The sequence below is a fragment of the Paraburkholderia sp. FW306-02-B genome (assembly GCF_058782725.1).
In genome coordinates this window covers 1,086,934-1,202,276 of sequence record NZ_JBYSXZ010000001.1, presented here as the reverse complement: position 1 = coordinate 1,202,276, position 115,343 = coordinate 1,086,934, and the positions used below count along the sequence as shown (strand labels likewise).

General features: G+C 62.7%; 87 protein-coding genes, 1 tRNA gene and 4 pseudogenes (2 of these 92 only partly in view). 37 read left to right on the top strand and 55 right to left on the bottom strand.

Translation table 11 applies throughout. From position 1 onward, the window contains the following. From AC3WOG_RS05255 to AC3WOG_RS05245, 3 genes and pseudogenes are all read left to right on the top strand, one after another. Positions 1 to 80 (top strand): annotated as a pseudogene (locus AC3WOG_RS05255) (PhzF family phenazine biosynthesis protein); its annotated part reaches 322 nt to the left of the window's first position; the annotation flags it as partial. 606 nt (positions 81 to 686) lie between these two features. Next, positions 687 to 3,047: a bifunctional diguanylate cyclase/phosphodiesterase gene (locus tag AC3WOG_RS05250; RefSeq protein WP_492579722.1), complete on the top strand. Its 2,361-nt coding sequence runs from the start codon at positions 687 to 689 to the stop codon at positions 3,045 to 3,047. Positions 3,048 to 3,239: 192 nt separating this feature from the next. Further along, positions 3,240 to 4,448: a chromate transporter gene (locus tag AC3WOG_RS05245; protein WP_492579721.1), complete on the top strand. Its 1,209-nt coding sequence runs from the start codon at positions 3,240 to 3,242 to the stop codon at positions 4,446 to 4,448. Positions 4,449 to 4,510: 62 nt separating this feature from the next. Here AC3WOG_RS05245 and AC3WOG_RS05240 read toward each other — a convergent pair whose 3' ends face one another. The 3 genes from AC3WOG_RS05240 to AC3WOG_RS05230 form a co-directional block, all read right to left on the bottom strand. Then, positions 4,511 to 4,969 (bottom strand): CopD family protein, encoded by a 459-nt coding sequence (locus tag AC3WOG_RS05240; protein WP_492577012.1) that lies wholly within the window; start codon positions 4,967 to 4,969, stop codon positions 4,511 to 4,513. Positions 4,970 to 5,220: 251 nt separating this feature from the next. Next, entirely contained in the window at positions 5,221 to 7,545 is a 2,325-nt protein-coding gene (gene parC / locus AC3WOG_RS05235) for a DNA topoisomerase IV subunit A (protein WP_492577011.1), read from the bottom strand. 62 nt (positions 7,546 to 7,607) lie between these two features. Beyond that, positions 7,608 to 9,593 (bottom strand): DNA topoisomerase IV subunit B, encoded by a 1,986-nt coding sequence (locus AC3WOG_RS05230; protein ID WP_492577010.1) that lies wholly within the window; start codon positions 9,591 to 9,593, stop codon positions 7,608 to 7,610. Between the two features lie 54 nt (positions 9,594 to 9,647). On the opposite strand from AC3WOG_RS05230, the gene AC3WOG_RS05225 reads away from it, so the two are divergent. Continuing rightward, positions 9,648 to 9,899 carry a hypothetical protein gene (locus AC3WOG_RS05225; RefSeq protein WP_492577009.1) on the top strand — a complete coding sequence of 84 codons (252 nt, stop codon included), beginning with the start codon at positions 9,648 to 9,650 and terminating at the stop codon, positions 9,897 to 9,899. Between the two features lie 91 nt (positions 9,900 to 9,990). Here the strand turns inward: AC3WOG_RS05225 and AC3WOG_RS05220 are convergent, their stop codons facing one another. Both AC3WOG_RS05220 and AC3WOG_RS05215 read right to left on the bottom strand, forming a co-directional pair. Then, on the bottom strand, positions 9,991 to 11,913 hold the full coding sequence (locus AC3WOG_RS05220; protein WP_492577008.1) for an ATP-binding cassette domain-containing protein: 1,923 nt from the start codon (positions 11,911 to 11,913) through the stop codon (positions 9,991 to 9,993). A gap of 171 nt (positions 11,914 to 12,084) precedes the next feature. Next, complete coding sequence (locus AC3WOG_RS05215) at positions 12,085 to 12,486, bottom strand: DUF4399 domain-containing protein (RefSeq protein ID WP_492577006.1); 402 nt, start codon at positions 12,484 to 12,486, stop codon at positions 12,085 to 12,087. A gap of 324 nt (positions 12,487 to 12,810) precedes the next feature. On the opposite strand from AC3WOG_RS05215, the gene AC3WOG_RS05210 reads away from it, so the two are divergent. Both AC3WOG_RS05210 and AC3WOG_RS05205 read left to right on the top strand, forming a co-directional pair. Further along, positions 12,811 to 13,002, top strand: a complete 192-nt coding sequence (locus tag AC3WOG_RS05210; RefSeq protein WP_028196839.1) for a rubredoxin — start codon at positions 12,811 to 12,813, stop codon at positions 13,000 to 13,002. A 481-nt stretch (positions 13,003 to 13,483) separates the two neighbouring features. Next, a pseudogene (locus tag AC3WOG_RS05205) lies at positions 13,484 to 13,678 on the top strand (hypothetical protein); the annotation flags it as partial. Between the two features lie 390 nt (positions 13,679 to 14,068). Here AC3WOG_RS05205 and AC3WOG_RS05200 read toward each other — a convergent pair. Continuing rightward, positions 14,069 to 14,485: an ester cyclase gene (locus tag AC3WOG_RS05200; protein ID WP_492577004.1), complete on the bottom strand. Its 417-nt coding sequence runs from the start codon at positions 14,483 to 14,485 to the stop codon at positions 14,069 to 14,071. A gap of 199 nt (positions 14,486 to 14,684) precedes the next feature. Here AC3WOG_RS05200 and AC3WOG_RS05195 point away from each other — a divergent pair, with 199 nt between their 5' ends. Beyond that, positions 14,685 to 15,569, top strand: a complete 885-nt coding sequence (locus tag AC3WOG_RS05195) for a LysR family transcriptional regulator (RefSeq protein WP_492577002.1) — start codon at positions 14,685 to 14,687, stop codon at positions 15,567 to 15,569. A gap of 103 nt (positions 15,570 to 15,672) precedes the next feature. After that, positions 15,673 to 16,317 (top strand): phosphatase PAP2 family protein, encoded by a 645-nt coding sequence (locus tag AC3WOG_RS05190; protein WP_492577000.1) that lies wholly within the window; start codon positions 15,673 to 15,675, stop codon positions 16,315 to 16,317. Between the two features lie 480 nt (positions 16,318 to 16,797). Here AC3WOG_RS05190 and AC3WOG_RS05185 read toward each other — a convergent pair whose 3' ends face one another. The 3 genes and pseudogenes from AC3WOG_RS05185 to AC3WOG_RS05175 form a co-directional block, all read right to left on the bottom strand. Continuing rightward, the gene (locus AC3WOG_RS05185) at positions 16,798 to 17,217 is read right to left on the bottom strand and encodes a lysozyme inhibitor LprI family protein (RefSeq protein ID WP_492576998.1); all 420 of its coding nucleotides are present in this window, start codon (positions 17,215 to 17,217) and stop codon (positions 16,798 to 16,800) included. Then, a complete protein-coding gene (locus AC3WOG_RS05180) occupies positions 17,214 to 17,708 on the bottom strand; it encodes a glycoside hydrolase family protein (protein WP_492576997.1) in 495 nt (164 codons plus the stop codon). The genes AC3WOG_RS05185 and AC3WOG_RS05180 overlap by 4 nt, the downstream gene beginning before the upstream one ends. Before the next feature lie 102 nt (positions 17,709 to 17,810). Then, positions 17,811 to 18,062: pseudogene (locus tag AC3WOG_RS05175) on the bottom strand (DNA adenine methylase); the annotation flags it as partial. A 598-nt stretch (positions 18,063 to 18,660) separates the two neighbouring features. On the opposite strand from AC3WOG_RS05175, the gene AC3WOG_RS05170 reads away from it, so the two are divergent. Further along, positions 18,661 to 18,735: transfer RNA gene (locus AC3WOG_RS05170), tRNA-Arg, on the top strand. A gap of 850 nt (positions 18,736 to 19,585) precedes the next feature. Here the strand turns inward: AC3WOG_RS05170 and AC3WOG_RS05165 are convergent. The 9 genes from AC3WOG_RS05165 to AC3WOG_RS05125 all read right to left on the bottom strand — a co-directional run bounded on the left by AC3WOG_RS05165 (position 19,586) and on the right by AC3WOG_RS05125 (position 28,010). Next, the gene (locus AC3WOG_RS05165) at positions 19,586 to 19,912 is read right to left on the bottom strand and encodes a DUF4148 domain-containing protein (protein ID WP_492576995.1); all 327 of its coding nucleotides are present in this window, start codon (positions 19,910 to 19,912) and stop codon (positions 19,586 to 19,588) included. A 612-nt stretch (positions 19,913 to 20,524) separates the two neighbouring features. Further along, positions 20,525 to 21,325: a helix-turn-helix domain-containing protein gene (locus AC3WOG_RS05160; protein WP_492576993.1), complete on the bottom strand. Its 801-nt coding sequence runs from the start codon at positions 21,323 to 21,325 to the stop codon at positions 20,525 to 20,527. Further along, entirely contained in the window at positions 21,306 to 22,268 is a 963-nt protein-coding gene (locus tag AC3WOG_RS05155; protein WP_492576991.1) for an AraC family transcriptional regulator, read from the bottom strand. The genes AC3WOG_RS05160 and AC3WOG_RS05155 overlap by 20 nt, the downstream gene beginning before the upstream one ends. A gap of 70 nt (positions 22,269 to 22,338) precedes the next feature. Then, on the bottom strand, positions 22,339 to 23,412 hold the full coding sequence (locus AC3WOG_RS05150) for a porin (RefSeq protein WP_492576989.1): 1,074 nt from the start codon (positions 23,410 to 23,412) through the stop codon (positions 22,339 to 22,341). Positions 23,413 to 23,539: 127 nt separating this feature from the next. Next, a complete protein-coding gene (locus AC3WOG_RS05145) occupies positions 23,540 to 23,866 on the bottom strand; it encodes a c-type cytochrome (RefSeq protein WP_492576987.1) in 327 nt (108 codons plus the stop codon). Positions 23,867 to 23,929: 63 nt separating this feature from the next. Next, positions 23,930 to 26,149, bottom strand: coding sequence for a xanthine dehydrogenase family protein molybdopterin-binding subunit (locus AC3WOG_RS05140; RefSeq protein ID WP_492576986.1), 2,220 nt, complete (start codon positions 26,147 to 26,149; stop codon positions 23,930 to 23,932). After that, positions 26,130 to 26,573, bottom strand: coding sequence for a (2Fe-2S)-binding protein (locus AC3WOG_RS05135; RefSeq protein WP_492576984.1), 444 nt, complete (start codon positions 26,571 to 26,573; stop codon positions 26,130 to 26,132). Before AC3WOG_RS05135 ends, AC3WOG_RS05140 begins: the two co-directional genes overlap by 20 nt. 318 nt (positions 26,574 to 26,891) lie before the next feature. Continuing rightward, complete coding sequence (locus AC3WOG_RS05130; protein ID WP_492576983.1) at positions 26,892 to 27,596, bottom strand: glutathione binding-like protein; 705 nt, start codon at positions 27,594 to 27,596, stop codon at positions 26,892 to 26,894. 192 nt (positions 27,597 to 27,788) lie between these two features. After that, entirely contained in the window at positions 27,789 to 28,010 is a 222-nt protein-coding gene (locus AC3WOG_RS05125) for a hypothetical protein (protein WP_492576981.1), read from the bottom strand. A 248-nt stretch (positions 28,011 to 28,258) separates the two neighbouring features. On the opposite strand from AC3WOG_RS05125, the gene AC3WOG_RS05120 reads away from it, so the two are divergent. From AC3WOG_RS05120 to AC3WOG_RS05100, 5 genes are all read left to right on the top strand, one after another. Beyond that, positions 28,259 to 28,594 carry a hypothetical protein gene (locus tag AC3WOG_RS05120; RefSeq protein ID WP_492576979.1) on the top strand — a complete coding sequence of 112 codons (336 nt, stop codon included), beginning with the start codon at positions 28,259 to 28,261 and terminating at the stop codon, positions 28,592 to 28,594. A 268-nt stretch (positions 28,595 to 28,862) separates the two neighbouring features. Continuing rightward, complete coding sequence (dcm, locus tag AC3WOG_RS05115; RefSeq protein WP_492576977.1) at positions 28,863 to 30,134, top strand: DNA (cytosine-5-)-methyltransferase; 1,272 nt, start codon at positions 28,863 to 28,865, stop codon at positions 30,132 to 30,134. A 68-nt stretch (positions 30,135 to 30,202) separates the two neighbouring features. Further along, positions 30,203 to 30,649, top strand: coding sequence for a very short patch repair endonuclease (locus AC3WOG_RS05110; protein WP_492576976.1), 447 nt, complete (start codon positions 30,203 to 30,205; stop codon positions 30,647 to 30,649). A gap of 163 nt (positions 30,650 to 30,812) precedes the next feature. Further along, positions 30,813 to 31,322, top strand: coding sequence for a YbhB/YbcL family Raf kinase inhibitor-like protein (locus AC3WOG_RS05105; protein WP_492576975.1), 510 nt, complete (start codon positions 30,813 to 30,815; stop codon positions 31,320 to 31,322). Positions 31,323 to 31,466: 144 nt separating this feature from the next. Beyond that, a complete protein-coding gene (locus AC3WOG_RS05100) occupies positions 31,467 to 32,915 on the top strand; it encodes an MFS transporter (protein ID WP_492576973.1) in 1,449 nt (482 codons plus the stop codon). Between the two features lie 134 nt (positions 32,916 to 33,049). On the opposite strand, the gene otsA is transcribed toward AC3WOG_RS05100, so the two are convergent. The 5 genes from otsA to AC3WOG_RS05075 all read right to left on the bottom strand — a co-directional run bounded on the left by otsA (position 33,050) and on the right by AC3WOG_RS05075 (position 37,362). Further along, positions 33,050 to 34,474 (bottom strand): alpha,alpha-trehalose-phosphate synthase (UDP-forming), encoded by a 1,425-nt coding sequence (otsA, locus tag AC3WOG_RS05095; RefSeq protein WP_492576971.1) that lies wholly within the window; start codon positions 34,472 to 34,474, stop codon positions 33,050 to 33,052. Between the two features lie 212 nt (positions 34,475 to 34,686). After that, on the bottom strand, positions 34,687 to 34,899 hold the full coding sequence (locus tag AC3WOG_RS05090) for a hypothetical protein (RefSeq protein ID WP_341312861.1): 213 nt from the start codon (positions 34,897 to 34,899) through the stop codon (positions 34,687 to 34,689). Positions 34,900 to 35,053: 154 nt separating this feature from the next. Continuing rightward, the gene (locus AC3WOG_RS05085; RefSeq protein ID WP_492576970.1) at positions 35,054 to 35,275 is read right to left on the bottom strand and encodes a hypothetical protein; all 222 of its coding nucleotides are present in this window, start codon (positions 35,273 to 35,275) and stop codon (positions 35,054 to 35,056) included. Between the two features lie 119 nt (positions 35,276 to 35,394). Continuing rightward, on the bottom strand, positions 35,395 to 36,795 hold the full coding sequence (locus AC3WOG_RS05080) for a sigma-54-dependent transcriptional regulator (RefSeq protein ID WP_492576969.1): 1,401 nt from the start codon (positions 36,793 to 36,795) through the stop codon (positions 35,395 to 35,397). Positions 36,796 to 37,101: 306 nt separating this feature from the next. Next, positions 37,102 to 37,362: a hypothetical protein gene (locus AC3WOG_RS05075; protein ID WP_492576967.1), complete on the bottom strand. Its 261-nt coding sequence runs from the start codon at positions 37,360 to 37,362 to the stop codon at positions 37,102 to 37,104. Positions 37,363 to 37,714: 352 nt separating this feature from the next. On the opposite strand from AC3WOG_RS05075, the gene AC3WOG_RS05070 reads away from it, so the two are divergent. The 3 genes from AC3WOG_RS05070 (at position 37,715) to AC3WOG_RS05060 (ending at position 40,164) form a co-directional block, all read left to right on the top strand. Further along, positions 37,715 to 38,776 carry a sigma-54 interaction domain-containing protein gene (locus AC3WOG_RS05070; protein ID WP_492576966.1) on the top strand — a complete coding sequence of 354 codons (1,062 nt, stop codon included), beginning with the start codon at positions 37,715 to 37,717 and terminating at the stop codon, positions 38,774 to 38,776. 237 nt (positions 38,777 to 39,013) lie between these two features. Next, positions 39,014 to 39,592, top strand: a complete 579-nt coding sequence (locus AC3WOG_RS05065) for a hypothetical protein (RefSeq protein ID WP_492576965.1) — start codon at positions 39,014 to 39,016, stop codon at positions 39,590 to 39,592. After that, the gene (locus AC3WOG_RS05060; RefSeq protein WP_492576963.1) at positions 39,589 to 40,164 is read left to right on the top strand and encodes a hypothetical protein; all 576 of its coding nucleotides are present in this window, start codon (positions 39,589 to 39,591) and stop codon (positions 40,162 to 40,164) included. Before AC3WOG_RS05065 ends, AC3WOG_RS05060 begins: the two co-directional genes overlap by 4 nt. A 63-nt stretch (positions 40,165 to 40,227) precedes the next feature. Here the strand turns inward: AC3WOG_RS05060 and AC3WOG_RS05055 are convergent, their stop codons facing one another. Then, positions 40,228 to 41,574: an ABC transporter ATP-binding protein gene (locus tag AC3WOG_RS05055; protein WP_492576962.1), complete on the bottom strand. Its 1,347-nt coding sequence runs from the start codon at positions 41,572 to 41,574 to the stop codon at positions 40,228 to 40,230. 23 nt (positions 41,575 to 41,597) lie between these two features. Beyond that, complete coding sequence (locus AC3WOG_RS05050; RefSeq protein ID WP_492576961.1) at positions 41,598 to 43,349, bottom strand: ABC transporter permease; 1,752 nt, start codon at positions 43,347 to 43,349, stop codon at positions 41,598 to 41,600. A 694-nt stretch (positions 43,350 to 44,043) separates the two neighbouring features. On the opposite strand from AC3WOG_RS05050, the gene AC3WOG_RS05045 reads away from it, so the two are divergent. Both AC3WOG_RS05045 and AC3WOG_RS05040 read left to right on the top strand, forming a co-directional pair. Next, on the top strand, positions 44,044 to 45,735 hold the full coding sequence (locus AC3WOG_RS05045) for a sensor domain-containing diguanylate cyclase (RefSeq protein WP_492576960.1): 1,692 nt from the start codon (positions 44,044 to 44,046) through the stop codon (positions 45,733 to 45,735). 161 nt (positions 45,736 to 45,896) lie between these two features. Then, on the top strand, positions 45,897 to 46,166 hold the full coding sequence (locus AC3WOG_RS05040) for a double-stranded DNA-specific endonuclease (RefSeq protein WP_341312871.1): 270 nt from the start codon (positions 45,897 to 45,899) through the stop codon (positions 46,164 to 46,166). Between the two features lie 68 nt (positions 46,167 to 46,234). Here AC3WOG_RS05040 and AC3WOG_RS05035 read toward each other — a convergent pair whose 3' ends face one another. Further along, positions 46,235 to 47,551: an ATP-binding protein gene (locus AC3WOG_RS05035; protein WP_492576959.1), complete on the bottom strand. Its 1,317-nt coding sequence runs from the start codon at positions 47,549 to 47,551 to the stop codon at positions 46,235 to 46,237. Then, positions 47,535 to 48,260, bottom strand: a complete 726-nt coding sequence (locus tag AC3WOG_RS05030; RefSeq protein ID WP_091796232.1) for a response regulator — start codon at positions 48,258 to 48,260, stop codon at positions 47,535 to 47,537. The genes AC3WOG_RS05035 and AC3WOG_RS05030 overlap by 17 nt, the downstream gene beginning before the upstream one ends. 220 nt (positions 48,261 to 48,480) lie before the next feature. Here AC3WOG_RS05030 and AC3WOG_RS05025 point away from each other — a divergent pair, with 220 nt between their 5' ends. Further along, positions 48,481 to 49,014, top strand: coding sequence for a Spy/CpxP family protein refolding chaperone (locus AC3WOG_RS05025; RefSeq protein ID WP_492576958.1), 534 nt, complete (start codon positions 48,481 to 48,483; stop codon positions 49,012 to 49,014). Between the two features lie 185 nt (positions 49,015 to 49,199). Here the strand turns inward: AC3WOG_RS05025 and AC3WOG_RS05020 are convergent, their stop codons facing one another. Then, entirely contained in the window at positions 49,200 to 49,910 is a 711-nt protein-coding gene (locus AC3WOG_RS05020; RefSeq protein ID WP_492576957.1) for a pirin family protein, read from the bottom strand. Positions 49,911 to 50,512: 602 nt separating this feature from the next. Here AC3WOG_RS05020 and AC3WOG_RS05015 point away from each other — a divergent pair. The 5 genes from AC3WOG_RS05015 to AC3WOG_RS04995 all read left to right on the top strand — a co-directional run bounded on the left by AC3WOG_RS05015 (position 50,513) and on the right by AC3WOG_RS04995 (position 55,522). Next, positions 50,513 to 51,289, top strand: coding sequence for an ABC transporter substrate-binding protein (locus tag AC3WOG_RS05015; protein ID WP_492576956.1), 777 nt, complete (start codon positions 50,513 to 50,515; stop codon positions 51,287 to 51,289). A 307-nt stretch (positions 51,290 to 51,596) separates the two neighbouring features. Then, a complete protein-coding gene (locus AC3WOG_RS05010) occupies positions 51,597 to 52,286 on the top strand; it encodes an ABC transporter permease (RefSeq protein WP_492576955.1) in 690 nt (229 codons plus the stop codon). Continuing rightward, complete coding sequence (locus AC3WOG_RS05005) at positions 52,283 to 52,996, top strand: ABC transporter permease (RefSeq protein ID WP_492576954.1); 714 nt, start codon at positions 52,283 to 52,285, stop codon at positions 52,994 to 52,996. The genes AC3WOG_RS05010 and AC3WOG_RS05005 overlap by 4 nt, the downstream gene beginning before the upstream one ends. Positions 52,997 to 53,041: 45 nt before the next feature. Further along, positions 53,042 to 53,821 carry an ABC transporter ATP-binding protein gene (locus tag AC3WOG_RS05000; RefSeq protein WP_492576953.1) on the top strand — a complete coding sequence of 260 codons (780 nt, stop codon included), beginning with the start codon at positions 53,042 to 53,044 and terminating at the stop codon, positions 53,819 to 53,821. Between the two features lie 591 nt (positions 53,822 to 54,412). Further along, positions 54,413 to 55,522, top strand: coding sequence for a porin (locus AC3WOG_RS04995; protein ID WP_492576952.1), 1,110 nt, complete (start codon positions 54,413 to 54,415; stop codon positions 55,520 to 55,522). A gap of 241 nt (positions 55,523 to 55,763) precedes the next feature. Here the strand turns inward: AC3WOG_RS04995 and glnK are convergent, their stop codons facing one another. Together glnK and AC3WOG_RS04985 are read right to left on the bottom strand one after the other, a co-directional pair. After that, the gene (gene glnK, locus AC3WOG_RS04990; protein ID WP_006048444.1) at positions 55,764 to 56,102 is read right to left on the bottom strand and encodes a P-II family nitrogen regulator; all 339 of its coding nucleotides are present in this window, start codon (positions 56,100 to 56,102) and stop codon (positions 55,764 to 55,766) included. A 132-nt stretch (positions 56,103 to 56,234) separates the two neighbouring features. Further along, the gene (locus AC3WOG_RS04985; RefSeq protein WP_492576951.1) at positions 56,235 to 57,923 is read right to left on the bottom strand and encodes an NAD+ synthase; all 1,689 of its coding nucleotides are present in this window, start codon (positions 57,921 to 57,923) and stop codon (positions 56,235 to 56,237) included. Positions 57,924 to 58,054: 131 nt separating this feature from the next. On the opposite strand from AC3WOG_RS04985, the gene AC3WOG_RS04980 reads away from it, so the two are divergent. Together AC3WOG_RS04980 and AC3WOG_RS04975 are read left to right on the top strand one after the other, a co-directional pair. Further along, positions 58,055 to 59,224 carry a GNAT family N-acetyltransferase gene (locus tag AC3WOG_RS04980; RefSeq protein WP_492576950.1) on the top strand — a complete coding sequence of 390 codons (1,170 nt, stop codon included), beginning with the start codon at positions 58,055 to 58,057 and terminating at the stop codon, positions 59,222 to 59,224. Between the two features lie 8 nt (positions 59,225 to 59,232). Then, positions 59,233 to 59,550 (top strand): GIY-YIG nuclease family protein, encoded by a 318-nt coding sequence (locus AC3WOG_RS04975; RefSeq protein WP_492576949.1) that lies wholly within the window; start codon positions 59,233 to 59,235, stop codon positions 59,548 to 59,550. A 69-nt stretch (positions 59,551 to 59,619) separates the two neighbouring features. Here AC3WOG_RS04975 and AC3WOG_RS04970 read toward each other — a convergent pair whose 3' ends face one another. Together AC3WOG_RS04970 and ppa are read right to left on the bottom strand one after the other, a co-directional pair. Next, a complete protein-coding gene (locus AC3WOG_RS04970) occupies positions 59,620 to 61,713 on the bottom strand; it encodes an FUSC family protein (protein WP_492576948.1) in 2,094 nt (697 codons plus the stop codon). 288 nt (positions 61,714 to 62,001) lie between these two features. Then, positions 62,002 to 62,529, bottom strand: a complete 528-nt coding sequence (gene ppa / locus AC3WOG_RS04965; RefSeq protein ID WP_492576947.1) for an inorganic diphosphatase — start codon at positions 62,527 to 62,529, stop codon at positions 62,002 to 62,004. A gap of 251 nt (positions 62,530 to 62,780) precedes the next feature. Between ppa and AC3WOG_RS04960 the strand changes: the two genes are divergently transcribed. The 3 genes from AC3WOG_RS04960 to AC3WOG_RS04950 all read left to right on the top strand — a co-directional run bounded on the left by AC3WOG_RS04960 (position 62,781) and on the right by AC3WOG_RS04950 (position 66,505). Then, complete coding sequence (locus AC3WOG_RS04960) at positions 62,781 to 64,220, top strand: aldehyde dehydrogenase family protein (protein ID WP_492576946.1); 1,440 nt, start codon at positions 62,781 to 62,783, stop codon at positions 64,218 to 64,220. A 64-nt stretch (positions 64,221 to 64,284) separates the two neighbouring features. Next, a complete protein-coding gene (locus AC3WOG_RS04955) occupies positions 64,285 to 65,043 on the top strand; it encodes an SDR family oxidoreductase (protein WP_492576945.1) in 759 nt (252 codons plus the stop codon). A gap of 142 nt (positions 65,044 to 65,185) precedes the next feature. Continuing rightward, positions 65,186 to 66,505 carry an MFS transporter gene (locus tag AC3WOG_RS04950; protein ID WP_492576944.1) on the top strand — a complete coding sequence of 440 codons (1,320 nt, stop codon included), beginning with the start codon at positions 65,186 to 65,188 and terminating at the stop codon, positions 66,503 to 66,505. Between the two features lie 155 nt (positions 66,506 to 66,660). Here the strand turns inward: AC3WOG_RS04950 and AC3WOG_RS04945 are convergent, their stop codons facing one another. Genes AC3WOG_RS04945 through hemC form a run of 3 tightly spaced genes read right to left on the bottom strand, consistent with a single transcriptional unit; the run spans position 66,661 to position 70,882 of the window. Continuing rightward, positions 66,661 to 67,851, bottom strand: a complete 1,191-nt coding sequence (locus AC3WOG_RS04945; RefSeq protein ID WP_492576943.1) for a heme biosynthesis protein HemY — start codon at positions 67,849 to 67,851, stop codon at positions 66,661 to 66,663. Positions 67,852 to 67,853: 2 nt separating this feature from the next. Next, positions 67,854 to 69,878, bottom strand: a complete 2,025-nt coding sequence (gene hemDX / locus AC3WOG_RS04940) for a fused uroporphyrinogen-III synthase HemD/membrane protein HemX (RefSeq protein ID WP_492576942.1) — start codon at positions 69,876 to 69,878, stop codon at positions 67,854 to 67,856. After that, a complete protein-coding gene (gene hemC, locus AC3WOG_RS04935) occupies positions 69,878 to 70,882 on the bottom strand; it encodes a hydroxymethylbilane synthase (protein WP_492576941.1) in 1,005 nt (334 codons plus the stop codon). The genes hemDX and hemC overlap by 1 nt, the downstream gene beginning before the upstream one ends. A 372-nt stretch (positions 70,883 to 71,254) precedes the next feature. On the opposite strand from hemC, the gene ppc reads away from it, so the two are divergent. Continuing rightward, positions 71,255 to 74,437 (top strand): phosphoenolpyruvate carboxylase, encoded by a 3,183-nt coding sequence (gene ppc / locus AC3WOG_RS04930; protein ID WP_492576940.1) that lies wholly within the window; start codon positions 71,255 to 71,257, stop codon positions 74,435 to 74,437. Between the two features lie 145 nt (positions 74,438 to 74,582). On the opposite strand, the gene AC3WOG_RS04925 is transcribed toward ppc, so the two are convergent. Beyond that, positions 74,583 to 75,335 carry a class I SAM-dependent methyltransferase gene (locus tag AC3WOG_RS04925; RefSeq protein ID WP_492576939.1) on the bottom strand — a complete coding sequence of 251 codons (753 nt, stop codon included), beginning with the start codon at positions 75,333 to 75,335 and terminating at the stop codon, positions 74,583 to 74,585. 146 nt (positions 75,336 to 75,481) lie between these two features. On the opposite strand from AC3WOG_RS04925, the gene AC3WOG_RS04920 reads away from it, so the two are divergent. From AC3WOG_RS04920 to AC3WOG_RS04900, 5 genes are all read left to right on the top strand, one after another. Beyond that, on the top strand, positions 75,482 to 76,294 hold the full coding sequence (locus tag AC3WOG_RS04920; RefSeq protein ID WP_492576938.1) for a helix-turn-helix transcriptional regulator: 813 nt from the start codon (positions 75,482 to 75,484) through the stop codon (positions 76,292 to 76,294). A 147-nt stretch (positions 76,295 to 76,441) separates the two neighbouring features. Then, positions 76,442 to 77,848 carry an argininosuccinate lyase gene (gene argH, locus AC3WOG_RS04915; RefSeq protein ID WP_492576937.1) on the top strand — a complete coding sequence of 469 codons (1,407 nt, stop codon included), beginning with the start codon at positions 76,442 to 76,444 and terminating at the stop codon, positions 77,846 to 77,848. A gap of 310 nt (positions 77,849 to 78,158) precedes the next feature. Then, the gene (locus AC3WOG_RS04910; protein ID WP_492576936.1) at positions 78,159 to 78,704 is read left to right on the top strand and encodes an energy transducer TonB family protein; all 546 of its coding nucleotides are present in this window, start codon (positions 78,159 to 78,161) and stop codon (positions 78,702 to 78,704) included. 506 nt (positions 78,705 to 79,210) lie between these two features. Then, positions 79,211 to 80,518: an MFS transporter gene (locus AC3WOG_RS04905; RefSeq protein WP_492576935.1), complete on the top strand. Its 1,308-nt coding sequence runs from the start codon at positions 79,211 to 79,213 to the stop codon at positions 80,516 to 80,518. 98 nt (positions 80,519 to 80,616) lie between these two features. Next, on the top strand, positions 80,617 to 80,796 hold the full coding sequence (locus tag AC3WOG_RS04900; RefSeq protein ID WP_341312897.1) for a hypothetical protein: 180 nt from the start codon (positions 80,617 to 80,619) through the stop codon (positions 80,794 to 80,796). Between the two features lie 121 nt (positions 80,797 to 80,917). On the opposite strand, the gene AC3WOG_RS04895 is transcribed toward AC3WOG_RS04900, so the two are convergent. Continuing rightward, positions 80,918 to 81,055: a hypothetical protein gene (locus AC3WOG_RS04895; protein WP_341312898.1), complete on the bottom strand. Its 138-nt coding sequence runs from the start codon at positions 81,053 to 81,055 to the stop codon at positions 80,918 to 80,920. 713 nt (positions 81,056 to 81,768) lie between these two features. Continuing rightward, positions 81,769 to 82,773: a lipopolysaccharide heptosyltransferase I gene (gene waaC, locus AC3WOG_RS04890; protein ID WP_492576934.1), complete on the bottom strand. Its 1,005-nt coding sequence runs from the start codon at positions 82,771 to 82,773 to the stop codon at positions 81,769 to 81,771. Between the two features lie 211 nt (positions 82,774 to 82,984). On the opposite strand from waaC, the gene AC3WOG_RS04885 reads away from it, so the two are divergent. Continuing rightward, a complete protein-coding gene (locus AC3WOG_RS04885; RefSeq protein ID WP_492576933.1) occupies positions 82,985 to 84,406 on the top strand; it encodes a chloride channel protein in 1,422 nt (473 codons plus the stop codon). A gap of 333 nt (positions 84,407 to 84,739) precedes the next feature. On the opposite strand, the gene minE is transcribed toward AC3WOG_RS04885, so the two are convergent. The 17 genes and pseudogenes from minE to AC3WOG_RS04800 form a co-directional block, all read right to left on the bottom strand. Next, the gene (gene minE, locus AC3WOG_RS04880) at positions 84,740 to 84,994 is read right to left on the bottom strand and encodes a cell division topological specificity factor MinE (RefSeq protein ID WP_012432104.1); all 255 of its coding nucleotides are present in this window, start codon (positions 84,992 to 84,994) and stop codon (positions 84,740 to 84,742) included. 14 nt (positions 84,995 to 85,008) lie between these two features. After that, on the bottom strand, positions 85,009 to 85,824 hold the full coding sequence (minD, locus tag AC3WOG_RS04875; protein WP_115109699.1) for a septum site-determining protein MinD: 816 nt from the start codon (positions 85,822 to 85,824) through the stop codon (positions 85,009 to 85,011). A gap of 104 nt (positions 85,825 to 85,928) precedes the next feature. Next, on the bottom strand, positions 85,929 to 86,774 hold the full coding sequence (gene minC / locus AC3WOG_RS04870) for a septum site-determining protein MinC (protein WP_492576932.1): 846 nt from the start codon (positions 86,772 to 86,774) through the stop codon (positions 85,929 to 85,931). Positions 86,775 to 86,942: 168 nt separating this feature from the next. Continuing rightward, a complete protein-coding gene (locus AC3WOG_RS04865; protein WP_492576931.1) occupies positions 86,943 to 87,476 on the bottom strand; it encodes a GNAT family N-acetyltransferase in 534 nt (177 codons plus the stop codon). A 186-nt stretch (positions 87,477 to 87,662) separates the two neighbouring features. Further along, a complete protein-coding gene (map, locus tag AC3WOG_RS04860) occupies positions 87,663 to 88,448 on the bottom strand; it encodes a type I methionyl aminopeptidase (protein ID WP_492576930.1) in 786 nt (261 codons plus the stop codon). A 571-nt stretch (positions 88,449 to 89,019) separates the two neighbouring features. After that, a complete protein-coding gene (locus tag AC3WOG_RS04855; RefSeq protein ID WP_492576929.1) occupies positions 89,020 to 90,177 on the bottom strand; it encodes a transporter substrate-binding and LysM peptidoglycan-binding domain-containing protein in 1,158 nt (385 codons plus the stop codon). Between the two features lie 37 nt (positions 90,178 to 90,214). Next, positions 90,215 to 90,973 (bottom strand): hypothetical protein, encoded by a 759-nt coding sequence (locus tag AC3WOG_RS04850; protein ID WP_492576928.1) that lies wholly within the window; start codon positions 90,971 to 90,973, stop codon positions 90,215 to 90,217. Between the two features lie 502 nt (positions 90,974 to 91,475). Continuing rightward, a pseudogene (locus AC3WOG_RS04845) lies at positions 91,476 to 91,629 on the bottom strand (IS5/IS1182 family transposase); the annotation flags it as partial. A gap of 440 nt (positions 91,630 to 92,069) precedes the next feature. Then, positions 92,070 to 92,279: a hypothetical protein gene (locus AC3WOG_RS04840; protein ID WP_492576927.1), complete on the bottom strand. Its 210-nt coding sequence runs from the start codon at positions 92,277 to 92,279 to the stop codon at positions 92,070 to 92,072. 872 nt (positions 92,280 to 93,151) lie between these two features. Next, entirely contained in the window at positions 93,152 to 93,508 is a 357-nt protein-coding gene (locus AC3WOG_RS04835; protein WP_492576926.1) for a hypothetical protein, read from the bottom strand. 385 nt (positions 93,509 to 93,893) lie between these two features. Beyond that, positions 93,894 to 94,256 (bottom strand): immunity 8 family protein, encoded by a 363-nt coding sequence (locus tag AC3WOG_RS04830; protein ID WP_492576925.1) that lies wholly within the window; start codon positions 94,254 to 94,256, stop codon positions 93,894 to 93,896. Then, complete coding sequence (locus AC3WOG_RS04825; RefSeq protein WP_492576924.1) at positions 94,253 to 107,830, bottom strand: beta strand repeat-containing protein; 13,578 nt, start codon at positions 107,828 to 107,830, stop codon at positions 94,253 to 94,255. The genes AC3WOG_RS04830 and AC3WOG_RS04825 overlap by 4 nt, the downstream gene beginning before the upstream one ends. Positions 107,831 to 107,957: 127 nt before the next feature. Next, a complete protein-coding gene (locus tag AC3WOG_RS04820) occupies positions 107,958 to 108,875 on the bottom strand; it encodes a peptidylprolyl isomerase (protein ID WP_492576923.1) in 918 nt (305 codons plus the stop codon). Positions 108,876 to 108,885: 10 nt separating this feature from the next. Further along, positions 108,886 to 110,703: a ShlB/FhaC/HecB family hemolysin secretion/activation protein gene (locus AC3WOG_RS04815; RefSeq protein WP_492576922.1), complete on the bottom strand. Its 1,818-nt coding sequence runs from the start codon at positions 110,701 to 110,703 to the stop codon at positions 108,886 to 108,888. Between the two features lie 20 nt (positions 110,704 to 110,723). After that, positions 110,724 to 112,889, bottom strand: coding sequence for a two-partner secretion domain-containing protein (locus AC3WOG_RS04810; protein ID WP_492576921.1), 2,166 nt, complete (start codon positions 112,887 to 112,889; stop codon positions 110,724 to 110,726). Positions 112,890 to 113,511: 622 nt separating this feature from the next. Further along, complete coding sequence (locus tag AC3WOG_RS04805; RefSeq protein WP_492576920.1) at positions 113,512 to 115,104, bottom strand: hypothetical protein; 1,593 nt, start codon at positions 115,102 to 115,104, stop codon at positions 113,512 to 113,514. Between the two features lie 116 nt (positions 115,105 to 115,220). Further along, on the bottom strand, positions 115,221 to 115,343 hold the 3' end of the coding sequence (locus AC3WOG_RS04800; protein WP_492576919.1) for a hypothetical protein. Its footprint extends 345 nt past the window's final position; 123 of the gene's 468 nt are visible here — the last part of the coding sequence; its start codon lies off the right edge, out of view — the gene reads right to left on this strand; it ends in the stop codon at positions 115,221 to 115,223.

The window sequence follows — 115,343 nt, the reverse complement described above, 5'->3', positions numbered from 1 at the left end:
GTCTCGTCGAACTGGCCAGGCTGAGCGGCGAGGCCGATCAGGATGCGCCGGCATGGGCATTCGCTGCGCCGCCCGCCAGGGCACCGCGCTGGGTCGCGCAGGCAACGTCTCGGTGCGCTACGACGATGCAGCCGGCAAAACGTGGATCGGCGGCCCCTCGGTGACGATCGTCGACGGCACATTCAGGTTGCCGTGACCGGCGCGTGGCATGCTGGCGCATCCTTTGCAGGCGGTGACTCACCGATGCGGCAAGCGGCACATCGCCCTTTCCAGCCACGCCCCGCCACAAATTGCCGCATTGCCCCGCATTGCCTCCAATTAATGCGCTATGCATGACAAGAGACCTGTCAGAGGCCTGGCACACCTGAACACCGATTCCCGATGAAACCCTCGAAAACGTCCGTCCCACCTCTGCCCCACGGCCGACCGCGCGGCCTGCGAATCGAGCTGGCCAGCATGCCTGCCCGCGCCCGCGTATACCCGATGCGCGGACCCTTCCTTAATCCAGTGGCATTAAGTAATATCGAAACGTACCCAACGATCTGCGGATGGTCAGGCACGACGCCACGCTCCCTTCCCCTGCGCAGCAGTACCGGCACCTTGGTCACCATGCAGCCACTCATGAAATCAGCGCAGTCAATGCTCGCGCAGTTGCAGCCGGCCAGCACCAGGGCACGGGCCGCCAGATGAGCCAATACCGCTTCTCCGACCAGCGCGAAGCCAAACCTCGCCGCGACCCCGCCGTGTCGCGCCGCCGCTCTTTGCTCGCGATTCCCGCGCTTGGCGTGCTGGTGCTGATCCTGCTTTGGACCGTGATCTTCGCGCGACTATCGGTCGAGAAAGAAGCCACTTACCGTGAGGCGATGGCCTCTGCTGCGATTCTCTCCGCGGCGTTAGAGCAGCACACGGTCAAGGCGATTCACCAGGTCGATCAGATTACCCGCTTCGTCAAATACGAGTTCGAGAAAACCCCGAATCATTTCGATCTCGCCAGCACGGTGGAAAAAGGCGTGGTGCAGAGCGAGACACTGGTGCAGGTGTCGCTGATCGACGAGCACGGCACGCTGATCGCCAACACGGCCGAGCTGAACCCCAAGCGTATCGATCTGTCCGACCGTGAGCACTTCAAGGTCCACGAACACGAAAACGACGATCAGCTGTTTATCAGCAAGCCAGTGCTCGGCCGTGTGTCCGGCCACTGGACGCTGCAGATGACGCGGCGTCTGAATCATCCGGACGGCTCGTTCGCGGGCGTCGTGGTGGTCTCCGAAGACCCCAGCTATTTCACCAGCGACTTCTACAACAACGCGGCAATCGGCCGCGAAGGCGTGATCGCGGTGATCTCGGACAGCGGCGGCGTGCTCGCACGGCGTACCGGCAGCGCCGAAAACGCCAACGGCGCGTTCTCGGCAAGCGGCTCGTATCCGACCTCCGAGCATGTGTCGGGCACCTATGTCGATTCGATCGACAACGTCACGCGTATCGTGTCGTACCGGCATATCGACGGCTATCCACTCGGCGTGCTGGTCGGCCTGTCGCAAGCCGAGGAGTTCGCCGACTACAACCACACACGCAACGTCTATCTGCTGATGGCGGGCTTCATCTCGCTGGCGATGCTGAGTTTCTTCGCCGTCGCGACCGGCTTGATCGGCAAGCTGCTCGGCCGCGAACGCGAGATGACGCATCTGGTCGAATACGATCTGCTGACCGGCTTGCGCAATCGCTACGCGACCTTGCAGAGCCTGCGGCACGACGTGGCGCAGCCGGCCAATCTCGGACGCCTCGCGATTCTCTTCATCGACCTCGACAACTTCAAGACCGTCAACGACACGCTCGGCCACAACGCTGGCGACATCGTGCTGCAAATGACGGCGTCGCGCCTCGCCGCCGCAGTCAACGACGGCGGCGCGTTGAGCCGGATCGGCGGCGACGAGTTCGTCGTCGTGATCAAGGGCGACGACGTCGAGAAGCGCGCCGTGGCGCTCGCCGAAGCTGCGGCGGAAGCGTTCGACAAGCCTTTCGAAGTACGCGGCAGTTCGTTCGTGCTGCACGCGAGCATCGGCATCGCGCTCTATTCGGTGGCCAACGAGAGCGAGATCGACCTACTGAAAAAAGCCGACCTCGCGATGTACAGCGCGAAAGACGCGGGCAAGAACTGCTACCAGTTCTATTCGCCGCAACTGTCGCATCGCGCGGATCATTTGATGAAGTGGGAACAGCAATTGCGCGTCGCGCTCGCCGAAGGGCAGCTGTTCCTCGCCTATCAGCCCAAGATCGATCTGACGCGCCGCTGCATTACCGGTTTCGAAGCGCTGGTGCGCTGGAATCATCCGCAGCATGGCTTGATTCCGGCCAACGAATTCATTCCGGTCGCCGAATCGACCGGCCTGATCGTGCCGATCGGCGATTTCGTGATCGAGACCGCCTGCCGTCAGCTGGCGCTGTGGCAGCAGCAGGGATACGACACGCTGTCGCTGGCGGTGAACATCTCGGCGGTGCAGTTCTGGCGCGGCGACCTGTATGAAACCGTCTCGCACGCGATCGAGGAAACCGGCATTTCCGCCCGCCGCCTCGAGCTCGAAATCACCGAGACGGCGATGATGGAGTATCCCGAACTCGTCTCGGAGAAGATCTTCGCGTTGAAGCGCCTCGGCGTGCGTATCGCGCTCGACGATTTCGGCACCGGCTATTCGTCGCTGTCGTATCTGAATCGCTTCTCGGTCGATACGCTGAAGGTGGATCGTTCTTTCGTCCAGGCGATTCCGGGCGATCGCAGCGTCTGCGTGATGGTCACCGCGATCGTCAATCTGGCGCGCTCGCTCGGACTCACGGTGGTGGTCGAAGGCACCGAGACCGAAGAGCAGATTGCCTGGCTGGCCGCGCTCGGTCATATCGAGGCGCAGGGTTTCCTGTTCTCGCGTCCGGTTCCAGTGGACGCCATTCCGGCGTTGCTCGAACGCTTCGGCGTGTGCGGCATCGTGGAGCGCCACGCTACGCATGAAATCGACAGCACCAGCAGCGTGCCCAGCACAAGCACGAACAGCTGACCCAGACTCGGTTGCGGCCGGATAAACGCCTGGCACGAACGGTTACAAGCCGCTCATGTTAGGCGCACCACCACAAAACCGGCTACATTCACTCTGTACTGCGACACAGCGCGATGCCGGCACACCGGCCGCACCGACGCCGACATAACAATGACCCCAGAGGGTGGGCGCGTGCCGGGCGCCCGCAGCGCCATGCAGACAATCACGAGCCAGGATGCCGCCAGACGAGGGAAACGGGAACCGCTATGGACGCTGTTCCGGGTCGTGTTCGGTCTGTCGGCGCTGTCGTGGGGTGGTCTCGCGCTCATGGCCCAGCTCGAGAACCACTACGTCGAACGTGAAGGCCGGCTCTCACGAGTGGCATTTTCCGATCTGATCGCGCTCGCCTGGATGGTGCCCGGGCCGGTCGGCTGCAATGTCGCCGTGCAAGTTGGACATGCGTTGCGTGGACGCGCCGGTGCCTGGGTGGCGGGCGTCGCGAGCGTGCTGCCCTTCTTCATGCTGATGACGCTGTTCGCGATCTTCTACCGCACGCCGGTCATGCGCGCCGCCGCTTCGCAGACCTTGCTCAATCACTTCAGCGTGGTGCTGGCCACGCTGATCGCGATCACCTGGTATAAACAGATGCGCGCGCTGGTGCGCGGCAAGCTCGAATGGACCGCGGCGGCGCTCGGCTGCGTAGCGCTCTTCTACGCGCGCAGTCCTGCCGCCTATGTGGTGATGCTCGGCGCGGCGTTCGGCGCCGGCTGGCTGGTTAGCCCGGCTCGCAATACGCGCATTGTCGTGTCGATCGCGCGCGGCGACTGGCAATTGCTGGCCGCTCTGTGCATGTTGCTGGTGTTGTTTGCGTTGCCGCTGCCGAATCGCTATGAACTGGCGCTGCTGTGGCCGCGTCTGGCGGGCGCGGGCATGACGCTGTTCGGCGGCGGCTTCTCGGCATTGCCGGTGCTCAAGACGCTGTTCGTCACGCCGGCGATCGGCGTGTCGGATAACGAATTTACGCTGGCGTTTTCGCTATCGCCGTTGTCGCCCGGACCGCTGCTGAATGTGGTGCCGTTCTTCGGCTACCTGGTGGATGGTTGGCCGGGCGCGCTGATTGCCACGCTCGCGCTATTTGTGCCGTCGGGTTGTCTCGTGGTGCTGGCGCAGCGCCATCTGCATCAGTTGAAGGCCAATCCGCGTTTCGAGCATGGCATGCGGATCTTGCGCGCGGTGACGACCGCATTTCTCGTGGTAGCCGTGCTGCGCATTGCGGCTCATGTGCCGCTCAAACCGGAGTATCTGTTGACCGCGCTGTTCTCCGGCATGTGCTTTGCGAAGCTCAAGCTGCCGGTGTACGTGGTGTACGGAACAGTCGCCGCGGCGTGCGGGCTGTGGCTTGCCTACGGCGCCATACCGTAGGCTTTGCCGGCCCGCGCTTCACAACCGTGGCTTCACAAAGCCGGGGCCTTATAAGGCGGGCTTCAGAACCCGCGCGACAGCACCGCAACACCGATCGTCACGACACCCAGCACGATATTGACGAGCACCAGACGGCGGATCGTGCCGACCGCCTGCGCGCCATCCGGCCATTTCTGCGCCTGCACCGCACGGCGAATGCGCGGGAACACAGCGAAGCGGATATGTCCGAAGATCAGCATCATCACGATGCCGAGGCCGGCCATCGCATGCAACGGCCACATGGCGTGACCGCCGCCGAATTGCATCAGCAGAAAACCGCCGGTGAGCAGAATCACCAGCACGGCCGCGGCGACCCAATTGAAGAAGCGGCTGAACACCGACTCCCACAGCGGCAAGCGCAGTTGCGGTGAAAGATCGGCAATCGCCGGACGCAAACAGAAATGCGCGAACACCATTCCGCCGACCCATACGGCGACGGCAAGCAAATGCAGAAAGAGCGCGAGTTCGATAGCTTTGTTCATGTTGTTTTCCTCTCCCGACGACGCCACGCCGCTTATTACGAATGATATTAGCAGCGGCTATTGAGCGCGTTCGACCGCGCACTGTACACGCAGTTCCATGCACCGGCGGCTTTCCTGACAATCTTTGTAGTTGTTGTTGCAGCGCGCCCGCTTCCGCGACGGCGCTACACCCCGAATTTTTACTGCACACGGCGCGCTTGAAGTGCGACTCAAGCTCAGGCGCGCGCCGCGTTCCTACGTTTGCGTCCTGGTTAAGCGGCCAATACCGGACGCATACCGTCGAGCTTCATCTTGCTCTCAGGCGCACGCCCCTTGCGCGCCCGCTTGCCGATATGCGGTGCGAGTGCGGCGCCGCTCAGTTTCTCTTCGTCGACGCGGCCGCCACGACGTGTGCCGATCAACACGACACCCGCATTGTTGATCGCCAGCGCCTGCACCAACGTTTCGTTGTCGTCGAGCGCCATCAGCGTGACGCCGCGTCCACCGCCCGACAGCGTCTTCATCTCGTCGAGGCCGAACACCAGCAAACGCCCACCCGAGGACAGACACGCGATATGCGTCGCATCCGGCAGCATCGGCATCGGCGCGAGCGGCGCGGCGCCCGCGTCGATCGTCATGAACGACTTGCCGGCCTTCACGCGGCTCACCATATCGCCGACCTTGGCGATAAAGCCAAAGCCGTTGCTCGACGCGAGCAGCAGCGCCTGTTCAGCCGACGCCGCGTAGTAATGCATCAAATGACTGCCCGACTCGAGTTCGATCAGCGACGTGACCGGCACGCCGTCACCGCGCCCGCCCGGCAACATTGCAACGGCAACCGAATAGACCCGGCCATTGCTGCCCCACGCGACCAGCGTATCCGGCGTGCGACACTGGAATGCCGCATAGAGCCCGTCGCCCGCCTTGAACGTGAAGCCTGCCGTGTCCAGCCCGTGGCCCTTCAGCGCACGCACCCAGCCCTTCTGCGACACCACCACCGTGACCGGTTCGTCGACCACGCGCGCTTCGAAGGTTGCGCGCTTTTCCTGCTGGATCAGCGTGCGGCGCTCGTCGCCGTATTGCTTCGCGTCGCCTTCGATTTCCTTGATGAGCAGACGCTTCATCGCCGATTCACTGCCGAGCAGTTCTTCGAGCTTGGCCTTCTCGTCGCGCAATTCGGACAGTTCCTTCTCGATCTTGATCTTCTCGAGCCGCGCCAACTGACGCAAGCGGATTTCAAGAATGTCCTCGGCCTGGCGGTCGGACAAGCCGAACGCGGCCATCAACGCGACCTTCGGTTCGTCCGACTCGCGAATGATGCGGATGACTTCGTCGATATTCAAAAAGACGATCATCCGGCCTTCGAGGATGTGAATCCGGTCGTCGACCTTCATCAAACGATGGCGCGTGCGGCGCGTGACCGTCGCGAAGCGGAACGCGATCCACTCGTGCAGGATTTCGCTCAAGCCCTTCTGACGCGGCCTGCCGTCGCCGCCGACCATCACCAGATTGAGCGAGGCATTCGATTCGAGGCTCGTATGCGCGAGCAGCGAATTGACGAACTCGGTTTGATCGATGCGGCTCGACTTCGGCTCGAATACCAGACGCACCGGCGCGTCCCGGCCCGATTCGTCGCGCACGGCGTCGAGCAGCGCAAGCATGGTCTGCTTGGTCTGCAACTGTTCGGGCGTGAGCGCTTTCTTGCCGAGCTTGATCTTCGGATTGGTCTGCTCTTCGATTTCTTCGAGTACCTTCTGCGCGGACGTATTCGGTGGCAGTTCGCTGATGACGAGTTGCCACTGGCCGCGCGCGAGATCCTCGATCTTCCAGCGTGCGCGCACCTTCAGACTGCCGCGACCGCTTTCGTATGCAGCAGAAATTTCCGCTTCGCTCGAAATGATCTGACCACCGCCCGGGAAATCCGGACCCGAGATGTGCTGCATCAGTTCGGCATGCTGGATCTTCGGATTGCGGATCATCGCCACCGCGGCTGCTGCAACTTCGCGCAGGTTGTGCGAGGGGATTTCTGTTGCAAGACCCACCGCGATGCCTGAAGCGCCGTTCAGCAACGCGAACGGCAAGCGCGCGGGCAGCTGCTTCGGCTCATCCTCCTTGCCGTCGTAGTTCTTCATGAAGTCGACCGTGCCCTGGTCGATTTCGTCGAGCAGCAGCTTCGCGATCGGCGTGAGGCGAGCTTCGGTGTAGCGCATTGCCGCTGCGCCGTCGCCGTCGCGAGAACCGAAGTTGCCCTGGCCGTCGATCAGCGGATAGCGCATCGAAAAGTCTTGCGCGAGGCGCACGAGTGCGTCGTACGCCGACTGGTCGCCGTGCGGGTGATACTTACCGAGCACATCGCCGACCACGCGTGCCGACTTGACTGGCTGCGCGTTGTCGCCGAGGCCCATCTCGTTCATCGCGAACAGGATGCGGCGCTGCACCGGCTTCTGGCCGTCGCACACATCAGGCAGCGCGCGGCCCTTGACCACGCTCACCGCATAGTCGAGGTACTGGCGTTCCGCGTAGTTGCCGAGCGTCAGAAAGTCGCCTTCCGGCGGCGGTGGCTCGGTGAAAAGGTCGAGAGTGTTATCGTCGTCCATCTAGATTCCGTATCCGTGTTTGGCGTGAAGTTGCTTGGCGAACTGAGGCGCTACCAGCGCGCTCAGATGTCCGCTTCCACTTCGTTGCCCTTTTCTTCCAGCCAGCTGCGCCGCGACGCTGCTTCGCCCTTGCCCATCAGCATCGTCATGCGCGCCACCGTGGCGTCGTAGTCGAGTTCGCCGAGCGCCACTGGCGTCAGGCGCCGCGTGTCCGGGTTCATCGTGGTGTCCCACAGTTGCTCCGCGCTCATTTCGCCGAGGCCTTTGAAGCGGCTGATGGACCACTGTGTTTCGCGCACACCGTCTTTGCGCAGCTTGTCGAGGATCGCTTCGAGTTCGCCTTCGTCAAGCGCGTAAAGTTTCTGCGCCGGTTTCTTGCCGCGCGCGGGCGCATCGACCCGGAACAGCGGCGGACGCGCAACACACACGTGACCGCGCTCGATCAGTTGCGGGAAGTGCTTGAAGAACAGCGTGAGCAACAGCACCTGGATGTGCGAACCGTCCACGTCGGCGTCCGACAAGATACAGATCTTGCCGTAACGCAGATTCGACAGATCGACCTTGTCGTCCGGGCTATGCGGATCGACACCGATCGCCACCGAAATGTCGTGCACTTCGTTGTTCGCGAACAGACGGTCGCGCTCGGTTTCCCACGTGTTCAGCACCTTGCCGCGCAGCGGCAGGATCGCCTGATATTCCTTGTCGCGGCCCATCTTCGCCGAGCCGCCCGCCGAATCGCCCTCGACCAGGAACAACTCGTTGCGGCCGATTTCCGTCGATTCGCAATCGGTCAGCTTGCCCGGCAGGACGGCCACGCCCGAGCTCTTGCGCTTCTCGACTTTTTGCCCGGCACGGGTACGTGCTTGCGCCTGCTTGATGACGAGATCGGCGAGTTTCTTGCCGTGCTCGACGTGCTGATTCAACCAGAGTTCAAGCGCCGGGCGCGCGAACGACGACACCAGCTTCACCGCATCGCGGCTATTGAGGCGTTCCTTGATCTGCCCTTGGAACTGCGGATCGAGTACCTTCGCCGACAGCACGAACGACACGCGCGCGAACACGTCTTCGGCGAGCAGCTTGACGCCCTTCGGTTGCAGGTTATGCAACTCGACGAAGCTCTTCACCGCCTGGAACAAACCGTCGCGCAAGCCGGATTCATGCGTGCCACCCGCAGGCGTCGGAATCAGATTGACGTACGACTCGCGCATAAGCGGACCTTCTTCGCTCCACGCGACGACCCATGTAGCGCCCTCGCCTTCCGCGAACGTCTCTTCGCTGGTGCGCGAGTTTTCTACATAACGCTCGCCTTCAAAAAGAGGAATCAGCAGATCGCTGCCGTTCATGCCTTCTAGCAGATAGCCGCGCAAACCGTCTTCGTATTTCCAGCTTTGCTGCTCGCCGGTTTTCTCGTTGATCAACGTGACTTCGACGCCCGGCAGCAGCACCGCTTTCGAGCGCAGCAGACGTTGCAATTCGCCGAGCGGCAGGTTCGGCGAATCGAAGTATTTCGGATTGGCCCACGCGGTGACGCGCGTGCCGGACTTCTTGTCGCTACGCGCGGCGGGCCGCACTTCGAGTTGCTTGGCGACGTCGCCATTGGCGAAACTCAACTCGGCGACTTTGCCTTCGCGCCAGACAGTGACGTCGAGGCGCGTGGACAGCGCGTTGGTGACCGACACGCCGACGCCGTGCAACCCGCCCGAAAACGTGTACGCGCCGCCGGCGGCTTTATCGAACTTGCCGCCCGCGTGCAGGCGCGTGAACACGATCTCGACGACCGGCACGCCTTCTTCCGGATGCAGGCCGAATGGAATGCCGCGGCCGTCGTCTTCGACCGAGACCGAATGGTCCGCGTGCAGCGTGACCGTGATTTGCCGGCCGTGGCCGCCGAGGGCCTCGTCCGACGCGTTGTCGATGACTTCCTGAATGATGTGCAGCGGATTCTCGGTGCGGGTGTACATCCCGGGCCGTTGCTTGACCGGCTCCAGGCCCTTCAACACCTTGATCGACGCTTCGCTATACGCGGCGTTTGGCTTTTTCGTAGACATGGTTGACTCGGGTCCGTCGGTTCATCGTTGTCCACAGGTCCTGTGGACAGGTCCGTGGACAATGCGTTGAGTTTTCAAAAAAAGCGAAACGAAACAACGGGGTTAGGTGGGGTGCCCGCGGAGCGGGCAAGCTGTTTTGTCGCCTCGCTTCCCTTCGGCGCGCTCGACGGCCGCTCGATGCCGGCTGTACAGCCCGGCTACGTCAGCGCCGGTGCGAACGCCGGGGGGGAAGCCCGTTCGCGGGGTATTTTACTGATTTCGATACCGGCGGCAATTCACGACGTGCGGGATTGGCCGTTCGGATAAGAGGCGGCGCTCAGGTGTGGTCTCTTTTCGAGACCCGCATATGACCTGGATGTGACACGACTGTGACCCGAGCCGACGCCGCCCTCGCGCCTCATTTGCGCTTGTTTTCCAGCTCGTCCCAACGTTCCAGCGCGATCAGCAATTCTTCGTCAATCGCGGCGTAGCGCTCGGTCAGACGCGTGCCTTCCTGTGGGTCTTTCGCGAAGACCGAACCATCTTCGAGTTGCGCGCCGATGGTTTTCTGCTCGGCTTCGAGCGCGGCGATTTTCGCCGGCAGCGCCTCGAGTTCGCGCTGATCCTTGAACGACAGCTTGGCGGTGCGCTGCGTGTTGCGGCCCGCTCCGCCGTCTTTCGCCGCCACTTCCTTCGCGGCTTCTTTTTGCGCTTCCTGCGCCATCTGCTGCGAGCGGTCGCGCTGAATCTGCCAGTCGGTAAAGCCGCCGACATACTCGCGCCACTTGCCCCCGCCTTCCGACGCGATCACCGAAGTCGCGACGTTATCCAGAAACGCGCGATCGTGGCTGACCAGCAGCACGGTGCCGTCGTATTCGGTGAGCAGTTCTTCGAGCAGTTCAAGCGTGGGGATGTCGAGGTCGTTGGTCGGTTCGTCGAGCACCAGCACGTTGGCCGGCCGCGCGAACAGACGCGCCAGCAACAAGCGGTTGCGCTCGCCGCCCGACAGCGACTTGACCGGCGAACGGGCACGCTCCGGCGCGAACAGGAAGTCGCCGAGATAGCTCATCACGTGTTTCTTCTGGCCGTTGACTTCGACCCACTCGCTGCCCGGGCTGATCGTGTCGGCAAGGCTCTTTTCCAGATCCAGCTGCGCACGCATCTGGTCGAAGTACGCCACCTGCAAATTGGTGCCGACACGCACCGTGCCTTCGTCCGGCGGCAATTCGCCGAGGATCATCTTCAGCAGCGTGGTCTTGCCCGCGCCGTTCGGCCCGACAAAGCCGATCTTGTCGCCGCGCATCACCGTGGCCGTGAAGTTGTCGACCACCGTGCGCGCACCGTAGCGCTTGGTCACATCGGTCAATTCCGCGACGATCTTGCCGGACTTCTCGCCCTGCCCGACGTCGAGCTTGACGTTGCCCTGCACGTTGCGGCGCTCGGCGCGCTCGTTGCGCATCTGCACGAGCCGCGCGATCCGGCCGACGCTGCGCGTACGGCGCGCTTCCACGCCCTTGCGAATCCACACTTCTTCCTGTGCGAGCAGCTTGTCGAACTTGGCCGCTTCGACTTGCTCGACTTCAAGCTGCTGCGCCTTCCTGGTCTGATAGGCGCTGAAATTGCCCGGATACGACAGCAGACGCCCGCGATCCAGTTCGACGATACGCGTGGCGACACGGTCGAGAAACGCGCGATCGTGGGTAATAAAGAGCAGACCCGCGCGCAGCGAGACCAGCAGCTCTTCGAGCCAGCGAATGCCGTCGAAGTCCAGGTGGTTGGTCGGCTCGTCGAGCAGCAGCACGTCCGGCTGCACGACCAGCGCGCGCGCCAGCGCGACGCGCTTTTGCATGCCGCCTGACAGCGAGCCGACCCGCGCTTCGCCGTTCAGACCGATCTGCTGCAGCGTGGTGGCGACGCGCGTGCTCCAGTTCCAGGCGTCCGAATGGTCAAGCGCCGATTGCAGCGTGTTCATGCGCGACATCAACTCGTCATGCGCCGGGCCTTCCGGCTCGTCAGCGAGCTGATTGGCGACCGCGTCGTATTCATCCAGCAGCGCGCGAGCGTGCGTCAGGCCGGCGGCGACCGCCTCGAACACCGTGTCGTCCGTATCGAACTCCGGCTCCTGCGGCACATAGACGGTGGTGAGATTCTGCTGGCGCGTGACAAGACCGTCATCCGGCTTGGTCAGCTCGGCAACGATCTTCAGCAGCGACGACTTGCCCGCGCCATTGCGGCCGATCAGCCCGACGCGTTCGCCCGCTTCGAGAGAGAAATCCGCGTGATCGAGCAACGCGACGTGACCGAACGCCAGTTGGGCGCCGGTAATGGTGTAAAGCGACATGGAGAATTGGAGAAAACAGCGATGAGTCGGAACTGCTCATTGTACCGGGCGCACGGGCGGCTGCCTGTATGCCGGACGAGATAGGCCAAATGGCCGGCTTGCAGAACGAATACTGAGCGCAGGAACGCTGCCGGACGGTGCTTGCACGCCTGGCGGCGTCGTACGAAACGATTACTTCACGTGAACCGTGATGGTTTGGCTCCATTCCGGGCCGTACGAACGGTGCACACCGTCGCCGAATTGCAGCGTCAGCGTGTGGTCGCCCGGCGGCAACGTCAGATCGGTTTCGGTCTGGCCTTTGCCGAAGTGGAGCGAATGGTCGTCGGCCGGAATGACTTGTCCTTTGGGAAGCGGCTTGCCGTCGATCAACAGATGATGATGGCCCGTGCCCTCGGTCATCGTGCCGGCCGGCGCGATCTTCATGCCGTCGACGCCGAACACCGCGTGCACCGGATTGCTGACTGTTGCGCCGTCCTTCGGCTGCACGAACGACACGCCTTCGGCCTGCGCCACGCCCGATGCGGCGAGCAACCCGGCTAGCACGGCACCGGTCAACCATTTGTTTTTAAACATCGTTTTCTCCTTTGAGGAAAGCGGCTTGATGCGCTGCGTGCCGGACGGCCGTGGCGGCATGATGCGCTGGGCGCCGGCCATCGCCAAGGGGGTCATGCGTCTGGCATGAACGGTTTCGAGACAGGCAGCGGCTCAGAGCATACACCGAGTGCGTGAAGCGATTCGCGGCGCGATGCCGGACGTTTCAGCGGGCACTTTGCGGCGCTGCGACATCGTATCCGGAGGTCCGTTTGGCAAATTCCGGTACTATTGTGGGTTGCCGCCACCGCCCCAAAAAGGGGCACAACGGGCGGATTGTTGTATTGAACCGAGAAAGAGTGCGTCGTGAGTGAAGTAATTGAAGTGACTGAATACAAGAGCTGGGTCTGCCTGATTTGCGGCTGGATCTACAACGAGGAAGAAGGCCTGCCCGAAGAAGGCATCGCGCCAGGCACGCGTTTCGCCGCGATTCCCGACGACTGGCGCTGCCCGCTGTGCGATGTGAGCAAGGCGGAGTTTGCGGTGGTGGAGTTCTGATTTCGCTGGATTGAGCCGGTGATGCACCGTTGGGGTGCAGCACGTCAGGCGGTCTGGACGGTCCGGCGGGTGATGCCTGCTGGGCCGTTTGCTTTGTGGAGTGGGGCTTCGCTGCCCTCCTCCCGCTCGGGCGTGTTCGATATACTCTGCGCACGCTGGCGAATTTGGACTCGCCCGATCCTCGCGGACCTTGTCCGCCGGCAGGATTGAAGCGATGATTTCAGTTCGGTCCTCTCCCCGTATTCAGGGGGTGGAATGACAAGCGCAAGCCTTGTCAGCTATGGCCTCTAGCCACTGCTATAGCAAAACCGTGGCAAACTCAAAACCACTCAGACATATCCCCACACAATCGCGCAACCGCATTGCTGCCGAGCACCGGTTCGTCCCAGAACGGCCCATTGCAGACCTTCGACGTGTCGATCAAAATTGACGACAATGTTCCCAAGAGACGATTGTGGGTCGTGCTCCATCGTCGGAGACGCAGACCGATTCCGGCCCGGTGCTGTACGACTTTCGCGACCATCCGCCATTTGTGCAGCGCTCGGGTAAGCGCATGACGGTCAAGCGCGTGTTCTGGCAAGGCGATGAAGTTGTGATGCAAAGCTCGCAAGGCTGGTTCCGATTCAAACGCGGCGCGCTGACGAAGCTGCAGTCGTCTACGACGACGTACCATTGATCGCGCAAGCCGAACACACGCTCGCCAGCGATGACATACACCGCCTCGCCGCGCACGCCGTTGCCTTTCTCCAAGTCGCCTTAGCCTCTTGTGGGTCGCGCTGAGCCCCTCGTCGTGGGACAGGGTTCGGCCAAAAGGGGACCTTCGGCACTGTCGCCAAGATCGTCGGCAATTTGTGTGAGCACGATCGTATGGGAAACCGTACCCATATAGGCGAAGGTCGACCCGCGTAATGGATGTTCGCTACCGGTGGCCATTCAGAGAGAACGGGTTGCGGTATTCGCGGTTCCGTAGTGGCTCGTCTCTTCGGCTATCCAACTCGCGAAAAAGGGTGCATATGCATGGTCGTCCCGACTGGCCGTGCATACGCCGGGCGCTACTATCTTCCGCTCAGCGTGGAACCGCACCGATTTGCTGCAAGAGGGCGAGTAGATCAGGTTGCCCGCGCTCTTCGACAATTTTCCCGCTGGAAAAGCGATAGAAGTTCATGGCTTGAACCTGAATCTTCTTTCCGCTCGCAGGCACGCCAAAGAAGGTGGCTTGGTGAGTACCGCGCATGATGAACCGTGCAGCAATCTTGTCGTCCTCCGCGATCACTTCTTCGAGCGTCCATTGAATGTCGGGGAAGCCGGAACGCATCATGCCAATGATTTCCATATACCCGCGCGGTCCCGTCAACGGGTCAGGGCGGCCAGGGACGTGGAAGATTGCGTCGGCAGCAATAAGCTCGTCGGCGAGTACCTCGTTGGCTGTGTTGATGAATTCGAGAAAGCGAGACATCAAGAGTTTGTTCGATTCGGCGGTCATGGTTTGAGCCTTGTAAGTGAGTGCCGCCGTCCGCAACGGCGTGGTTCATGTGCGCTGCTAAACGGGACGTAGAGCAGGCTGCGGCGCGTCGCGTATGTGCCGCGTTGGGAGTGCTTACGACGTCTTGAACAAGTCTAGATTGAAAATTCATCGAGATAAATGCGTGATATCTTTGGACATTCACAACAGGATGTTTTGAATGGATCGCTTGACCGGTATGAGCGTTTTTACGAAAGCAGTCGAGCTGGGCTCGTTCTCAGCGGCCGGGGACGCGCTTCAGATGTCGCCGCAACTGGTCGGGAAGCACGTCCAGTTGCTCGAACAGAGCCTGGGTGTGCGCTTGCTGAACAGAACGACGCGTCGGCAAAGTCTGACCGATGTCGGACGGGCGTTCTACGAACGCGCCAAGATCATCCTGGCGGAGGTCGAGGCGGCTGAAAATCTCGTTGCTGAAACCCGCGCGGTGCCGACCGGTCGCCTGAAGGTAAATGCTCCGGTTAGCTTCGGTGTGCACACCCTGGCGCCGAAGTTGCCGAATTACCTTAAGGCCTTCCCGCAGGTCGCAGTTGACCTGACTCTTTCAAATAGAGCCGTTGACCTGATTGACGAGGGTTATGACGCGGTGTTCAGGATTGGGGAGTTGGGCGATAGCGGCCTGATTGCTCAGCCCCTGGCTCCATACCAGTTGGTGCTGTGCGCTGCGCCGTCGTACCTTGCCGCGAACCCGCGCATAACGACTCCCGCTGACCTCCAGTATCACGAGTGTCTTGGGTTTATGCACACGTCGCTAAGATCGGAGTGGACGTTTGATGGCCCCGAGGGGCGAGTCTCTGTTCAGGTGTCGGGTCGGTTTATGGCCGACCACGGAGAGGTGCTACTAGCGGCCGCAGTGGCGGGCGTCGGTGTCATGCTTCAACCCGTGGAACTGGCGAAGGGCGAGCTCGATCGTGGCAATCTGGTTGTCGTGCTTCCGGGTTATCAGGCTCCTTCGCGGCCATTGCACGTTCTATATGTCCACGATCGCCGAGTGACGCCCAAGCTGCGGAGCTTTCTGGATTTTGCGATTGAGCAATTTGGGGCTTAGCGAAGCTATGGTTCCTCAGCGTTGTTCAGATGCCATCGGTGCCACACTCTGTCGAGCAGGCACCGATGGCAGTGACCGCTTTCGGGAAAACTGAAGGTCTCTGGTGGGTCGCGTACTGCCCAAGGGCGTGGTGTTGGTTGCACTGCTGTGGTGGGTCTGGTTCAGGCCCGAACGTGCGGAAGGTCCTGACGGCGAGGCCGTCCGGCGACACCATCGCGAACTCGTCGTGATCGCCATCGCGAGCGGCCTCGTCGCGCTGGCGGCCGGCTGCCTGCTTGCGCACTACCTGCCGTTTCGCCTGCGGCCGATGTATGAACCGGCGTTGCGTGCGTTCTATCCGGAGGCCAACGTGGAGGAGCCGGTGCTGCGAACGTGGAGTGCGTTTCCGAGCGATCACTCCATGCTCTGGTGCGCGGTCGCTATGGGCATTTTCCTCGCCTCGCGGCCCGTGGGGATCTACGCGCTGTTCCACGCCGTGGTGCTGATCGGCCTGCCCCGCATCTATCTCGGCTTGCACTACCCGACGGACGTGCTGGCCGGTGCGGCGCTCGGCATCGGCATCGCATGCGTGATGAACGCCAGGGCGATACGCACGCGCATCGCCGCACCGATACTGGCGTTCGCGCAGCGCTATCCCGGCGTGTTTTATGGCGCCGCGTTCGTGCTTAGTTTCGAGTTGGCGACACAGTTCGATGAGCTGCGCGTGTTGGCGCATGCCCTGACACATGGGATGTCCCACGCGTTGTAGCTGGTCGGGAAGGTGTGGAGGGGGAGGCGCTCATCGCCCCCTACTGGACACGCTCGCACGCATGGCGTGGCACCTGATCGGGGTAGGAAGGCGTTCAAAGCCGGATCGCCTACTCGCGGCCTGTGGGGCCGCAATGGCCGACGAGCGGGTGTCCTTTTGCCGATGGAGAACGTCCGGATTGCGGTAGAACCGCGGACATCCGTTGTCGGCAAGCGAATGTCGGTAACTGGCCGCACTGAGACGAATGACGACCGTCTCAGTGCGGCAGAACCCGCTCCCATTTCAAGCTTCCCTAGCGGTCGATAACCGGGCACTTAGTAACGGCGAACAAAGGCCGCGGCGTTGACTGAGTCCTTCATTCAGCTGCGCTTTTACAAGCATATTTGTCGCCGATCACCAACTTCCGGCCGGCATGCGGGGCGCTCGCGCCAAATGCTTTTTCTTGGTACTACAGCACCCGAAAATGCGTCGGCTTGACGGTCAATCGCATCGGCGAATCGATCCGATGACCTTCGTCATGCGGTCGGTCTCTGCCGCCTGGCAGGCGGCAATTTCCATCGGTACGACGGAACCACCTCCGTTTTCCGCCTCGGCAGATTTCTTGCAACTTGCATCTCGGCGGTTCTTCCACGCGGCGATTTTGTGTTCCAAGCGCGCTTTGCAGCCCGGTGATTTTGCGGCCTTCTCTTCGACGACGTCCTGCAGCTTCTGCTCGGCAACCACCCTGTCGCGCCATGCGCAGAAGTTCAGGCTTGTCTGGTTCGCGTCACAGTTCGCGAGCATGCCTTGCACCTCGCTCGCCGGCAGTCCGCTCTGCTGCGAGATTACATCAGCGGGATCAGGGGCATCAGCAAATGCCGACGAGCACGCGAGTGCAAGTACCAGCAGCGCGCGCTTCACCGGACACCCTGCTTGGATGGCGCAGCCTCTTCGCGGCGGCGGTTCACAAGCCCATTCACGCGACGCGGTGGCAGGCGGTGTCCCTGTGCGTCGCGAGGGTGCACATAGACGCAAAGTGCCATGTTGCTTGCGATCAGCGCATCGTTGCCGCTGTTAGCGGCAACAAATGTGTCGCGCGATCCGCTTTCGCCGGAGTTATAGGCGAAGCTCACCAGCGCATCGAACTGATCCCGTGTGAGTTCGTGGTTTCGCACGTTGCTTCGAACGATCTGTTCGGTGAGTCGGACCTTTGTGGCGAGTTGCGCGTTGACCTGCGCGATCGACACGGGGCGTTGCAGCTCTTCGGCGGAGCAGAGCCCGAGGTGGGCGAGTGTGCCTACTCCGTAGGTGCAGTTGTTCGCTACATCGTTGTAGTAGTTCATCACGGCACCTTCCCGACGGCGCAAATCCGCCCAGCCAGCGGGGCTCAGGCGCTTTGATTCATTCGGCATAATGTCCTCACGGAGATTAAGTTCGACAGCACTTTATCATTCGTAGGATGAAAGCCTTCATTGAAAGAATCCCCCGACCATGGGCTCCAACTGTCGAACAGATCAGAAAAGGCTGGCCGGCTGCGCCGTATCGTTCCAGCTGAAAATAATCACCTCCTTCCTCGACGCTTCCTTCCCGCCGCCACCCACCGTGTATTTGATGTCGACGGTCTCCATGTAGAAGCCATCAAACGCCTGCCGGATCATCGGGTGATCGTTCAGGCTCACGATTGCCCTGCCCATCAACGATCGCAGTCGAGCAGCCATCTCAACGTATTCGGAATATGGAAACGGAACGCCATAACCTTCAGTTTGCGATCGCGAACCAACGCAAGGTGATTCTCGGCGCCGATATCGTCCCATCGCAGGTTAAACAGTTCGCCATGGCGAAACGCGCACTGCATCGCGACGCGTAGCAGATCGCATCCTGCAGTCGCAGCAAGATATAGTCCTCGTTCGATTTCGGTCTGACTGGCCGATCCGATTCAGCCCGCGCCTCGCGGTACTTTTTCACCAAGTCACTGACCGTCACGGTCACTGCATCGCCGGCGTTCTAGCCCTTGTCGATCTCGACTTCCTTTTCCCGCGCCCAAGCCTCGGCAGCACCTTTCGTTTTGAACGTTTTTGCTATACTCTGCCCTCGCTTGCGTACTTGGGCACGCCAGCGACTGCCTACTGGCAGGATTGAAGCCATGGTTTTCCCCGTCTCAGAAACTGTAGCAGTGCCAGATCACTTTCGTGACGCTACAGGGTCGTTTTGTAGCAAAAGGTGTAGCAGGGACGGCGATAAACTAGACTTCACAGCATGTCACGGCGCTTCATTTAGGAAGAGGCAGAAAAGCCGGAAACGCCCACGGGGCAAGGCAAAGAGCCTGATTGAAAAGGTTTCGGTCCACCCCACTAAAGAGTCTATCTCCCCGTAGTTCAATGGATAGAACAAGTGCCTCCTAAGCGCTAGATACAGGTTCGATTCCTGTCGGGGGGACCAACTCGCTGCCCAGCGTCTCCCAAGTTTTCCCCCAAAAGCCCTGCACGCCTTTCGCTGCGGGGCTTTGTTGTCGCGCGCATCGGCACTCAACAGCGTGGCTGACCGATCGCGCGCAAACCTACCGTCGCAGGAATCTCAGGCCGATTTTGCAATAGTTAAATATTCCACCAAGCAAGTGAGATTAACGTTCCATCACGTGTCTTTTGCGCGGTGGAAAATGAAAATCTCTCGTGATCTTTCAGTAGTCGCAGGACTCGGTGTGCTCGCTGTGTTCGTCATAGGCACCAATCATTTCGGCCCCGCGACACAATTAGAGCAGGAGAAGCACCGGCATTCGACCGTCTGCTTTGGTGACAGCCGAGTCATGCAGCAAGACACGCCAGCACCAGAGCCGCAAAAGATCATTTCACTCCCATGCGATGAGGAGCGCCCGCCCCTCCTGACGTCTGTTCACCCTGAACAGAGAACAACCTCGTGAGGAAATGCATCCTTGCGCTTGCTGCAACGGCCGTCACGCTTTACTCGATTGCGCCGGCAATCGCCTCTGATCACGACCGCGTGTGTCACAAGGTCCGTGTCCACCATCACTGGGAGACGCGCTGTCACTACTAAGCGCCGGCTGGCCCCGCCGACCCTGTACATGCTTTCAAAAGAAGCACGGCACGGCGGACGATAGTCGACGTGAAAAAACGCCCGGACAGGAAAAGCCGGGCGAAGCCGCCGGGACTCCGACGACGGAGGAGTACCGATAATGACAAAACAGGCCCGCGTCCTCCGTGAGAGCGAGCCTGTTTCGTGTTGACGTGAATCTAGTCAACGCATGATGCGTCGACGTTCACATCGGTATCGATTAGTGACCGATGTAGACCACCGGCGCCGAGTACGAGCTCACCGTCGTTTCCGCGCGGCTACCCGACTGCGACGCGCCGCTAGTCGCCGAACCATAGCCGCTGGTTTGCGCGTTACCATTTTGGGCAGCTACGCGTGCTTCAGCTACCTGGATATCCGCCGGGTAATGCGGATCCTTACCGACGGCGGGTGTATAACCGGCCTTTTCAAGCTGGACAAGCTCAGCACGAACCTGGGCGCGCGTGACGGGTCCGTTCGATTGCGCGAACGATGCGACCGGAGCGGCGAGAACGAGTGCAACAGCGACAGCTTTGATGAGCGATTTCATGATGACTACCTCCAGAGATTGTTTTATGTGGCGCGACAGACACGCTTGTCTGTAACCCATGAACGCAGTCTAGGAGGGGCTAAAGCCAGGGTAAATACCTAAACCATGAAATCACTGTTGCTGGAAACGCGACAATAGCAATGCCGGATCATCACAGCGCCGACGATAACGCCCGCGCCGAACTGCTCGGCCATTCGATGGTGAAGTAGTTCGGCGCGCTTGAGTACGACCTAACTTGCTCAGCAAATGGAACTCTGGATACAACCATGCGCACCGTGCGCGGAACTATACGGACAGCCGTCGACGGTCGAGCCACACGACAACCTGACCTTGAACGCCGCCGGAGCGGTGAAAGACGCCCAAGCCGAGCAACACTTCACCTGCATCCGTTGCGGTGCTGCGTTTGCACGCATCGTCGCCGGCCCCCTCCCGCGACAAGTCTGGATGCTGCTGAATGCCGGGCAGCATTGACCGGGCGCGTCGCCGTCGCTCCCGGGTTTATGGGAATTAATTTGCACCTATCGATTGCGCATACTTCGAAAAGCTGCAGAGCGTAGGTCGGCGGCGTGCAGTTGAGATTGCACTGCTCCTGCAACTTAAGCGCGCCGAACGTTACTGCGACACCTTCATCTTCCGGGCAAACCGCTGCGCTGCGAGCCCAAGCGCACCGGTCGCCCGCTCAACCATCGAAGCCGCATCAAATCCCTCCTGCACGCCGACAGAAAGCGCATAAACAACCCGCCCGTTGCGCAGCATCGGCACGGCCATGAGCGGAAGCGCAGCATCATCTGGACAACCCGCGCAAGTCATCACTTCGCCAGTCGACCATTCATCATCGTGCGTTGCGCTAGCGCATTGCATTCCCGCGAACCCGTCATCTCCTTCCCTCAATGACCAAACGCGATGTCCCATTCCCGCGACCGCAAACCGCGTCCCCACCCTTGTTACCGCACACGCCCCGTGCAATGCAACGGGCAACGCCTGCGCCAGCACCACCATTTCATCGTCATCGCAAGCGAGCAATTGCGCAGCAGCCAGCGTCTCATTCGCAAGCTCATCCAGAATCACAGAAGCCACCCGAACCACCGTCGCGCCCGCTAGATAACTCGCGCCGATACCCAGGACCGCAGGCCCCGGACTGAACCGCCCAGCACTGTCCATCACCAGAAAGCCAAGCGCGACCAAACTCCGCACCAGCCGCGCGACCGTAGTACGCGGTGCATCCACAAAAGCCACCAGTTCGCTCATCTGCAGCTTCGGCCGCGCCGTCGAAAACGCCTGCATCAGCCGAAGCCCGCGCATCAGCGCCGGAACCAGGTTAGAAGCACCCGCGATAGGTTGCACGTCGTCTTCATCCACAGAAACACTGGTTGAAACACCCGCACACACATCGTCAACCACGGCGACGCTCAAGATCGAGTGGATCGGGCGCGGACCTCACGTACGCTTTCGGCGGCATTCCTGCCCAGCGGCGAAACGCGCGCGCAAAGGCTTTCTCCGACGAATATCCCACGCTCTCCGCAATCTCGATCAAGCGGCTCCTGCTGCGCATAAGCTCACCTGCTGCGAGATACATCCGGTACGCCGTCAAGTGCGCGATCGGCGTTTCGCCGACCAGTTCGACGAAGCGCACGCTGAAACCCGAGCGCGACATGCCGGCCGCCGCAGCCAGATTCGCCACGGTCCATTCTTTCGCTGGCGCGCGATGAATCAGCGCCATGGCTTGGCCGATCTGCGCATCGGCCATTCCGCGCAGCCAGCCAGTGTGGCCGCCCGTGCTGTTCGATAGATGCGCGCGCAACAAATGAATGAACAGCACATCGGCGAGGCGCGCGGCGGCCATCGCCCAACCGGGCTGCGCCGCCATCGACTCCTGAATGAAGCTGGTCAGCGTCGTAGCGAGCCACGGCGCAATCGCGGCATCGCCGGCGCGAATGTGGATCAGCGGCGGCAGCACGCCGAGAAAAGGATTGCGCAACGATTCGCGAAACACCACGATGCCGGTGTAAAGCTCACTCACTGCGCCTTGCCCGCCTGCCGAAAACGCTAGCGGCGTATCGAAGCGCGGCTCGATTCCCTGGCTCGCCATCAATGCGTCGAACGGCACGGGCACTTCGTCGAGCGCGGAACACATCACATGCTCGTGACCATGCGGCAGCAACACGAAGTCGCCGGGTTCGACGCGTACCGGCTGCATCCCTTTGACGACGATATAGAAAGGATAGCCGGAGCAGGTCCGAAACGGCGCGCCGGCAACCGCGGGCTTATTGAACGACCATGGCGCCGCCAGCGAAAATCTGCCCGTGACGACCGTATCGGCCCGCAGGTCGGAAAGGACATCGCTCAGCAAATCCATGGTTCGCCTCTCCTCGGCTTGCACTGTAGCGCCACTCGCCTGCCGGACCGCCACAGCCGTTCGCATCGCACTAGAACCGCTGCTGGATACCGACCATCACGCCGAGCTGGTCGACGCCAGTTTGCACGGTCCCCGCAGCGGCGACCGGTGCAGCCGCCTTCCGGCTATTCAACATATATCCGACCGACGAGTACACCGAGGTGCGCTTCGACAGGAAGTAGGTGGCGCGCGCAATCAGCAGCGTCGAATCGGATACGCTTCTGACGTTATATCGCACCATTTGCGTGTCGAGTGAAAGCGACGGCAACGCGAAGTAATTTACGCCGACAAAAAACAGATCCGTCTGCGTATGAACCGCCGCCGACGTATTGCGCCGCTCCCATCCGCCGCCGAGTTTCGCGTCGCCGTACTTGACGTAACCGTCGACGATAGTCCGCGTGTCGGTGTACGCACTGTTGGTCAACGGCGCGGATGCGCCGGTTCCACCGCGCATCACGTCATACGATGCCGCCGCGCCAAAGTGCGTCGAGTCGTACGCAACCAACGCGGTGTACTGCCGGCACGCGACGAAGTTGCCCGCCACCTGCCCCGCGCAATTGGTGGCCGATGCGCCGGCCGGGCCGGCCGCGTCGCGTCCGAAGCTATACGTGCCGCCGACCGTGAAGCCGCCAAACTTGCCAAGATAGCCTATGGCGTTGTCGCTGCGCGCATTGGGCAGATAGGTGTCGAAGCTTGCCATCGAATGAATCGACGGGCCGATGATATCGGCCTGCAACAACGCGTAGTACGACATGTTGAACTGACGGCCGAGCGTCAACGAGCCGTACTTGCTGCTGATCCCGAGGTTCGCCGCACGGCCGAACAGGCGGCCGCCGTAGTTCAATGCGCCGGTGCCTGACGCAAAGCCGTTTTCCAACTGGAAGAAGGCTTGAGTGCCGCCCCCGAGATCTTCCACGCCGCGCAAGCCGAAGCGCGACGGCATTTCGCCGGTGAGCGTGGGCACGCCCACGACCGAGCCGCCGCTGGCCGCATTGTTGTAGTACTGCACGCCCGTATCGATGATGCCGTACAGCGTCACGCTGCTTTCTGCATGGGCCATGCCCGTCATTCCGATCAGGCACGCTGCCGCAAGATATTTTTTCATTTCCAAACCTTTGTCGTTTAGCGATCCGAATCATCGTGGCTGCTCGGGCGGCTCTCTGGTGCCGATGATCCGGTAAGTGAGCGAAGCTAAAAACGCCCGCGCCGTTGCGGACTTGGCAGTCGATACGTCAGTGATCCGGTGCGCCTGCCAGAACCCAGTTGACGACGAGGCGGGCATCGGCGGCGTCGATTCGGTTCGGCGGCATCGGCACGTTGCCCCACACGCCGGAGCTGCCCTGCTGCACATGCTTGACGAGCAGCGTCGCGGCATTGTTCTGCCCGCTGTAGCGCGCAGCCACGTCGCGATAGGCGGGACCGACGAGCTTCTTATCCACTGCGTGGCACCCGAGGCACGCATGTTCGCCGGCGATCGCCCGCGCCCGGTTAAAGTCGGCGTCCGCATGCGCCTGCGCCGCGACGCATGCGAGCGCAACAATCAAAGCGGTTCTTTTCATAAGGTCTTCTTCAATAAGTGGGCAAATGGGGAGACGGCAGCGCGCACGCGCTGCCTGCAAAGATCAAACGTCGAAGCTTTGCGGCAGAGGCATTGAGCGCATGCGCTGTCCGGTTGCGCGAAATAGCGCAGCGGCAACAGCCGGTGCCACCGGCGGCAACGCCACTTCGCCGCAGCCTTGCGGTACGCGGTCGCTCGGCACGATCACGACTTCCACCTTGGGCATCTCCGACAGATTGAGCAGCGGATAGTCCGCGAAATTGCTTTGCACCACCGCGCCATGCGCAAAAGTGATTTCGCTCTTGAAGGTGTTCGTCAGCGCAAAGCCGATTCCGCCTTCGATCGCTTCCTGAATCAGCATCGGGTTGATCGGTCGGCCGCAATCGACGGCGCACACTACGCGCTCGACCTTGACGCGCTTCTGCACGATGCGCAGCTCGACGATCGTCGCGACGTAAGTCGAAAACGCGCCGCCGCGGCCGGTGTAGAGGCAAAAAGCCATGCCGCGATGCAACCCGAGCGCTGTCTTGCCGAACCAGTTGGCTTTTGCGGCGGCGCTGTCGAGCACCGCGAGACTCAATGGATCGTGGCGAAGCATTGAACGCCGATAGCGCAACGGATCGATCCTCGCCGCATCGGCCAATTCGTTGATGAAGCTCTCGAGAAAGAACACGCTCGACGTGCTGCCGACGCTGCGCATGAAGCTAACCGGAATCGGCTGCGGCACGTGTACTGAATCCACCAGCAGATTGGGCACGCCGTAGCAAAGGTCATAGATGCCGTCGAGCATCGTTTCGTCCCAGCCGCCGGCTTTCTCGAAGAAGTCAGGTTTGATCGACTTGTAGAGCGACTGCCCGACCACGCGCGCGTGCAGCGCCGTCGGTAAGCCATCCTGACCGAGCACCGCGCGCATCCTTGCGGACGCACATGGCCGGTAGAAGCCGTGCTGGATGTCGTCCTCGCGCGAACGAATCACCTTGACGGGACGCTTGACTGCTTTCGACGCCACCGCGGCATGCACGACGAAATCGGGCACATATTTGCGGCCGAAGCTGCCGCCAAGAAAAGTGGTGTTCACGATGACCTTGTCGGCCGGCAGCTTGAACATCGCGGCCATCGTCCAGCGTACTTTGTCCTGGCCTTGTATCGGACCCCACACTTCGATCTCGTCGGCGCGCACATGGACGGTCGCGTTGACCGGCTCCATCGTCGCGTGGACGATGTATGGCGTGTGATAGTCGGCTTGCACCACCGTTTGCGCGCCGTCAAAGCGCGCTTCCGGATCGCCGATGCGCGTGGCGAGCGCCGCATACGCCGACTGCAACGCGCCCTTGCGTTCGTCGAGGATGGTAGCGCTGTCGAGGGCGCCGCCGGCCGGCGTGTCCCATTCCACTTGCGCGGCGTCGCACGCTTTCTTCGCCTGCCACCAGGTATCGGCGACGACGATCAGCGCGTCTTTCGCCAGCACGGTGTCGACCACGCCGGGCATCTTCCGCACTTCGTCTGAATTGGTGACGCGCAGTGGTTTGCCGCCGAGCGTCGGCGCCATTTTGACCGCACCCGCCAGCATGCCCGGCACCTGCACATCGAGCCCGTACTGCGCCGAGCCATTGACCTTGGCCGGTGCGTCGAGCTTGTGCAACGGCTTACCGATCAGCGTGTGCGCAGAATCGGGTTTGAGTCGCGGATGAGCGTGCAACGGAATTTTCGCCGCGTCCGCCACCAGCTCGCCGTAGCTGAGCGACCGGCCACTCGGGATGTGCACGACCTGACCGCGAACCGCCGTGCATTGCGTACTGCGCACCTTGAAGCGGCGCGCGCCAGCTTCGATAAAGGCGGCACGCGCCTGCGCCCCGGCAATCCGCAAACGCTCATAGAACATCGTCACCGACATCGACGCGCCGACGAATTGCTGAGGCAGCTCATTGGCCGCGTCGATGCGATACGCGTCGCGGCCGGTCACAAAGGTGACCGAGACCTTTTTCCAGTCCGCATCCATTTCGTCGGCGAGCACTTGCGGCAAACCGGTGTAGACACCCTGCCCCACTTCGGCTTGAGACAGCCCGATGACGGTATGGCCGCTCGCGTCGATGCGAACCCAGTCGTTGATTTCATAGCTCTGCGCGTCGCCATCACTTGCATGAGCGTATTCGCTGATGCTGAGCGGCAGAACAAAACTTCCCGCGATTGCAAGGCCGCCTTTAAGGAATCCGCGACGGCTCTCCGACGTCTTCTCGCGTTGCGCCCTGCGCAAAGGCGTCGTCTCAGTGATCCGCTGCGACATGGATAGCCTCGCGGATACGTTGATAGGTCGCGCAGCGGCACAGATTGGTGATTGATTGATCGATCTGCGCGTCGGTCGGTTTCGGGTTCTGCGCAAGCAACGCAGCGGCGGCCATCACCATGCCGGACTGGCAGTAGCCGCATTGCGGCACGTCCTTCGCGACCCACGCGCGTTGCACGGGATGCGACCCATCGGGCGACAAGGCTTCGATCGTCCGGATCGATTTGCCCGCCACCGCCGAGACCGGCAGCACGCACGAGCGCACCGCTTCGCCTTGCAGATGCACCGTGCACGCGCCGCACGCGCCGATGCCGCAGCCGTACTTCGTGCCAGTCAGCATCGCATGTTCGCGAATCACCCATAGCAAAGGCGTCTCCGTGTCCCCATCGAAGGAGAACGAGCGGCCGTTGAGTTCAAATTGCATTGCGTGTCTCCCGGAATGCTGTCGTCTTTGAGCGAACGCCGCAGATAAAGCGACGTCGACGGGCAGATTCTCGATGCCGCAAAAATCAGCATCAATGACCGGGAAGCTATAAAAAGACACTGATCGTCCAGCGCTCGAAAATAGCGCTTGCGCCGGCACGAGGTGGTTGCAGGTCCAACCAAAGGTCGGCAAACGTCAGGAGAAAGAACTTGAGTGGCGCTGAGCCAGGAGCGGGGGAAATCAAACAGGAACTGGCGGCCCGCGCAAGGCCGCCTGCAGCCGGAGGCGAACTACACCACCCCCAGCCGCATTAGAAAATCAGGCGCGACTGGGAATCTCCAGTCCCTTCGCCACCGCCGGACGCGCGACGAACGCAGCCAGCACCCGCTTCACATTCGGGAAGTCCTGAATCCCGACCAGATCCCCTGCTTCATAGAAGCCGATCAGGTTGCGCACCCACGGGAAGGTCGCGATATCGGCGATCGAGTACCTGTCGCCCATGATCCAGGCGCGTCCGACGAGCCGCTGCTCCAGCACGCCGAGCAAACGCTTCGACTCCGCGACGTAACGGTCGCGCGGCCGCTTGTCTTCGTACTCCTTGCCGGCGAACTTGTGGAAGAAACCGAGCTGGCCAAACATCGGACCGATCCCGCCCATCTGGAACATCACCCACTGGATCGCTTCATAGCGGCCCGCAGCATCCTTCGGAATCAATTGACCGCTCTTGTCCGCGAGATAAATCAGGATCGCGCCGGATTCGAACAGGGGCAGCGGTTTGCCGCCCGGGCCGTTCGGATCGATGATCGCCGGAATCTTGTTGTTCGGATTCAGCGACAGAAACTCGGGCGTCATCTGATCGTTCGTATCGAAGCGCACGAGATGCGGTTCATACGGCAGGCCGGTTTCTTCGAGCATGATCGACACCTTCACGCCATTAGGCGTCGGCAGCGAGTAGAGCTGAATCCGGTCCGGATGCTCAGCAAGCCATTTGTTCGTGATGGGGAATGCGGACAGATCGGTCATAGTGATGGTGTAACCCTTGTACAAGCGTTGCGGCTGGAAATCGGAAATTGGCGCTGGGACTCAACAGCAGGCCCCAAAAGTGCCCCCTGAAAGCAAGATCGCCAAATATAAACCGACTCAGCGCAGCGCGTGCGACGCCGCCTCAGAACACCCCCACCGCGCGTGTGGCCACGCGACGCTCCTCCCAAAGGCTCACCACAAATCTTTGGTCGCGCTCCCGGCGCGCAGGTCATATCCTTCGCGCCACAAGGCCGCGCCGACTGTCGTCAAGAGCGTCCTCTGCTCGCCGTCGAGTTGTTCCCAAGCCGCCGCCAGCCAGTTGGCGAAGCTCGCGCAGGTGGATTCGAGGTCGACGGGGGCCTTGCCCTCCAGGTACTGCCGTTCGAACATCGAAAGCACTTTTTCGGGTGTCATGGCGCACCTCCTGTTGGATGCGCCAAGTCTAAAGGCAGCGCGCGGCACACGGAGCGCGCGCGGCGTCGAACCCGGGTTACTCCCAGGCCAGCACGGTTCACGGCATGCGGGCGCGACATTACGCCAGTATCCCGATCGGGCAACCGGGATGCCCAACCCGTTTTCGCCCCTCGAAGCGGTCGCAAAAAATATTCTGAAAAAGCCTAAAGTCCCGCCACAGCCTGCCGTTAAAAGGCCATGGAGGAGTTATGGACCGCACACTCAATACGCCGACGGGATCATCCCAAACGGCGCTGATCGATCAGGACATCGCGCATATTGGGCGCGTGATGCGGCCGTCTTTACGCGGCGATCTGGGTGGCCCGATTTTCCCGGCCACCTACTGGCGCAAGCGTTTGTTTCAGCTACTCGATGCCGGCAACCTGTCTCACGCGCAGTTGCGCGCCGTCGACAGTCTGTTGCTGCAAATCGACGAGTTCGACGCTTCGGTTATCCAGCCGGCATGGGACGCGGTGGCGCAACAAGATTTGCGGCCTGCCGCCCGCGCGGCGAACGCATCGTCGTCGGCCATCGGCCAGATCTGACGCCCGCTCCTGAAGCCCGCTCTGCGGCGCCTCCTTCCAGCACCTCCCGCGCATAAAAAACGGCCGCGAACTACGCCGCGGCCACAACACGTCGCAACGCTGGGAATTCGCGTCACACCATAAGCCTACACGGTCAATTGTGACATTCGCTTATCGTCGAAAATCCACCCGTTCAAGTCGGATATTTTCTGCCCATCGTCCGCAAAAACAGGAAAAATGGGACGACCTTAGGTCATAATGTCCGCAAAAATTCCCAGCAAGGACGCCCGTGACCCTCGCCGCACCGCTCGAACTGCTCAAGCAGGCGCGCGCCCGCTTTACTCAACGCGAAATCGCCGCGCACGTCGGCAAAGACATCAAGACGGTGCGCCGCTGGGAAAAAGGCGAAACACCGTGTCCGGCGATGCTCGAGCCGGCCTTGCGCGATTTGCTGCACACCAGCATCGGCGCGGCTAACGGCGACGCCAGTTTCCGCTTCATCGATCTGTTCGCCGGCATCGGCGGCATTCGCATGGGTTTCGAAGCGCACGGCGGCGCCTGCGTGTTCACGAGCGAGTGGAACGATTTTTCCACCAAGACGTATTGCGAGAACTACCCGGGCGGCGCCGACCACGCGCTGATCGGCGACATTGTCTCCTTCCCTGCCGAAGAGGTGCCGAGCCACGACGTGCTGCTTGGCGGCTTCCCGTGCCAGCCGTTTTCGATCGCCGGCGTCAGCAAGAAAAACGCGCTCGGCCGGCCGCACGGTTTCGAGTGCACGACCCAGGGCACGCTATTTTTCGACGTCGCGCGCATCATCGCGGCGAAGCGCCCCTCGGCGTTCCTGCTGGAGAACGTGAAGAATCTGCTCTCGCACGACAAAGGCCGCACCTTCGACGTGATCCTGCAGACGCTGCGCGACGAACTCGGCTACGAGGTGCATTACCGGGTGGTCGACGGCCAGCATTTCACGCCGCAGCATCGCGAGCGGATCATCATCGTCGGCTTTCGCGGCAAGACCTCGTTCTCATGGGACGATCTGCATTTGCCGGAAAACGGCCCGCGTCTCGGCTCGATCCTGCACCGGACCGACGGCAGCGAACCGGACTTGCCATGGGATCACGACCGCTTCTTCGACCACGCCAACCGCCGAGTTCAACCGAAGTACACGCTCACGCCGAACCTCTGGACTTATCTGCAAAACTACGCGGCGAAACATCGCGCGGCGGGTAACGGCTTCGGCTTCGGCATGGCTTATCCGGACAGCATCGCGCGCACGCTATCCGCGCGCTATCACAAGGATGGCTCGGAGATTCTGGTCTATCAGGGTGAGCAGTTGCGCCCGCGCCGCCTGACGCCACGCGAATGCGCGCGGCTAATGGGCTTTCCCGACACGTTCCGGATTCCCGTCAGCGACACGCAGGCCTATCGCCAGTTCGGCAACAGTGTCGTGATGCCGGTGATGCGGGAAGTGGCGCGCATCATGCTGCCGCATGTGCAAACCCTGCTCGCCGAGGAGACGCACCATGGCTCGGCTCAAACTCTCTCGCTGTACGCCTAAGCTACCTGAAGGCAACCCCAGGCAAACCCAGGCAAACCCGAGCAACCCAAGCTATCTGAGCCTTAACGATGGTCGATATCGTCGATAGCGCGACGCGCAGCCGGATGATGTCCGGCATCCGCGGCCGCAACACAAAGCCGGAAATCCTGATCCGCAGCCTGCTGCACGGCCAGGGCTTCCGCTTTCGGCTCGATGTCCGCGATCTGCCGGGCCGGCCGGATATCGTGCTGCCGCGCTACCGCGCCGTCGTGCTGGTGCACGGCTGTTTCTGGCACGGCCATGACTGCCACCTGTTCAAGTGGCCGCAAACCCGACCGGAGTTCTGGCGCGACAAGATCGGCCGCAACCGCAGCAACGACGACAAGGTCCGGCAAGCATTGCTCGCGAGCGGCTGGCGCGTCGCGGTGGTGTGGGAATGCGCTTTGCGTGGCGCCAATCGCGATATCGAGGGCGTGTTGCAGCGGCTCGTCGAGTGGCTGCGCAGCGACGCGCCGAGCTTCGAAGAACGCGGCTGAAAGCCGCTTGTAGCCTGCCCGGTTCAAGCGAATCCGAAGGCCGCTGGTGATACACTCGGTTGGCTGACCCGGGGAGTTTTTTGCAAGCCGATACGGCAATATGTCGGCAACATGAAACCGCGCCCTGGCCATCTCCAGAACCAACCTTGAAGGGAGGCATACGATGGCTGATTTCCGTCTCTGGTCCGACGAGTTCCCCACCAACGGCTTCATGCCGAAAGCCCACGAATTCGACGACAAGTCATTCGGCGTCGACGGCGAGGGCGAAAACATTTCGCCCGCGTTGCAGTGGGAGGCGCCCCCGGCCGACACGCAAAGCTTCGCACTCACGGTCCACGATCCCGATGCGCCCACCGGCAGCGGCTTCTGGCACTGGGTCGTCGTCAACATTCCGGCCGATGCGCGCTCGCTGCCGCGCGACGCCGGCAACGCAGACGGCTCATTGCTGCCGCAGGGCGCGCTGCAAGTGCGCAACGACTACGGCACGGTCGGCTTCGGCGGCGCCGCACCGCCGCGCGGCGACAGGACGCATCGCTACATCTTCCGTCTGCATGCGCTGAAGGTGCCGCATCTGCCGATCAACGCAGAGACCACCAACGCGGTCGCACGCTTCATGACGCACCTGAACGAAATCGATTCGACCACGCACACCGGTCTGTACGAACTGAAATAACGCGTGAGACGCGATGCCGGTATGCCTCGGGTATGCCATTGCGGTATCGGCATCGCCGCTGCTGCCGTCGTTCATTCCGGCGCGGCAAGCAGCGCGCCTGGCTCATCATGTGACTCATGAGCCGCCCCCAACAAATCAAAGACGATGCACGCACAACCATCGCGAAAGGACGGCTCCACGCCAGCCGACGCCGCTGATACACTCCCCCCTGCCACATCGTTCGCGGATAGCATCGAACACGGCTTGCCGGTTCCGCAACGCTACTGGGCGATGCTGGTTATCGCGCTCGCCCTTACGCTGGCGGTGCTCGACAGCGCGATCGCCAACGTGGCCCTCCCCACCATCGCGCGCAATCTGCACGCAAGCGCCGCCGGCTCGATCTGGGTCATCAACGCGTATCAGCTCGCCATCACGATCTCCTTGCTGCCGCTTGCGTCGCTCGGCGACCGCATCGGCTATCGGCGCGTCTATCTGTTCGGGCTGATCCTGTTCACCGTTGCGTCGTTCGGTTGCGCGTCGTCCACCTCGCTGCCGACGCTCGCGCTCGCGCGCGTGGTCCAGGGCTTCGGCGCGGCAGGCATCATGAGCGTCAACACGGCTCTTGTGCGCATGATCTATCCGCCCGCGCAGCTCGGCCGCGGCGTCGCGATCAACGCGATGGTGGTCGCGGTGTCGTCCGCGGTCGGACCGACGGTCGCGGCCGGCGTGCTCGCCGTCGCCTCGTGGCCGTGGCTGTTCGCGATCAATGTGCCGATCGGCATCGCGGCGATCGTCGGCGGATTCAAGGCGCTGCCGCTGAACCGCGGCCACGATTCGCCGTACGACTATCTGAGCGCGGTGATGAACGCGTCCGTGTTCGGCCTGTTGATCTTCGCCGTCGATGGTCTCGGACACGGCGAGCGGCTCGGCTACGTCGTAGTCGAAGCGCTCGGCGCGCTCGTGATCGGCTACTTCTTCGTGCGCCGCCAGTTGACGCAGCCCGCACCGCTCCTGCCGATCGACTTGTTGAGGATTCCGGTGTTCGCGCTGTCGATTGGCACGTCCGTCTGTTCGTTCTGCGCGCAGATGCTGGCATTCGTGTCGCTGCCGTTTCTGTTGCAGGACACGCTGGGATTGTCGCAAGTGCAAACCGGTTTGCTGATCACGCCGTGGCCGCTGGCGATCGTCGTTGCGGCGCCATTGTCGGGCGTGCTGTCGGACAAGGTGTCGGCGGGCTGGCTGGGCGGCATCGGACTCGTCGCGCTGACCGCTGGCCTGCTGCTGCTCGCGACGCTCGGCGCACATCCCGAGCCGGTGCAGATCGCGTGGCGTATGGCGCTGTGCGGCGCGGGCTTCGGCATTTTCCAGTCGCCGAACAACCGGACCATGCTGTCGGCCGCGCCGCGCGAACGCAGCGGCGGCGCGAGCGGCATGCTCGGCACCGCGCGGCTGACCGGGCAGACGCTCGGCGCGGCGCTGGTCGCGCTGATCTTCGGTGTCGCGCCACAGCATGGGCCGACCGTCGCGTTGTATGTCGCCGCGTGCTTCGCGGCAGTCGCGGCCGTGGTCAGCACGCTGCGGGTCATGCAGCGCGTGACTGTGCAGCCGGCCTGAGCCCGGATGCAACAAGGGCGCGAATCGCACGCTGTGCGCCGCGCCCTTCTCCATCGCTTCAAATCCTGCTCAAACAATGTCGACGTGACCGGCACGCGCGATCTAAAGAAGTCGCGCCGCCGCCCTCGATCCGGCTACGTTGCCGTCACGTCAGCGAGCTTTACCGCTTTGGCCGTCACGGAAGAAGCCGTCGCGACATTACGCAAGTCGGCGAGGAACGTATCGCGCCAGACCGACAGATTGTTCTCGCGCATCGGCGCCATCATGTCGGCGTGACGCGCCTGCCGTTCGGCCAGCGGCATCGACAGCGCGCGCTCCAGCGCCTCGGCCATCTGCGACAGGTCGAACGGATTGACGACCAGCGCGCCCGGCAATTGCTCGGCCGCGCCCGCGAATTGCGACAGCACCAGCACGCCCGGATCCGCCGGATCCTGCGATGCGACGTACTCCTTCGCGACCAGATTCATCCCGTCGCGCAGCGGCGTCACATAGCCGACCTGCGATTGACGGAACAGCGCCATCAACAGATTGCGCTCGTATTTGCGGTTCAGGTACTGGATCGGCGTCCAGTCGAGTTGCGCGAAACGGCCGTTGATGCGCCCCGCTTCGCCCTCGAGCGTCTGACGAATCCGCTGGTAGGTCTGCACGTCAGCGCGAGTCGGCGGCGCGATCTGCACCAGCGACACGCGCCCGTGCCAACCGGGCGCATTCAGCAACAGGCGTTCGAACGCCTGGAAGCGCTCCACCAGCCCCTTCGAATAATCGAGCCGGTCGACGCTCATGATCAGCTTGCGCCCACGCATCCCGTCGCGCAGGCTGCGCACCGGCTTGCGGTCGGTGAACTGCTCCGCGGCTTTCGCGATCGCATCGGGATAGATGCCGATCGGGTAAGCGCCGACTTTGAGGAAGCGGTTATACGCGTGCACCATGCCGTCTTCGCTCGAGCTCCCATGCTGGCCGCGCTCGATATAGTCGACGAACGACTGGCGATCCGCCTCGGTCTGGAAGCCGATCACGTCGTAGCTGCACATGGCTTTGAGCAATTCTTCGTGCGGCGGAATCGTCCGGAGCACTTCCGGCACCGGAAACGGAATATGCAGGAAGAAGCCGATCGGATTCTTCACGCCGAGATCGCGCAGGCAGCGTGCGAACGGCAGCAGGTGATAGTCGTGAACCCAGATGATGTCGTCGGACTTCAGCAACGCCTTGAGTTGCCTCGCGAGCGTCGCGTTGACGCGCTGATAGCCCGCGTATTCCTGCCGGTCGTAGCGCGACAGGTCATTGCGATAGTGGAACGTCGGCCATAGGGTCGCGTTCGAAAAACCGCGGTAGTACTGGTCATAATCGCGCTTGGTGAGGCCCACCGTCGCGTACGTGACATTGCCCTGCTTTTCCATCACCGGAGCGGACGATTCAGCCACCGTCTCGCCGCTCCAGCCGAACCAGACCCCGCCGGTTTCCTTCAACGCGTCCAGCACGCCAATCGCAAGCCCGCCCGCCGCGGGACGCCCTTCCTGGGTCGGCGCGACACGATTCGATACCACGATCAGTCTGCTCATTGGTGCTCCACCTCAGTCAGTTATTTCGTTGCATACGCATATGTGCCGAAAAGGCGCACGCAAGTCGTGTGCCGTTTCATGAGACAGCAGAAATAAAAATGTATGCAAATGTGACGGACGAGCGAAAGCACGCGACGTCGTCGCACCGCGAAGAATTTTTTTCTGCTTTGTATGACGAACCCAGGCGCCCTCAACCACTTGGCAGACGGCGTTCAGGCGTCCTGCTCAGAGCCCAGATCGCGCTGGTATTCCAGCCCTTCCGGGCGCACGCCGCCCTGGTTGTGCTCGCCGTCCGGCGGGGCGTTGGGCGCGACGCGGTTCTGCGCGGCCGGATCCGGCGACGCCGACGGGTCGCTATTGCTGCTGGACGGCCGGGAATCGCGCTTCGAGTGGCGCGCGGAACGTCGCAGTGCTGGATGTCTCATGATCGCTGCCTCCAAGGGAAGGCCACCGCCGAAACAAGGCGGCATCAATATAGTCTAGGGGTCACGAAGGTAAATTGCCGGTAAAAGATGCGCCGGCTTTGTAACAAGTACATAAATTCGCCGCGCCGGCATGTGGTGCAGCGCACAAAGCCTGTCAGAGTTGCACGCGTTGCTGCCGAGGCCGGCCGGCTTGCGGCGTTTGAGTCGGTTGCGGCGGCGGATCGCCAATCGGCGGAGGAACCGGTTCGTCCGGCTCCGGCGTCGGGGTCGTGTCGGGCTCGTCAGGTGTGGACGGCGGCTCAATCGGCTCGGGACGGTGAGCGCGCCAGGCTAGAGGAAGCTCGGGAAGCGCGGGAGCGGCAGCGTATTCCGGCATGGCGGTTATCCTCGTTTTGGCGTTGCAATGAATCGAAGCAAGGCCTGTGCCGTAATCGACGCGCTGCCGGCGGGATCGCGCTGTGAGACGGGCGTAGCGGGCGTGGCGGGCGTGGCGCTTTAAGCGTCGGCGCCGCGCAGGGCGCGCGATTCGTCGGCGGCGTCGCTTTCGTCACGCGCGTCGTTGCCGTACTCGACCAGACGGTTGTACAGCGTCTTCAGACTAATGCCGAGAATCTCAGCCGCGCGCGTTTTCACGCCGCCGCACTGTTCGAGGGTCGCGAGAATCAGCTGACGGTCCGCTTCGGCGAGCGACGTGCCGAACGCAATCGTGATCGCCGTACCGGCCGCTGGCTTGGACAGCGTGATCTGCAACGGCACCGTTGCCGTGCTGTCCGAATCCGCACCCGACATGATGTGCGCGCGCTGCACGTAATTCTTCAACTCACGCACATTGCCCGGCCACGGATACGACAGCAGCATGTCCTTCACCGCGGCGGGGAAATGCTTCTTCGTGCTGTGACGCTCGTTGAGTTCGTCGAGGAAGGCCTGAGCAAGCAGTTCCACATCCTTGCCCCGGTCGCGCAACGGCGGCAGGCTGATCGGGAACACGTTCAGGCGATGGTACAAGTCGAGACGCAGTTTGCCTTCCAGCACCGCCTGCTCCGGATCGCGGTTGGTCGCGGCGATCAGGCGCACGTCTGTTTCGATTTCCCTGGTCGTGCCGACCCGCATGAACATGCCGGTTTCCAGCACGCGCAGCAGCTTGACCTGCAACTCGATCGGCATTTCGGTGATTTCGTCGAGAAACAGCGTGCCGCCGTTCGCGCGCTCGAAATAACCCTTGTGCTGCCGGTCCGCGCCGGTGAACGCGCCGCGCTCGTGGCCGAACATTTCCGACTCGATCAGGTTCGGCGAGATCGCGCCGCAGTTCACCGCGAGGAACGCGTGCTTACGGCGCAGGCTGAGCTGATGCAAGGTCTGCGCCGCGACTTCCTTACCCGTGCCCGACTCGCCGACCAGCATCACCGAAGCCGCCGTCGGCGCGACGCGGCCGATCTGGTCGTAAACCTCCTGCATGGCCGGCGAATTGCCGAGCATCAGACCGAAGCGGCCCATGCGGCGCAACTCGCCCCGCAGCGTGCCGATTTCCGCCTTCAGATCGCCGGGGCGCGGCAGGCGCGACAGAATCGCCTTCACGCGCTGCATATTGATCGGCTTCACCAGGTAGTCGGCCGCGCCCATTTTCAGCGCGTTGACCGCCGATTCCACCGTGGCGTGGCCGGTAATCACAATCACCTCGACGCCCGAGCGCGGGTCGAGATCTTCAAACAGGTCGACCCCGCTGCCGTCGGGCAGCTTCAGGTCGGTAAAGACGACGTCCGGCATCTGCCGGACCAGTTGAATGCGCGCTTCGCGCAAATCACCTGCCGTGGCGGTGGTGAGGCCGTCTTCCCCGATGATGGCCGAAAGCGCCTCGCGGGTACCGGCATCGTCATCGACAATCAGTACGTGTGGCATCGCGTCTCGAAAACCCGAAAGCTTGAATGGTGGACCATGCAGAACCGCATGCTAAAAAAGCCGGCCGGCGGCGTTTCGCCTGCCTGCGATGCGCCAGGATGTGAGCACACGCTGACTTCCTGGAAAAAGCACCGAGCCTTTGACTTAATGCAATATCGCAACAATATATGAAAAAACCCGCAGGTTTGATCCGCCATTGTTGTGTATTTGCCTATTATACGGCGTTATCGAGACAAGACAGGTCCACATCCCGGCCGTCGCGCGGCAAAGCGCGGCGCACCGGCGATGCGGTGGACGCAGCGGCGTTCAGCTGCGCGGAAACGGCCATGCGTTGCCGTTCAGATGCTCCGAGCCCTTGACGCCATGGGCGGCCGGACTGACGCTCTCCGGCGCGACACTGCCGGACGCCGTAGCGGGCGTTGCCACCGAACCGCCCTCGTCTTCCCAGCGACTCAAATCGCGCGCCGCCGGAACCTGCGAAGCACGGTTTTTCTGCACATAGCGCAGGGCCAGCAAGCCGCCGACAACCATCAGCACACTGAAAATCCCAAATTTAGGTCGTGCCATCGTGAACTCCTTTTGGTCAGGAAGCGGATCAGCGTCGAGTGGCCCGCGCCTTGGCAAGCGGTCAGAACGTCAGGCAGAAAACCAACGCGGAAGCAGACGCGCGCCGGCTGTGAGCCGCAAACACCGTGCCGGGTAAATCTGCCGCTCGTGGGCCTCAACCTCTTCCCTTCTGGCATTTTCGACCGGCCTCTCATCGTGTATTTCGCCGGCCGTCACACGGATTGCCGCAAGCGCCGTCAAAGTGGTTAAATCGACTTTTGTGAGATATTGGCCGCCGGGGTCGCAGGTCAACGTCTCGTTATAGACCTGCGCGCCGCGACAACGAACCACATTTGCACAGGACTCCCCGTTTATGGCGTCAACCGATCTGGACTCGCCCACCGTCTCCGCCGGCGGCAATGCTTCGGCACAGGCGAAGCTGCGCGTCGCGGACGGCATCGCGGGCCTGAAATCGTACGGGCTGCTGTACGGCTCGTCACCGGCGATGCTGGATCTGTATGAGCAGATCGAGCGCGTCGCCAGCACTGACGCGACCGCGCTGATCATCGGCGAATCGGGCACCGGCAAGGAGTTGATCGCCCGCACGATTCACGATCAAAGCAGCCGCAAGGCCGCACCGTTCATCGCGGTCAACTGCGGCGCGATTCCCGATGAACTGATCGAAGCCGAATTGTTCGGCCACGAGAAAGGCAGTTTCACGGGCGCGGTTCAGGGCCGCGTCGGCTACTTCGAACACGCGAATGGCGGCACGCTGTTCCTCGACGAAATTACTGAGATGGCCCCGGTACGCCAGGTCAAGCTGCTGCGCGCGCTCGAGACCGGTACGTTCTATCGGGTCGGCGGCAACGAACTGATTCACGGCGACGTGCGCGTGATCGCCGCAACCAATCGCGACCCCGCGGTGGCCGTCAAAGAAAACGGCCTGCGTGAAGACCTCATGTACCGTCTCGCCGTTTTCCCGTTGCGCGCGCCGCCGCTGCGCGAGCGCGACGGCGATCGCGAACTGCTCGCGCAACACTTCCTCGCTTTGCTGAACCAGCAGGAAGGCGCGAACAAGAGCTTCAGCAAACGGTCGCTCGAAACGCTGCGCACGTGGTCCTGGCCGGGCAACGTGCGCGAACTCAAGAACGCCGTGTATCGCGCCTTCATTCTCGCGGAGAAGACGGTCGAGTTGCCGCATCCGCATCTCGCGTCGCGCGTGAAAAAGCCCGTCACGCAAGGCGATACGATGAGCGTGTGGATCGGCACGCCGCTCGCCGATGCGCAAAAGCAGATCATTCTCGGCACGCTGAAATATTGCGGCGGCGACAAACGGCGCGCGGCCAAAGCGCTCGGCGTGAGTCTGAAAACGCTGTACAACCGCTTGAGCACCTATGGCAACGACGCCGCCGCGGAAGACGAAATCGAGCAATAGGCTGTGTCATCCCACCTTCGATCCATTCGCACCACCAGGTAAATCGGCATCTGCTCAACAGAAACCGATTGGACCCGCATCATCTTTTGCAATTGCTTGCACTTTCCCTCTGCCAATTACAAATCGCATCCTGCAAAATGCGGCAGCGCATATTGCAACGAAGGATCGACGTGCCGTTCGTTCACAACCTCGCTTTGAGCGTGAATGAAAGGCACATGCAGAAACAGAGATAGAGAAATGCAAAAAAGTATGGTGTGGGCCGCACGAGAAAAACCAACGGCCAAACGCGGACGCTTCAATGCAACAGCGTTTGTCGCGTTGGCGGTTGCGATCTCGTCGGCGTTGAGCGGTTGTGGTTCGCTCTACTCGGAAGGCGCCACCGCCAGCGCCGGTATCGCAGGCGCCGCGCTCGCGGCGAAGGTCACCAACAATGCAGCGGTCGCCACCGGCATCGGTCTCGGCGCGGTGGCCGCGGCCCGCGCCGGGGTGCAGTATTCGGAGCGCGTGGTCCACAAGAATACGCAGGACGGTATCGCCAGGATCGCCGGACCGCTCGAAGTCGGCGCAATCGCGCCGTGGAGCGTGACCCACTCGATGCCGATCGAAGACGACGAACATGGCCGAGTCACCGTCAGCCGCACGATCAGCAGCGGCGCGCTCGACTGCAAGGAAATCGTCTTCTCGGTCGATCAGACCGCCACCAAAAATGTGCCCGCGAGCAGCGCGTTCTATGTCGCCTCGATCTGCCGCGACGGCGACAACTGGAAATGGGCGTCGGCCGAACCTGCCACCGAACGCTGGGGCGCGCTCCAATGAAGGGGCGATTGGTTTCGCGCTTTGTCGCTCGCTCTGTTCCCCGCTTAGTCCCGCCTGCGCTTTCCAGCAACCGGCTGCGGCTCGTTTTGGCCGGCGCACTCTGTGCCGGCGCCAGCCTGCTGACGAGCGGCTGCTCGTCGGTCGGTGCGGCGAGCGGCGCGGCGGCCGGCGTCGCGTCGGGTCTCGTGACCACCAATCCGGCCGTGGGCATCGGCGTCGGCATCGCCGTGCAGGCGGCGACCGACGAAGCCATCGGCCGCTATATGCGCAACATGCACACCGATCAGCAGAACCTGATCGCCGCGTTAGCAGGCGCAATGCCGGTCGGCGAGACGCGGCCCTGGGCGGTCAAGCACACGCTGCCGATCGAGAACGGTCACGGCAAGGTGCGCGTGACGCGCGCGTTCGGTTCGGCGCTGACGCTGTGCAAGGAATTCGTGTTTTCAGTCCAGGACGGCGACGGCCCGAACGCGCACGAAGACTGGTACACCGGCAGCGCGTGCCAGCAGGACAAAGGCTGGAAGTGGGCGTCCGCGGAACCGGCGGTCGAACGCTGGGGCAATCTGCAATAAAAAAGCGGCAGGGTCTCCCCTGCCGCTTTTTTGCATGAAGCTTCTTAGTCGTCTCGACCGCGCTTAAGACTCCACGTCTTCCAAACTGAAAATTTCGGTCTGGTCGTTGTACGAGAAGATCTCGCCATAACGGCCCCAGTTGATCACCGCGTCGAGCGTCTCTTCCGCGGCGCTGTCTGACAGAAAATCCTCCAGTTCCTGCTCGAAGCGCACCCGCGGCGCGCGATGCCCCGGCCGTTCGTTCAAGACCTTCTTGATCCGCGCCGCCAGCGGCACGTGCCGCAGCAGATGCTCGGCGAACATCATTTTGCGTTCCTGCGTGCCGAACTCGGCGAACACGCGCGCCGGCGGCGTCAGGAAAATGTCGCCTTCACGCACGTCGGCGAAGCCCAGATGCTGCAGCACTTCGGCAACCGGGAACAGATCGTCCACCTCCAGATGCAGCGAGCGGGCGATTTCCGGCATGTCCGCGCGGCCGTGGTACGGCGCGGCGGCCAGCGTCTCGATCAGACCGGCCATCAGGTTGGTCGACACGTGCGGCAGCCAGCTGCCGAGTTCGAGGCCCTTCTTGGTCGCTTCGTCGGTCTGGCGCGCGGTCATCTTTGCGTAGATCTCGTCGACCAGACGGCGGAACGCCGGATCCAGCCGGTTGCGCGGATGCTTGAACGGCACCTTGATCTCGGCGATCACGCGGCCCGGATTCGACGACAGCACCAGAATGCGGTCGCACATGAATACCGCTTCCTCGATGTTGTGCGTGACGATCAGCACCGATTTGATCGGCATGCGGCCTTGTGTCCACAGGTCGAGCAAGTCGGTACGCAGCGTTTCGGCGGTCAGCACGTCGAGGGCGGAAAACGGCTCGTCCATCAGCAGCAGCGTCGGATCGACCACCAGCGCGCGTGCAAAGCCGACGCGCTGACGCATGCCGCCCGACAACTCGCGCGGATAAGCATTCTCAAAACCGTCGAGACCGATCAGGTCGATCGCGGCCAGCGCGCGTTCGCGGCGCTCGCGCGCACCCACGCCTTGCGCTTCGAGGCCCGCTTCCACGTTCTGCAGCACGGTCAGCCACGGGAACAGCGCGAAGGTCTGGAACACCATCGCGACGCCCTTCGCCGGGCCGTCGAGCGGCTTGCTCATATACGTCACTTCGCCATCGGTCGGCTCGATCAGGCCGGCGATGATACGCAACAGTGTCGACTTGCCGGAGCCCGAACGGCCCAGCATGCCGACGATCTCTCCTTCGCGCAGCGACAGGTTCACATCGTCGAGAACGAGCAACTCACCTTGAGTCTTGTTGAACCCTCTGCACACGTCCTTGACGCACAGAATCTCTTCGCCCAGGCGCGGAGGCATCGGCGGCGTCTGGACCGGCGCGGCGGTTACGGCAGCTTTAGGATTTTGCATCGCGTTTTGCCTTAAATTTACTGTCAATCGAGCCGAAGCCTGGCCTCGGCATAGGCGTACATCGGACGCCACAGCAGGCGGTTGAACAAGGTCACAAACAGGGACATCACGGCAATGCCGAGAATGATCTTCGGAAAGTCGCCCGCGGCGGTAGTCTGCGCGATGTACGAGCCCAGACCGTGTGCGACGACTTTGGTATCGCCCCACTGAACGAACTCGGAGACGATACTCGCGTTCCAGGCGCCACCGGACGCGGTAATCGCGCCCGTCACGTAGTACGGGAAGATGCCTGGCAGCATCACTCTGCGCCACCACTGCCAGCCGCGGATGCCGAAGTTGGTAGCTGCTTCGCGGTAGTCGTTCGGATAAGAACTGGCGCCGGCAATCACATTGAACAGGATATACCACTGGGTACCGAGCACGATCAGCGGCGACAGCCAGATGTCCGGGTTCAGGTGAAAGCGTACGATCACGATCACGAACACGGGAAACAGCAGGTTGGCCGGGAACGCCGCCAGAAACTGCGCGAGCGGCTGGATCTTTTCGGCGAGCGCCGGACGCAGCCCGATCAGCACGCCGAGCGGCACCCAGATCAGCGACGAGATTGCAATCAGCAGCGCCACGCGCAGTAGCGTGATGAGACCCAGCACGAACACGTGTCCCACTTCGTCGAGCGTCACGCCGGTGCGTACATAAGCCACGACGCGATAGACGACATAAACGGTCAGCAGGATCACCAGAATCCCCCAGACGATGTCGCCCACGCGCGACGATTTCTGGCGCTGCGGAATCGCGAAGCGAACGCGGTCGAATGACGGCACGCGCATCGGCACGCGCGCGGCATTCGCGAAGATCCAGCCGATCGGCACGAGCAGGCGGTGAATCAGGCGGGTACGGCGGATCAGGTCGAGCAGCCACGACTCCGGTGCATTGCCGGAGCTGGTCGTTTCCATGCGGAATTTGTCGGCCCACGCGACGAGCGGACGGAACAGGAACTGGTCGTAGGCCAGAATCACGACCGTCATCGCCAGAATCACCCAGCCGATCGCGTGCATGTTCTTCTCGGAGATCGCCTGCGCCAGAAACGCGCCGATCCCCGGCAGCGTGATCGTATTGTTGCCCACCGTGATGGCTTCGGAAGCCACCACGAAGAACCAGCCGCCCGACATCGACATCATCATGTTCCAGATGAGGCCGGGCATCGAGAACGGCACTTCGAGCTTCCAGAAGCGCTGCCATCCGGTCAGATGGAAGCCGCGCGAGACTTCATCCAGGTCGCGCGGCACCGTGCGCAGCGACTGATAGAAGCTGAAGGTCATGTTCCACGCCTGGCTCGTGAAGATCGCGAAGATCGCCGCGAGCTCCGCGCCCAGCACGCGCCCCGGGAACAACGCGAGGAAGAACGTGACCGTAAACGAAATGTAGCCCAGCACCGGCACCGACTGCAGGATGTCGAGAATCGGCACCAGCACGAGGCCCGCACGGCGGCTCTTCGCGGCGAGCGTGCCGTAAACAAGCGTGAAGGTCAGCGACGCCACCATCGCCGCAAGCATGCGCAGCGTGGTGCGCATCGCGTATTCAGGCAGGTTCGTCGGGTCGAGCGAGATGACCTGGGCCTTCAGCGTCGACATCGGCGCTAGCGTCTGATGAAAGCCGATGGCGGCCATCGCGATCACGCAGATGATCAACGGGAAGGCGACGAAGTCCCAGCCGTTGGGCAGCAATCGCCACGCAGATGCATTGGCGGTGCGTTTCAGGTCGAAACTGAAATCCATCAGGCGCTCTCCCCATTGTGACAAGCATTCGAGTGCATAAAGGAGGCCGAGGCTTCGGCGCGGCGGTCTGAAGATCGGTCCGGAAAGCGGAAATCAGGCATGGCAAAACGCGTGTGCGCGGTAAATCGTTAGCGTTGGAGACACGTAGACCGGTGGCGGACACGTCTTCGGGCATGCCCTGGACCGTTACCGCGAAGCCGGACTCCTCTGTCGCCGCAGGCGCCGCCCGTAGGCTGGCGAGCTCTCCTTGTTTTGGACGGCACGACACTACACCATCCTATGTTTCAGGCACAACCTTTCCCAGTAAATAGCGGCAAGCATCCAGCAAGGGCCCTCGATTCATCACTGGCAAGCCATACCGCAATCATTTACCGTCGCGCGCCAGCGACACCCAGACCCGGTCGCGGATCCATCCGGCGCGCTCCGGGCTACCCGGAAAACCCGCTGAACCATTCAGAAACCCGACACGCTGCCGTTAAGAACCTGATGGGCTATGCGGGTGTACTTCGCATTCCCGCAATAACGGTGGCGTCTGGCCCCACGACGGTTAAAATCGGGAAACGGCGCGCATGTTCGCGATTTATCCCGAGCCTGAGCAGCACCTCACCGCCCGTTTCCACAGGGACGATTCAGCGCCGGCGCGCTGCCACGAACCAGCTTGTTGCATGTCACAGCCAGACGGATTAGAGGGTCGATGAACAGGACAACCTTGCGCCAGGCAACCGGACCGATCAGCTTCGTGCTGATCGTGCTCGTTTGCTGGTTCGTGGCCGGCATGGTCGCGGACCGGATGGTACAGCAAGAGCTGGACGCGGCCTTGCGCGTGCAGCGGCAAATGTCCACGTCGATCGTCGACAACATGGCCGAGGTGATCGCCAGCGACCTCTCGATGTCGCGGGCCATTCCGGCAACCATGGCCGAGATGGATGTGGTCCAGCACGCGCTGTCACAATCGCAGAATTATGCCGCTAACGGCGAAGCGGCGGAACCCGCCCAGCGCGCCGCGTTGCTAAAAGACCCGCGGATGGCCGCTGTCAGCGACTTTCTGCATGACGCGCAAGGCTTCTCCGGACTCGACCAGATCTGGCTCGTCAACGCCAACGGCATATGTGTCGCATCGAGCAACTCCGTCCACAACCCGCTGGCTGCGGAGCGCTCCTTTGTCGGCGCCGATATGCGCACGCGCGGCTACCTGACGAACGCGCTGCTTGGCGCGTTCTCGGAGGCCTACGGCGTAGGCCGCGTGAGCGGCGAGCCGGGCATCTTCATCGCGGCGCCGGTGTACGCCGACGGCTTGCTGGTCGGGGCGGTGGTCGCCAAGGTGGGGATCGCGCGGTTGCGCCACTGGGTCGCGCATGCCGGCACCTTCGTTGCCGATGAACACGGCGTCATCATCATGGCGCACGACAGCGCGCTCGAAGGCCATGCGCTGCCGGACTCGCGGGTCCAGCATCTGAGCGCGGCCGAACGCCAGATCATCTATCACCGCGAGTCGTTCCCCGATGTCCGGATTCAGGTCGCCCCACAGGTGCGCGACCAGGCGCCGTGGGTGCCCACCTCGATCGCCGCGCAACTGTTCGGCATGACCGAGCGGCCCGTGCCGTCGCTGTACCAGGCGCGTAGTGGACTGAACTCGGGGCTGTCGGCCCATCTGGTCGACCCGCTCGCGGCCTGGCCTGAACTGCTGCGCAATCACAAGCGCGATCATCTGCTGGTATTTCTGACGCTGGCAGGCACGGTCGCGCTGGCGTGGGTGATCACTGTGTCGTATGTGCGCGAGCGGCGCCATCATCGCGCCACGCGCGACCTCGCTGAACAATTGCAATCAGCCAATACGTTGCTGTCGGCCGAGGCGCGCCACGATGCGCTGACCGGCGCGCTGTCGCGGCGCTATTTCCTCGACTTGCTGAACCACGAGATCGAACGCGCGCATGCGAACAACGAGCCGCTGTGCATGGCAATCGCCGACCTCGATCACTTCAAGCAGATCAATGACCGCTTCGGCCACGCCGCCGGCGACCGCGCGCTCGAGCATTTCGTCGACACTTGCCGCGCCGAACTGCGCGGCGCCGATGCGGTCGGCCGGCTCGGCGGCGAAGAATTCGGCTTGCTGCTGCCGGCCACCGGCCTCGCCGGCGGCCGCGAGGTGGTCGAGCGGCTGCGCATGCGCCTGAAGGCGGTTCCTTCGGCGAAACTGCCTGCCGCGGTAGGCCTGAGCGTCAGTATCGGCATCACTGAACTCTCGCCCGACGATCTGCCCGAGCGGATCATGAGCCGCGCCGACCTCGCGTTGTACGCGGCGAAGACCGGCGGCCGCGACCGCACTGAAGCCCTGCCGCCTGACGACACCGCCCCGCCGGCCCGCACGGTGGCTAGCGTCTGGTAAAAATAGACGCGCATCGGGACGCACCCACGCACGCATCGACGAATCCAGTCGATGACGCAACGCAAGACCCCGCAAGACCCGCCCTTCAGTGCGCCCTGACGAAGCAGGTATCATCGACCCTGATATTGAGGTTGCCGCTACCGCTCTAACGGGAGATTCGCATGAAGGGAAATCTGGTCATCGTCTGTCGCGATCACGATGCTGACGCGTTCGACCATCTGCTGGCCGAATATGGCGCATTTCAGACACGCCTGTCGTCGACCGCGTGGTATCTGAAACTGGATGTCGCGCCGGAGCTGATTCAGGAAGAGATACTCGCTCGTCTCGGCAAATACACGACGCACTACATCTTCGAAGCCGAAACGGTGACGTGGAATACGGTGGATAGCGAGGCGGCGAATGCGCTGAACACGCTGTTTTCAGAAGACTAGCGGCGCGCTCAAACGCGCGTTCTGGAATATGCAGGGGGGCCCAGGCGCCTGCCGCCCCCACCCCTGACCTACCAGGCGCTTTCCGACGCCGCCGCGACGCGCGGCACCAAATCGAACGGAAAGCGCATCAAAACCTGCAAGCCACGGCCCTCGTGGTTGCCGATTTCCCACTCGCCGCCCGCACGCCGCACCAGCCGCTCGACGATCGCCAGCCCCAGACCGCTATGGCCGTTGCCGCCGCGCGCCGGATCGAGCCGCACGAACGGACGGCTCGCGTTGATCAGATCCTGCGCGGCGATACCGCTGCCGTTGTCACGCACCGACAGCGTAAAGCCCTGAGGCGTGCGCTCGGTGGCGACGACGATCGGCGGCGCACCGTAAGCGTGTGCGTTGTCGAGCAGATTCGACAGAATCCGGTCGAGCGTGGCCGCGGGCAGCAGGAAACCCGGCCCTGCGTTGAGTTCGGTCTGCACGGTGGGCGCACCGGCCGCCACCGCGCGATAGCTGCGCACCACGCGCTCGCACTGCGCATCCACTTCGACTGCTTCGCTGCGATCGGCGCCGTCATGGGCGAACACCAGAAACTGCTCGACGATATGCGTCATCGAATCGACGTCGCGCACCACGCCGTCGCGCATCTTCACTTCATCCATCATCTCGGCGCGCAGCCGCAAACGCGCAAGCGGCGTTTTCAGGTCGTGCGCGACGCCAGCCAGCATCACGGCGCGGTCGTTTTCGGTACGCGCCACTTCCTGAACCATCTGGTTGAAGCCATGCGTCAACTGACGCAATTCGCGCGGACCGCGCTCGGGTACCGGCGGCACCGGCAGACCGCGGCCGAACCGCGCCACCGCCTGAGCGAGCGAGCGCAACGGCTGCTGCAACGCCCATGCGGCAAACAGCGCCGCCATCACCGCGAACGAAAAGATGATCGCGAGCCACAGCACGGTACGGTCGAGCGAACGGGGTGTGCGCAACGGCTGCACCGGCACGACGATCCAGTTGCGGTCCGCAGTGGCGCGCACCCACAGCGTGGGCGGATGGCCCGGCTGACCGATCCGCACCAGGGTGCCGGACGGCATGCGGTCGCGCACGTCCTCGACAAAACGCGTGAGCGACGCCGGCAGGTTTGTGGTGTCCGCCGGCACGTCCGGACTGGCCGGATCGACCAGCCTCACACGCGATGGCAACGGCTGGTCCGGCGTATGAGCGACGTGCTGGCGCACCGCGTCGACGAGAAAAGTGGCTTCCTCGACCGCGTAGCGCGTTTGCAGCTGGCTGCGCTCGAGGCGCATCAGCGCGTACCACGCGAAATGCGACAGCAGCAGCACCGCGACGACTAGCAGCGCCAGCCGTCCGAACAGCGAATCAATGGGACGGCGCATGCTGTTCGCCGTCCGGCACGAACACGTAGCCGCGCCCGCGCACCGTTTGAATGAAGCGCGGCGTGGACGGATCGGTTTCGAGGATGCGGCGCAAACGCCACACCTGCACGTCGATGCCGCGGTCGGTGCCGTCGTATTCCGGACCGTGCAGCAGTTCGAGCAGGCGCTCGCGCGTGAGCGTGCGCATGGGGTGATTAACGAAAATCTTCAGCAGCGCGAATTCGCTGCCCGACAGCGTGAGCGGCTTGTCTTCGAGATGCAGCGTGCGCGACTGGAAATCCAGCGTGAAGCGGCCGAAGTTGAACGGCTCGCGCTGTTCCGGCGCCGCCGCCGACGGCAGCGTGCGGCGCCGCCGCAACACCGCCTGCACGCGCGCCAGCAGCTCGCGCGGGTTGAACGGCTTGCCGAGGTAGTCGTCCGCGCCGAGCTCCAGACCGACGATCCGGTCGACGTCGTCCGCACGCGCGGTGAGCATGATGACGGGAATGTCGTCCCCGGACGCGCGCAGCTTGCGCAGCGCGGTCAGCCCGTCGACGCCGGGCATCATCAGATCGAGCACGATCAGATCCGGGCGCTCGCGCTCGAGCCGCCGCTCGAGCGAGCCGGCGTCGTGCAGCACCGAGACCTCGATGCCCTGACGGGCCAGATAGTCGCGCAGCAGATCGCGCAATTCGACGTCGTCGTCGACAACAAGTATTTGAGTAGCCATGAGATGAAGTTTAACGCGCGAGAGGATGGGTTTTCGTTTCCGGACTGCCCTGAAGGGTTACCGGGTGTTACGGTGAAAGGCGCACGTAATCGCTCGTAATAGCGGCATCGGGCGGCGTAACACAGCGCCGGGCGCAGTTCTCTACGCTGTGTCTTACCGAATGCAGGCCGTCCTTTGTTGCCGGTTGCATCGTCGGCTATTCCATTACAAGGAGCCTTACATGTCCACCAAAAAAATGTCGCGCATTCTCGCCGTTGCCGCCACTGCTCTCGCCATCGGCGCGGGCGCTGCCTATGCCGTACAACCCGCTCATGACGGTCACGGCGGTCCCGGCGGCTGGCATGGCCACTTCATGAAAGAACTGTCGCAACTACATGACCAGTTGAAGCTGAACGCGGATCAGGAGAAGCAGTGGCAAGCCGCGCTCGACACCATGAAGCAGAACCACGAGGCCATGCGTGCCAATCATGAACAGATGAAGAACCAGTTCAAGGCCGCGCAGCAGCAGCCCATTCTGGACCTGAACGCGATGGCCGCGGCGCACCAGCAAGTCGAGCAGAAGGACGCACAACTGCGTCAGCAAACAACGGACGCATGGCTCAAGTTTTATAACGGCCTGAACGACCAGCAGAAGACCACCGTCAGCACCGCGCTGAAACAGCGCTTTGCGAAGATGGAAGCGCGTCACGAAAAGATGCACGAGCGCTGGGAAAATCGGAAGGGCGCAGCGTCGGCGTCGGCCGCCAGTCAGTAAGCGGCACATGCTACGGGTGGCGGCCCTGGCAGGCCGCCGCCGGAATGAAAAAACGCCACGGAAAGTTTTCCGTGGCGTTTTCGTTTGAGCCCGCTGCGTGGATGCCGATGCGCTAGTTGCGTCCTCAACCATCGGTCATGAACGCTCAGCCGCTCGGCGGTTTATCCACTTAGCCGCTTAGCCGCTTAGCCGTTAAGCGGCCCCAGATCGAACAGCAGCACTTCGGCGTTATCGCCCTTGTCGAGGGTCACCTTGTCGGCCTCGACGAGCTTTGCTGCGTCGCCGGCATTGAGCGCTTCGCCGTTCACGCTCAGCGCGCCCCGCGCCACATGCACGTATGCAAGCCGCCCCTTCGGCAACGCCAACTCAGCCTGCTCCGCCCCATCGATCAGCGCCGCGTAGATCGATGCATCCGCGTGAATCGTCACAGAACCGTCGCGGCCGTCGGGCGAAGCGACCACGCGCAGACGGCCGCGCTTGCCGGCGTCGTCAAAGCGTTTTTCTTCGTAGCCGGGCTGGTCGCCCGCGCGTTGCGGGATCACCCAGATCTGCAACAGGTGCACCGGCTCGTTCGCCGACGCATTGAACTCGCTGTGCATCACGCCCGTGCCGGCGCTCATCCGCTGCACGTCGCCGTGACGGATCGTCGAGCCATTGCCCATGCTGTCGCGGTGCGCGAGCGCGCCGTCGAGCACGTATGTGACGATCTCCATGTCGCGATGGCCGTGCGTGCCGAAGCCCTGGCCGCCGGCGATGCGATCTTCATTGATGACCCGCAGCGGTCCGAAATGCACGTGTTGCGGGTCGCGGTAGTCGGCAAACGAGAAGCTGTGATACGAGTCGAGCCAGCCGTGGTTGGCATGGCCACGCTCGTCGGAACGGCGAATCTCGATCATGGGGTACTCCCGGTTGGTAAATAGCGATGGCCAGAATGTATGGGCGCGACGCGCGCTAAACAATCCGCGCGGACGCACCGGATCGTTTCATAAATCCATGCAATCGAGCGGTGGTGCCGCGCGCGGCCCGGCCAACTGGCTGCTGGCGTCCGGACAGCCGGCTTCCAGTCGGCCTGCCCTGGATGGCCGCCCCCCAGATACGGACGCCAGCCCATTTCCGGCAACGGCTGATCATAGCGGGCAAAAACGGACAAGGCGGCGGGCAACGGCGTCGCACATGCACAACGCATCCGCCCACCTACCCGCCGCTCCATGGGTTCCTCACTGGCGCGCGGCCCCTGTTCGGGTAAAATACCGCCCTTTTCGAGCCGACGTCGGCGCGCGGGCTTGCCGGCTGCCCCGGCATGCGGGGCTGCGACGGGGCAGCCGCGGGCATCAAGCACGCGCACATGTCCCTCAAGATGCACCGAACCGGCGCTAGCTCCGTGGCAGCATCCATAAGCGGCGCGACAATTTTGACCGCCTAGAATAGCGACGGCTGGCCACAAGCCGGCGATCGTCGAGATCGAACCACACGACGATCAGTTTGATCCAGGAGAAACATGAAGAAGTTCGCACTGTGCGTGGCGCTTGCCGTCGTGGTCACCGGCGCCATGGCGAAAGAATGGAAAACCGTGCGCATTGGGGTGGACGCCAGCTACCCGCCGTTCGAATCGAAGGCGGCCAGCGGGCAAGTAATCGGCTTCGACGTCGATCTGACCCGCGCGCTGTGCGCGAAGATGAACGTCAAGTGCGTGTGGGTCGAGCAGGATCTCGACAGCATCATCCCGGCGTTGAAGGCCAGGAAGTACGACGCGATCGTGTCGTCGCTGACCATCACGGACAAGCGCCGCGAACAGATCGACTTCTCCGACAAGCTGTTCGACGCCCCGGCCCGCATGATCGCCAAGGCAGGATCGCCGCTCTTGCCGACGGTTGAATCATTGAAGGGCAAACGCATCGGCGTCGAGCAGGGCTCGACTCAGGAAGCCTACGCAAAAGCATACTGGGAGCCCAAAGGCGTGACCGTGGTGCCCTACCAGAATCAGGATCAGGTGTACGCCGACCTCGCGTCAGGCCGCCTCGACGCCGCCCTGCAAGACGAAGTGCAAGCCGACGCCGGTTTCCTGAAGACGCCGCGCGGCAAGGGCTTCGCATGGGCCGGCCCGGAAGTGAAGGACCCGAAGACGATCGGTGAGGGCACGGCCATCGGTCTGCGCAAGGACGACGCCGAGCTGAAGGCAATGTTCAATCAGGCGCTGGCGCAAGTTCACCAGGACGGAACGTTCAGGAAGCTCGCCAAGCAGTACTTCGACTTCGACATCTATCCGGGGCACTGAGCCAGTCACCGAGCAGTCCCCCCTCAATACGAAGCAACACGCAGCACCCACGAAACTCGGGGCTCGCCCGCATGGGCTTTCCCCTGGCTTCGGAATACAGTCGAAAATAGATTCAAACGAGCTTCAAAACAGCTTCAAAACGAGAATCGAAACGCGCGCTGCAAGGCCGGCAACGGCCATGCAGTGATGATTTGCACAGCGGTGCGCTGTGCGCCGCAGGTAACCGCGGGCTCAGGCTCGCGGCAAACGCGGCGCATAGCTGGCCGCGTCTTTCGCGGTGCGTCCCACGCATCGTCAAGGACCCCATATGTTCCTTCAAGGCTACGGCCCGCTGCTTCTCAACGGCACCTGGCAAACCGTCAAACTGGCGGTGTTGTCGCTGGCGTTCGCTTTCGTACTGGGCCTGCTCGGCGCGGCGGCGAAACTGTCGAAGAACCGCGTTTCATATAGTGTCGGCACCGTCTACACGACACTGGTGCGCGGCGTGCCCGATCTGGTGTTGATGCTGCTGCTGTTCTATAGCATCCAGATCTGGCTGAACAACATGACCGACCTGTTCGGCTGGGACCAGATCGACATCGACCCGTTCGTGGCCGGCGTCGTGGTGCTCGGCTTCATCTACGGCGCGTACTTCACCGAGACCTTCCGCGGCGCCTTTCTCGCCGTGCCGCGCGGCCAGCTCGAAGCCGGCGCGGCGTACGGCATGACCGGCTGGCAGGTGTTCTCACGCGTGATGTTCCCGCAGATGATGCGCTTCGCGCTGCCCGGCATCGGCAATAACTGGCAGGTGATGGTGAAAGCCACGGCGCTGGTGTCGATCATCGGTCTCGCCGACGTCGTCAAGGCCTCGCAGGATGCCGGCAAAGGCACGCTGCGGTTCTTCTTCTTCACCCTGTTCGCAGGGGCGATCTATCTCGTCATCACCACAGTGTCGAACTTCGTGCTGATGTACCTCGAAAAGCGTTACTCGACCGGCGTGCGAAAGGCGGATCTATGATCGGGATCGTTCAGGAATATTGGCGCAACTATCTTTATACCGACGGCTACCGTTTCACCGGCCTCGCGATCACACTATGGCTGCTGGTGGTGTCGATCGGGCTCGGCTTCTGCCTGTCGATCCCGCTCGCGGTCGCGCGCGTCTCGAAGAAGAAATGGCTCGCCGGCCTGGTGTGGCTGTATACATATATATTTCGCGGCACACCGCTCTACGTACAATTGCTGCTCTGCTATACCGGCTTGTACAGCCTCGAAATCATCCGCAATCACGCGCTGACCAATGCGTTCTTCCGCGACGGCATGCATTGCACGCTGCTCGCGTTCACGCTGAACACCTGCGCGTACACCACCGAGATTTTCGCCGGTGCGATCAAGGCGACGCCGTACGGCGAGATCGAAGCGGCGCGCGCTTACGGCATGTCGTCGTTCACGCTGTACCGGCGGGTGATTCTGCCGTCGGCGCTGCGCCGCGCGCTGCCGTACTACAGCAACGAAGTGATCCTGATGCTGCACGCCACCACCGTCGCCTTCACCGCGACCGTGCCGGACATCCTCAAGATCGCCCGCGATGTGAACTCGGCCACGTATCAGTCGTTCAATGCGTTCGGCCTCGCCGCCCTGCTCTATCTGTTGATTTCTTTCGCGCTCGTGTGGCTATTCCGCCGCGCCGAGCGCCGCTGGCTCGCTTACCTGCGGCCGCAAGGCAAGTAACCCAGGGCATCTAGCCCCAAGCAAGTAAGCCCGCCAAGGATCCCGATGAACACCAGGAAGCAAAAGCTCTTCGTCGACGAGCTTCACAAACAGTACGGCGACAACGAAGTCCTCAAGGGCGTGTCGCTGAAGGCCAACGCCGGCGACGTGATCAGCGTGATCGGCTCGTCCGGTTCGGGCAAGAGCACGATGCTTCGCTGCATCAACTTCCTCGAGCAGCCGAACTCGGGACGCATCTTCGTCGACGGCGAAGAAGTGCGCACGCAGATCGGCAAGGCCGGCGCGCTGCGCGTGTCCGATCCGAAGCAGTTGCAGCGCGTACGCACCAAGCTGTCGATGGTGTTCCAGCACTTCAACTTGTGGACGCACATGAACGTGCTCGAGAACATCATCGAGGCGCCGATCAATGTGCTGGGCCTGAAGCGCAAGGAAGCCGAAGAACGCGCGCGTCAGTATCTGGAGAAAGTGGGCCTCGCTCCGCGTCTTGAGAAGCAGTACCCGTCGCATCTGTCGGGCGGCCAGCAACAACGCGTGGCGATTGCGCGAGCCCTGGCCATGCATCCGGATGTGATGCTATTCGACGAACCCACTTCCGCGCTCGATCCCGAACTGGTCGGCGAAGTGCTGAAGGTCATGCAGACGCTCGCCGAAGAAGGCCGCACGATGATCGTCGTCACACACGAGATGGCGTTCGCACGCAACGTGTCGAATCACGTGATGTTCCTGCATCAAGGCCGCGTCGAGGAAGAAGGCCATCCCGACGAAGTGTTCAGGAACACGAAGAGCGAACGGCTCAAACAGTTCCTCTCCGGAAGCCTCAAATAGAGACGTTGTACGGCCCGCTATTTGGGCTGTAGTCGAAGTAGCATTACAAGGCGCTTACAAGCGCCTTTTTTGTTTCGCTCACCTGTGCATTCCGGCCTTTTGCGCCGCGAAAATGCCTGCCTGTACGCTCGAATTCCCGCCTTCTCCGCCTTACTCCGCTGCATTTAAAGCGTCAATAGTGGCAATCCTTAACGTGGTTCGCTCCGAACCGTGATTCCCTTGTTGCACAAGGGTTTCCGGTCTTTTTGGGTACCTCGCAAGAGTTCATGGCGCACATTCGTATTGCAATTTGGAGACACCTGCCAGGACAGGTACTAATTTCTTCTCCCAGCCAAGTGTATTTTTGATAAATTAGTAACCAAAGTAGCAAAACAAAGTTCATTAAAAGTAGTTTTACTTCAAAACACAGAGGAGAACCGGTCGGCGAGGGATCGGCATGACGCTCAGAATAGCCACCAAGGCTACCCGTCACGGCAGGAGACCCAATCCACCCGCTAATCTCCCTGGTACCGATTTCTGTTCGGCGCTGCTTGCGTCCGAACACCATTCGCAGTACTGGGTTTTACTTTTTGACAGGGTATGGAGGAGAAGATGAAGAAAGCTTTGCTCGCCGCGGCGCTGATGACAGCCGGTGTAGTTGCGCACGCCCAAAGCAGCGTAACGCTGTATGGCCGCCTTGACGCTGGCCTCGAATACATCAGTGGCCTTCCGAACAACAGCTATACCGGTTCCACGTCGCGCTTCCGTGCGGAAAGCGGTGACTGGGGCACGAGCCTGTGGGGCATGAAGGGCGTCGAAGACATCGGCGGCGGCAATAAGGTCCTGTTCCAGTTGGAAGGCTCGTTCAACACCATGAACGGTCAAGGTCCTGGCGGCGGCGGTCTCTTCAATCGCTGGGCAACGGTCGGTATGTCGAACGACGCGTACGGTACGCTGACGTTGGGCCGCATGCTCTTCATCTCGAACGGCGTGTGGGACTTCGACCCGTTCGGTCAGTCGAACTGGTCGTCGGCATCGCTGGTGCGTGGCCGCAACTGGCCGCAATCGAGCAACAACATTGCGTATCAGTCGCCGAAGTTCTACGGCTTTGACGTGTATGGTCAGTACGCACTGTCGAATGCAACGAACTGGAACGGTAACGGCACGACGCCGCAAGGACGCGAAGCCGGTCTGCAGCTCACGTACACCTCGTCGCTGTTCCAGGTGCGCGGCTTGTACGACGAAATCCGCAATAACGCAAACGGTCAATTCACTGACCCGTTCACGTTCTCGCGTGAATACACGGCCGCGGCCAACGTGTTCCTCGGCCAGTTCAAGATCCAGGCCGCGTACCAGGCGATCCGTACGTCGGGTGCAGCCAGCGCAGCGGGCCAGGCTCCGACTTCGCTCGATCACGAATGGGGTGGTGTGACATGGCAAGCCACGCCGGCTGCCGCACTGATCGCAGCGGTCTATCACGTGAACGCGAACAAGGGCGCGGGTAACGCAACGATCTACACGATCGGCGGCTCGTACAACCTGTCCAAGCGCACGCTGCTGGACATCCAGGTCGCAACCGCGCGCAACAGCAAGACGGCTAACTTCGGTCTGGACGCCAACGCCGAAGGTCCTGGCGGGCAAACCCCGGCTGGCTACAACGAAAACCCGCTGCATGGCCACAGCCAGACCGGCGTGTACGCAGGTATTCAACACTCGTTCTAAGCGAACGGCGCCCCCAAGGGGACTTCCTTCGGGGCGTAGTCACACGATCTTCAAGGGAATCTTTTTCACGCTGCTGCGAGAGGCGCGTATCGGTGCGATGTCCGAAAGGGTATCGCACCGTTTTTTATTTCTGCGCGCGGTTTTGCTACTGCCCCGGCGCACCAGCGCGGTGCGTGCGGTTCACGCGTTGCACTGCCGGCGGCGCTTTATACCGGTGTTTTAATGCTTGAGGCCGAGCCGCTCAAACCGCCGCTTCGTTTTCCTCACCCGTGCGAATACGGATCACGCGCTCGACGTCCGCGACGAAAATCTTGCCGTCGCCGATCTTGCCGGTGCGCGCCGCGCCGATGATCGCGTCGATCACCTGGTCGCACTGATTGTCCGCGACCACCACTTCGATCTTCACCTTCGGCAGAAAGTCGACCACATACTCTGCACCACGATAGAGCTCGGTGTGACCTTTTTGCCGGCCAAAGCCTTTGACTTCGGTAACAGTCAGCCCCGTCAGGCCGACTTCAGCGAGCGCCTCGCGCACTTCGTCGAGTTTGAACGGTTTGATGACTGCAGTGATGCGCTTCATGGCGAACCTCGTCTCGTGATTGGAAGTTTGAAAGGGAAATGGATGGTTTTATTCTACGCCGCGCCGGATGCGTTGCGGCAATCCGGCGCGCTTATAGACATTCATCGGCGTTCGCTCTAACTCCCGGCCTGCTCACTCGACCGGTTCGGTATAGCCCGAGGTAATCGGATAACGCCAGTCGCGGCCGAACGCGCGGTGCGTGACGCGAATGCCGATGGGCGCCTGCCGACGCTTGTACTCGTTGATCTTGATGAGGCGCGTGACGCGTTTCACGTCGTCGACCGCATAGCCCGCTGCGATGATTTCGGCGAGCGAACGGTCCTCTTCCATGTACATGCGCATGATCGCGTCGAGTACTTCGTACGGCGGCAAGCTGTCCTGATCGGTCTGATTCTCGCGCAGCTCGGCCGACGGCGCGCGCGTCAGAATCCGCTCGGGAATCACGTTCTGCTTGCCGAACGTGGTCGCCTGGTTGCGGTAGTGACACAGCTTGTAGACCAGCGTCTTGGCGATGTCCTTGATCACCGCGAAACCGCCTGCCATGTCGCCGTACAGCGTGCAGTAGCCGACCGCCATTTCGCTCTTGTTGCCGGTGGTCAGCACGATCGAACCGAACTTGTTCGACAGCGCCATCAGCAAGGTGCCGCGGATGCGGGCCTGGATGTTTTCTTCAGTGGCGTCTTCGGCGCGACCCGCGAATTCGCCGGCAAGCGAGCTGCGGAACGCGTCGAACATCGGTGCAATCGCGATCTCGTCGTAACGCACGCCGACGCGGCGGGCCATCTCGGCGGCGTCGGTCGTGGAGATGTCGGCGGTGTAGCGCGACGGCATCATCACCGCGCGCACCCGGTCGGCGCCGAGCGCATCGCAGGCGACGGCCAGCACCAGCGCCGAATCCACGCCACCCGACAGGCCGATCAGCGCGCCCGGGAAACCGTTCTTGTTGATGTAGTCGCGCACGCCCATTACGAGCGCGGCGTAGACCTGCGCTTCGAGCGACAGCTCCGGCGCGATCGTTGCCGGCAGCGGCTTGCCACCGTCGAACTCGACGATCGCGTGGCCTTCCTCGAACTGCGCCATTTTCGCGACCAGTGCGCCTTCGCCGTCGAGCACGAACGAGCCGCCGTCGAACACCAGCTCGTCCTGCGCGCCGACCATGTTCACATAGACCATGGCCAGGCCGGTCTCGCGGATCCGCGCGCGCAGAATATCGACGCGCACCGCTTCCTTGTTCAGATGGTATGGCGAGCCGTTCGGAATCAGCAGCACTTGCGCGCCCGCCGACTTCGCCATTTGCGCAGCCGACGCGTGCCATACGTCTTCGCAGATCACCACGCCGTACTTCACGCCTTCCAGTTCGAACACGAACGGCTTCGGGTCGGATGCGAAGTAGCGCTTCTCGTCGAACACTTCGGTATTCGGCAAATCCTGCTTGCGATAGGTGCCGACCACCTCCCCGTCGACAATCAACGACGCCGCGTTGAACGTATCGACCGGCGGCACGCCGCGCTCGATCGGCGCGTTTGCATTACCATGGCCGTGCGCCGCGTCACGCAGCGGATGGCCGACGATCACATGCAGACCGGCGAACGGCTTGAGCTGCGCGGCGAGATCGGCCAGCGCCGCCGCACTCGCGGTGTAGAACGCGGGACGCAGCAGCAGGTCTTCGGGCGGATAGCCGGAGAGCGCGAGTTCCGGTGCGATCAGCAGCTTCGCACCATCGTTGTGCGCGGCGCGCGCAGCAGCGACAATCTTCGCGGCATTGCCGGCGAAATCGCCGACGGTGACATTGATTTGAGCAAGAGCGATTCGGGTCTTCATGGCAGGATCGACAGGCAAGCCACGCGGCTTGCGAGTACCGCGGCTGGATAGCTCGACGGAACGGACAATCGGATAAACAAACGACGCACCGCTCACCGCGCCGCGTCGCTCATTGGGAACAGTCACACAGATTGAACCAGCAACGCTTTGATTATCGCACGGGCATTCTGGCGTCGCCCTCCGAGGTGGACGCCGCTGAATGGAACGCCCTGCTTGCGCAGCAGTCGCAGCCCACGCCCTTTCTGCGGCACGAGTTTTTGAGCGCGCTCTCCGCGACCCAATGCGCGGTCGCCGGCACCGGCTGGGCGCCGCAATTCGTCACGCTGACCGATCCGCGCTCAGGCAAGCTCGCGGCGGCCGCGCCCGTCTATCTGAAAGGGCATTCGTACGGCGAGTACGTGTTCGATTGGGCCTGGGCCGACGCGTACAAGCGTAATGGCTTGCCGTATTACCCGAAGCTGCTATGCGCGGTGCCGTTCACGCCGGTGCAAGGCAACCGGCTGTTGTCGGCGGATACGCATGCCCTTAGACATCTGGCGGCAACGCTGATGGCGTTCGCCGAGCAAGCCGACGTGTCGTCGCTGCACGTCCTGTTTCCGACCGAAACGGAGGCGAACGCGCTGACCGACATGGGCATGATGCAGCGCGAAGGCGTGCAATTCCATTGGCTGAACGACGGCTATCGCGACTTCGACGATTTTCTGTCGACGCTCGAACAGAAGAAGCGCAAGAACATTCGCGCCGAGCGCCGCAAGGTGCGCGAGGCCGGCGTGACGATGCGCAGAATCCGCGGCGAAGACATCCAGGACGCCGACTGGCGTTTCTTCAGCAAGTGCTATCGGCAAACCTACCGCGAGCACTTTTCGAGTCCGTATCTGAACCTCGATTTCTTCCGCATGATCGGCGCGTCGATGCCGGAAAACCTGCTGCTGGTGCTCGCCGAATACGAAGGCAAGCCGATCGCCAGTTCGCTCGTGGTCTACCAGCGCGACGCGCAAACCGGCGGCACGCTGTACGGCCGCTACTGGGGCGCGCTCGAACACGTGCCCTGCCTGCATTTCGAAACCGCGTACTACCAGCCGCTCGAATTCTGCATCGAGGAAAAGCTCGGCGCGTTCGAAGGTGGCGCACAAGGCGAGCACAAGATGGCGCGCGGTTTTCTGCCGACTGTGACGCGCTCGGCGCATTGGCTCGCGCATACGGCCTTCGCCGATGCGGTCGGACACTTCCTCGACAACGAGAAGAACAGCATCCACGCGTATGTGGACGAGCTGCGTGAACATAATCCGTTCAAAGGCTGAAGCACACGATGGCGTGGTATCTGTATCTGCTCGAATGCTCGGACGGCAGTGTCTACACCGGCATCGCCACCGACGTGCAGGCGCGCTTCGACAAACACGTGAGCGGCGCGGGCGCGCGCTATACGCGTTCGCGCAAGCCGGTGCAGGTGTTGGCGTCGTTCGAGTTGGCGGACCGCTCGAACGCGTCGCGCGCCGAGTATTGGGTCAAGCGCTTGTCGCCGGCCGAAAAGCGGGCGCTGGCCGCGGGGTTGCGCACGCTTGAGTCGGTGCTGCCCTTGCCCGCGTTTGAAGAAGCGGCGGCGGAAGACGAAGCCGGCGCTTCATAGTGCATAGCGGATAGCGGAGCGCTCACGTGGCGAACGCCGCCTGCGTGGCTCGATGCTCATCTGCGCCGACTAACTCCTCGCCTCGCGCATCCGCTCAGTCAGCAGCCGATGCATAAGGGCGAGTTCCCCCACAGCATCAGCCTCAAGCGACGACAGTTTGTCTCGCGCAGGAAGGTCACGCTGTATCGGTCGTAACGTTCGATTCAGTGCAGCCTCTATGTCGGCGCTCGCGGCAGCGAACCAGGCGCCGAGTTCATCGTGCATGCGGCGCCGGTTCGTGCTCAAGCGCAGCTGTGTCGCGGTGCCCGCCATCTTTCGTAACAGACTTAGCACCGTCAAGGTAACCGTGTCGGCCATCGAGTCCTCCAGTTTTTCAAGGCGAATGCGACCGATTGCCTCCTCGGCGTTGTTGCTGCTCAAGCCCGCGGCTCTTCGCAACTGTTCCATTTCCTTTTCACTGCGGCCAGGGTACGCCAGCGCGGCCTTGAGGTACTCAAGATTGGCCCGTACCGCCGCGGCCAGAAACACCCGATGATTCACCTTCTCCCGGGTTGGCCAGAGATAGAACGTCGCGAGGAGCGCCAATACGCAGCCGAGCACGTTGTTGCCGAGTCGCGTGAGCGCATAGGCGAATTCGTTGGCGCCAGGCGTCGCAAAGTCAGCAACAAGCACGAAGGTGGGCGTCAGGAACAGAACAAAGAGGCTGTAGCTGACGGGGCGCAGCGCCATCGTTGCCACCACCAGCGGAAAGACCGCGAGTGAAATACCGAGGGGCGAATGGATTGCATAGCCAATGCCAGCCGCCAGTACGCCGCCGACGATGCTTCCTGCGGCGCGCTCGATACTCCTCGGCCACGTCGCGGCGATGGACGGTTGCAGTATCAGCAGCGTCGCCATGGTTGCCCAGTAGCCAAATGGAAGCCCAAGCGCCCGGATGACCAGAAATCCCGCCGTCGTCGTGGCGCCCACGCGAGCAGCGTGGCGCAAGCCGACAGACTGACTCGACAGGTTCGCCTTGAGCGTCGAGCACACCTGAATCAACAGTCTGGCGGCGCTGTCTGACCAGCCCTCGGTCCGCGCATACGCCGGCGCGAAATCGACGAGCTCGAAGTCGGACTTCAACTGCACGGGCTCCGTCAGCGCGGATTCGAGTCGCCGGGCGAGGCGCTGCAATCGCTGTTGCAGGTCGGCCAGACGTTTCCATTGCCCGTCGTCGGCGGCCAGGCCGATTCTGCGAAGGACGTCTCCCGTCCCCGCCAGCAGCCGAGCCGCGCGGCTCAAGCGCCGTACCTCGTTCGGGGCCTTCTCACAGGCGCCCGAGACAGCGATCAGATAAGCAAACAGCGATTCGCCTTCAGTCAGCAAGGCGAAGAGATTGTCGTAGGTTTCCCCGCCACCGGTTCTTGATACCGGCACGTTCGCGAGAGCCCTGCGCGAGCGCTCCAACGCTGCTCGGGCATCCGCGCGAAATTTCGCGGCATGGGTTGCCCACTCCCCGGGGGCCGCGCGCTGCTTGAGCAGGCGAGCGCTGTCGAATGCGATGTCCGCCAGACGCAGATACACGGCACGCAACGAGGACCGGCTCGTGCCGAACGGATGAATGCGCCAGACGGTCAGGCTCAGGACGACTGCAAACAGGCATCCAGCCAGGTAGATACCAAGAAACGTCATGCCTTCCCGAAGGGCGTGCATCGGCCGGTCGACCATGACAACGCATGCTGTCGCCGCGAGAATCGTCACCTGCGATGTGGCGGCGCCCCATATCCGGCCAAAGGCGCCGAGCGTCGTGAACGCGAGAATTGCGATCGTCGCAAACACAGTGCCCGCACCGGAGGCGAATGCGGTCACGCCGCCGCACACGGTCGACAGAAGCGCAAAGCCCATCATCGAAGCAAATCGGGCCCGGTTGGAGCCTGCCGCGTCGGCGAGACAGGTCCAGAAAGCGCCGATCGCCGCCCACGCGAAGGTCGGATCTTGCAGCACGTTGCCAACCACCAGCATGGCCGTGGACGCGCAGGCGGCTCTCAACCCTTCCGATAGATTGGCGTCGCTCGTCGAAAATGAAACCATCCACACCGGTCGTTTGCGGTAGATAGCGGTGACGATCGCGTATAGCCGGCTCGACCAGCGTGGCGACGACGGGTTGGACTTGCGATTCAGCATCCGGACGGTGTGCTCCCAAAAACGCGCATTGGCGCTGCATCAGCGCATTCATAGGCCGACGGCAGGAAACCTGCTGCAGGCGGCGAATGATAAGGGTTTACACCTAGATATAAAAATGCCTTCGGTTCATCCAGGCAATGCACTTTGTCTATGTGCCGAATTGGGCCAGGCGCACGGGCCAGGCAGGCATCGGCAGATGCACATATCGAACGCTACGCGAGATCCATGAAAAAACCGCGCGGCCCTTGCAGGCTCGCGCGGTTTATTTACCAACCGGAGTAACGCAGCTTACTTCTTGTAGTTCGCCACGCCTTCGGTGATTTCCTTGTGCGCGGCTTCGATGCCCGCCCAGCCCTCGACCTTCACCCACTTGCCCTTTTCGAGCGCCTTGTATTGCTCGAAGAAGTGCTTGATCTGGTCTTTCAGGTACGCCGGAACGTCGTCGATCGACTTCAGGTCTGCCGTCATCGGGCAGATCTTGTCGTGCGCGACAGCGATCAGCTTTGCGTCCACGCCCGATTCGTCGGTCATTTGCAGCATGCCGAGCGCGCGCGCGCGCACCACCGAGCCGGCCAGCAGAGGGAACGGCGTGATCACCAGCACGTCGACCGGGTCGCCGTCGCCCGACAGCGTTTGCGGAATGAAGCCGTAGTTGGCCGGATAGCGCATGCCGGTGCTGATGAAACGGTCGACGACGAGCAGGCCCAAATCCTTGTCGGCTTCGTACTTCACCGGATCGCTTTGCGCCGGGATTTCGATGATGACGTTGAAATCTTGCGGAAGGTCTTTGCCTGCGGGGACGTGATTGAAGCTCATGAGCGCTCTCTGATCAGGATGGAATTCGGAACACGGCGCGCGGCGTGGGCCGCGTGTATGTTCAACAGACGTGAAACCTGCCGAACAACGCGCAGCGGCCGGACAGTGCGGAATACGCCATTATAGCCAATCGTCCGATGGCACCCGATGCTGTATCGGCGCGATAATCGTCGGACGTCTCTCGATTGTGCCTCTCGTTTGTGAACATCAGGTATCTGAACCTCAGATACGTGACACCTCAAGGAGCATGCGTGGAAGAAGCCAAACACTTCATCGGCGGCGAATGGATCGCCGCGTCAGGCGGCGAGACGATTGCCGTGCTCGATCCCTCGGACGGCCAGCCGTTCACCCAGCTTGCGCGCGGCACCGCGGCGGATATCGACGCCGCCGTCCACGCTGCCCGCCGCGCATTTGAAGGCGCATGGGGCCAGGCCAGCGCCGCCGAACGCGGCCGCGTGCTGTACCGGCTGTCGATGCTGGTCGCCGCCCGCCAGGAAGAACTGGCGCAGCTCGAAGCCCGCGACACCGGCAAGCCGCTCAAACAGGCGCGCGCCGATTCGGCCGCCCTCGCCCGCTACTTCGAGTTCTACGCGGGCGCCGCGGACAAACTGCACGGCGAAACGCTGCCTTATCAAGCCGGCTACACGGTGCTGACGATCCGCGAGCCGCACGGCGTGACCGGCCATATCGTGCCGTGGAATTACCCGATGCAGATTGTCGGCCGCAGCGTCGGCGCGGCGCTCGCCACCGGCAATGCGTGCGTCGTGAAACCGGCCGAGGACGCGTGCCTGTCGGTATTGCGCGTCGCCGAACTGGCCGCCGAGGCGGGTTTGCCGCCGGGCGCGCTCAATATCGTCACGGGCTACGGCCATGAAGCGGGTGCGGCGCTCGCGCGCCACCCCGGCATCGATCACATCTCGTTCACCGGTTCGCCGGAAACCGGCAAGCTCGTCACGCAGATGGCCGCCGAGAATCACGTGCCGGTCACGTTGGAGCTGGGCGGCAAGTCGCCGCAAATCGTTTTCGCCGATGCGGATCTCGACGCGGCGCTCCCCGTGCTGGTGTCGGCGATCGTGCAAAACGCCGGGCAAACCTGCTCGGCGGGCAGCCGCGTGCTGATCGACCGGGCAATCTATGAACCGTTGCTCGACCGGCTAAGCGGCGCCTTCCACGCGTTGCGGGTCGGGCCGTCGCACGCCGATCTCGACTGCGGGCCGCTGATCAACGCGAAACAGCAGCAACGCGTGTGGGATTTCCTTTCCGACGCACAACACGACGGCATCCCGATGGCGGCGCACGGCGAGGTAATCCCTGAAGCGCCGGAAAGCGGCTTCTATCAGGCGCCCACGCTGCTGCGCGACGTGCCCGCCACCCACCGCCTCGCGCGCGACGAAGTGTTCGGCCCGGTGCTCGCCGCCATGTCCTTCGCCGACGAAGACGAAGCACTCGCGCTCGCCAACGGCACGCAGTACGGACTGGTCGCCGGCATCTGGACGCGTGACGGCGCGCGGCAAATGCGCCTCGCGCGGCGCTTGCGCTCGGGCCAGGTGTTCATCAACAACTACGGCGCGGGCGGCGGTGTCGAATTGCCGTTCGGCGGCGTCAAGCATTCGGGCCACGGCCGCGAAAAGGGTTTCGAAGCGCTGTACGGCTTCACGGTGCTGAAAACCATCGCCATTCGTCACGGTTAGGCACGGTTAGGCATTTCGCATCACGCGCAACGCATCACCATCCACAACAAACAACGGAGACATCATGCGGTTGACAGGTAAAACAGCCATCGTCACGGGTGGCGGCTCGGGTTTCGGCGAAGGTATCGCGAAGACCTATGCACGCGAAGGCGCGAACGTGGTGGTCAACGATCTGAACGGCGCGGCGGCGGAGCGCGTGGCAAGCGAAATCGCGCTGGCCGGCGGCAAGGCGATCGCGGTGGCGGGCAACGTCGCGCGGCGCGAAGACTGGCAGCAACTGCGCGAGGCCGCGCTCGAAGACTTCGGCAGCGTGCAGATTGTCGTCAACAATGCCGGCACCACGCATCGCAACAAGCCGGTGATGGACGTCACCGAAGCCGAGTTCGACCGCGTCTACGCGGTGAACGTCAAGAGCATCTACTGGAGCGTGCAGGAATTCGTGCCGTATTTTCGCCAGCAAGGCGGTGGCACCTTCATCAATATCGCGTCGACAGCAGGCGTGCGGCCGCGGCCAGGTCTCGTCTGGTACAACGGCAGCAAGGGCGCGGTAATCATCGCGAGCAAATCGCTGGCCGTCGAACTGGGTCCGGACCGTATTCGGGTGAACTGCGTGAATCCGGTGATTGGCGAGACGGCGCTGCTGTCGGAATTCATGGGTGTCGAAGACACGCCCGAGAATCGCAAGCGCTTCCTGGCCGGCATTCCGCTCGGGCGCTTCTCCACGCCGCAGGACGTCGCCAACGCGGCGCTCTATCTGGCCTCGGACGAGGCGGAGTTCATCACGGGCGTGTGCCTCGAAGTCGACGGCGGGCGCTGCGTGTAGCGGCCGCGCATCAGGGCCGCCATGCGCGGCCTGCTTCGAAGTCAGTGTTTTCCCCCGGTATCGAATCACCGTGCAGACAAGCCGGCGCGGATAGAATCGATTGACGGCGGTACTTCAGTTCCATAAGAAAAGAGGAGACACCATGGCGAGTCCCACCAATCCGCTCCACCACCCCGGCGCGGGTGCGCCGCCTTCCACGTTCGAAGAGGCGACCTACCGCAAGGTCAACTGGCGGCTCGTGCCGCTCCTGATGCTCTGCTATGTGGTCGCGTATCTCGACCGCGTCAACGTCGGCTTCGCGAAGCTGCAAATGAGCACCGATCTGAATCTCAGCGACGCGGTGTACGGCTTCGGCGCGGGGATTTTCTTCCTCGGCTATTTCATCTTCGAGATTCCGAGCAACGTCATCCTGCACAAGGTCGGCGCACGCGTGTGGATCGCGCGGATCATGGTGTCGTGGGGCGTGATCTCGATGCTGACCATGTTCATCACCACGCCGACCATGTTCTACGTGATGCGCTTTCTGCTCGGTCTGGCCGAAGCGGGTTTCTTCCCCGGCATCATTCTCTATCTCACCTACTGGTATCCGTCACACCGGCGCGGTCGCATGACCACCTTGTTCATGACGGCGATCGCGCTGTCCGGCGTGATCGGCGGGCCGGTGTCCGGCTACATCCTGAAGAGCTTCAACGGTGTGAACGGCTGGCACGGCTGGCAGTGGCTGTTCCTGCTCGAAGGGATTCCTTCGGTGCTCGTCGGCATCATGGTCTTCCTGCTGCTGGACGACCGCATCTCGAAGGCGAAATGGCTCACCGCCGAAGAACAGCAATTGCTCGAACGCCACGTCTCAGCCGAAGAAGCCACCAAGCACGACATGCCGATCCGCCAGGTGCTGACAAGCGCTCGCGTGCTGATGCTGAGCCTCACCTACTTCTCGTTCGTGATGGGCCTGTATGGCGTGAGCTTCTGGCTGCCGACCATCATCAAGGCGACCGGCGTCACCGACGCGTTCATGATCGGCCTGTTGTCCGCGATTCCATTCGCGGCGGCCGTGGTTGCGATGGTGTTCGTATCGCGCAGCGCGGACCGTACACGTGAGCGTCGCTGGCATATCGCGTTGCCGGCGTTTGCAGGTGCGATCGGGCTGATCCTGTCGGTCGTGTGGACCCACAACACGGTGCTCGCCATGGCCTCGCTCACGCTAGCGACAATGGGCATCATGACCACCCTGCCGCTGTTCTGGAGTCTGCCGACGGCGATCCTCGCCGGCACGGGCGCGGCGGCCGGCATCGCGATGATCAACTCGATCGGCAACCTCGCCGGCTTCCTGAGTCCGTATGCGGTCGGCTGGCTCAAGCAGGTGACCGCCGCGAACGATTCCGGCATGTATATGCTGGCGGCGTTCCTGATCCTCGGCGGTTTGCTGGCGATCAGCGTGCCCGCGAAGCTGGTCAATAAGTAACGCGTTTTATGACGTAGAGCAGGCAGCGCCGTCCAACGTCCTACGTCACGCTGCACACAGCAACGAAAAAGCCCCCGGCATCTAACGACGCCAGGGGCTTTTTCATTTCCGTCTACTTCCGCGCCGTTTCGAGCACACGGCGCGGCGAGCGAACCTCAAACGATATTCATCGCCAATGCACTCTCGCGATAATGCTGGCTCGCCTTATCCGCATCGCCGAGTTGCTCGTGCAAACGCGCCAGCGCGCGATGCGAACGAATCTTCAAGGTCTCGTTGTCGGCCAGTTTCAGCGCAAGCTCCAGGAAAGATTGCGCCTTGCCCCACAACTGTTGATGCAGGCACAAGCGGCCCAAAGCGAACAGCAGATCCGCATCTTCCGGACGCTCCTTCTGCCACCCCTCGGCCTTCTGGATCAGCGGCAATGCGTCGCCTGCGGCGGTGTCCGGATAACGGCGCAGCAAACGCGCGTCCCAGTTCTGCGCCAACGCTTCTTCGACGATCTTGCGCGCTTCCTGCGGCCGGTTCAGCGACACCAGCAGTTCCGCGGCCGTATCGGCAAGACGCGGCGAATGACGCTCGGTGGGCGACAGCGAATGCCACAACTCCAGCAACGCATCGGCGTTATGACGCCGGTCGCGCAGCAGGTTTTCCGCCGCGAGCTGGCGCAAACGCACCGCCACCGCCGGGTGGATCGCCTCGCGCTTTTCCAGCGTCTTGACGAGCTTGAGCACTTCGCTCCAGTTCTTCAATTGCTGTTGCGCGCGCAACATGATCTGCTGCGCGTGAATCCGCCGTGCGCCCTGCGACTGCATTTCGGTCAGCGCGGTGAGCGCGCCGTCCGCGTCGCGGCCGTCGGCGCGCATGTCGGCGGTTGCCATCAGGCGCGCGTCCTGCCAGTCGGCTCCGTCGATTTGCGCGAGCCATTCGTCGCGCCGCGCATATTCATGCATGCGATGCGCCGCGGTAGCCGCGATCAAACCGGCCGCGCCCTTGTTGTCGCCATTCGTGAGCGCATCTTTCGCGGCTTTTTCAGCGCGCGAAAAACGGCCGGCGTACAGGTTGCCGATCGCGTCACGCAACGCGGCGTGCGCCTTCGCGACACGCGAGCGCGCACGGTATGCGGCCACGCGCTGCGGCATGCGCCAGATATTGCGCACGATACGCAGCAGCGCATAGAGCAGGATGAACAGCACCACCAGCCCGACCACGAACAGATTCAGCGAGATGTCGACGCGGTACGGCGGATAGATCAGCAGCACCTGCCCCATGTCGAAGCGCCCGACCACCGCCAGCGCCACGGCGATGGCGAACAGCAAGGCGAGCCATAGAAGTCCCCGGATTGCCATGATTAACCTCGGCTCCGGTATTGGTTGACGGCTTGCAGGCTCGTGTTCAGATTCGGCAGCTCGACCGCCGCCGAGCCCGCATCCACCTGCTTGACCAGATCGATCACCGTCTGCGTTTTCTTCGACGCGGTGTCGAAGTAGCGCTTAAGCGCGGCGTCCGCCGCGTGCAGGTCGGACTTCAGCGTGGTCTGGTTGCGCGACAGCAGCGCAAGCCGCGCCGACAGCAGGCGCATCTTCAGATTCTCGCGCACGAAGTAGCCTTGATCCGGCGTGACGAGCATCGCGTCGGCGTTGTCGATGCGGCGCACTTGCACGAGGCTGGTCAACTGCTGGCCGATGCCGGTCGTGACTTCGCGCCACCACACTTTCCAGCGCGGCTCGCCGGTGGCCGCCGCCACCTTCGCCGTGTCGGCCCACGTCGCGGCTTGCGGCGTAGCATGGGCGATCGGCGCTTCGCCCGCGAGCGGCAAGCTGTCGACCTGGTCGATCGCGTTGTCGAGCTTGATGGCGAGGCCGGTCAGATCGGTGGACGGCGCCGCCTTCAGCTTGTCGATGTCTTGCGCGATGGCCTTGCGCACGGCCACCACCTGCGCGCTGTCCGATGCGGCGAGGCGCGTATCCGCGCTTTGCAGCGCGAACAGCGCGAGTTGCGTATTGCCGGTGAGCTGCAACTGCTGGCTCGCGGCCGAGAGCATCTGACCGACTTCGGCGAGCGTCCAGTCGTCGCGATTGCGCGCGAGATCGGCGTATTGCTGCTGCAAGGCCTGCTGCGCGCTTTGCGCGTCGGCGAGCTTGCCTTCGAGCTGCGCGACCTGCGAATCGGACTGGTGAACCGTGGCCAGCGCCTGCTCGGTCTTGATGCGCAGTTCGTTGGTCTGCGTGTCGTTGGCTTGCTGGCGTTGCGCGAGCTGCTGCCCGGTGCGCTCCACCTTGCGATTGAGCGCATAACCGCCCACGCCCGCCGCGCAGGCGATGATCACGACGACAAACCACAGCAGCGGTCCGCTCGCGCTGCGGCGCTTTTTTTGCGCTTCGTAGGGCGTGAAGGGTTGATTCGGCGGCAACGCAGTGGTCGCGGCCGGCTGGGGTGAAGCGTTCGTGGATGCGTTCGTTTCAGTCATGCGTGATTTAGCCGGTGAATGAGCCGGGTTGGACGGTACCGGTTGAACAACGGTCGGGACGGCGGCAAGCAATGCGCGGGCAATGCGATCATCGCCCGCGCCGGACACCGTAATGCTATCAAAACCCAATGCCCGCGCGGTCTGCGCGATGCGCGGATGCGGCGTGACGAGTGTGGCGTGTTTCAGCTCAGCGATCTCGTCGGCGGTGAGATGTTCTTGCGCGAGTTCGTGCAGATTGCGCACGCCTTCGGAACTGGTGAGGAGCCAGGCATGCGATTCGCCCGCGAGCAGCGCGTGCACCCGCGCCCAGGCACCGATCGACGGTTCCGGCACGAGGCGGCGATACGCCGCTACCGTTTCGACTTCGGCACCCGCTTCGCGCAGGCGCTCGGCCAGCCATTCGCGGCCGCCGTCGCCGCGCACGATCAGCACGCGTTTGCCTTCGAGCGTCGCCGCGCCGAGCGCCGTGTCGATGGCGGCAAAGAGGCCTTCGGAATCGAAACGCGCCGTATCGTCGTCGGCCACGGACGGCGGACTGATGACGTTGTACGCCGGCGCCATGACGCCGTGGCGCACCAGCGCCTGCACGCTGCCGGGGCCGACTACGCCGATCGGCAGTGCATGCGGCCAGATCGCATTGCTGTGGGCAAACGCGTGATCGATGGCGTTCGGCGACACGAACACCACCAGCGCATAGCGTTCCAAAGACGCCAGCGCCGCACGCAGCGGCGCGTCGTCCGCGACGGGCGCGATGTCGATCAGCGGAAATTCGAGCGTGGCGATGCCGGCCGCCGCGAGCAATGCATTCAGCTCACTCGACTGACCGGCCGGTCGCGTAATCACGACCGTGAACGCCGCCTTGCCGGCGGAGGAAGATGCTGTGTTGCCTGGGATATCGGCCGCCATCACTCGCCGGTCACCGCGCTGTCCCCCGAACCTGCCGCGGGGCCGCTGGCCGTGCTGAGCGCACGAACGATCTCCATCGCACCTTGCTGTTCGAGCGCGCTCGCCACTTCCTGGCCAAGCGCGACAGCACGCTCGACGCTCGGCGCGGGCGCCGACGCCTGCGCGCTCAACACGCGCTGGCCATCGGGCGTGGCGACGATGCCGCGCAGATGCAGCGCGCCGTCATGCCAGCTTGCATAGGCCGCGAGCGGCACTTCGCAACTGCCGCCGAGCGCGCGCGACACCATCCGCTCCGCTTCGACGGCTGCGGCCGTGGGTTCATGATGCAGCGGCGCGAGCCATGCCGCGAGGTCGGCGCGATCGGCGCGAATCTCGATGCCGAGCGCGCCCTGACCGGCCGCCGGCAAGCTGTCCTCCGGATCGAGCAGCGCGCGGATGCGCCCGGCAAGACCCAGACGCTTCAGACCGGCAGCCGCCAGGATGATCGCCGCGTAGTCGCCGCGGTCGAGTTTCGACAGACGGGTATCCAGATTGCCGCGCAGCGGCTGCACCACGAGGTGCGGGTAACGCATGCGCAGCATCGCTTCGCGGCGCAGGCTGGAGGTGCCGACCACGGCGCCGGCCGGCAGCGCGGCAAGCGACTCGTACTCATTAGACACCAGCGCATCGCGTGGATCTTCGCGCTCCATGATGGTGGACAGCGCGAAGCCGGCGGGCAATTCCATCGGCACATCTTTGAGCGAATGCACGGCCAGATCGGCGCGGCCGTCGGCCAGCGCGCTCTCCAGTTCCTTGACGAACAGGCCCTTACCACCGACCTTCGACAAAGTGCGATCGAGAATTTGATCGCCGCGTGTTGTCATCCCGAGGATTTTTACGTCACAAGATGGATATAATTTGTGCAGCGCACATCGCACATGCTCCGCCTGCCACATGGCAAGGCGGCTTTCTCGCGACGCAATCACAAGCGTGTGGGGTGGCGCAGATAACGTCTCGGTGTTCATTGCTTGCTGATCGAATGACGGGATGTAATAACAATCAATGTTAGCACGCGCCCCTGTGTCCTCCGACACGCCGGAGCGCCGTGCTGGCGCGGTATCGATGGAAGAGACGGGCTCCGCGCGGCGCGCACCTGCCCCATCCCTCGCCGGTTCACGCACGGTCGTTCGCGCACCGGGCGGCGGCATGCGCGATGATGCAGTGCAGTGCGGCGCATCGTGCGCGTATTGTGCACATCGTGCGTATTGTGCAAAGGCGCGTGGCCCAATCTCCGGCGCATGTCCATCGACGCGTATCGTTTTCCCGCAGTCCAAGTAGCAGCCACGTAGTAGCAGTCCATCATTCAATAGGCCCTGGCTTCCCTGAGGAAACCCATCGTGACGTCTTCCGGATCGGCGCGCCCTGCTCGCCGCAACACTGCATCGCCCAACGCTCAAGCGGCCGACGCCGCCGTTGCATCCGCTGCTTCCGCTGTAGAGGCCAAACCGGCCAAACGCACGGTGAAAGCGTCTAAAGCGGCGAATGCCGCCAAAACCACCAAGGCTTCCAAGGCTTCTACGCCCGTCAAAGCCGGCAAGGCGACGCAAGCCGCGACTGCCGCAAAGGCCATGAAACCGGCCAAGGCCGGATCCACGAAGATCAAGATCAAAGCCGCCGCAAGCGAAGCGGTCACGCCGCAAGCCGGGAAAGCGCCCACGCTGCAAGCTGTTTCGAAGGATACGCTCGTGCCGGCGCCGAAAAACGGCGGTCGCACGCGTGAAGACAAGGATCACCCGCTGTTCCAGGACATCCGCTATCTGGGACGCCTGCTCGGCGACGTCCTGCGCGAACAGGAAGGCGACGCGGTGTTCGACGTCGTGGAGACGATTCGTCAGACCGCAGTGCGCTTTCGCCGCGAAGACGACAGCGCCGCGGCGCAGACGCTCGACAAGAAGCTGCGTTCGCTGAGCCCGGAGCAAACGGTCAGCGTGGTACGCGCCTTCAGCTATTTCTCGCACCTCGCGAATATCGCCGAAGACCGTCACCGCAACCGTCGTCACCGCATCCATGAGCTCGCCGGCTCGACCTCGCAGCCAGGCACGGTTGCGCATGCGCTCGAACGGCTGGTCGAGGCAGGCGCCGCCGCGACGCCGGTATTGCAGCAGTTCTTCAACGAGGCGCTGATCGTGCCGGTGTTGACCGCGCACCCGACCGAAGTGCAGCGCAAGAGCATTCTCGACGCGGAGCACGATGTCGCACGCCTGCTCGCCGAACGCGATCAGCAGCTCACCGAGCGCGAGCGCGCGCACAACGAAGCGATGCTGCGCGCACGCGTCACGTCGCTGTGGCAAACGCGGATGCTGCGCGACTCGCGGCTGACCGTCGCCGATGAAATCGAAAACGCGCTGTCGTATTACCGCGCCACCTTCCTGGAAGAAATCCCGGCGCTCTACGCCGACATCGAAGACGCGCTCACCGAACACGGGCTCGCCGCCCGTCTGCCGCCGTTCTTCCAGATGGGCAGCTGGATCGGCGGCGACCGCGACGGCAATCCGAACGTCACCGCGGAGACGCTCGAGCACGCGATCACCCGCCAGGCCGCGGTGATCTTCGAACACTATATGGAGCAGGTGCACAAGCTGGGCGCGGAACTGTCGGTATCGAACCTGCTGGCCGGCGCGAGCGACGCACTGAAGGAACTCGCGGCCGCCTCGCCCGACCAGTCGCCGCATCGCGTCGACGAGCCGTATCGCCGCGCGCTGATCGGCATGTACACGCGGCTCGCGGCAAGCGCGCGCGTGCGTCTCGGCGAAGGCAGCGTGCCGGTGCGCAGCGCGGGCCGCGGCGCGGCGCCGGTGCGAGCCAAACCGTATGGCGACGCCGCCGAATTCGTGCGCGACCTGCATGTGCTGATCGATTCGCTCGCCGAGCATCATGGCGCGCCGCTCGCGGCACCGCGCCTGTCGCCGCTCGCGCGCGCCGCCGAAGTGTTCGGCTTCCATCTCGCCAGCATCGACCTTCGCCAAAGCTCCGACATCCATGAAGTGGTGATCGCCGAGTTGCTGAAACGCGCGGGCGTCGAAGACGACTATGCGTCGCTCTCCGAAGAAGACAAGCTGAAGGTGCTGCTTGCCGAACTGTCGCAGCCGCGCCCCTTGCGTCTGCCGTACGCCGGGTATTCCGATCTCGTGAAGAGCGAACTCGGCGTGCTCGAAGAGGCCCGCGTCACACGCGAGAAGTTCGGCGCGCGCGCGGTGCGCAACTACATCATTTCGCACACGGAGACGGTCAGCGATCTCGTCGAAGTGATGTTGCTGCAGAAAGAAACGGGCCTGCTGCACGGGCGCCTCGGCGACGCCAACGATCCGGCCAAGGCCGCGCTGATGGTGATCCCGCTGTTCGAGACGATCCCCGACTTGCGCGACGCCGCGCACATCATGCGCGATCTGATCGCACTGCCGGGCGTCGGCGCGCTGATCGAACATCAGGGCAACGAGCAGGAAGTGATGCTCGGCTATTCGGACAGTAACAAGGACGGCGGTTTCCTCACGTCGAACTGGGAGCTGTACCGCGCCGAGCTCGCGCTGGTGTCGCTTTTCAACGAACGCGGCGTGACGCTGCGCCTGTTCCATGGCCGAGGAGGCACGGTCGGCCGGGGCGGTGGTCCGACCTATCAGGCGATTCTGTCGCAGCCGCCGGGCACCGTCGACGGTCAGATCCGCTTGACCGAGCAAGGCGAAGTGATCGCCAGCAAGTTCGGCAATCCGGAAATCGGCCGGCGCAACCTCGAAACCGTGGTCGCGGCGACGCTCGAAGCATCGCTGCTGCCGCACGGCAACGCGCCGGCACAACTGCCCGCGTTCGAAGAAACGATGCAGCAGTTGTCCGATGCGGCGATGGCGTCGTATCGCGCGCTGGTCTACGAGACGCCGGGCTTCAAGGAGTATTTCTTCGAATCGACGCCGATCGCGGAGATTGCCGAGCTGAACATCGGCAGCCGTCCGGCTTCACGCAAATTGCAGGACCCGAAGCAACGCAAGATCGAAGATCTGCGCGCGATTCCGTGGGGCTTCTCATGGGGCCAATGCCGTTTGCTGCTGACCGGCTGGTACGGTTTCGGCAGCGCGGTGGCCGCGCATCTGGACAGCGCGCCGAGCGACGCAGAACGCGCGCGCCGTCTCGCGCTGCTGAAGAAAATGCACAAGACCTGGCCGTTCTTCTCGACCCTGCTGTCGAACATGGACATGGTTCTGGCGAAGACCGACCTCGCGGTGGCATCGCGCTACGCGCAGCTGGTGTCCGACAAGAAGCTGCGCAAGCACGTGTTCGAGCGGATCGTCGCGGAATGGGAACGCACGTCGAAGGTGTTGTCGGAGATCACCGGCAAGAGCGAGCGGCTCGCGGAGAATCCGCTGCTCGCGCGTTCGATCAAGAACCGCTTCCCGTATCTCGACCCGCTCAATCACTTGCAGGTGGAATTGCTCAAGCGTCACCGCGCGGGCGATACGAATGCGCGCGTGCGGCGCGGGATTCATTTGAGCATCAACGGGATCGCGGCGGGCCTGCGTAATACGGGTTGACGGGCACGGGCTGACGAGCACGGGCTGACGCATGTGACGTAAGCGGAGCGCTCTGTTATGCGCCCCGCTACGTCGGTCTGATTCGCTACGGCGGAATGTCGGTTTCGGCATTCCGCCGTTTTCTTTTTTCGCGACGTACTGTGGCTTATTGCGCCTCGACCATCAGCGTGTCGAGCTTGAACGAGCCGTCTTCCCGCACGTCGAAATACTGCCGCACTTCATCGGGCGAGTTGCTCCACAACGAGCGGATGGCCACTACACGCGGCTCCGGCGTGCGCATGCGCTCCACCCACGACTTGAACTCGATCGCAATCCGCCAACGCTCGCGAATCGACGCCTTGAAACCGGCTGCTTCGAAGAGCGCGATCCATTCGTCGGCGCGGTAGTCGCGAATATGCGAGCCGTCGCGCAGCAATTCCACCGCCTGAATATGCGTGTCGAGCAGCGGATGATCGGCGCCGGCAATGTCGATGAACAGCACCTTGCCGCCCGGCTTCAGTACGCGCCGCACTTCGGCCAGCGCGAGCGGCACATCGTGCCAGTGATGCGCGCTCATCCGGCTGATCACCCAGTCGAACGAATCGTCGTCGAACGGCAGCGTTTCGGCGGCGCCCTGTTGCGTGCGGATGTTGGCCAGTCCGCGATCCTTGGCGGCGCCTTCCACGGTAGCCAGCATCTGCGGTGCGATGTCATACGCGACCACTGCTTTGGCATGCGGCGCCACCGCGAAGCTCGCGTGGCCGGCGCCGCAGCCCATGTCGAGCACCGTCGCGCCCGGCGTCGCCGCGATCGATTCGGCCAGCGTCTGCAGATCGGCGCCGGTGGCATGCGTCGGACTCGTCAAATACGCGGCGGCGGTCGAGCCGAAGGCGTCGGCGACCTGATCGTGATGCTTCATGGAAGGCTCCGGTTATGTATGTAGGGTTGGACTGGAACGCCGTCTGCCGTTCCAGCCGTTACAATAGAGCCCGTCGTGTACCAGTACAAGTTAAGCAATTATTCTGGTATCAATAACACCCCTTCCACGCGCCGCTTCATCACAGAATGACCACGCCGCCCTCAGTTGACAACCCACCGCCGCTCGACGCGACGCCCGCCCGCGCGCTCGGCGACTTCATCCGTGCGCACCGCGAGCGGCTCTCGCCGCAAGCGGTCGGCTTGCCGCCGGGCCCGCGCCGCCGCACGCCGGGCTTGCGGCGCGAGGAAGTCGCACAGCTATGCGGCGTCAGCCCGACCTGGTACACGTGGATCGAACAGGGGCGGCCGGTGTCCGCATCAGCCGACGCGCTGGCGCGGATCGCGGTGGCGCTGCAACTGTCGCGTGCCGAGCGGGCGTATCTGTTCGAACTGGCCGCCCAGCGCGACCCGGCCGAGCCCGACCCGGCCGCCGCCGACGCGCCCGCCACGCTGCTGCAAACCGTGCAACTGGTCGACGCACCGGCCTATGTGCTCGACCGCCAGTGGAATGCGCTGGCCTGGAACGAACGCGCCGCCGACCTGTTCGTCGGCTGGCTGGACGGCGCGCACGACCGCAATCTGCTGCGCTACACCTTCACCGAGCCGGCCGCGCGCGAGTTGATCTTCGACTGGGAAACGCGCGCGCGGCGCCTCGCCGCCGAATTCCGCGCCGATTCGATCCGCCACCTGAACGATGCGCCCACGCGCGCGCTGATCGATTCGCTGGCCGCCGCCAGCGATGCGTTTGCGCGCTTCTGGGCGTCGCAAGATGTGGGCGGCCGCGAGGGCGGGCGGCGCGAATTCAACCATCCGCGCGACGGCCGCATCGTGTTCGACCAGATCACCTTCAAACCCGCCCATCGCGAGGATCTGAAGCTGGTCGTGCTGGTGCGCGAATAAGCGCCGCGCAGCGCCGCCATTGGGCACCACCGCCCCAGTGTTAAAATCCCTGTCTTTCTTCGCTTCGGCGGCGCCCGCGCACTGCACTGCACGTATGTACCGTACGCAAACGCCGTCAGCCTCCTCACCGCTCAACTGCCAAACACCATGACGTCCCAACTGCACAAAAAAGGCGAAGCCTGGTCGGCTCGCTTCTCGGAGCCGATGTCGGAACTCGTCAAGCGCTATACGTCGTCGGTTTTCTTCGACAAGCGTCTGGCGCTCGTCGATATCGAAGGGTCGCTCGCGCACGCCTCGATGCTGGCCGCGCAGAAGATCATCGCCACCGACGACTTCGCCGCGATCCAACACGGCATGGCGCAGATCAAGGGTGAGATCGAGCGCGGCGAGTTCGAATGGCAACTCGATCTGGAAGACGTCCACCTGAACATCGAAGCGCGCCTGACCGCGCTGATCGGCGACGCCGGCAAGCGCCTGCATACCGGCCGCTCGCGCAACGACCAGGTGGCGACGGATATTCGTTTGTGGCTGCGCGGCGAGATCGACCGGATCGGCGGTCTGCTGAAGGATCTGCGCACCGCCCTGCTCGACATGGCTGAGAAGAATGCGTCGACCATCATGCCCGGCTTCACGCACTTGCAAGTCGCGCAACCGGTCACGTTCGGCCATCACCTGCTGGCCTACGTCGAAATGTTCTCGCGCGATGCCGAGCGGATGTTCGATTGCCGCAAGCGCGTGAATCGTCTGCCGCTGGGCGCGGCCGCCTTGGCGGGCACCAGTTACCCGATCGACCGTCACGCGGTGGCGAAGACGCTGGGCTTCGACGGCATCTGCGCGAACTCGCTCGATGCGGTGTCCGATCGCGACTTCGCGATCGAATTCACGGCGGCATCGGCATTGGTGATGACGCACGTGTCGCGCTTCTCGGAAGAACTGGTGCTGTGGATGAGCCCGCGCGTGGGCTTCATCGATCTGGCCGACCGTTTCTGCACCGGTTCGTCGATCATGCCGCAGAAGAAGAACCCGGACGTGCCCGAACTGGCGCGTGGCAAGACGGGCCGCGTGAACGGTCATCTGATGGCGTTGCTGACGTTGATGAAAGGCCAGCCGCTCGCGTACAACAAGGACAACCAGGAAGACAAGGAGCCGCTGTTCGACACCGTCGATACGGTGGCCGATACGCTGCGCATCTTCGCTGAAATGGTCGCCGGCATCACGGTGAAGCCGCAAGCCATGCGCGACGCCGCGCTGCAAGGCTTCTCCACCGCAACCGATCTCGCCGACTACCTGGTCAAGCGCGGCCTGCCGTTCCGTGACGCGCACGAAGCGGTCGCGCTGGCGGTGCGGGTGTGCGTCGATCGCGGCTGCGATCTGGCCGACCTGACGCTCGAAGAAATGCGCACCGAGCTGCCGAATGTCGCGCATCTGATCGGCGAAGACGTGTTTTCGTATCTGACGCTCGAAGGGTCGGTGGCGAGCCGCAATCATGCGGGCGGCACGGCGCCCGAACAGGTGCTTGCCGCCGTCAAAGCTGCGCGTGACGCGTTGAAGTAACGCGACTCGTCGAGCGATACTCAAAAGGCGAACCCATCGGCGGGTTCGCCTTTTTTGTTTTCAGGCTATGGAAGCGCGAGGCGCACCAAAAAGAAAAGCCCACACGAAGCGGGCTAAATGAAAGACTTCCACCGATGCCTCTCAAAAGAGGCCATCAGAGTGTAGGCGTGTTTCGGCCGCAGAGGAATCGGGCCTTATTTCAAGCCATTACAAAGCGCGCGATCAACTCTCTCGCAGGGCGAACGCCAATTGCATCCTTGCGCTTTTTGACTACCATCAAGTTAGATCTGGCTTCAATGCTTCCACGACGATGCTCAGCCGCACGCGTCACCTTCGCCGCTTGACTGGACGCTTCGCTTCGCGCGTCTGCGCATGTCTATCGCACCTGCGCAGCAGCGTGGCGTTGGCGACGGTTTCGGTTTTCGCGCTCGCCGTGACCGGCTGCACCATCACGCTGCCGCAACGGTCGATCGTCGAGACGCCGGTGGTCGCCATCAACAGCGCGACGCTCGATCAGTACCGCAGCGCCGTCGCCCAACGCATCATCGAGCGCAATCCGTCCTATGTGCTGCGCGGCCCGCCGCAAGCGATGCTGCGCTCGCTGGTAGTGGTCTCGTTCACGGTCGACGGCAACGGTCAGGTGGTCCAATCGGCGGTGTATCGCACCAATGGCGACGACGAAGCCGAGAGCACCGCGCTGGCCACATTGCGCCGTGCCGCGCCGCTACCGCAGCCACCCGGCAAATTGCTGAACAGCCGCGGCCAGATCGAACTGTTCGAAGACTGGCTCTTCAACGACGACGGCAAATTCCAGCTGCGGACATTCGCTTCGCCGCAAGCGCAGACCATCGACTGAACGTGGGTTCGGAACAGCGAACCGCGCGGCAAGCCCTAGCCCGCCTTGCTGCGCCGCGGCTACGCTCGCTATAATTTTCCGACTCCTCCCGCCGGAGCCTTCCGGCACGGCTGTCGCCGCCCGCTCACCCGCCGGCGCGGCGAGAGCCCGATAGCAGCGCCGCCGCGTCATCCGCGCGCGCCGTCTGCTCGATGCATTGCTTAATGCTCGATGGTTAGCGCATGGCGCTGAACCGGCCGCCTAGCGCTTCGCGCGCCGCCCGCTTGATGCCGGTTCGATGCCTGCAACACACCCGGTTATTCCCTGGCATTGCCGCTTTCGCGCAGGTTCGCTGCCGGCTGCCGTTGTAAGCTGCCGCGCATCGTCGCTCGCGCCGCGCCTGGCCGCGCCTTTACAAGCCAGCGAGACGCGCCGAGACACACGAACTTAAACAAAGATGCTGCCTGAACTTGCGCCCCCCAACGAGGGCCGGTGACCGGCGGCGTCACGACACATGGAGACCCTGCATGTCCATTTCGCCGATTTCCGCGGCCCAGTCCAATGCGGCCGGGCAGAACAGCAGTGCGCGGATCATCTTCGCGAGCTTTATCGGCACCGCGATCGAGTTCTACGATTTCTACGTCTATGCGACCGCTGCGGCGCTCGTGATCGGACCGGTGTTTTTCCCGCACGGTTCGGCGACCGCTCAGGCCTTGTCGGCCTTCGTCACGTTCGGCATCGCGTTCATCGCACGGCCGATCGGCTCGTTCCTGTTCGGCCATTTCGGCGACCGGATCGGCCGTAAATCGACGCTGGTCGCTTCGCTGCTCGTGATGGGCGTATCCACCACGCTGATCGGCCTGGTGCCGGGCTACGACTCGATCGGCAGCCTCGCACCGATCCTGCTGTGCATTTTGCGTTTCGGTCAGGGTATCGGCCTCGGCGGCGAATGGGGCGGCGCCGCGCTGCTCGCCACCGAAAACGCGCCGGCCGGCAAGCGCGGCTGGTTCGGGATGTTCCCGCAACTTGGGCCGTCGATCGGTTTTCTGGCGTCCAACGGTTTGTTCTTCGGCCTCGCGCTGTCGCTCTCCGACGAGCAATTCCGCAGCTGGGGCTGGCGCGTGCCGTTCCTCGTCAGCGCGGTGCTGGTCGCGCTCGGCCTGTATGTGCGTCTGAAGATCGCCGAGACGCCGGCCTTCCAGGCGGCCATCGAACGCGAGGAACGCGTGAAGGTGCCGATCGCGACGCTGCTCTCGCAGCACTGGCTGCCGACGCTGCTCGGCGCACTGGCGATGGTGGTTTGCTACACGCTGTTCTACAACGCAACGACCTTCTCGCTGTCGTACGGCGTGTCGGTGCTGCACATTCCGCGGCCGACCTTCCTCGGCATGCTGTGCATCGCGGTGGTGTTCATGGCGCTCGCCACACCGCTGTCGGCATGGGCCAGCGACCGCTATGGCCGCAAGCCGGTGCTGATCGTCGGCATCATCGCAGCGATCCTGTCGGGCTTCACGATGGCGCCGCTGCTCGGCAGCGGTCAAACGCCGCTGGTGCTGTTGTTCCTCGTGATCGAACTGTTCCTGATGGGCGTGACCTTCGCGCCGATGGGCGCGTTGCTGCCGGAACTGTTCCCGACCAACGTGCGCTACACCGGTGCAGGCGTGTCGTATAACCTCGGCGGGATTCTCGGCGCGTCGGTGGCGCCGTATATCGCGCAAGTGCTGGCCGCGCACGGCGGACTGAGCTGGGTAGGCGCGTATGTGTCGATCGCCGCGGCCGTCAGCATGATCGGCGTGCTGTGCATGCGCGAGACGCGCGATACACGTTTGATGTAAGGAAGCTAGCTGCGTCCTGAGTCAATCCCTGTCTTGCGCGTCTTTTTGACTTGCCTATACTCGAGTCGAATAACCCTTTGGCAAGCAGGGAGGCCTGGATGAACATTCATCTCCACAACGCAGACGTCGTGATGATCATTGCGCTCGCGTTACTGTGTTCGCTGCTGCTGGCGCTGCGCTTTCGTCCTGCGACATGGAAAGGCCTCGTCGTGGAAGCGCTGGCCGCGAACGCGGCGGCGATCACGGCCGTGATCGCTTTCGAAATGCTGCTAGCCTGAGCGCTGCGGCGCCGCCTCGCGAGGCGGCCCGCGCCACGGTTGCGACTGCCAGGCCCCATGTCCATCCTATGCAGGCCAATGGCGGTCGCGTGGCTCAGCGCTGTGCATGCGCGGCGAGCCGCTACCGATAATAGTAGCCGCCGTGATGGTAGTAGCCGCCACCGCCATAGTAATAACCCGGCGCCGGGGCGACGATGCAGCCGCCAAGCGCCGTTGCCAGCAGCGAGCCTGCAATCAAGGTCAGGATTAAGCGTTTCACGTTGTTCTCCCTTTCGTGTCAGAGTCATTCGAGCCAAACCCCGAATGACTCGATTGAACACGACGCCGCCTCTCACGAGCGTTGCGATATGTAAGGGAAGATCACCAACGTGTTACACGATTGCGCGCTGTAATCGGCAAGTTGTCGAGCGTGGCCGCGACGAGTTCACATCAGAAGAACACACCGCCTATACTGCGTTGAGCACCCGCATCCGGCGCAGGCCCTGCCGGCGGCGGGTGTCCGGATAAAGCGCGTATGAAGTGCATGAATTAGCCGCGCCAGCGTACCAGGCCTGGAGCCACGGCGACCTGGAAAACAGCACACGTGGCCAATTAGGTGCTGAACGAAAAGCGACAGATTTAACAGGCGTGTAATGCGCAACGCCGACTCGGACACAGCGGGACCGGCTGCGGGCGACCGGCTGCGGGTAAGCGGCACAGGAACGGGCGAACGCTCGCGCCATTTGCCGAGCAGAATGAACCATTGAACTCGACAACCGCATGGCGGTCTTTCCAGAACTGAGCTCGGCTACTCGACGTGACCGCTCAGTGCTTTACCGGGTTTGTTCATTGCATTGATTCCTCTTCGCCCGCAGTTCCCCGACGCGGGCGTTTTTCGGAGGCGTTCCGTGGCAGCGCTCGTTTGATTGAGCGAGTGCGCGTCGCGCCTCTTTTCTTTTGCTCAAACGGTTTGCGTGAAAACGCGAGAAACGCTCAGGCTGCGGCCGAGCCGCGCACTGTTTCGACGGCGTTCGGGTCGGTGCACACGTAGTCGACCGCGTCCAGCGCCGCGCCGATCGACGGCACCGAACGGCCGTCACCGATGGAGATCGAACGGAACGGCGCTTCGACGCCGCAATGCGACGGCGACGTCGCGACGAAGATCATCACGGTGCGCTTCTGCAACGCATGCGCGAGGTGGACGAAGCCGGTATCGGTGCCGACCACCAGCGCGCACGCCTCGATCATCTGCGCGATTCCGGTCACGCTCATCTTCGGCAGGACGGTTGCGCGCGGCACCTGCGCGGCAATTTTCTCCGCCTCGGCTCGCTCGCCCTCCGAGCCCCATGGCAGCACCACCTGAAAACCGCGTTCAGCCAGCTCGCCGCCAATTGCCACCCAATGCGGGATCGGCCACTTCTTGTCGTCTTTGGAGGTGGCATGAAACAGCGCGGCGACCGGCGCGCTACCCGGCGCGAACGGCGCTACGGATGGCGCCGGCAGGCGCAGATTGTAGATGGCCGGCCCCTCGACCTCGTAGCCGAGCGCTTGCCCCGTGCTGATACGCATACCGTGCCACGCATTGCACTGCGGACGCGGGCCGAAGCGGCCGGTATAGGCAAACGCGGCGCCGCGCTCGCCGAGATCCTGGGACCGATAGCCGATACGCTGCGACGAGCGCGCCAGAAAGGCGATGATCGCGCTCTTGTAGACACCGTGAATGTCGACGATGAAGTCGTAGTGATATGCGCGCAATTCGGCGATCGACGCGGCGATCGACTTGAAATCGGCCCAGCGGCGCGCTTTCTTGAAACGGCGCAGCGGCGCGCACAGCACGCGATCCACGCCCGCGCTCCATTGCACCACTTCGGCAAATGCTTCGTCAGCCGCCCAGTCCACTTGAACGCCGGGATACGCGCGTTTAATGTCGGCGACAACCGGCAGCGCCTGCACGATATCGCCGAGTGATGTGACCTTGACGATAAGGACTCGCTTCATTGAGGACCTGTTAGTTGTTCAAACGTCAAACTATTTTAGCCGACGATTGGGGTAATCACGATTGAAGGGCGCAGCGCGCAATGCGGTTCTTAATACAACGCGTTACATGACATGCCTTACAAATCAAGTTTTACTATATTTCAAAATACCTTCACAGTCTCGCGCAGACACAGCGGCCGCTATAATTTACCCTTTGCTCAAGCACACCCCAATGTCGCGGGCACTTCCTCCTCTCTCCAGCAGCATCGTGCGTCGCGCAAGACGCCTGTGGCGGCAGTACGGTGTGTTCTGGCTTGGTGCGGTGGCGGTCGGCCTGATCGCGGTTCTGTATGCAAGGCTCATCGATTGGGGCTACGGCGAATTCCGCGCGATGCAGCAACAGCACGTGTGGGCGCCGCTGATCGTCACGCCCGCGGTCGCCGCGCTGGCCGTATGGCTCACGCGCACGTTCTTCCGCGGCGCCGAAGGCAGCGGCATTCCACAAGTCATCGCCACCTTGCATTCGAAACCCGGCGAATCCGGCGCGCGGCTGCTGTCGTTCCGCATACTGTTCGGCAAGATCGCCGTGTCGTTTCTGGCGATTCTCGGCGGCTTTACGATCGGCCGCGAAGGACCGACCGTGCAAGTCGGCGCGGCGTTGATGTTCAATCTGCGCCGGCTTTATCCGCGTTCGAACGCGCTGATCGAACGGCAACTGGTGCTGGCGGGCGCGGCAGCGGGCCTGTCCGCGGCCTTCAATACGCCGTTGGCGGGAATCGTATTCGCCATCGAGGAATTGACGCGCAGCTTCGAGGCGCGCGCGAGCGGCGTGCTGATTACCGCGATCATCATCGCCGGCGTGATCGCGCTCGGGTTGAACGGCAACTACACCTATTTCGGCACGATCCAGATCGGCGCGCACTTCCCCGATCTGCTGGCGGTGGCCGTCCTGCTTACGGCGATCGTCACCGGCATCGCGGGCGGCGTGTTCGGCTGGCTGCTGCTGAACACCGCGCGCTGGATTCCGGCACAACTGCGCCGGTTGCACGGCGAACGGCCGATTGCGTTCGCCGCGCTGTGCGGTTTCGCGATCGCGGCGGTCGGTCTGATCTCGGGCGGCACGACCTTCGGCAGCGGCTATGCGGAAGCGCGCGGCCTGCTCGACGGGCACGAACACTTGTCGGTGTTCTACCCGTTCCTCAAGATGGTCTCGATGGTCGGCTCGTATCTGCCGGGCATTCCCGGTGGCATCTTCGCGCCGTCGCTGTCGATCGGCGCGGGCTTCGGCAATCTGCTGCACATGGTGTTCGGTTCGATGCAGTTGCCGATGCTGATCGCCCTCGCGATGGTCGGCTATCTGGCCGCCGTCACGCAGTCGCCGATTACGTCGTTCGTGATTGTGATGGAGATGATCGATGGTCATGCTCTGGTGATTTCGCTGATGGCCACGGCGCTGATCGCGAGCCGCGTGGCGCGTTTCTTCGCGCCGCCGCTGTATGACGCGCTGGCCCAGCGCTACATGGCGCCGCTGCCGCAACCGGCGCCCGCGACGGTGCCGGAAGTGCCCGAAGTCGAAGCGCCCGAGCCTGCCGTGGTAGAAACGGTCAACGGCGACACTCCCGCTGAAGACGGCACCGCCGCCGCACGTCAGTAGACGACAACCGCCGGCGCGCGCAGATGCACCGGCGGCAATCAATACGGCCTGAGGGAGCAGCAAGCGAACGGTCCCGTTCATGTTTTCCCTCTGTGGATAGACACCGAATGCGGCGTTATCCGTTTAATGCGCGAGGGCATGAACAGGCTGACTGCCCGCGTGTAACGGGCGGCCCTGAAGCGCAACGGATAATTTCGGCGGCGGCGTGGCGACGCGGGTTGCGACACAAGCGGCGGCACGCGAAAAAAGCGTTGACACGCCCCGCCCCATCGCGTTACATCGACGAAACGAGGCGAAGCGCGCGGCACATCATGAGCAGCAAGCCCTGGACAATCAGGCCTGCGGTATTTCGATCTTGACCTCGAGCACTTCGAGATCGTCCTGGCGCTCGAGACTCACGCGAATATCGTCATGGGAGATCTTCACGTACTTCGAAATCACGGCCACCAGTTCGCGTTGCAACGCCGGCAGGTAATCGGCAGGCGCGTGGCCGCCGGCGCGCTCATGCGCGATGATCAACTGCAGGCGTTCCTTCGCTACCGACGCGGACTTCTTCTTCTCGCCCAGCAAAAACGAAAGAATCGACATTACGTGCGCTCCCCTTACTTGGTGCCGAAGAGGCGCTGCAACAGGCCTGGCTTCTGGTAATCGGTAAAGCGAAGCGACTTCTGCTCGCCGAGGAAACGCGACACGACATCCTTATAGGCTTCAGCCACATCCGTGCCGTCCATGTGCACAGCAGGCAGGCCCTGGTTCGACGCGTGCAGCACCGCTTCCGATTCCGGAATCACGCCGATCAGGTCGATGCGCAGGATTTCCTGGATGTCAGTGAGCGACAGCATTTCGCCTTCGCTGACGCGCTTCGGGTTGTAGCGCGTGATCAGCAGGTGTTCCTTGATCGGCTCCTTACTTTCGATCGCGCGCTTGGTCTTCGACGACAGAATGCCGAGGATACGGTCCGAGTCACGCACGGACGACACTTCCGGGTTCGTCACGATCAGTGCTTCATCGGCGAAATGCATGGCCAGCAGCGCGCCCGATTCGATACCCGCAGGCGAATCGCAGACGATGTATTCGAAGTCCATCGCGATCAGATCGTTGATGACCTTCTCGACGCCTTCCATGGTCAGCGCGTCTTTGTCACGCGTTTGCGAGGCCGGCAGGATGAACAGGTTCTCGCATTTCTTGTCCTTGATCAGCGCCTGATTCAGGTTGGCTTCGCCCTGGATCACGTTGATCAGGTCGTACACCACACGGCGCTCGCAGCCCATGATGAGGTCGAGATTACGCAGGCCGACGTCGAAGTCGATCACAGCGGTTTTGCTGCCGCGCAACGCGAGGGCCGATGCAAAACTCGCGCTCGTGGTCGTCTTGCCCACGCCACCCTTGCCCGAAGTCACCACAATGATTTTTGCCATTACCCTTACCTTGTGTTCGTCAAATTCATCAATTATGTGCGGCCATATTTGCTGTGAAACGGCGCATGCCGGGTACGTTCAGGGCAGCGCGCGCTTCACACAAATCAGGTGAGCCGCAACGGTTCGATCATCAGTTTTTCTTCATCGAGCCAGATCTGCACCGGCTTGCCGAGCACGTCGGCAGGCAGCGGGTTCTCGGTCGTTCGATAGATGCCCGCGATCGAGATCAGTTCCGGCTCGAGACACGTACAGAAAATGCGCGCGTCGTGATTGCCCTGCACGCCGGCCAAAGCCCGGCCGCGCAGCGGCGCGTAAATATGGATGTTGCCTTCCGCGATGACTTCCGCGCCGTAGCTCACCAGACCGAGCACGACCAGATCGCCCTTTGCGTAGATGCGCTGGCCGGAGCGCAACGGTTTGTCGACCACCATCGTTTGCGACGAGGTGGCGAGGCGTACGGGCTCGGCGGCGGGTGCGGGTTCGACTGCGGCAGCCGTGGCCGGGGTGCCTGCTTCAGGCATGTCGGCGCCAGCGAAGAGATCGGCCGGTGGCGTGGCCGTCGCGGCGGTCGCTACCGGCGCCGCAGCGGCCGCGTTCGCGGCCTCTTCGTCAGCGGATTTTGCGGCGGCGCCGCGGCGATCGCGCGCTTCGAGCAACGGCAACGCCGACTCGGCCGCCCACGCCTGCTGCACGTTGGCGACCACGCCCACCGGGCGCATGCGCACGCTCTCGAGCAACTGTGCGATCTCGGCGAGCGGCACGCGTTCGCTCTCGGCGAGGCGGCGCACGTCGATCGCGACGACGTCGTTAGCGAAAAATTCCGGGGTCGCCTCGAAGCGCCGGGTCAGTTCAGCACGCATGGCTTCGAGGTCGGTTGTCTTGACCACGAACAGGAGCGTGTCGACAGAGCCGCTGCGGAGTTCGAAAAAGGGCGATTTCTTGGGCGACATAGCGTTCGGCAAAAAATTTTGCGTATTTTACAGGCGTCCACGCGGGCGGCGAGCTTTTTTGCCGATAGAACGCGCGGCCGCGGCCGCGCTTTAGCCGGGCAATTGGCCACGAACGCTGTAGCGACGCGGATGGGAATCGAGCGGCAGGCTGCTGCGCCGCTCGCGAGATCACTGCTGAAACACCTGCGACGTGCTCGGCACGTGGCGCACCAGCAGGCTTTCCGCCTGCTCGGGCGCACGCGCGACGCGGCGATGCTCGCCGGTCGGGCCGAAGCCAAGCGCCTCGTAAAAGCGCATGGCATTGCGGTTGGCGTCGGCGACCCATGCGTAGATTTCCATCGCGCCTTCGTTCGCGAGCCAGGCACTGGCCGTGTCGACCAGCAGCTCGCCGCCCCGCAGATGACGCACGGCCGGGGCCACCCACAACTCGCCGACGAACGCACGGGGCGCCGCCGTATCGTCGAAATGTGCCTCGATCAATCCGGCCGGATGGCCCTCGGTGTAGAGGATGAAGCTGGTGACGGTGAAGGAAACGGCGTGTGCGGCGGCGGTGGCGTCGAAACTCGCGGCATCCGCCGACAAAGCGTCCTCTAGCGTTTCGCCGAAGGCATAGGGCGCCTCCCGCAGCGACGCAGTACGGAGTTCGCGAAAAACAGCGCCCTGATCAGCGGCGATACGGCGAACGGTCAATGACGGACTCATGCAGACGAAAACCCCTTGAAATCCTAACGCGTAGCTTTAACCGAACCGGCGCGCGAGTCAAATCCTTATTTGCAGGAGGTGACGGCGGCGCGGGGCCAAGGCACAGGAGCCGCGCGCAATCTGCGCGGCATGTCGCCCGGCCGCCGCCTGCCCTGCTGGTTCGGGCGCTGCGCCTGGGCGACGCGCTCAGGGTGCCTCGTAGTCACCGGTGCCGTCAGGCCACGGCGTGAGCAGCTCGTAGCCGTCTTCGGTCACGGCAACCATATGCTCCCATTGGGCCGACAGCGAACGATCTTTGGTGACCACGGTCCAGCCGTCGCGCTGCACCGCGGTGCCGGCGCGGCCCGCGTTGATCATCGGCTCGATCGTGAAGACCATGCCGGGCTTCAGACGCACGCCCTGCCCCGGCTGGCCGTAGTGCAGCACTTGCGGGTCTTCGTGGTACACCTTGCCGATACCGTGCCCGCAGTAATCGCGCACGATCGAGAAGCCGTCGCGCTGCGCGGTCTTCTGGATCGCGTAACCGACATCGCCGAGCGTCGCGCCCGGCTTCACCTCGCGGATGCCCGCCAGCATTGCTTCGTAGGTCGTGTCGATCAGTTGGCGCGCCACCGTGCTCGGCTGGCCGACGCAGTACATACGGCTGGTGTCGCCGAAGTAGCCGTCCTTGATGATCGCGACGTCGATATTGATGATGTCGCCGTCCTTCAGGATTTCGCTGCGATTGGGTATGCCGTGGCACACCACCTGGTTGACCGAGGTGCAGACCGTCTTCGGAAAGCCCAGGTAGCCGACGTTCGCCGGAATCGACTTTTGCGTGTTGACAATGTAGTCGTTGCACAGCGCGTCGAGCTCGTCGGTGGAGACACCGGCCTTGACGTGCTCGCCGATCATCGCTAGCACGTCGGCCGCGAGCCGGCCGGAGATGCGCAGCTTGGCGATGTCGTCGGGAGTCTTGTAGGTAATGGCCATGAATTCAGTCGATGGGGTCGATGTTTAAAGTACGCGCCGCACGCGGCGTGGCGGTGCGGATACGCGTCCCAGGTGTGCAGAACCGGGCTTGCCATGATGCCGCTTGAAGAGGTCCGCGAACGGGCTCACGCCGGTTTTCGATCGGGCAATTGTACAGAGGATCGGCGGGAGGTCTCGGCGAATCGGGTAGAGACACGCGATGCGGCCTTCAATGAGGCGCATGCTGCGAACGCACATTGGCGTTCTTTTGCGTGCGTTGTATCGCGTGAGCAACAGGTGGACGTGCTCCGAGTCGGGATCCAAAAAATAATCAGCGTCCCTGAGCTATGCATTCGATCGCCATGTCGAGCGTCGTTTGCGGCGCAGGCGGTTTTTCAGAGGCGCCGGTGGGACGGGTGATGGCGCGGCGATCAAGGCGCGAGGAGGACGATGTGCCGGTGCGGACCCGGATCCCGCTAGCGACGCCAAACACCGAACTCGACGACGCTAATGCATAACAGACACGCCGGCACGACCGCCGTACAACGCGGTCGTGCCTGTCACGCATACCTCACGCGGGGCGGCTGCCGCTTCAGCGCACCGGAATGATCAGATGCTGCCCGATCAGAATGAGGTTGGGGTTCGGCAGGTTATTGCGCCTCTGTACTTCCACATATCGCGTGCCGCTTCCCAACTGACTCGCGGCGATCGCGTTCAGCGTGTCGCCCGAGCGGACCACGTACGTCTTCTCGCCGCTGGTCGCGGCCGTGGTGAGCACCTGATTGCTGATGAAGTATTTGCGCAGCAGATCGAGGTACGCGGGGGATTGCTTGACCTTCGCGATCGCCGAGTTCAGGTAGATCAGGAGCGCGCTGTCTTCCTTGCGTACGCCGATTTTGTACGACAGGTTGGAGCCGTCCAGCTTCGTGACGGCGAACGTCAGGTCGGTGTCCTTGATCTCCGACACGCCGAACGGATAGTCGTAGACGATTGCGTCGACCTGATGCCCGTCCAGGAAGTGCGCCATCCAGGACCGCTGCCCCTCGATACTCGCATCCGACAGTTCGACGATTTTGCTATCCGGGAACGCTTTCTGGGCAAACGCTTTCACATCCGGATCGCCTTGCAGGATACCGACCGTTTTGCCCGACAGATCGGCCGCTGAGCGAACCGGCGAACCCTTTGCGACGATCAACGAATAGCCGAAGTCGTCCACATACGGAATCGAATAGACGACGCCGCCTGGGGTGTTGTCGGGAAAGGTGAGTCCGTCCATTGCAACGTCGACGACCGCGTTGCCTTGCTTGTCGGTTTTGGTCAGCTGATCAGGGACCGCCGGATACGTATCCACGCCGTGATGCGTGTCGACCGTGACAGTGGGATGGTCGCTGGAGGTGAACTCTTTCTGCGCAAACAGCAGATTGGCGAAGTCGACATTGAAGCCTTGCGGCTTGCCATTGTCTTCAGAGTAAAACGGCCGCGACGGATTTTCGACGCTGACCCGCACGACGCCGTTGCTCAAAATGGACTTCAGCGTGTCCTTATTCGGCACGAAACCATCCGGATTGCTCGGGGCCGGCGTTTTTGCCGCATCGGATTTGTTCGAACCGATGTCCACTCCGTTCGCCGCCACGGTGTCTTTGTCAGCGCTCTGCCCAGCGTTAAAGGTATTTTTAAGGCCGCCTTCGTGGATATACCAACCGGCAGCCAGCAAGACCAGAAAAAGAACCGAACCCAGAATTTTCTTCATTTTTGATCGAGTTGAGTTATCGAAGGGTCACGCCAGATTATTTGGATGCCGTGGGCGAGCCGAGTTGCTGGGGAGGTGGATTGACTGTGCCCATCTCTGTCGCGGCTTTGGCCTGCTGCACTTCGGCACTTTCCATCAACGACGTTTCCATTTCGGAAAATGCCTTGTTGACGGAGTTCATCACCGAGTCGAGCGCGGCGTCCGTTTTGATTTGAGCGAAAGTGTCGCTCGACTGCATGCCGGCGATCTTGTTCATGCGTTGCGCTGACTGCGACATGTCCCACAGTGCTTTGGCGCGATCGATAGCGTCGGCGAATCGCTTGAGCTCGTCCTGCACCTGCTTATAGCGCCCTTCCCGGAACGCGAGCAGCTTTTTCATTGTCGCGAGCTGGGTTTCGAAACGCGCGACATCTTCGGGATATTGCTTTTTGAACTGCGCGGTCTTGTCCTCGAAGTTTTTCACCTCGGTGCGGAAATCGGTGATGCTTTTCTTGAACCGCTCGGCGCCTTCCTGCTTTTCGGCCAACTCGTTGTACAGCGTCTCGATCGGGTTCGACTTCGCTTCGTTCACGAACATCTTGACCTTCTGGTTCGCGAACTTCATGGCGAGGACGGGACCGAAGTTGATCGCCGCGAGCCCGATCACCGCGGCCAGAATCAGGCCGACGAGCCCTTTGACCAGCAGGATCGCAAGTGGCGCACCGATGGCAATGCACAGCCCGATAATCGCCCACTTGATGACTTTGAATTTCGTGGTGTTCGTGGTCGAGTCAACGACCGAATTGCCGACTGACATTTGAATCCCCTTTCGCACCTTGTTTTACAAAACCGGGTTTGCAGACTGCTTGGGAACATCGTTGTGGCTGTGCGTTTTTGCGCCTGTATTTTGGGTGCGGCGCGCAAACGCTGTATGACTTTACAGGCACAAGGGCGACTGGGGAAGCGGTGGTTGTTTTTTCCGGTTAGCGGTTCGAATCGCTTTACTGTCCGGTGGTCTACATATCGGAATATACCTGTCAAAAATATATCAACTATTTTTCAAAATGCTTTCAATACAAGCTTGATAACGATGGCATGCAAAAAACATTGTCTGCGCTAAGGCTTGGCGTTTCTTTACAAATTTCAATTGTTCCACTGATTTCGCAATGATGAGATCGCGCGCGAAAGAAAATCGCATCTCGCGAAAAAGAGGTCGTAATGGAAGCGCAGGACGTTAGCGGGACAATAGCCGGCGGACTTGTCCAGCAGAGCCGCCTATTGAAACTGCCCGGAGCAATTCGTTTCCCGATCCGCCGGCGTCACGCCATCATGTCGGCGGCAAGGCCTCGGTTGAACAAAGCAGCGAGAACGAAGACGCAAAGAAGCCGCAGTTTCTTGAGGATCATCCGGAGGTTATGACCGGCGCCGCACTGTACCGCGTGCATCGCAATCGCCGAGCGAGCCTTTGAACCATTGGTCGACGATGGCGACCTCCAGCGTGGCGTCGCTCAGGATGGCCGACCGACAACGTGACGCACATCGCACAATCGCCAACGAGTGGCTGCAACGCGTGATCGCCGGAATCAGGGAAATGCATGGCAACGAAGACGCCCGAAGGAATGTCGCGCAAAGACTCTTTTAGCCCTCCCGATCTGAGTGCTCGACCAGCGACGAATGGCACAAATCGAACGACAACATCGCGACGATCTCCAACGCCATAAAGAACAAATCCGGCTGAGAGCCGGGTTCAACTTCGTACCACCCTAAAGCGATGAAGCTCGCTGCGCGGCGTTTGGCCCGGCACTCGATGGTCGCGCGTATGGTGCAGTAATATCCGAGTTCGGCGTGAAGTCACTTCCAGGAACGCCCGATTTGACGCTGTTTGTGGCAACAAACCGTCCTTAATCCGCTCGTCAGCAAAGGTTGAACGTAATGTCTGTAATCACCTTCGCGTCGTCATTGCTGACTCTCCCGGAAAGATAAGGCGTTAGCTCCGCCAAGATACCCTTTGCGGGGACATCGTCCCGCGCAACTAGGGCTAACAACTGCGCCTTTGCGGACGGGTCCGCGACGTAGGTTCCAATGAAATGCGTGAAATGCGCGCGCAATTCGTCGATCGTCATTTTGAAGGGATCACCGTAACATTCTTAAGTTGAACCCTCGTACCATGGATCACCGGCACGATTAATCAACCGTTGATGCTCCATGACCGACAAATCATCTCGTAGCATGGACCGTCGTCAAAGGTAATCATGAGGTGTTGCAAAGCTTCGATGGTTGTCTGATCTTTCCGCCCCGACCTTCGGATCTCGTCGAGCCAATTACCGTCGAGCGATATCAGCTTTCCATAGGCAAGGTTAAACATATCCGCAGTACACGATGTCATGAATGTGCACTTGAACGACTCCACCCCGACGAACCGCAAGGAAAGGGAAGCCGGCTCCCCATCGTCGCCTTCGATAGACATTCTCAACTCGCACTCACGGCGCGGAAGAACGACAAAATCGGGGCTCGTCAGTAATGACGATGCCGGTACAGGTAACTTCCACAATTCCGTCATTGTTTAACTCCCGGGCGCGGAATGCTACCGCTCCCAATGTAAGTGCTGGTGCTTTGGCCAGAGCCAGTGATGCGCAGCGTAGACGTGCCGTTGTTGCTCAAGCCGTTGCCTGATAGACGACCTGCAATCGCCGCCTCTGTCGCAGCGTCCCCCGTCATGTCAACCAAACTCCACTGGCTCTGTGGGATGCCAGCTTGAGATAGTGCGAGCGACGAACGCGTATTTATGATAAGCGTGTCGCCGCCCATATTGATTGTTTGCACAGGCAAATCGGACGGTGAAAGTGTTCCAGCTCGAAGTTGAGCGGCAACATCGCTAATTGTAGATCCGGCAAAGGTGCCTTCGTTGCTAAACCAAGGGCTAGCGGTCGTTTGAGAGAAACTCAACGTGTTGTTTGTGGCAACACAAACAGCCGACCTAACCGTAAATTGCGCCTCAAGTTGCTATAACCGGGCAAATCCCGAAGCGAGTCGTGACCACGTAAGATTCAAGCCCGTTTCGCTCCGGGATGATCTTCAAATGCTTTCCGTCTTCGAAGTTCAATGTCAGCACTGACTCGTTATCGAGTTCGGCGCTTCCTACCGTGTGGTTTAGATATTCAAACAGGAGCGAGCTGTCCGTGGCCTGCTCTCCGTGCCCATGGCGAACGTTCCCTCGCTCAATGCACTGGAACGTGCACTGCACGAGCACATGTGCCCCGCTTGCAAAAAGCAGTATCAGCGAACCGATCCCAACGGTTACTCCTGTCAGGATTGTTGCGCAGAATTCTGCCAAGTCCTTTTCCTCAATCATCCTCGACCTCTCATCGCGTAGGCGGCATCGTGTTGGGCGGCAGCGGGACATGCGTCTCGCCCCTTGGACCAGTTCCACCTGTCGCGGGATTTATCGGCTGCCCGTTTTGGATGGAGACCCAATAGCCATTCTCAAGCCCGGGCACTGGCGTCGACCCGGGCGGCATCACCCGAATGTACGTGCTTCCGGGAGCACTGGGGTCCGTTCCCGGAGGATAGTAAATGGTACTGCCTGGCGTTCTACCAGGTTGGCTGACCCAATCGGAAGGAATCACCGGACCCTGAGCGGGATTTGTGAGCGGCTGAAGGTTCGGCGGTACTTTGGGCCCACCAGCCGCCGTGTTTGTGGCAACAAATCACCAAGCCTACGTTGTGCAGGAGATGTGCTAACGATCCTGATAATCCTCGAACTCCCATGCGCCAATTCGGCTCAACTTGACCGCGATCGCCGCCCAATCGTCACCGTCACTTCTTGCGACGTGGCATTCAATGACCGCTTTGATGGCGTCGTAATCATAGGTTTCAACAATCAGCATATGCCTACCCCACATCGAACCTTGGATGGCACATTGCGATTTAAGCCAGTCCGGAGTGCAGACCTGGATGTCAAATGCTTCCGAACCCGCCTCGCCTTGCGGACCAATGTAGGCTCGAATCCACGTGCCGAAATTCGATACATCGTCCGGCTGGTAGTTGATCAACCTGTCTTCCAACTGCAGGGAATGCAGCGATTTAATTTCAGCTTTCATGGCGTGATATTCAAGTGTCCGTTGCTAATAGGCCTACTGCCAGGCGTGAGCTTCGATTCGAAATTGGCCTGCACACCGGTTGTGGCATACGAACTGTTCGGTTTCGCTGACGGCGGGCGATAGATCCTAAGACCATCACTACTCACCCACGACGAGCCATCGCTCGATACACGGTATCCTGAACCAACCCATGCTGCACCGAGCTCATTTGCCTCCGCGGCAGTCGCTTGGCCGAGGCCGAAGTTGCCTTTCCCAAGAGAACCACCAGTTGCTGCCTCGTGCAAGATCCCCATTTGCTCGGCGGTTGTCAATGAGCCGGTGTTTGTGGCAGGGGTGGGCGAGAATCCAAACTCAGTCTGGATCCAGTTCTCGGCAGAGTTGACCGTGTTGTTGATGCGCGAGCCAATACTGCTTATTTCATTGGCAAGCGCGCTGCCGGCCTCACTGGCAATATCGCTCAACGCGGCATTATCGCTACCGTTTCCGCCCGTACCGATCCCGTTTCCTCCGCCGCCTTCAAGAGGAATCAGGTCCTTGCCGTGGGCCTGATCGTTGGGATTGGTGGCGTTATTCCATGACTCGTTGGACGCCGCGCTTGCAGCGCCGGTGGAGTTCTGACCTAGCGCACCGGCAACGGTACCGCCCAGTAAAGTCGACGCCGCGACGATTAGAGCTCGCTGGTCGTTCGTCAGGTTCGTCAGGCCACCTGCCTGGTTCACAAGCCACGGTGCCGCAAGCGCGCTCGTCGCCCCACCAATGGCTCCTCCAGCACAACCGGTCCCCTCTGCGGCGGAAATTGCACACCCGAGCCCGGCATGCGCCAGCACATAACCCGCGCTCCCCTTGGCTAGCCACGACCGGGTATCTTCCGACTCCGCTCCGATTGCACCGGCTCCAACTGCACCGGCATCGCTGATCACGCTGTATTCAAATGCGTGGCCAAAGCTGCCTCCGTACACGGCAGTGTCAATCCCGGCTGTCACAACCCCGCGTTCGACTATAAGTTGGAGTCCCTCCGCAACTTGGCTTGCAGTGACCGTACCTTGCCCAATGGCTGTGCTAATCGTTTGAAGATTGTTGTTGGGATCAATTCCATTCAACGCCCCCGCTGTCAGGCCGGCAACAGCGGCAGCCTCCGCGATTTGCGTAATATCGAGACCATTGCCCGAAAACGCCTGCGACGCGAACGCGCCGACCGCCCCTGCCAGCGCACCCGAAAGCACCGGCCCCAACGCGGCAAGGCTCGCGCCTCCCGTTATGACCGACGCGGCAATCGCGATCGCCGCAATGACAACGGTCGGCACCCCGCCGCCCTGGGCGACAAAATCCGTGTGAAGGTCGTCATGAACCGCAGTCTGAGTGAAGTTGCCACCGAGCTGCTGTTGCAGATTCGCCAGGAGCTGCTGGGTCCCGCCCTGGTCAATCGTGCCGCCGGCGTTGAGTTTCTGCAGAGCACCGCCGATCTGATCCAACGTCTGCACGTTCAGGTCCATGTTGGCCGCGCTCATGAAGCCGCCCGGCTGGACCTCGGTGCCGGTCGTCTTCGAGTAACCAGCATCCTTGACGTAGCTCCAGATCTCCCCCACATTGACCTGATTCGCCTGATTGGTCAGCGTGCCGGTATTGACCGTCAATGTGTCGGAAGCGGTGATGCTCCCGGTATTCAGAACGCTGCCGCCACTGTCCTTGCCGAAATTGAGCGTGACGTCGGTGCCGGTAATGTTGCCGCCCGCCGACATCGCACCCGTGTTCTGCGGCAGATATACCTGCGGCATCAGCGCAGTGATCGTCGGACAGGTGGCCGTGCCAGTCGTCGTACATAACGGGTCCGGCACGGTCTGCTCGACATACCAGAGCATCGGCTTGTCGAGCGCGTTGATCTGCGTCTGCGTCAGCGCATCGCCAAGTTGCAGGTTGTTAGCCGTCGCGTAGTCGAGCGCGTTCTGATACAGGTACTGCTTCTCCTGTTCCGTCACCGACTTACCGGACTTGCTGTCGTACGTCAGCCCGTCGATAAAACTTGCCTTGCCCGTCTGCTGCAGTGCCGCCTGCTGCAACATCACGTCTTCTTCCTGCGGGTTGTAGTAGAACAGCGTTGAATCCGGTTGAAGACTGACCGGCAAGGCATTCAGCAGATCCTGCGGGCCCAGACTGCCGAGCGCGGACCCACCCAGCGAATTGTCGACAAAGGAAGCCTTACCAGCGACCGGTGCAGGAAGCTTCGCGCCCACCGCACGCGGCACTGAAAGGTTGAGTCCCGGCAGACTGACCGCGCTGAGCGAAATCACCTGTGACGGCCCATTCACGCGCGGCGTGTAGGTATTCGCCGTGGTAATGCCGTTGATAAGCTTCTGGCCCGTCAGCGTCACGGATGTGCCGATCACATTACCGACGTTCTGGATCTGGCCGTTCGACGTGATCGACAGGTTGGGCGCCTGGATTGTCGCGGCAATGTTACCCACCGGTTGAGGTGGATCGATCGTGCCGTCGACGCTTGTATAGGCGCTGCCGTAAAGCGCAGTACATTCAGCCGCCGTCCCGCACGCCCACACGTCGTGGCGCTGGTCGCTGCTGAACACCCCCGTTTCCTGCACCCAATGCGAATGCCAGTAAGCGTTCAGCGTCTGCGCTTCGTTGACGACGGGTCCCGCAACCGAAATCGTCGCTGTATTGCCCGCAGCGATCAGGCTACCAATGTTGGTGAGACTGCCCGCGTTGATCTGCAGGTTATTGCCCGCGCTGATAACCGATGAACTGCCAGACTGCTGATCGACATAGCCTTCGCAATAGCCCTGTTTGTAACCACCGGCCGTCATGCAACCGGAGTAATGCTCATTCAGGCCATAGTTTTCATGCACCGGCACAGGCGGCGGCAGGTTGTTGGTAATCGCGCCCGACACGTTGAGCGTGATGTCGTTGCCCGCGACGATATTGCCCGATGTGTTGTTCAGGCTTCCAGCGGGCGTCGTTGAGCTGGCAGTCGTACCGACACCGCCGATCACAATGTTGTGCCCGGCGAGCAGGTTACCAAACGTATTGTTGATCTGCCCTGCTGCGATGACGAGGTCGTTACCCGCGTAGATCGTCGCATCATTCTGGCTATAGCCGAATGTCGTCGTGGTCGGATTGGAGCCATACGAGCCGCCACCCGTATTACAGGCCGAACTCGGCACCCCAGACGCGCAACCCACTGACGACGAGTAGCTCTGTGAATTACCGCCCTGATTGGCCAACCCTCCCGCAGCAACGATGACGTTGTTGCCCGCGTACATCAATCCGGCATTGGTAAGGGTGCCGCCGGAGGAAACGGTCAGGTTGTAGCCTGCGGCAATCATGCCCGTGGGTGAGTTCCACGTTGCCGCGGAGGTGGCGGACGGCGCGGCTTCGGCGGAAATGGAGAACGTCGTAGGACCGCCGCCTCCCATGTTCACGCCAGTCGCCGCGCCAGGTGTTGCCAGCTGGAGTTGGCCGAGTGTGTTGAGAAATGCGTTGTACTGGTTCTGGTCGACCGAATCGATAGCTGCATTCTGCACCGTCGGCGCGACGCTGCCATTGGCAAGCGTGCCCAGATTGAGAGAGATACTGCCTCCGGCGGCGATCTGTCCACCCTGATTCGACAGGCGGCCGGCAGTAAGCTGGATTGAGTTGCCTGCGGACATCACGCCGGAAGTGCCGGGTGTTTCCGTTGTCATGGTCTGATTGACCGTCGGAAGCGCGACAGTCATCTGGGACACGAGCGTGTTGCCTCCGGCTATCGATGCCTGTGAGCTCGGTCCATCCACGTACCAGTATCCGTCGCTCATCTGGTCAAGCGTGATCGAACTACCGCCGGCCTGGGCGGCGGTCAGCAGATCGGCTACAGTAGCCTTGGTGGTCGTGACCTGGAGATGCTGGTGATCGGACGACCCCATCATCATATAGACCGTTTCCGTACCGATCGCGCCGGAAAGCAGCAATGCAGTGTCGCTGACTGTAGTCGTTGTCGTCTGCTGTCCGGTCGGCGCAGTCTGGTCATTGACCACCGAGCCCACACTGATCGTCAGATTGTTGCCGGCAAACACCGACCCGCCTGTATTGAGCAGCGTTCCGCCCAGGTTGAAGATGACGTCGCCTTTCGACTGCGTCGTCGCGCCCTGATTGTCGTAATTCCCCCCCGTCACCGACAGCAGACCACCCGCCTCAACCGTCCCCCGATTCGTCGTGTTCCCGTTCAGCGCCAGCGCGCCATCCGCATGCATCACCGCGCCGGCCACGTTATTCAACGTCCCGTTGAACGTCACGTTACTGCCCGTGACCTGCCCAAAATTCGTGAACGCGCCATTGGTAGACAACGTCAACGCCGCCGTGCCATTGATCGTCGCGTAGTTAGTGATCCCATTGAGCCCGGTCAGCGATACGCCTTGTCCGCCGAAATTCCAGTTGCTGCCGACGTTGATAAAGCCCGCCGTCAACCACAGCTGCCCACCCTGACTTATCGTCCCCTGCGTCGGATCGAACGTCATGTTCGACGCGCCGATCGCCATATTGCGCTGCGCGAGCAGTTGACCGCCCGCGTTATAAAACGAGCCGTCACCGCCGTTGATCGTCAGCGAAACATCCCCCGTCGTGGGTCCGTTCGGTGCATTCGGATTACCTGCAAAAACGATCCCGTTCAGGTTATTCAGCGTCCCGGTATTGATGGTCAGACCGTTGACCGCCATCAACGAGCCACCTGTGTTATTCAAACCGCCCGCCACGCTGACGTTGGTCGAAGCGCCGTTCACGAGCCCCGCATTGGTGAAGTTCGTCGCATTGACAGTGGTCGTCGTGGTCGACGCCAGCGACGCGTTCGACGCATTGGTCACGTTCGGCGCCGACACATACAACGCGCCACCCGACAGCACCTGGCTCGCGTTATAAAAACCGTTCTGCGAGGTCAGCGTAGCTGCGCCGACGGCGTCCACCACGGACCCAACCAGCGACAGCTGATTCGACGCCGTCGCCGTCAGCGCGCCGCCCGCCACCACGTTGCCGAGCGTGACGTTGGTGCCGCTCAATTGCATGTTCTGCGTCGATACGAGCGTGGTCTGGCTCGCGTCGAGCGTGCTGCGCGCGGCCACGGTCACCGTCTTCGAGCCGCTTTGCGATCCGCTGAGCGTCACGTTGTTACCCGACAGCGAGAACTGCCCCGCTACCGTGCTGGTGCCGCTCAAGGTGAGCGTCTGGCCCGCGGCCATCGTCGTATCGCCGTTCGACGACACGCCGGCCACGCTGACGTTGCCCGTCGTCCCCGTAACGTTCACCGTGCCCATGGAAGACACCACGCCCGCCACGGTGGCGTTGTTGGCGGCCTGAATCCCGACATTGCCGCCGGATTGCAGCGCGCCGCCGAAGCTCACGCTGCCTGCGTTGGACTTTGCCGTCACGTTGCCGACCGCCGTGGTCGCGCCGAACGACATGTCGCCGTTCGACGTTGCACTGAACTGGCCCGCGCCCTGAATGCCGCCGAGCACGATGCCACCGCCCGCGCCGATCGTGATGTCCTTGCCGAAGGTCAACGCGCCGTTGCCCGTCACCGAGCCGCCTGCGTTGATCGTCGCGAGGCCGAGGCCTAAGAAAGCGCCGCTCAGGTTCGCGTTGCCGCCCGCACCCAGGCTCGTATTGCCGTTCACCAACTCGCCCGCTAGCGACAGCGCGCCGCCCGCGTTCGCATTGAGGTTGCCTTGGCTCGTAATCGAACCGCCGACGCTCAAATTGCCGCTTGTCGCGCTCAGTGCAACATCGGAATTCGCGCCGATCGTGCCGCTCGTGGTGAGATTGCGGCCCGCGGTCACGGTGAACTTGTCGGTGCTGGTCACGTTGCCGCCGAGCGTCGCATCGCGTGCAGCCGTGACGCTGGTAGCCGCACCCGACGCCAGCGCGGCGCCGACCGTCACGTCGCCCGCACCGTTATGGCCCTGCGCCTGCAGTGCAAGCGTCCCGCCCGCCTGAGCGGAGCCGATGGACAGATCGTTGCCGGCCGTCGCGCTAAGCGCGCCGTTGGTCGCCACGCTGCCGCCCACGCCGATACTGCCGCCGGCATTGAGCGTCGCCTGCTGGCCGAAGGCGACCGACGCCGCGTTGATCGACCCGCCCGCGTTCAATGTGCCGACGTTTTGTGCGCCAATGCCGCCGGTCAGCGTCAGGTCGCCGCCGGACTTCAGTTGTGCATTTCCGCCTGCGACCGTTGTGCCCGAAAAAGTCAGCGCCTGGCCGGCGTTCGCGAGCAGGTCGCCCTGGGTCGTGACATTCGCCGCGCCAAGGTTGCCGTTGATGGCGGTAAGCGAAAGATCGCCGGAAGCGTTGACGTCGCCGAGCGCGACGTTGCGCGCCGCAGTGACGGTGGTCGCACCGCCAGTATTGATTGCGCCGGCCACGCTGGCGTCGCGCGCCGCCTGCAACGTCAGCGTGCCCAGTGCGGTCGCCGTGCTGCCTAGCGTGATGTCGCCACCACCCGCATTACCGTTCGCCGTCACGGCAAGGTTGCCGGTGACCGCCTGAACAGTGCCGAGGGCCGCGCTGTTACCTGCCGTCAACGCAAGGCTTCCACCTTGCAATGCGCCGGTCAGTGCAATGTCGTTGGCCGCATTCAGCGTCGCCGCCTGCGAGAACGCCGTCGACCCCGCTCCGCCGATATTGCGCGCTGCCGTCAGCGTGCCGCCCATCTGACCTGCCAGCGCACCGTTCAACCCGATGTCGCGCCCGGCCTGCACGGTCACCTGCTGCGCGGCGGCGATCTGGCCACCCAGTTGCGTATCGAGCCCGGACGTGAGATTCAGCGCGCCCGCCGCAGTGGTCGTGCCCGTCAGCGAGATCGTGCCGCTGGTGGCGGTCGCGTTCAGATCGCCGGCTAACTGCGTGGTGCCGGTCACCGAGACGTTGCGCGTCGCGGTGAGCGTCTGTGTACTGCCGTTGGCGAGCGAACCGCTCACCAGCACATCGCGCGCCGCGCTGAGCGTCGCGGCGCCGGCCGCTTTCGCGGTGCCGGTGATCGACGCGTCGCCCGCACCGGCGTTGCCGTAGGTGGTGACAGCCAGTGTTGTGGCCGATGTGACGTCGTGCAAGGCGGCGCTGTCGCCGCTCACCACGTTGACGGCGTTCGCCTGAAGCGCGCCGGTCAACGCAAGGTCGCGTTGCGCGCTCAGGGTCGCGGCGCCCGTGAAGGCCTGCGTGCCCGCGCCGTTCAGGTCGCGACCCGTGTTGATCGTGCCGCTGGTCTCGCCGATCAGCAAACCGTTCAGCATCGCATCGCGGCCGGCGCCAAGCGCCATGTCGCTCGCGGCACTGGTGCTCGTGCCCGTCGCGAGGGAAAGGTCGAGGCCCGTCAACACAGCAAGCTTGCCGCCGCTGTTGATACCCCCCGTCGAATTGAGACTGCCGGCTTGAGCGGTGATACTCATATCGCCGACGGACTGGGTCGCGCCGCTAATCGCAATGTCCTGCTGCGCGGTGATACCGAGGCTTGAACCGCTTTCGAGCTTGCCGGCGATCGTCGCATCGTTCTGCGCCGTCGCCGTCGCCGCAGCGCCAGCGGTCGCCGTGCCGTTGACGGTGAGATTGCCCGGCCCCGTCGTCGTATTTGTGCCGTTGGCGGCAAGCGAGAGCGCGCCGGCCGAGGTGATGTTGGTCACGCTCGTGTTGCCTGCGGCCGTCACCTGAACCGTCTGCCCCTGGATCAAGCCGCCTTGCACGACGTCGCGCGCGACAGTGAGCGTGGCCGCCTGCCCGAACGCGAACGTGCCCGCGCCGGTGATGTCGCGACCCGCCACGACGCTGCCTTGCCCGACGCCCGCAAGCGTGCCGGCGACATTGATGTCGCGCACGGCGTTCAAGGTCGTATCGAGCGCGGTGGTCGTCGTGCCGCCCACCACGATGTCGCGCCCGGCCTGCGCATTCAGCGCACCGTGGCTCGTCAGCGCGCCCGCGAGATTGATGTCATTCGCAGCATTCAGCGACGTGCCGAGCGTCGAGGTCGCGGTTGCCGCACTCGCGAGCGTGATATCCGTGCCGGCCTGCACGCCGAATGCGCCGCCGCCCGCGAACGAGCCGGTCAGGTTGACGGTGTTCGCCGCGTTGAGCGACGTATCGAGCGTCACGTTAGTGGCGCCGCCGAGGTTGATGTTCGTGCCGGCCTTCGCCTTGAGCGCGCCGTTGCTGACGATGGCACCGCTCGACGTCACGCTGCCGCTCGTCGCCGTCAGCGATGTGTCGCCTGCCGACTGGATCAGACCCGAGCCGAGCAGGTTCAGATTGCCACCGGCTTGCAACGTCGCCGTCGCACCGCTCGTCACCGTGCCGCTGACATTCAGATCCTGAGCCGCCGCCGATGAAAGCGTCGAGACCGACGTCACGTCATGGAGCGATGCCGTCCCGCCCGCGTTAGTCTGCACGGTGTTGCCGCGCAGCGAACCGGTGAGCGTCGTATCGCCGCCGGAGCTGAGCGTGACCGCTTGCCCGAAGGCCGCCGCCGCCGCGCCTGTGATCGCGCCACCTGCTGTCAGCGTGCCGTTGCCCTGTGCCATCACCGAACCGTTCATGGTCAGGTTCTGGCTGGCGTTCACGGTGAGATTGCCCAGCGCGGCCGTATTTCGCGTGCCCAGATCGGCGGATTGGGCCGCGTCGATCGACAGATTGCCGCCCGACTGCAGCGTGCCGCTGCTGGTCAGCGAACCGGCTGCGTTGTGCAGCGTCAGATCGCCGCCGGTCGACTGGATCGCACCACTAACCGTCGTATTCGCGCCGCTCGTCACGTCGAGCGCCTGGGCAGCCTGCAAGGTACCGGTCACGGAGACGTTGCCGGTCGAGTTCAACGCACCGCCCGCGAGCGAGTTGACCGTGCCCGCGATCGAGGTGTTTCCACCGCTGGTGATACCCAACGCGCCAGTGGTTTGCAAAGTGCCGCTGACCGCGAAGTCGCCGGCAGAACCGAACGCGCCGCTCGTCGGCGAACTGGCCGCGCCGGCGATCGAGAGCTTGCCGTCGCTCGTCACGCCGAGCGCATCGGCGCTCTGCAAGATGCCGTTGACGGAGAAATCGCCAGCCGACGTCAGCGTGGCGGTCGACAGCGAAGCTACGGTACCGTTGATCGTCAGCGGGCCGCCGTTCGCCGCCACCCGCAACGCGGCATTCGACTGCACGTTGTTGAGCGTCGCCGCCCGCCCCCCCGTCAGCGAAACCGCCGCGCCGACCAGCGCGCCGCTGACCGTGAGGTCGTTGCCCGCGCTCACGGCCGTGTTGCCGGTGAAGCTGCTGGAACCGCCCAGCGTAACGTCGTGCGCCGCGTTCAGCGTCGCACCGTCCTTGCCGACGAACGTGCCGCCGATCGTCAGGTCGTGCCCGGCGCTCAGGTTCGTCGCGCCGACCACGCTTGCCACGCCGGTCAGCGAAACATCCTGGGCGGCGTTCACATCAAGCTTGGCCTGGCTGTTCAGGGTGCCGGTCGACGACACACCGCCGGTCGTCGCGGCGACCGTCAGATCGCCGGCGGCCTGGACCGTGCCGTTCGTCGCCACCGCAACTTTGCGCTGCGCCGTCACCGCGAGCTGCGCGCCGCCCGCCAGCATGCCGCCGACCGTGACATCGCGGCCCGCCTGCACCGTCGTCGGGCTGTTGGCCGAAGCACTCGCGCCGGGCGTACCGTCACCGCCACCCGCGAGCGTGCCGTTGACGATCACATCGCGCGCTGCCTGCACACTCGTTGTACCAAGGGCGACCGCGGTGCCGTTGAAGGTCACGTCGCCGCCCGACGCCGCTCCACTAGCGCCGTTCGCCACGATGCCGAACGCGCCACTGACGTGTGCGTCCGCCACGCTTGCGCTGTTGCCGGCGGTAATCTGCAGATCGCCTGCCAGCACGGTCAACGCGCCCGTGGCGGCGACATTGCGCGCCGCCATAAGCGTCATGCCGAGCGAGGCGGCCGTTGGGCCGCCAAGCGTGATATCCGCGCCGGCCTGCGCATTGAACGCGCCATTGCTGGCGACCGAACCCGTCGACACGATGCTGCCGCTCTGCGCGATAAAAGTCGTGTCGTTGACCGATTGAACCGGACCGCTGACGTTGACGTTGCCTCCCGCATTCAACGTAACCGCGGCGCCGCCGGTAAGCGCACCGGTCGTGCTGAGGTCGCCACTAGCCGCGAGCGAGAGCGCCGACACAGCCACGACGTTGTTCAGCGATGCAGAACCGCCCGCCGCCGTCCGCACGGTATTGCCGCGCAACGAACCCGTGAGATGGGTATCGGCACCGGATCCGACGTTGACCGCCTGACCGAATGCCGCCGTCGCCGCACCCGCTATCGTGCCGCCCGCGTTCAGCGTGCCGTTTCCTTGCGCGCCGACCGCGCCGTTCATCGTCAGATTCTGGCCGGCGTTCACGGTGAGATCGCCGAGCGCCGTGGTGCTTTGCGTGCCGAGATCGACCGCTTGCTCCGCGTCCACCAGCAGGTTGCCGCCGGACTGGATCGTGCCGATGCTCGTCAGCGAGCCGAAGGCGTTGCGCAGCGTCACGTCGCCGTTCGACTGAATCAGGCCGCCCGCGGCGCTGATCGATGTGTTGCCGCCGCTCGTCACGGCCAACGCGCCCGCGCTCTGCAACGTGCCACCAATCGCAAAGTCCGACGCCGATGCCAGCGAGGTGGTGGACAGCGAGGTCACCGTGCCGGCAATCGTGGTCTTGCCGCCACTCGTCATGCGGAGGGTGCCGGCGCTTTGCGCCGTACCGTTGACGGCAAAATCGCCGGCCGACGTCAGCGAGGCCGTGGACAACGAGGTGACCGTTCCGTTGACCGTCAGCGGGCCGCCGTTGGCCGCCACCTGCAACGCGGCATCCGACTGCACGTTATTGAGCGTCACCGCCTGCGCCGCCGTCAGCGAAACGCCCGCACCCACCAGGGAACCGGTCACCGCGAGGTCGTTGCCCGCGTTCACGCCGACATTGTTCAGGTAGCCGATGCTGCCGCCTGCCGTCACATCGTGCCCGGCAGTAAGCGTTGCGCCACCGTGGCCCGCCAGCGTGCCGCCGACGGTCAGGTCATGCCCCGCTGTCAGCGTCGTATCGCCGGTTACGCTCGTCGCACCGGTCAACGCGACATTCAGCGCACCGTTGACGACGAGGTTCGCCGCGCCGTTCAACGTGCCGCTCGAATTTACGCTGCCATTCACCGCCGCGACCGACAGATCGCCGACCGCCTGCACTGTGCCCGTTGCGGCTACCGCGACATTGCGCTGCGCCGTCAGCGTCACCTGCGAGCCGCCCGCCAGCGTACCGTTGACGAGAACATCGCGCGCAGCCTGCACGTTCGTCGCGCCGACCGAAGCCGCGTTGCCGTTGAACGTCACGTCACCGCCGCCGGCCGGGTTACTGGTAATCCCGTTCGCTGCAACGTTGAACGCGCCGCCCGCCTGTACGTCGGCGAGACTCGCGTTGTTGCCCGCCGTCACTTGCAGACCATTCGCGAGCAGCTTGCCGGTGAACGCGACGTCCTGTCCTGTCGTCAACGTGCCGCTCTGGCCGAACGCCACCGACCCGCTGCCGGTGAGATTGTTCTGCGCATTGAACGTGCCGTCCTGCTGCACGATTACCACGCCCGGTACGTCGAGGTTGCGCCCCGCGCTCACCTGCGCGTCGGTGCCAACGAGCAGCGAACCCGCTACCGAGATATCGCGCGCGGCGCTGGCGGCGAACGTCGTGCCGCTGGCAAGCGACCCGCTCACCGAGAAGTCCCGGCCTGCCGTCACTGTGACGGCTTTCTGCGCGGTGGCCTGCCCCGTCACACTCGTGTTCTGACCGGACGTTAGCGCGAGGTTGTTGCCGCTTTTGACGGTTCCGTTGTTCGTCACGCTGCCTTGCGTCGCCGTCAGCCCCAGATCGCTCGACGTTTGCAGCGCCGCGTTCACGTTGACGTTGCGTTGCGCGGTGGCTTGCAGCGTGCTGCCGTTGGTTTGTCCATTGACATTGATGTCGCGCGCGGCCTGCAGGCTCGTCGCGCCGCTCATCACGGACGTGCCGTTCAGATTGATATCGCCCGCGCCGTCGTGGCCTTGCGCATTCACCGCAAGCGCGCCGCCCGTCTGCATGTCGCCGAGCGTGACGTTCGCGCCGCCGGTGATCGCCGTGTCGCCGTTCGATTGCGCGTTCGCCACGTTGACGTTGCCGCCCGCCGTCACCGCGAGCTTGCCGCCGGTCTGGATCGTACCGGTCGAGGTGACGTCGCCGTTCGCGTTGATCGTGTAGCCGCTGATGCCGACGTGCGCACCGGTCATCGACAGATTGCCGCTGGCCTGCAGCGTCGCCTGCTGTTGCGCGGCCGAGCCGTTCACGGTCAGATCACCGTTCGACGACAGCAGCAGATCGCCCGTATTCGCAGCCATTTGTGCGTCGGTGCGCACGCCCATGCCGGCCGCGGTGCCGATCACCTGGATCTGGCCGGCGGTCATCGCGCCGAACGCGGTGGCGTCGACCGCGAGGCCGTTGTTGGCGCGGCCGTTCGCGCTGTTGATCGCGTTGGCGCTGTTGTCCGAACCGTTCGACGACGTCGCATACGTGGTGCCGTTACCGCTCACTGCCGAGGGCAGCACGAACTGCCGCCCGGCAATCGCGTTGATCCGCGACCCGGCATACAGCGGCGCATTGATGCCGATGGTTTCACCGATCAGATCGATGGTGCCGACGGTCCCTTCGATACCCGCGCCGGGGCCGTTCACGCCCGCGTTGCCTTCGATCTGGATATGGCCGCCGGTCACGCTATAGCCGACCGCCTGCGCGTTATTGAAGTCGGTGACGGTGCCCTTGAGGTCGCTGAGGAACTGCGGCGTACCGGTCGACAGCGTGACGCCGATCGTATTCGTGAACCCGGTGCCGTTCGTCGTGATGCCGTTCGGGTTCGCGATGATGACCGTTGCGGGTGCACCGAACACTTCCAGCGGTCCGTTGAGCAAGCTCGCATACGCTGCGCCCGTCGAGGTCACCTGGTTGACGATCACGCTCGCCGTACGGCCTGCGAGATTCGGATTCGCCTGCAAGTCGCCGCCGGTGAGCGACGTGCCGGCCATCAGACTGTTGTTCAGAATCAGCCCGACCGGATCGATGTTGAAGCTCTGGTATTTGTTGAGCGAAATCCCCGCCGCGTTCGGCGCCGTGATGTTGACGACAGGCACGCCGCCGCCCGCGCCGGTGGTCTGCGTGATCTTCGGCTGAAACAAGATCGGCGCGGTCGGATCGACGATCGGCGCGGCCTGCGCCATTTGCATCGCAAAGCGAATCCGTACCGCGCTCAGATCGATGATGCGTTGCCATGCTTCGTCGTCCAGACGATGGCTGCCGGCGGCGAGCACACCGGCCGCGTCGCGGCTCTGCTCGAACGTGATCGAGAGCGCTCCGGCGAACAGCGTCAACGCGACCAGCGCCGAGACGGCGCGCTGCCAGACGCGATACGGACGCGCAGGCATGGGCACCGGCCAGCGCAGCCGTGCCGACAGCATGCTCCGGTCGTGCCGCTCGTCATGGGCCTGACGGTCTTGTTCGAGTTGTCGCAAAGCGTTGCGCGTGGACGCGTTCATGGTGCTCTCGTCTTTTTCTGGTTTTTCTTGTACTTCCGGCACTTCTTCGCCGCACCGGGTGACCAAACCCGGAACGGCGTTGCAGCGGTTTAATCCCGTCCGCTGCGCCTCTTCGAAAGCGAGGCTGTTACTGCTGCTGAATCCGTGCGTTCTTCATCAGATCGACCACTACCTGTGCCGTAGCTTTCTCCAGCGCAACCTGTTCGAGTTGCTTGCGTAACGCATCCTTGATCTGGTCGTACTGCGGAATCTGCGTCGGACGCTTTTCGTCGACGCGCAGAATCCAGAACGCGTCGCCGACCTGCACCGGCGTGCTCGACACGCCGCCTTGCGGCAGCTTGACGAGCGCTTCGGCGAGCGGCTGCGGCCAGTTCTGCGTGCTGCCCGGCTCGATCGGCGTCTTGAACGAGATCCAGTTGAGCGCGCCGCCTTGCGCCGCGCCCGGCCCCTGGCTGTACTGCTTCGCGAGCTGCGCGAAGTCGGTGCCCTTCTTCAGTTGCGTGAGCACCGTTTGCGCGGTGTCCGCATCCTTGACGGCGATCGCGCTCGGCTTGTACTCGTTCTCACCCAGGGTCGCGACGATGGCGTCGTATTTCGCCTTCACGTCGGCATCGGTCACCGGTGCAGGCTTCACCTGGTCGCGCAGAAAAGCGGCGGTCATCGCTGCCGTCTTCGCCTGGTCGACGGCGGCCACCACCTGCGGACGCGATTCGTAGTGCTGTTTCTCCGCGGCCTGGCGGAACAGCTCGCGCGCGATCAGCTGATTCTTCACCGACGCGCGCAGTGCGGGCGTGTCCGGCACGTTCAACGCGCGCACGGCCTGGTCGAGTTGATCCTGCGTGATGACAACATTGTTCACGCGCGCGACTGCGTTGGCAGGCAGCGGGCCGCCGGCGGCGTCCACCGCCTTGTCTGCTGAAGGTTTCGGCGAAGGCTTGTTGGCCGCATGCGCGGCGGGCAGAAAACCGGCCGCAAGACCGAGTGTGGCGAGCGTGGCGATCAGCGTCGCGTGGCGAATCCTGACTGCGAGTGGGCGATGTTTCATATGAACCTCTTCAGAGTGACCAGTTGAGTGTGGCGAGCAGCACGGTGGCTTTTTTTCCCAGTGCGGCGGGTTGAAGCAAGGCCTGCCCGAGCAGCACCTCGCTGGTGACGGTTTGCGTTTTGTAGCGCCATTGCGCGCGTGCTCCGATGCCGGTACCCATCAGCGTCGGCCAGCCGCCCTGTGCGACCAGATGCGATTTGCCGCCGTCGAGAAACACGTACGGTTCGAGATGCGCGTCGTGCCAGACCGGCACGTTCTGCCATGCGGCCTCGTTGCGCAGATAGACGCCGCTGTCGCCGGCAATGCCGCCTTCGGTAAAGCCGCGCACGGAATCCATGCCGCCGAGGAAGATCTGCTCGTTGCCGAACATCGCAACGCGGCTGTACTGGCCGCGCAAGGTGCCGCGATAGGTCCATTGCGTGCCCGCGAGCGCGCCGAGCGCGATCTGCAGCGTGGCGCTGGCATCGAGCCTGGTGAACTGGCCGTGCGCGTCGGCTACGCCGATATCCGGGCCATCGTGGCTCGCGGAGAGCCACGGCAAGCCTTGCGACACGCCGACGTCCCACGTCGCGGCCGCAGCCTGATCGTGCGCGACAAACCTGCGCAAGCCATTCAGGCCGACGCGCAATACCGTGAGGTCCTGCGGCGACAATTCGATGCCGTTCAGGGTGCGCTCCGTGCGCATTTTGGTGAGCGTGACGTCGACGCTGGTGCGTCCGGCGCGCGAGCGGGCCAACACGTCGTTCCAGCCGAGAATCTGGCTGAACGTACGGCCCTGAAGCAAAGCGACGTCGCCGATGGTCTGCTGGTATTCGGACAGCGACGTCGTATAGCTGAAGGTTTGATAGCCGTATGGCGCAGCGGCGGAAAACACCACCGCGTTGCTGTCCTGGGTGCCGACGAAGTTGAACGACAGCGACTCCTGCAAACCGATCAGATTGTCCGCTTCCACGCCGGCGCGATAACGCAGCGTGCCGGTTTGCGAGCTGCCGTAGTTGTCGATCCCGAGGTCGTAGAAAACGCGGTCGCCGTAGTGGTTCGTGATGGCCACCACCGAATCGCCCGGCGTCTCACCGGGCATGATCTGGATCTCGGCCTGGTTGCGGCGCAGCCGGTTGATCTGGTCGACGCCCTGTTCGAGATCGGGCAGGCGCAACACGTCGCCGCGGCTGTCGCCGAAGGCCCAGGCGAAGCCCGCGTCGGTCAGCAGGCCGCCGCCGTGTGTCGTGTACCACGGCTCGTTCGGATCGCGCGGACGCAGCGGATGACCGTTCAGCGTGAAGGCCGACACCCTGCCGTCGACAATGTTGATCTTCAGCGTGCCGGATGCGAGATTCTGCGCGCCGAGATATGCGCGCGTCGTGATGTAGCCGCGCGCGATGAACGCTTCGGTCACGCGGCGCAGCAGCAGGTTGATGCGATTGCGGCCGAGCTGTTTACCGATGAACGGCGCGGCAATCCTTTCGAGCTCGGGCGAGCCGAGCACGCTGTCGCCGATAAACTCGATGTGGTCGATCTTGAACAGCGGCTCGACGTCGGGCAGCGTTTCGACATCCGCGCCTTCGGGCAGATTGACCACCGTCGGTTGCGGCACGTCGATCTGCGCGGGCGGTTGCTGGATTTCCTCGCGCCGCTGGCGGTCGCGTTGTTCCTGCAACAGCCGTTGAGCCGGATCCTGTTCGGCGCGGAAAGGTGTACCGAAGAGCGCGCCGCCCAATGCGGCGGCGTTCGGCAAACCCGGCGGCGTTTGCGCGAAGCCACGCACCGCCGCCGCGCCGGCGAGTATCGCCAGCGTGCAGCGCGCGAGCCGCGGCGTAGGGCGTTTCATAGGCCGCTTCATAGCCCGCCTCATAGCCCGAACCATGACACGAGCCCGAGGTGGTTGTGATTGCCAATCGTGACCGGCGCGCGATACGGTGCGCGCAACGTGTTCACGCCGCCCGCGGCCCTGATACCGGCGGGCGCGTTAAACGAGCCGCCTTCGATGTCCGCCTCGCCGGTCAACTCGACCTGGCCGGTGCCGCCGCTGAACAGGCCGCCGGTGTCGGCCGCGAAAATCGCCGACCACGCGTTGCCGAACCACGCCTTCAAATCGTGCGTGCGATTGATCGCGCTGTAGCCGAGCACGGCTTGAGCTAGCGTCTTCGGCGCATCAAGTGTCAGTGCGTTGAGCGCGAGCACCGTGCCGCCGGTGTTGGTGATCTGCGAGCCCGCTTTCAGCGTGATGTTCTGCGCCGCTTCGATCACACCGCCGAAGGCTTGCACGGTGCTCGACGAAGTCGAACTGCAGAAGAAGAAACACGTCTGCCGATACGAGGCCTGCCCGGTGAATACGCCTTGGATGAGCAACTGGTCGCGCGCGGTGATCGCAATCGAGCCGCTGTTCGCGAGGATCGAGCCGCCGACGTTACTCACGTTCCGGCCGGAGATGGTTACATTGCCGGCGTCGGCGGTGATGTAGGACAGTTTCGACGGATCGGCGATTGCGCCATAGTCGACGTTGAAGCCGTCCTCACGATGCTCGATAAAGATCAGCCGCCGGCCGCGGTCCGAATAGCCGACCGGTGCGCCGCCGTTCGTCCCGCTCGAGTGATCGACGATGTTGCTGACGTCGCCGCCGGCGATGATCGTGAGCCCCTGGTTCGACAGCATGCGGGCGTTCTGGTTGGTCACCGAGCCGCCGGCGGTCACCGAGATGTCGCCAGCCACGCCGAACAGAACGGCAAGCTGGCTGCCCGGTGTCGACTGGTTCAGCACGTTGCCCGCGGCATTCAGCGTGAGCGCGCCGAGCGAGGCGGCATCGAGGGTGTTCTTCTGCTGGCCCTGAATCAGCGAGCCGAAGTTGGTGATGTCGCCGGTGCTGGTCAGCACCACGCCGCTGGTGGTCGAAGCGATCACCGACTGCGCCGTGGCGTCCTGTGTCAGCGCAATGCCCGCGCCGCTCACATCGATGCCGGTGTTGGCGAGCAGGCTGCTGCCCGTCAGGCTGACCGCGCCGGTCGCGCTCAACGTCGCCGAGCCGTTGCTCGCTTTGAGCTTCGTATCGGACAAGGCGATGCTGTCCTGCACTTGCAGGTCGAGATTGTTCTGCGCTGTCAGCGACGTATTCGAGAACTGCACCGAACCGTTCGATGACAGCGTGAAATCGCCGAGCGTCGCGTTCATCGGCCCGGCGCTGCGCACGCCGGGACCTTTGTCGGTGACGATCAGTTGCACGCGCCCGCTCGTGAGACTGCCGGCGGCGGTGATGTCGATCGCGAATGAGCTGGTGGTGGCAGCGCTCGCGGACGGCCTCAGTGTGAGCCAGTCGTTGCTGTTGTCGTTCGGCGAAACCGCCGTGTTCAGCGTGACATTGCTGTTGCCGGCCACGGCACGCACGTAGGCGGTCCGCGACGTGAAGCCGTTGGTGAGCGGCCCGTTGATCTGCACATTTTTCGCGATCAGATCGAGCCCGATCAGCGCGCTCGCTAATCCTTGCGGACCGACGACGATCGTCCCGGTGCTGGTGTCGAGCACGATGTCCCGCTCCGGAATGCCAGCTACCGGCACCGTGTCCTTGAAGCTGACGTGCCCGGTGGTTAGCGCCAGGCGGCCGGTGTTGACGAATGATCCGCCGTTCACCGTAATACCGTTGGGATTGGCCAACACGACGTTAGCACGCGAGCCGAGCACTTCGATCGGCCCGCTGATCACGCTGGGATTCGTACTGGTAACCTGATTGACAATCGTCCGGGCATTAATGCCGATGTTATTCAGTGCAGCGCCGGCCGCGTCGACGCTGAAACTGCTATACGTATTATTCGAAACACCTGCGAAGGCCGGCGCGATATTGACGGTTTGACGGCCATTTGAAGCAGTTGAAACGGTGGTCGCCGTCCCACCGTCGACGACGATGCCAGCCGCTCTGCCAACAAGCGGAACGAACGCTATCAGACAGGTAGAAAATTGAATGGCGCGGTAAATGGCGCGCCAGCTCCCGCAACTGGGGAGCCGAAACTGATGCCGGCTTTCCATACAACAACCCCGCCCCGCTCGTACACACGGGTTCTCGTTCTGCGTTGATTTTTCGGAACCAGAGGATTCAGGTCCGGCTTTTGTATTACGAATGTCGGCAGATCGACGGGAATCTTTAGTAAGTTATTGAAATAATTTTCTTTCGATTACATTGCAAAAAAGAGGTACTTCAGACTCAGCTTTTCAAAACGCCCACATATACCTGAAACGCGACGCGCAAGTACGACTCAAATAAACTGGCTCCGGTTGATCAGTATCTGGGAAAACGAATGCAGTTAAACCGGCAATAGCCGACGTCTGCACAATTCAGATATGCATAAAGCATCAAAATAACGGCCAATATATACAGCGCTGCCCCGAATTACCCTGGATAACTTTCACCACCATCTTCCAGGATTAATACCGGACAATTCTTGCTAAATGCGACCCAGCAAAGGCGAACGGGCCTGACAGGAGTATTCGAAACCTTATGATCCAAACCGTGCCATGTTGCGCACGACCGTCAGTCAGGGCACGGATTTGTAGGCAGCCAGCCGATGCCCTGCCGGTATGCCACCGTGCCGTCAACCCGAAACGGGGTACCCGCATCAACGGAACCTGATGCAGGTCAGACACCGCCCGCTCACTGCAACACGCGTTGACCGTAGATCCATTCGATACTTCCGTAGGGAGCAAGCTGGTTGAGCTCGGTAAGGTCAGACTTGGCTCCCACCGCACTTCCTTTGACGAACTTCAGGTACGCGCCCTGATAAAAGAGCACCTCACCTCGCGCCTCTTGCCGGTCGACACCGGACATGCGGGCAAGAATCGCGGTCATTTCCAGCGTCGTCCCATCCCCTCGCCACATGCGCAGCAAGGCGCCGTAGTGACCGCTGTCATGCTCGGCGTAATACGTCGCATCGTGTTCGAGCGTAGCATTGGCCAGCGACGGATTTTGAGCCCTTGCCATGATGTACCGGTAGAGCACCGCCCGGTACGCAAGGAAGCTGGGGCCTTCAAGCGGAGACTGTGCATCGGCGAGCGTATCGATGGCGTCTCGCCATTGCTCCATTTGCATGTGCGCGAATGTGGCCGTGACGAACCCCTCTGTGAAAGTGCCCAATGCCACGGCCCGCAGCGCGGCAGGTTGGCTCGCAGCCCGTTTTCGTGTGTTGTCGATCTCGGGCGCGAGTAGCGTCAATGCGGACTGCGGATCGTTCAGCGCGAACAGAATGCCTGCCTTCGTCGCGATCAGATCCCGGTTGTTCTCTGCCTTCGCCAGGACCATCGCGTGATCGATAACCTCGAGCGCTTCCTTCGATCGACCAAGGGAATCCAGCGCGGCGGCCTCCTTTTTCATCGCCGACGCCTTATCCGCGTCGGATGTTGCCGTCGCCTCCTGTTGCCGCGCATCCTCGAGTTGCCGTTCATGATCGGCTTCCAGAAAATTCTTCTTCGCATTTTCGAGCGCGAGATAGTCGCGCCCCTTCGGGCATGCAACAGGGCGCCCCACGGGAGAAGGATGATCCGGGTCCGTAATATCCATCACGCTTTGCGAGCAACTGCTCGTACCTTGGAAAGCAAAGTTAACGCGATATTTTCGCCCCTGTTCAGGCGTGAACGATGCGACAAGCGGTCCGCATGAATCGGAATGGCGATCCGGCACTTCAGCCCCGAAAAGACCTTTCACCTGGACGGGTACACCGGGCTGTACATATTGCTCCCGCGAGGTTTCGTTACGAAGCAGCGCCTTGTTAAGCTTCTCCGTCAAGTTCGCAATCCCCGGCAGCAGGACCTCCCTGCCGCTGTGGAAAACGTGGCCGACAGGCTCGAAGCCGCTGCACGCCTGCGTCGACGTGCTCTTCCAGTACATGACGCCCATCGGCATTCCGCTGGAGGTGAATGTCAGCTTCGCTGCATTCGGGTCGGCGGCGTTTTCCGCTTCGGGTTGCCGGGCACGTGTCTCTTGTTGCCGCACTGCGGCCTGGTCCGCCGGAGCACGCCGATGGGCGCAGCCGGTCAATGCGAGCATTGACGCGAGAGTGGTTGCGATGGTCAGTGTGGCCAGTGTTTTTTTAACATTGGGTCTGTTTGCGTCACGTTCTTTGTTGGTTGCGGTGCCTGTGCACGTGGATGGCGTTGGAGCGGTTTGCGCCGATGCGTCGGCCAGCGTCAGAAAGTAACCGGCGAGCATCACGCCAACTACGCAGATGGATTGTTTGTTATTGGTTTTCACGAAGCGGTGTGATGGTCTGTTTTTCTGTCAAAGCGCTGCGGGCGCCGCAGGCGAAAGCGTCTGTCCTGCCTGGTCTGCATGTGCCGGCGCTCAGGTTCGCTGATCGGGAAATCCTGTCACTGGCAACGCGGCGCCGGGTCGGCCGTCACCGGCTCTGTCTGGACGCGTTCGTCCTCAACGCGCAACTGCCGAACGGTCAACCGCAGACTCCCTTTCTCGCCGCGCGGGAATGCTTCGTA

Coding starts and splice junctions, on each gene's coding strand:
- AC3WOG_RS04995 (WP_492576952.1), top strand. CDS start 54,413: ATGAAGAAAGCTTTGCTCGCCGCGGCGCTGATGACAGCCGGTGTAGTT.
- AC3WOG_RS05250 (WP_492579722.1), top strand. CDS start 687: ATGAGCCAATACCGCTTCTCCGACCAGCGCGAAGCCAAACCTCGCCGC.
- AC3WOG_RS05245 (WP_492579721.1), top strand. CDS start 3,240: ATGCAGACAATCACGAGCCAGGATGCCGCCAGACGAGGGAAACGGGAA.
- AC3WOG_RS04820 (WP_492576923.1), bottom strand. CDS start 108,875: ATGAAACATCGCCCACTCGCAGTCAGGATTCGCCACGCGACGCTGATC.
- AC3WOG_RS05240 (WP_492577012.1), bottom strand. CDS start 4,969: ATGAACAAAGCTATCGAACTCGCGCTCTTTCTGCATTTGCTTGCCGTC.
- argH (WP_492576937.1), top strand. CDS start 76,442: ATGACGTCCCAACTGCACAAAAAAGGCGAAGCCTGGTCGGCTCGCTTC.
- AC3WOG_RS05125 (WP_492576981.1), bottom strand. CDS start 28,010: ATGACACCCGAAAAAGTGCTTTCGATGTTCGAACGGCAGTACCTGGAG.
- AC3WOG_RS05015 (WP_492576956.1), top strand. CDS start 50,513: ATGAAGAAGTTCGCACTGTGCGTGGCGCTTGCCGTCGTGGTCACCGGC.
- AC3WOG_RS05090 (WP_341312861.1), bottom strand. CDS start 34,899: ATGAGACATCCAGCACTGCGACGTTCCGCGCGCCACTCGAAGCGCGAT.
- AC3WOG_RS05025 (WP_492576958.1), top strand. CDS start 48,481: ATGTCCACCAAAAAAATGTCGCGCATTCTCGCCGTTGCCGCCACTGCT.
- AC3WOG_RS04985 (WP_492576951.1), bottom strand. CDS start 57,923: ATGAAGACCCGAATCGCTCTTGCTCAAATCAATGTCACCGTCGGCGAT.
- hemDX (WP_492576942.1), bottom strand. CDS start 69,878: ATGGCGGCCGATATCCCAGGCAACACAGCATCTTCCTCCGCCGGCAAG.
- minE (WP_012432104.1), bottom strand. CDS start 84,994: ATGTCGATTCTTTCGTTTTTGCTGGGCGAGAAGAAGAAGTCCGCGTCG.
- AC3WOG_RS05220 (WP_492577008.1), bottom strand. CDS start 11,913: ATGTCGCTTTACACCATTACCGGCGCCCAACTGGCGTTCGGTCACGTC.
- minD (WP_115109699.1), bottom strand. CDS start 85,824: ATGGCAAAAATCATTGTGGTGACTTCGGGCAAGGGTGGCGTGGGCAAG.
- AC3WOG_RS05010 (WP_492576955.1), top strand. CDS start 51,597: ATGTTCCTTCAAGGCTACGGCCCGCTGCTTCTCAACGGCACCTGGCAA.
- AC3WOG_RS05145 (WP_492576987.1), bottom strand. CDS start 23,866: ATGAAAAGAACCGCTTTGATTGTTGCGCTCGCATGCGTCGCGGCGCAG.
- AC3WOG_RS05135 (WP_492576984.1), bottom strand. CDS start 26,573: ATGCAATTTGAACTCAACGGCCGCTCGTTCTCCTTCGATGGGGACACG.
- AC3WOG_RS04830 (WP_492576925.1), bottom strand. CDS start 94,256: ATGAAAGCTGAAATTAAATCGCTGCATTCCCTGCAGTTGGAAGACAGG.
- AC3WOG_RS05045 (WP_492576960.1), top strand. CDS start 44,044: ATGAACAGGACAACCTTGCGCCAGGCAACCGGACCGATCAGCTTCGTG.
- parC (WP_492577011.1), bottom strand. CDS start 7,545: ATGGACGACGATAACACTCTCGACCTTTTCACCGAGCCACCGCCGCCG.
- AC3WOG_RS05200 (WP_492577004.1), bottom strand. CDS start 14,485: ATGACCGCCGAATCGAACAAACTCTTGATGTCTCGCTTTCTCGAATTC.
- AC3WOG_RS05000 (WP_492576953.1), top strand. CDS start 53,042: ATGAACACCAGGAAGCAAAAGCTCTTCGTCGACGAGCTTCACAAACAG.
- AC3WOG_RS04865 (WP_492576931.1), bottom strand. CDS start 87,476: ATGAGTCCGTCATTGACCGTTCGCCGTATCGCCGCTGATCAGGGCGCT.
- waaC (WP_492576934.1), bottom strand. CDS start 82,773: ATGAAGCGAGTCCTTATCGTCAAGGTCACATCACTCGGCGATATCGTG.
- AC3WOG_RS05005 (WP_492576954.1), top strand. CDS start 52,283: ATGATCGGGATCGTTCAGGAATATTGGCGCAACTATCTTTATACCGAC.
- AC3WOG_RS05085 (WP_492576970.1), bottom strand. CDS start 35,275: ATGCCGGAATACGCTGCCGCTCCCGCGCTTCCCGAGCTTCCTCTAGCC.
- AC3WOG_RS05060 (WP_492576963.1), top strand. CDS start 39,589: ATGAAGGGGCGATTGGTTTCGCGCTTTGTCGCTCGCTCTGTTCCCCGC.
- hemC (WP_492576941.1), bottom strand. CDS start 70,882: ATGAACACCGAGACGTTATCTGCGCCACCCCACACGCTTGTGATTGCG.
- AC3WOG_RS05150 (WP_492576989.1), bottom strand. CDS start 23,412: ATGAAAAAATATCTTGCGGCAGCGTGCCTGATCGGAATGACGGGCATG.
- AC3WOG_RS05020 (WP_492576957.1), bottom strand. CDS start 49,910: ATGATCGAGATTCGCCGTTCCGACGAGCGTGGCCATGCCAACCACGGC.
- AC3WOG_RS04825 (WP_492576924.1), bottom strand. CDS start 107,830: ATGAACGCGTCCACGCGCAACGCTTTGCGACAACTCGAACAAGACCGT.
- AC3WOG_RS05110 (WP_492576976.1), top strand. CDS start 30,203: ATGGTCGATATCGTCGATAGCGCGACGCGCAGCCGGATGATGTCCGGC.
- AC3WOG_RS04945 (WP_492576943.1), bottom strand. CDS start 67,851: ATGGCAATCCGGGGACTTCTATGGCTCGCCTTGCTGTTCGCCATCGCC.
- AC3WOG_RS04955 (WP_492576945.1), top strand. CDS start 64,285: ATGCGGTTGACAGGTAAAACAGCCATCGTCACGGGTGGCGGCTCGGGT.
- AC3WOG_RS05120 (WP_492576979.1), top strand. CDS start 28,259: ATGGACCGCACACTCAATACGCCGACGGGATCATCCCAAACGGCGCTG.
- AC3WOG_RS04885 (WP_492576933.1), top strand. CDS start 82,985: ATGTCGCGGGCACTTCCTCCTCTCTCCAGCAGCATCGTGCGTCGCGCA.
- glnK (WP_006048444.1), bottom strand. CDS start 56,102: ATGAAGCGCATCACTGCAGTCATCAAACCGTTCAAACTCGACGAAGTG.
- AC3WOG_RS05140 (WP_492576986.1), bottom strand. CDS start 26,149: ATGTCGCAGCGGATCACTGAGACGACGCCTTTGCGCAGGGCGCAACGC.
- AC3WOG_RS04975 (WP_492576949.1), top strand. CDS start 59,233: ATGGCGTGGTATCTGTATCTGCTCGAATGCTCGGACGGCAGTGTCTAC.
- AC3WOG_RS05050 (WP_492576961.1), bottom strand. CDS start 43,349: ATGGATTTCAGTTTCGACCTGAAACGCACCGCCAATGCATCTGCGTGG.
- otsA (WP_492576971.1), bottom strand. CDS start 34,474: ATGAGCAGACTGATCGTGGTATCGAATCGTGTCGCGCCGACCCAGGAA.
- AC3WOG_RS05155 (WP_492576991.1), bottom strand. CDS start 22,268: ATGGATTTGCTGAGCGATGTCCTTTCCGACCTGCGGGCCGATACGGTC.
- AC3WOG_RS04855 (WP_492576929.1), bottom strand. CDS start 90,177: ATGAAGAAAATTCTGGGTTCGGTTCTTTTTCTGGTCTTGCTGGCTGCC.
- map (WP_492576930.1), bottom strand. CDS start 88,448: ATGGCCATTACCTACAAGACTCCCGACGACATCGCCAAGCTGCGCATC.
- AC3WOG_RS05105 (WP_492576975.1), top strand. CDS start 30,813: ATGGCTGATTTCCGTCTCTGGTCCGACGAGTTCCCCACCAACGGCTTC.
- AC3WOG_RS04840 (WP_492576927.1), bottom strand. CDS start 92,279: ATGACGATCGACGAATTGCGCGCGCATTTCACGCATTTCATTGGAACC.
- AC3WOG_RS05075 (WP_492576967.1), bottom strand. CDS start 37,362: ATGGCACGACCTAAATTTGGGATTTTCAGTGTGCTGATGGTTGTCGGC.
- AC3WOG_RS04920 (WP_492576938.1), top strand. CDS start 75,482: ATGACCACGCCGCCCTCAGTTGACAACCCACCGCCGCTCGACGCGACG.
- AC3WOG_RS05230 (WP_492577010.1), bottom strand. CDS start 9,593: ATGTCTACGAAAAAGCCAAACGCCGCGTATAGCGAAGCGTCGATCAAG.
- AC3WOG_RS05100 (WP_492576973.1), top strand. CDS start 31,467: ATGCACGCACAACCATCGCGAAAGGACGGCTCCACGCCAGCCGACGCC.
- AC3WOG_RS05130 (WP_492576983.1), bottom strand. CDS start 27,596: ATGACCGATCTGTCCGCATTCCCCATCACGAACAAATGGCTTGCTGAG.
- AC3WOG_RS04835 (WP_492576926.1), bottom strand. CDS start 93,508: ATGATTGAGGAAAAGGACTTGGCAGAATTCTGCGCAACAATCCTGACA.
- AC3WOG_RS04970 (WP_492576948.1), bottom strand. CDS start 61,713: ATGCTGAATCGCAAGTCCAACCCGTCGTCGCCACGCTGGTCGAGCCGG.
- AC3WOG_RS05080 (WP_492576969.1), bottom strand. CDS start 36,795: ATGCCACACGTACTGATTGTCGATGACGATGCCGGTACCCGCGAGGCG.
- AC3WOG_RS04815 (WP_492576922.1), bottom strand. CDS start 110,703: ATGAAACGCCCTACGCCGCGGCTCGCGCGCTGCACGCTGGCGATACTC.
- AC3WOG_RS05070 (WP_492576966.1), top strand. CDS start 37,715: ATGGCGTCAACCGATCTGGACTCGCCCACCGTCTCCGCCGGCGGCAAT.
- AC3WOG_RS04905 (WP_492576935.1), top strand. CDS start 79,211: ATGTCCATTTCGCCGATTTCCGCGGCCCAGTCCAATGCGGCCGGGCAG.
- AC3WOG_RS05055 (WP_492576962.1), bottom strand. CDS start 41,574: ATGCAAAATCCTAAAGCTGCCGTAACCGCCGCGCCGGTCCAGACGCCG.
- AC3WOG_RS05035 (WP_492576959.1), bottom strand. CDS start 47,551: ATGCGCCGTCCCATTGATTCGCTGTTCGGACGGCTGGCGCTGCTAGTC.
- AC3WOG_RS05040 (WP_341312871.1), top strand. CDS start 45,897: ATGAAGGGAAATCTGGTCATCGTCTGTCGCGATCACGATGCTGACGCG.
- AC3WOG_RS04810 (WP_492576921.1), bottom strand. CDS start 112,889: ATGGAAAGCCGGCATCAGTTTCGGCTCCCCAGTTGCGGGAGCTGGCGC.
- AC3WOG_RS04850 (WP_492576928.1), bottom strand. CDS start 90,973: ATGTCAGTCGGCAATTCGGTCGTTGACTCGACCACGAACACCACGAAA.
- minC (WP_492576932.1), bottom strand. CDS start 86,774: ATGTCGCCCAAGAAATCGCCCTTTTTCGAACTCCGCAGCGGCTCTGTC.
- AC3WOG_RS05165 (WP_492576995.1), bottom strand. CDS start 19,912: ATGAAATCGCTCATCAAAGCTGTCGCTGTTGCACTCGTTCTCGCCGCT.
- AC3WOG_RS04950 (WP_492576944.1), top strand. CDS start 65,186: ATGGCGAGTCCCACCAATCCGCTCCACCACCCCGGCGCGGGTGCGCCG.
- AC3WOG_RS05065 (WP_492576965.1), top strand. CDS start 39,014: ATGCAAAAAAGTATGGTGTGGGCCGCACGAGAAAAACCAACGGCCAAA.
- AC3WOG_RS04925 (WP_492576939.1), bottom strand. CDS start 75,335: ATGAAGCATCACGATCAGGTCGCCGACGCCTTCGGCTCGACCGCCGCC.
- AC3WOG_RS05180 (WP_492576997.1), bottom strand. CDS start 17,708: ATGCCGAATGAATCAAAGCGCCTGAGCCCCGCTGGCTGGGCGGATTTG.
- AC3WOG_RS05030 (WP_091796232.1), bottom strand. CDS start 48,260: ATGGCTACTCAAATACTTGTTGTCGACGACGACGTCGAATTGCGCGAT.
- ppa (WP_492576947.1), bottom strand. CDS start 62,529: ATGAGCTTCAATCACGTCCCCGCAGGCAAAGACCTTCCGCAAGATTTC.
- AC3WOG_RS05215 (WP_492577006.1), bottom strand. CDS start 12,486: ATGTTTAAAAACAAATGGTTGACCGGTGCCGTGCTAGCCGGGTTGCTC.
- AC3WOG_RS04900 (WP_341312897.1), top strand. CDS start 80,617: ATGAACATTCATCTCCACAACGCAGACGTCGTGATGATCATTGCGCTC.
- AC3WOG_RS04910 (WP_492576936.1), top strand. CDS start 78,159: ATGCTCAGCCGCACGCGTCACCTTCGCCGCTTGACTGGACGCTTCGCT.
- AC3WOG_RS05195 (WP_492577002.1), top strand. CDS start 14,685: ATGGATCGCTTGACCGGTATGAGCGTTTTTACGAAAGCAGTCGAGCTG.